The sequence below is a fragment of the Nocardia sp. NPDC004860 genome, from assembly GCF_040609015.1.
In the GTDB taxonomy this organism is placed as follows: domain Bacteria; phylum Actinomycetota; class Actinomycetes; order Mycobacteriales; family Mycobacteriaceae; genus Nocardia.
In genome coordinates this window covers 1-112,775 of record NZ_JBEXJI010000001.1, presented here as the reverse complement: position 1 = coordinate 112,775, position 112,775 = coordinate 1, and the positions used below count along the sequence as shown (strand labels likewise).

The 112,775-nt window shown below is 68.7% G+C and carries 113 protein-coding genes and 1 riboswitch (1 of these 114 running past the window's edge); of the genes, 70 read left to right on the top strand and 43 right to left on the bottom strand.

Annotated elements, in window-relative coordinates; all coding sequences use genetic code 11:
* Positions 1–132: the 3' portion of a DUF167 domain-containing protein gene (locus ABZV44_RS00565; RefSeq protein WP_354830248.1), read on the top strand. The gene continues 99 nt to the left of window position 1, outside the view; only the last 132 of its 231 coding nucleotides appear in the window; its start codon lies off the left edge, out of view; the stop codon is at positions 130–132.
* A gap of 10 nt (positions 133–142) precedes the next feature.
* Here ABZV44_RS00565 and ABZV44_RS00560 read toward each other — a convergent pair whose 3' ends face one another.
* On the bottom strand, positions 143–607 hold the full coding sequence (locus ABZV44_RS00560; protein WP_354830247.1) for a tRNA (cytidine(34)-2'-O)-methyltransferase: 465 nt from the start codon (positions 605–607) through the stop codon (positions 143–145).
* Between the two features lie 38 nt (positions 608–645).
* Between ABZV44_RS00560 and ABZV44_RS00555 the strand changes: the two genes are divergently transcribed.
* A complete protein-coding gene (locus tag ABZV44_RS00555; protein WP_354830246.1) occupies positions 646–963 on the top strand; it encodes a DUF3017 domain-containing protein in 318 nt (105 codons plus the stop codon).
* Between the two features lie 88 nt (positions 964–1,051).
* On the opposite strand, the gene ABZV44_RS00550 is transcribed toward ABZV44_RS00555, so the two are convergent.
* The 4 genes from ABZV44_RS00550 to ABZV44_RS00535 all read right to left on the bottom strand — a co-directional run bounded on the left by ABZV44_RS00550 (position 1,052) and on the right by ABZV44_RS00535 (position 4,833).
* Positions 1,052–1,213 carry a hypothetical protein gene (locus ABZV44_RS00550; protein WP_167659831.1) on the bottom strand — a complete coding sequence of 54 codons (162 nt, stop codon included), beginning with the start codon at positions 1,211–1,213 and terminating at the stop codon, positions 1,052–1,054.
* A 179-nt stretch (positions 1,214–1,392) separates the two neighbouring features.
* A complete protein-coding gene (locus ABZV44_RS00545) occupies positions 1,393–2,556 on the bottom strand; it encodes a homoserine O-acetyltransferase (protein ID WP_354830245.1) in 1,164 nt (387 codons plus the stop codon).
* Positions 2,553–3,902: a bifunctional o-acetylhomoserine/o-acetylserine sulfhydrylase gene (locus tag ABZV44_RS00540; protein ID WP_354830243.1), complete on the bottom strand. Its 1,350-nt coding sequence runs from the start codon at positions 3,900–3,902 to the stop codon at positions 2,553–2,555. Before ABZV44_RS00540 ends, ABZV44_RS00545 begins: the two co-directional genes overlap by 4 nt.
* Positions 3,903–3,998: 96 nt before the next feature.
* Positions 3,999–4,110: riboswitch (SAM riboswitch) on the bottom strand.
* A 12-nt stretch (positions 4,111–4,122) separates the two neighbouring features.
* A complete protein-coding gene (locus ABZV44_RS00535; protein ID WP_354830241.1) occupies positions 4,123–4,833 on the bottom strand; it encodes a TetR family transcriptional regulator in 711 nt (236 codons plus the stop codon).
* Positions 4,834–4,971: 138 nt separating this feature from the next.
* Here ABZV44_RS00535 and ABZV44_RS00530 point away from each other — a divergent pair, with 138 nt between their 5' ends.
* From ABZV44_RS00530 to ABZV44_RS00470, 13 genes are all read left to right on the top strand, one after another.
* Positions 4,972–6,465, top strand: coding sequence for an MFS transporter (locus ABZV44_RS00530; RefSeq protein WP_354830240.1), 1,494 nt, complete (start codon positions 4,972–4,974; stop codon positions 6,463–6,465).
* A 353-nt stretch (positions 6,466–6,818) separates the two neighbouring features.
* Positions 6,819–8,036 (top strand): NADP-dependent isocitrate dehydrogenase, encoded by a 1,218-nt coding sequence (locus tag ABZV44_RS00525; RefSeq protein ID WP_354830238.1) that lies wholly within the window; start codon positions 6,819–6,821, stop codon positions 8,034–8,036.
* A gap of 394 nt (positions 8,037–8,430) precedes the next feature.
* Positions 8,431–9,828 (top strand): FAD-binding oxidoreductase, encoded by a 1,398-nt coding sequence (locus ABZV44_RS00520; protein ID WP_354830236.1) that lies wholly within the window; start codon positions 8,431–8,433, stop codon positions 9,826–9,828.
* A 343-nt stretch (positions 9,829–10,171) separates the two neighbouring features.
* The gene (locus tag ABZV44_RS00515) at positions 10,172–11,329 is read left to right on the top strand and encodes an MFS transporter (RefSeq protein ID WP_354831581.1); all 1,158 of its coding nucleotides are present in this window, start codon (positions 10,172–10,174) and stop codon (positions 11,327–11,329) included.
* A 109-nt stretch (positions 11,330–11,438) separates the two neighbouring features.
* On the top strand, positions 11,439–11,873 hold the full coding sequence (locus ABZV44_RS00510) for a hypothetical protein (protein ID WP_354831579.1): 435 nt from the start codon (positions 11,439–11,441) through the stop codon (positions 11,871–11,873).
* Positions 11,874–12,100: 227 nt separating this feature from the next.
* A complete protein-coding gene (locus ABZV44_RS00505) occupies positions 12,101–12,748 on the top strand; it encodes a TetR/AcrR family transcriptional regulator (RefSeq protein WP_354830235.1) in 648 nt (215 codons plus the stop codon).
* A gap of 208 nt (positions 12,749–12,956) precedes the next feature.
* On the top strand, positions 12,957–14,162 hold the full coding sequence (locus ABZV44_RS00500; protein WP_354830233.1) for a lipid-transfer protein: 1,206 nt from the start codon (positions 12,957–12,959) through the stop codon (positions 14,160–14,162).
* 38 nt (positions 14,163–14,200) lie between these two features.
* Positions 14,201–14,638, top strand: coding sequence for an SRPBCC family protein (locus ABZV44_RS00495; protein WP_354830231.1), 438 nt, complete (start codon positions 14,201–14,203; stop codon positions 14,636–14,638).
* A 19-nt stretch (positions 14,639–14,657) separates the two neighbouring features.
* Positions 14,658–15,527: a MaoC/PaaZ C-terminal domain-containing protein gene (locus tag ABZV44_RS00490; protein ID WP_354830230.1), complete on the top strand. Its 870-nt coding sequence runs from the start codon at positions 14,658–14,660 to the stop codon at positions 15,525–15,527.
* A 10-nt stretch (positions 15,528–15,537) separates the two neighbouring features.
* Positions 15,538–16,416, top strand: coding sequence for an SDR family oxidoreductase (locus ABZV44_RS00485; protein WP_354830229.1), 879 nt, complete (start codon positions 15,538–15,540; stop codon positions 16,414–16,416).
* A gap of 18 nt (positions 16,417–16,434) precedes the next feature.
* Positions 16,435–17,721: an acyl-CoA dehydrogenase family protein gene (locus ABZV44_RS00480; RefSeq protein WP_354830227.1), complete on the top strand. Its 1,287-nt coding sequence runs from the start codon at positions 16,435–16,437 to the stop codon at positions 17,719–17,721.
* 111 nt (positions 17,722–17,832) lie between these two features.
* Complete coding sequence (locus ABZV44_RS00475) at positions 17,833–18,729, top strand: alpha/beta hydrolase (RefSeq protein WP_354830226.1); 897 nt, start codon at positions 17,833–17,835, stop codon at positions 18,727–18,729.
* A gap of 32 nt (positions 18,730–18,761) precedes the next feature.
* A complete protein-coding gene (locus tag ABZV44_RS00470) occupies positions 18,762–20,531 on the top strand; it encodes a long-chain fatty acid--CoA ligase (protein WP_354830224.1) in 1,770 nt (589 codons plus the stop codon).
* Between the two features lie 52 nt (positions 20,532–20,583).
* Here ABZV44_RS00470 and ABZV44_RS00465 read toward each other — a convergent pair whose 3' ends face one another.
* Entirely contained in the window at positions 20,584–21,942 is a 1,359-nt protein-coding gene (locus ABZV44_RS00465) for a family 1 glycosylhydrolase (RefSeq protein ID WP_354830223.1), read from the bottom strand.
* 191 nt (positions 21,943–22,133) lie between these two features.
* On the opposite strand from ABZV44_RS00465, the gene ABZV44_RS00460 reads away from it, so the two are divergent.
* A complete protein-coding gene (locus ABZV44_RS00460; RefSeq protein WP_354830221.1) occupies positions 22,134–22,490 on the top strand; it encodes an immunity 51 family protein in 357 nt (118 codons plus the stop codon).
* Between the two features lie 53 nt (positions 22,491–22,543).
* On the opposite strand, the gene ABZV44_RS00455 is transcribed toward ABZV44_RS00460, so the two are convergent.
* Both ABZV44_RS00455 and ABZV44_RS00450 read right to left on the bottom strand, forming a co-directional pair.
* Positions 22,544–23,362, bottom strand: coding sequence for an SAM-dependent methyltransferase (locus ABZV44_RS00455; RefSeq protein ID WP_354830219.1), 819 nt, complete (start codon positions 23,360–23,362; stop codon positions 22,544–22,546).
* Positions 23,363–23,609: 247 nt separating this feature from the next.
* The gene (locus ABZV44_RS00450) at positions 23,610–24,464 is read right to left on the bottom strand and encodes an alpha/beta hydrolase (RefSeq protein WP_354830218.1); all 855 of its coding nucleotides are present in this window, start codon (positions 24,462–24,464) and stop codon (positions 23,610–23,612) included.
* Positions 24,465–24,533: 69 nt separating this feature from the next.
* Between ABZV44_RS00450 and ABZV44_RS00445 the strand changes: the two genes are divergently transcribed.
* The 7 genes from ABZV44_RS00445 to ABZV44_RS00415 all read left to right on the top strand — a co-directional run bounded on the left by ABZV44_RS00445 (position 24,534) and on the right by ABZV44_RS00415 (position 30,580).
* On the top strand, positions 24,534–25,340 hold the full coding sequence (locus ABZV44_RS00445; RefSeq protein WP_354830216.1) for an exodeoxyribonuclease III: 807 nt from the start codon (positions 24,534–24,536) through the stop codon (positions 25,338–25,340).
* Positions 25,341–25,499: 159 nt separating this feature from the next.
* The gene (locus ABZV44_RS00440; RefSeq protein WP_354830214.1) at positions 25,500–25,868 is read left to right on the top strand and encodes a DUF6879 family protein; all 369 of its coding nucleotides are present in this window, start codon (positions 25,500–25,502) and stop codon (positions 25,866–25,868) included.
* Entirely contained in the window at positions 25,834–26,265 is a 432-nt protein-coding gene (locus ABZV44_RS00435) for a DUF5753 domain-containing protein (RefSeq protein ID WP_354830213.1), read from the top strand. Before ABZV44_RS00440 ends, ABZV44_RS00435 begins: the two co-directional genes overlap by 35 nt.
* Positions 26,266–26,513: 248 nt before the next feature.
* Positions 26,514–27,020: a ribonuclease domain-containing protein gene (locus ABZV44_RS00430; protein ID WP_354830212.1), complete on the top strand. Its 507-nt coding sequence runs from the start codon at positions 26,514–26,516 to the stop codon at positions 27,018–27,020.
* Between the two features lies 1 nt (position 27,021).
* A complete protein-coding gene (locus ABZV44_RS00425; RefSeq protein ID WP_354830211.1) occupies positions 27,022–27,549 on the top strand; it encodes a barstar family protein in 528 nt (175 codons plus the stop codon).
* A 115-nt stretch (positions 27,550–27,664) separates the two neighbouring features.
* On the top strand, positions 27,665–29,314 hold the full coding sequence (locus ABZV44_RS00420) for an alkaline phosphatase family protein (RefSeq protein WP_354830210.1): 1,650 nt from the start codon (positions 27,665–27,667) through the stop codon (positions 29,312–29,314).
* 132 nt (positions 29,315–29,446) lie between these two features.
* The gene (locus tag ABZV44_RS00415; RefSeq protein WP_354830209.1) at positions 29,447–30,580 is read left to right on the top strand and encodes a PQQ-binding-like beta-propeller repeat protein; all 1,134 of its coding nucleotides are present in this window, start codon (positions 29,447–29,449) and stop codon (positions 30,578–30,580) included.
* A gap of 51 nt (positions 30,581–30,631) precedes the next feature.
* On the opposite strand, the gene ABZV44_RS00410 is transcribed toward ABZV44_RS00415, so the two are convergent.
* Positions 30,632–31,270 (bottom strand): TetR/AcrR family transcriptional regulator, encoded by a 639-nt coding sequence (locus tag ABZV44_RS00410; RefSeq protein WP_354830208.1) that lies wholly within the window; start codon positions 31,268–31,270, stop codon positions 30,632–30,634.
* Between the two features lie 113 nt (positions 31,271–31,383).
* On the opposite strand from ABZV44_RS00410, the gene ABZV44_RS00405 reads away from it, so the two are divergent.
* The 3 genes from ABZV44_RS00405 to yhjD all read left to right on the top strand — a co-directional run bounded on the left by ABZV44_RS00405 (position 31,384) and on the right by yhjD (position 34,586).
* A complete protein-coding gene (locus ABZV44_RS00405; protein WP_354830206.1) occupies positions 31,384–32,328 on the top strand; it encodes an oxygenase MpaB family protein in 945 nt (314 codons plus the stop codon).
* Positions 32,329–32,508: 180 nt separating this feature from the next.
* Positions 32,509–33,534: a tryptophan--tRNA ligase gene (gene trpS, locus ABZV44_RS00400; protein ID WP_354830205.1), complete on the top strand. Its 1,026-nt coding sequence runs from the start codon at positions 32,509–32,511 to the stop codon at positions 33,532–33,534.
* A gap of 38 nt (positions 33,535–33,572) precedes the next feature.
* Positions 33,573–34,586, top strand: a complete 1,014-nt coding sequence (gene yhjD, locus ABZV44_RS00395; protein WP_354830203.1) for an inner membrane protein YhjD — start codon at positions 33,573–33,575, stop codon at positions 34,584–34,586.
* Between the two features lie 4 nt (positions 34,587–34,590).
* Here the strand turns inward: yhjD and ABZV44_RS00390 are convergent, their stop codons facing one another.
* Positions 34,591–35,931, bottom strand: coding sequence for a serine hydrolase (locus ABZV44_RS00390; protein ID WP_354830201.1), 1,341 nt, complete (start codon positions 35,929–35,931; stop codon positions 34,591–34,593).
* An 84-nt stretch (positions 35,932–36,015) separates the two neighbouring features.
* Complete coding sequence (locus tag ABZV44_RS00385; RefSeq protein ID WP_354830199.1) at positions 36,016–36,687, bottom strand: SnoaL-like polyketide cyclase; 672 nt, start codon at positions 36,685–36,687, stop codon at positions 36,016–36,018.
* A 240-nt stretch (positions 36,688–36,927) separates the two neighbouring features.
* Between ABZV44_RS00385 and ABZV44_RS00380 the strand changes: the two genes are divergently transcribed.
* On the top strand, positions 36,928–38,442 hold the full coding sequence (locus tag ABZV44_RS00380; protein WP_354830198.1) for an MFS transporter: 1,515 nt from the start codon (positions 36,928–36,930) through the stop codon (positions 38,440–38,442).
* Positions 38,432–39,049, top strand: coding sequence for a TetR family transcriptional regulator (locus ABZV44_RS00375; protein ID WP_354830196.1), 618 nt, complete (start codon positions 38,432–38,434; stop codon positions 39,047–39,049). Before ABZV44_RS00380 ends, ABZV44_RS00375 begins: the two co-directional genes overlap by 11 nt.
* Here ABZV44_RS00375 and ABZV44_RS00370 read toward each other — a convergent pair.
* Both ABZV44_RS00370 and ABZV44_RS00365 read right to left on the bottom strand, forming a co-directional pair.
* Positions 39,046–39,936, bottom strand: a complete 891-nt coding sequence (locus tag ABZV44_RS00370) for a phenylalanine 4-monooxygenase (protein WP_354830195.1) — start codon at positions 39,934–39,936, stop codon at positions 39,046–39,048. The two genes, ABZV44_RS00375 and ABZV44_RS00370, sit on opposite strands and share 4 nt — an antisense overlap.
* 202 nt (positions 39,937–40,138) lie before the next feature.
* Complete coding sequence (locus ABZV44_RS00365) at positions 40,139–40,621, bottom strand: hypothetical protein (RefSeq protein WP_354830193.1); 483 nt, start codon at positions 40,619–40,621, stop codon at positions 40,139–40,141.
* Between the two features lie 127 nt (positions 40,622–40,748).
* Between ABZV44_RS00365 and ABZV44_RS00360 the strand changes: the two genes are divergently transcribed.
* The gene (locus ABZV44_RS00360) at positions 40,749–41,372 is read left to right on the top strand and encodes a PadR family transcriptional regulator (protein ID WP_354830191.1); all 624 of its coding nucleotides are present in this window, start codon (positions 40,749–40,751) and stop codon (positions 41,370–41,372) included.
* A gap of 144 nt (positions 41,373–41,516) precedes the next feature.
* Here ABZV44_RS00360 and ABZV44_RS00355 read toward each other — a convergent pair whose 3' ends face one another.
* From ABZV44_RS00355 to sdhC, 4 genes are read right to left on the bottom strand one after another with little or no spacing between them, the layout of a single operon-like run.
* Positions 41,517–42,284, bottom strand: a complete 768-nt coding sequence (locus ABZV44_RS00355) for a succinate dehydrogenase iron-sulfur subunit (protein WP_354830189.1) — start codon at positions 42,282–42,284, stop codon at positions 41,517–41,519.
* Positions 42,284–44,053 carry a succinate dehydrogenase flavoprotein subunit gene (gene sdhA, locus ABZV44_RS00350; RefSeq protein WP_354830187.1) on the bottom strand — a complete coding sequence of 590 codons (1,770 nt, stop codon included), beginning with the start codon at positions 44,051–44,053 and terminating at the stop codon, positions 42,284–42,286. The genes ABZV44_RS00355 and sdhA overlap by 1 nt, the downstream gene beginning before the upstream one ends.
* Before the next feature lie 15 nt (positions 44,054–44,068).
* Entirely contained in the window at positions 44,069–44,500 is a 432-nt protein-coding gene (locus tag ABZV44_RS00345; RefSeq protein WP_354830186.1) for a succinate dehydrogenase hydrophobic membrane anchor subunit, read from the bottom strand.
* A gap of 8 nt (positions 44,501–44,508) precedes the next feature.
* Positions 44,509–44,901: a succinate dehydrogenase, cytochrome b556 subunit gene (gene sdhC / locus ABZV44_RS00340; RefSeq protein WP_354830184.1), complete on the bottom strand. Its 393-nt coding sequence runs from the start codon at positions 44,899–44,901 to the stop codon at positions 44,509–44,511.
* Between the two features lie 301 nt (positions 44,902–45,202).
* On the opposite strand from sdhC, the gene ABZV44_RS00335 reads away from it, so the two are divergent.
* The 4 genes from ABZV44_RS00335 to ABZV44_RS00320 all read left to right on the top strand — a co-directional run bounded on the left by ABZV44_RS00335 (position 45,203) and on the right by ABZV44_RS00320 (position 48,583).
* The gene (locus ABZV44_RS00335) at positions 45,203–45,604 is read left to right on the top strand and encodes a cytidine deaminase (protein WP_354830183.1); all 402 of its coding nucleotides are present in this window, start codon (positions 45,203–45,205) and stop codon (positions 45,602–45,604) included.
* A 97-nt stretch (positions 45,605–45,701) separates the two neighbouring features.
* The gene (locus ABZV44_RS00330; protein WP_354831577.1) at positions 45,702–46,988 is read left to right on the top strand and encodes a thymidine phosphorylase; all 1,287 of its coding nucleotides are present in this window, start codon (positions 45,702–45,704) and stop codon (positions 46,986–46,988) included.
* A 19-nt stretch (positions 46,989–47,007) separates the two neighbouring features.
* Positions 47,008–47,361 (top strand): excalibur calcium-binding domain-containing protein, encoded by a 354-nt coding sequence (locus tag ABZV44_RS00325; protein WP_354830182.1) that lies wholly within the window; start codon positions 47,008–47,010, stop codon positions 47,359–47,361.
* Positions 47,362–47,491: 130 nt separating this feature from the next.
* A complete protein-coding gene (locus tag ABZV44_RS00320) occupies positions 47,492–48,583 on the top strand; it encodes an adenosine deaminase (RefSeq protein ID WP_354830180.1) in 1,092 nt (363 codons plus the stop codon).
* 84 nt (positions 48,584–48,667) lie between these two features.
* Here ABZV44_RS00320 and ABZV44_RS00315 read toward each other — a convergent pair whose 3' ends face one another.
* From ABZV44_RS00315 to ABZV44_RS00295, 5 genes are all read right to left on the bottom strand, one after another.
* The gene (locus tag ABZV44_RS00315; RefSeq protein WP_354830179.1) at positions 48,668–49,918 is read right to left on the bottom strand and encodes a primosomal protein; all 1,251 of its coding nucleotides are present in this window, start codon (positions 49,916–49,918) and stop codon (positions 48,668–48,670) included.
* Between the two features lie 33 nt (positions 49,919–49,951).
* Positions 49,952–50,275, bottom strand: a complete 324-nt coding sequence (locus ABZV44_RS00310) for a YbaB/EbfC family nucleoid-associated protein (RefSeq protein ID WP_354830178.1) — start codon at positions 50,273–50,275, stop codon at positions 49,952–49,954.
* 8 nt (positions 50,276–50,283) lie between these two features.
* Positions 50,284–50,625: a hypothetical protein gene (locus tag ABZV44_RS00305; RefSeq protein WP_354830176.1), complete on the bottom strand. Its 342-nt coding sequence runs from the start codon at positions 50,623–50,625 to the stop codon at positions 50,284–50,286.
* Between the two features lie 62 nt (positions 50,626–50,687).
* Positions 50,688–51,848 carry a C40 family peptidase gene (locus ABZV44_RS00300; RefSeq protein WP_354830174.1) on the bottom strand — a complete coding sequence of 387 codons (1,161 nt, stop codon included), beginning with the start codon at positions 51,846–51,848 and terminating at the stop codon, positions 50,688–50,690.
* 94 nt (positions 51,849–51,942) lie between these two features.
* Entirely contained in the window at positions 51,943–52,266 is a 324-nt protein-coding gene (locus tag ABZV44_RS00295; protein ID WP_354830172.1) for a type VII secretion target, read from the bottom strand.
* 139 nt (positions 52,267–52,405) lie between these two features.
* On the opposite strand from ABZV44_RS00295, the gene upp reads away from it, so the two are divergent.
* On the top strand, positions 52,406–53,029 hold the full coding sequence (gene upp, locus ABZV44_RS00290; protein WP_354830170.1) for a uracil phosphoribosyltransferase: 624 nt from the start codon (positions 52,406–52,408) through the stop codon (positions 53,027–53,029).
* Between the two features lie 12 nt (positions 53,030–53,041).
* Here upp and ABZV44_RS00285 read toward each other — a convergent pair whose 3' ends face one another.
* Positions 53,042–54,616 carry a phospho-sugar mutase gene (locus ABZV44_RS00285; protein WP_354830169.1) on the bottom strand — a complete coding sequence of 525 codons (1,575 nt, stop codon included), beginning with the start codon at positions 54,614–54,616 and terminating at the stop codon, positions 53,042–53,044.
* A gap of 10 nt (positions 54,617–54,626) precedes the next feature.
* Positions 54,627–55,430: a purine-nucleoside phosphorylase gene (locus tag ABZV44_RS00280; protein ID WP_354830167.1), complete on the bottom strand. Its 804-nt coding sequence runs from the start codon at positions 55,428–55,430 to the stop codon at positions 54,627–54,629.
* 258 nt (positions 55,431–55,688) lie between these two features.
* Here ABZV44_RS00280 and ABZV44_RS00275 point away from each other — a divergent pair, with 258 nt between their 5' ends.
* From ABZV44_RS00275 to ABZV44_RS00265, 3 genes are all read left to right on the top strand, one after another.
* Complete coding sequence (locus ABZV44_RS00275; protein ID WP_354830166.1) at positions 55,689–56,393, top strand: enoyl-CoA hydratase/isomerase family protein; 705 nt, start codon at positions 55,689–55,691, stop codon at positions 56,391–56,393.
* 244 nt (positions 56,394–56,637) lie between these two features.
* Positions 56,638–57,846 carry a M20 family metallopeptidase gene (locus ABZV44_RS00270; protein ID WP_354830165.1) on the top strand — a complete coding sequence of 403 codons (1,209 nt, stop codon included), beginning with the start codon at positions 56,638–56,640 and terminating at the stop codon, positions 57,844–57,846.
* Positions 57,847–57,932: 86 nt separating this feature from the next.
* A complete protein-coding gene (locus tag ABZV44_RS00265; protein WP_354831574.1) occupies positions 57,933–59,102 on the top strand; it encodes a M20 family metallopeptidase in 1,170 nt (389 codons plus the stop codon).
* An 82-nt stretch (positions 59,103–59,184) separates the two neighbouring features.
* On the opposite strand, the gene ABZV44_RS00260 is transcribed toward ABZV44_RS00265, so the two are convergent.
* Both ABZV44_RS00260 and ABZV44_RS00255 read right to left on the bottom strand, forming a co-directional pair.
* On the bottom strand, positions 59,185–59,598 hold the full coding sequence (locus ABZV44_RS00260; RefSeq protein ID WP_354830163.1) for a PPOX class F420-dependent oxidoreductase: 414 nt from the start codon (positions 59,596–59,598) through the stop codon (positions 59,185–59,187).
* Between the two features lie 119 nt (positions 59,599–59,717).
* Positions 59,718–60,197 (bottom strand): gamma-glutamylcyclotransferase, encoded by a 480-nt coding sequence (locus ABZV44_RS00255; protein ID WP_354830161.1) that lies wholly within the window; start codon positions 60,195–60,197, stop codon positions 59,718–59,720.
* Positions 60,198–60,499: 302 nt separating this feature from the next.
* Here ABZV44_RS00255 and ABZV44_RS00250 point away from each other — a divergent pair, with 302 nt between their 5' ends.
* The 4 genes from ABZV44_RS00250 to ABZV44_RS00235 all read left to right on the top strand — a co-directional run bounded on the left by ABZV44_RS00250 (position 60,500) and on the right by ABZV44_RS00235 (position 65,934).
* Positions 60,500–61,903 carry an NAD(P)H-quinone dehydrogenase gene (locus ABZV44_RS00250; RefSeq protein WP_354830159.1) on the top strand — a complete coding sequence of 468 codons (1,404 nt, stop codon included), beginning with the start codon at positions 60,500–60,502 and terminating at the stop codon, positions 61,901–61,903.
* Between the two features lie 199 nt (positions 61,904–62,102).
* Positions 62,103–63,284 carry a hypothetical protein gene (locus ABZV44_RS00245; RefSeq protein ID WP_354830157.1) on the top strand — a complete coding sequence of 394 codons (1,182 nt, stop codon included), beginning with the start codon at positions 62,103–62,105 and terminating at the stop codon, positions 63,282–63,284.
* A 101-nt stretch (positions 63,285–63,385) separates the two neighbouring features.
* Positions 63,386–64,600, top strand: a complete 1,215-nt coding sequence (locus ABZV44_RS00240) for a hypothetical protein (RefSeq protein WP_354830155.1) — start codon at positions 63,386–63,388, stop codon at positions 64,598–64,600.
* A 152-nt stretch (positions 64,601–64,752) separates the two neighbouring features.
* Positions 64,753–65,934 (top strand): PLP-dependent aminotransferase family protein, encoded by a 1,182-nt coding sequence (locus ABZV44_RS00235; protein ID WP_354830154.1) that lies wholly within the window; start codon positions 64,753–64,755, stop codon positions 65,932–65,934.
* A gap of 3 nt (positions 65,935–65,937) precedes the next feature.
* Here the strand turns inward: ABZV44_RS00235 and glpK are convergent, their stop codons facing one another.
* A complete protein-coding gene (glpK, locus tag ABZV44_RS00230; RefSeq protein WP_354830152.1) occupies positions 65,938–67,434 on the bottom strand; it encodes a glycerol kinase GlpK in 1,497 nt (498 codons plus the stop codon).
* Positions 67,435–67,516: 82 nt separating this feature from the next.
* On the opposite strand from glpK, the gene glpD reads away from it, so the two are divergent.
* Positions 67,517–69,253 (top strand): glycerol-3-phosphate dehydrogenase, encoded by a 1,737-nt coding sequence (gene glpD, locus ABZV44_RS00225; protein WP_354830150.1) that lies wholly within the window; start codon positions 67,517–67,519, stop codon positions 69,251–69,253.
* On the opposite strand, the gene ABZV44_RS00220 is transcribed toward glpD, so the two are convergent.
* The 3 genes from ABZV44_RS00220 to ABZV44_RS00210 form a co-directional block, all read right to left on the bottom strand.
* Entirely contained in the window at positions 69,235–69,873 is a 639-nt protein-coding gene (locus tag ABZV44_RS00220) for an NAD(P)-binding domain-containing protein (protein WP_354830149.1), read from the bottom strand. The genes glpD and ABZV44_RS00220 overlap by 19 nt on opposite strands.
* Before the next feature lie 105 nt (positions 69,874–69,978).
* On the bottom strand, positions 69,979–70,746 hold the full coding sequence (locus ABZV44_RS00215; RefSeq protein ID WP_354830147.1) for a DNA-formamidopyrimidine glycosylase family protein: 768 nt from the start codon (positions 70,744–70,746) through the stop codon (positions 69,979–69,981).
* Positions 70,747–70,752: 6 nt separating this feature from the next.
* Positions 70,753–75,705: an ATP-dependent helicase gene (locus ABZV44_RS00210; RefSeq protein ID WP_354830145.1), complete on the bottom strand. Its 4,953-nt coding sequence runs from the start codon at positions 75,703–75,705 to the stop codon at positions 70,753–70,755.
* Positions 75,706–75,814: 109 nt separating this feature from the next.
* Here ABZV44_RS00210 and ABZV44_RS00205 point away from each other — a divergent pair, with 109 nt between their 5' ends.
* A complete protein-coding gene (locus ABZV44_RS00205) occupies positions 75,815–76,360 on the top strand; it encodes a histidine phosphatase family protein (RefSeq protein ID WP_354830143.1) in 546 nt (181 codons plus the stop codon).
* 4 nt (positions 76,361–76,364) lie between these two features.
* Here the strand turns inward: ABZV44_RS00205 and ABZV44_RS00200 are convergent, their stop codons facing one another.
* Positions 76,365–76,973, bottom strand: a complete 609-nt coding sequence (locus ABZV44_RS00200; RefSeq protein WP_354830142.1) for a TetR/AcrR family transcriptional regulator — start codon at positions 76,971–76,973, stop codon at positions 76,365–76,367.
* Between the two features lie 69 nt (positions 76,974–77,042).
* Here ABZV44_RS00200 and ABZV44_RS00195 point away from each other — a divergent pair, with 69 nt between their 5' ends.
* Positions 77,043–78,002, top strand: a complete 960-nt coding sequence (locus ABZV44_RS00195; protein ID WP_354830140.1) for a patatin-like phospholipase family protein — start codon at positions 77,043–77,045, stop codon at positions 78,000–78,002.
* Positions 77,999–78,859, top strand: a complete 861-nt coding sequence (locus tag ABZV44_RS00190) for an SDR family oxidoreductase (RefSeq protein ID WP_354830139.1) — start codon at positions 77,999–78,001, stop codon at positions 78,857–78,859. The genes ABZV44_RS00195 and ABZV44_RS00190 overlap by 4 nt, the downstream gene beginning before the upstream one ends.
* A gap of 29 nt (positions 78,860–78,888) precedes the next feature.
* On the opposite strand, the gene ABZV44_RS00185 is transcribed toward ABZV44_RS00190, so the two are convergent.
* Positions 78,889–80,394 (bottom strand): aldehyde dehydrogenase family protein, encoded by a 1,506-nt coding sequence (locus ABZV44_RS00185; RefSeq protein ID WP_354830137.1) that lies wholly within the window; start codon positions 80,392–80,394, stop codon positions 78,889–78,891.
* Positions 80,395–80,476: 82 nt separating this feature from the next.
* On the opposite strand from ABZV44_RS00185, the gene ABZV44_RS00180 reads away from it, so the two are divergent.
* The 6 genes from ABZV44_RS00180 (at position 80,477) to ABZV44_RS00155 (ending at position 86,788) form a co-directional block, all read left to right on the top strand.
* Positions 80,477–80,929 carry an Lrp/AsnC family transcriptional regulator gene (locus tag ABZV44_RS00180; RefSeq protein ID WP_040855781.1) on the top strand — a complete coding sequence of 151 codons (453 nt, stop codon included), beginning with the start codon at positions 80,477–80,479 and terminating at the stop codon, positions 80,927–80,929.
* 101 nt (positions 80,930–81,030) lie between these two features.
* Positions 81,031–82,371: an L-lysine 6-transaminase gene (gene lat, locus ABZV44_RS00175; protein ID WP_354830135.1), complete on the top strand. Its 1,341-nt coding sequence runs from the start codon at positions 81,031–81,033 to the stop codon at positions 82,369–82,371.
* Between the two features lie 174 nt (positions 82,372–82,545).
* Positions 82,546–83,724 carry a beta-propeller fold lactonase family protein gene (locus ABZV44_RS00170; protein WP_354830133.1) on the top strand — a complete coding sequence of 393 codons (1,179 nt, stop codon included), beginning with the start codon at positions 82,546–82,548 and terminating at the stop codon, positions 83,722–83,724.
* 246 nt (positions 83,725–83,970) lie between these two features.
* Entirely contained in the window at positions 83,971–85,608 is a 1,638-nt protein-coding gene (locus ABZV44_RS00165; RefSeq protein ID WP_354830132.1) for an acyl-CoA carboxylase subunit beta, read from the top strand.
* 214 nt (positions 85,609–85,822) lie between these two features.
* Positions 85,823–86,140, top strand: a complete 318-nt coding sequence (locus ABZV44_RS00160; RefSeq protein WP_354831571.1) for an acyl-CoA carboxylase subunit epsilon — start codon at positions 85,823–85,825, stop codon at positions 86,138–86,140.
* A gap of 6 nt (positions 86,141–86,146) precedes the next feature.
* Entirely contained in the window at positions 86,147–86,788 is a 642-nt protein-coding gene (locus tag ABZV44_RS00155) for a Maf family protein (protein ID WP_354830130.1), read from the top strand.
* Here the strand turns inward: ABZV44_RS00155 and ABZV44_RS00150 are convergent.
* Positions 86,732–87,535, bottom strand: a complete 804-nt coding sequence (locus tag ABZV44_RS00150; RefSeq protein WP_354830128.1) for a transcriptional regulator — start codon at positions 87,533–87,535, stop codon at positions 86,732–86,734. The genes ABZV44_RS00155 and ABZV44_RS00150 overlap by 57 nt on opposite strands.
* Before the next feature lie 165 nt (positions 87,536–87,700).
* Here ABZV44_RS00150 and ABZV44_RS00145 point away from each other — a divergent pair, with 165 nt between their 5' ends.
* The 6 genes from ABZV44_RS00145 (at position 87,701) to ABZV44_RS00120 (ending at position 92,933) form a co-directional block, all read left to right on the top strand.
* On the top strand, positions 87,701–88,600 hold the full coding sequence (locus tag ABZV44_RS00145; protein WP_354830126.1) for a sulfurtransferase: 900 nt from the start codon (positions 87,701–87,703) through the stop codon (positions 88,598–88,600).
* 200 nt (positions 88,601–88,800) lie between these two features.
* The gene (locus tag ABZV44_RS00140) at positions 88,801–90,597 is read left to right on the top strand and encodes an acetyl/propionyl/methylcrotonyl-CoA carboxylase subunit alpha (protein ID WP_354830124.1); all 1,797 of its coding nucleotides are present in this window, start codon (positions 88,801–88,803) and stop codon (positions 90,595–90,597) included.
* A gap of 90 nt (positions 90,598–90,687) precedes the next feature.
* Positions 90,688–91,113, top strand: a complete 426-nt coding sequence (locus tag ABZV44_RS00135) for a DUF1707 domain-containing protein (protein WP_354830123.1) — start codon at positions 90,688–90,690, stop codon at positions 91,111–91,113.
* Positions 91,113–91,457 (top strand): hypothetical protein, encoded by a 345-nt coding sequence (locus tag ABZV44_RS00130; RefSeq protein WP_354830122.1) that lies wholly within the window; start codon positions 91,113–91,115, stop codon positions 91,455–91,457. The genes ABZV44_RS00135 and ABZV44_RS00130 overlap by 1 nt, the downstream gene beginning before the upstream one ends.
* Before the next feature lie 255 nt (positions 91,458–91,712).
* The gene (locus tag ABZV44_RS00125) at positions 91,713–92,045 is read left to right on the top strand and encodes a hypothetical protein (protein ID WP_354830120.1); all 333 of its coding nucleotides are present in this window, start codon (positions 91,713–91,715) and stop codon (positions 92,043–92,045) included.
* 87 nt (positions 92,046–92,132) lie between these two features.
* Positions 92,133–92,933, top strand: coding sequence for a biotin--[acetyl-CoA-carboxylase] ligase (locus ABZV44_RS00120; RefSeq protein ID WP_354830119.1), 801 nt, complete (start codon positions 92,133–92,135; stop codon positions 92,931–92,933).
* A gap of 60 nt (positions 92,934–92,993) precedes the next feature.
* On the opposite strand, the gene ABZV44_RS00115 is transcribed toward ABZV44_RS00120, so the two are convergent.
* Positions 92,994–94,421, bottom strand: a complete 1,428-nt coding sequence (locus ABZV44_RS00115; RefSeq protein WP_354830117.1) for a protein kinase — start codon at positions 94,419–94,421, stop codon at positions 92,994–92,996.
* Between the two features lie 59 nt (positions 94,422–94,480).
* On the bottom strand, positions 94,481–95,434 hold the full coding sequence (locus tag ABZV44_RS00110) for an acyl-ACP desaturase (protein WP_354830115.1): 954 nt from the start codon (positions 95,432–95,434) through the stop codon (positions 94,481–94,483).
* A gap of 220 nt (positions 95,435–95,654) precedes the next feature.
* Between ABZV44_RS00110 and ABZV44_RS00105 the strand changes: the two genes are divergently transcribed.
* The 6 genes from ABZV44_RS00105 (at position 95,655) to ABZV44_RS00080 (ending at position 100,824) form a co-directional block, all read left to right on the top strand.
* On the top strand, positions 95,655–96,200 hold the full coding sequence (locus tag ABZV44_RS00105; protein WP_354830113.1) for a PH domain-containing protein: 546 nt from the start codon (positions 95,655–95,657) through the stop codon (positions 96,198–96,200).
* A 9-nt stretch (positions 96,201–96,209) separates the two neighbouring features.
* Positions 96,210–96,887 carry a response regulator transcription factor gene (locus ABZV44_RS00100; protein ID WP_354830111.1) on the top strand — a complete coding sequence of 226 codons (678 nt, stop codon included), beginning with the start codon at positions 96,210–96,212 and terminating at the stop codon, positions 96,885–96,887.
* Between the two features lie 82 nt (positions 96,888–96,969).
* Complete coding sequence (locus tag ABZV44_RS00095; RefSeq protein WP_354830109.1) at positions 96,970–98,280, top strand: HAMP domain-containing sensor histidine kinase; 1,311 nt, start codon at positions 96,970–96,972, stop codon at positions 98,278–98,280.
* Between the two features lie 113 nt (positions 98,281–98,393).
* Positions 98,394–98,774, top strand: coding sequence for a hypothetical protein (locus ABZV44_RS00090; RefSeq protein WP_354830107.1), 381 nt, complete (start codon positions 98,394–98,396; stop codon positions 98,772–98,774).
* Between the two features lie 38 nt (positions 98,775–98,812).
* On the top strand, positions 98,813–99,505 hold the full coding sequence (locus ABZV44_RS00085; RefSeq protein ID WP_354830105.1) for a response regulator transcription factor: 693 nt from the start codon (positions 98,813–98,815) through the stop codon (positions 99,503–99,505).
* Positions 99,502–100,824 (top strand): ATP-binding protein, encoded by a 1,323-nt coding sequence (locus ABZV44_RS00080; RefSeq protein ID WP_354830103.1) that lies wholly within the window; start codon positions 99,502–99,504, stop codon positions 100,822–100,824. Before ABZV44_RS00085 ends, ABZV44_RS00080 begins: the two co-directional genes overlap by 4 nt.
* Here the strand turns inward: ABZV44_RS00080 and ABZV44_RS00075 are convergent.
* Positions 100,790–101,359 (bottom strand): GtrA family protein, encoded by a 570-nt coding sequence (locus tag ABZV44_RS00075; RefSeq protein ID WP_354830101.1) that lies wholly within the window; start codon positions 101,357–101,359, stop codon positions 100,790–100,792. The two genes, ABZV44_RS00080 and ABZV44_RS00075, sit on opposite strands and share 35 nt — an antisense overlap.
* Before the next feature lie 146 nt (positions 101,360–101,505).
* On the opposite strand from ABZV44_RS00075, the gene ABZV44_RS00070 reads away from it, so the two are divergent.
* From ABZV44_RS00070 to ABZV44_RS00055, 4 genes are all read left to right on the top strand, one after another.
* Complete coding sequence (locus tag ABZV44_RS00070; protein ID WP_354831569.1) at positions 101,506–102,681, top strand: 5-(carboxyamino)imidazole ribonucleotide synthase; 1,176 nt, start codon at positions 101,506–101,508, stop codon at positions 102,679–102,681.
* A complete protein-coding gene (gene purE, locus ABZV44_RS00065) occupies positions 102,674–103,177 on the top strand; it encodes a 5-(carboxyamino)imidazole ribonucleotide mutase (RefSeq protein WP_354830099.1) in 504 nt (167 codons plus the stop codon). The genes ABZV44_RS00070 and purE overlap by 8 nt, the downstream gene beginning before the upstream one ends.
* 91 nt (positions 103,178–103,268) lie before the next feature.
* Positions 103,269–103,973, top strand: a complete 705-nt coding sequence (locus tag ABZV44_RS00060; protein ID WP_354830098.1) for a TetR family transcriptional regulator — start codon at positions 103,269–103,271, stop codon at positions 103,971–103,973.
* A 171-nt stretch (positions 103,974–104,144) separates the two neighbouring features.
* Positions 104,145–105,302, top strand: coding sequence for an acyl-CoA dehydrogenase (locus tag ABZV44_RS00055; RefSeq protein ID WP_354831566.1), 1,158 nt, complete (start codon positions 104,145–104,147; stop codon positions 105,300–105,302).
* A gap of 108 nt (positions 105,303–105,410) precedes the next feature.
* On the opposite strand, the gene ABZV44_RS00050 is transcribed toward ABZV44_RS00055, so the two are convergent.
* A complete protein-coding gene (locus ABZV44_RS00050) occupies positions 105,411–105,623 on the bottom strand; it encodes a hypothetical protein (protein ID WP_354830096.1) in 213 nt (70 codons plus the stop codon).
* A gap of 102 nt (positions 105,624–105,725) precedes the next feature.
* On the opposite strand from ABZV44_RS00050, the gene ABZV44_RS00045 reads away from it, so the two are divergent.
* The gene (locus ABZV44_RS00045; protein ID WP_354830095.1) at positions 105,726–106,046 is read left to right on the top strand and encodes a hypothetical protein; all 321 of its coding nucleotides are present in this window, start codon (positions 105,726–105,728) and stop codon (positions 106,044–106,046) included.
* Here ABZV44_RS00045 and ABZV44_RS00040 read toward each other — a convergent pair.
* The 3 genes from ABZV44_RS00040 to ABZV44_RS00030 form a co-directional block, all read right to left on the bottom strand.
* Positions 106,043–106,333: a GNAT family N-acetyltransferase gene (locus ABZV44_RS00040; RefSeq protein ID WP_354830093.1), complete on the bottom strand. Its 291-nt coding sequence runs from the start codon at positions 106,331–106,333 to the stop codon at positions 106,043–106,045. The genes ABZV44_RS00045 and ABZV44_RS00040 overlap by 4 nt on opposite strands.
* Before the next feature lie 46 nt (positions 106,334–106,379).
* A complete protein-coding gene (locus ABZV44_RS00035; RefSeq protein ID WP_354830092.1) occupies positions 106,380–107,744 on the bottom strand; it encodes an FAD-linked oxidase C-terminal domain-containing protein in 1,365 nt (454 codons plus the stop codon).
* 62 nt (positions 107,745–107,806) lie between these two features.
* Positions 107,807–109,270 (bottom strand): MFS transporter, encoded by a 1,464-nt coding sequence (locus tag ABZV44_RS00030; protein WP_354830090.1) that lies wholly within the window; start codon positions 109,268–109,270, stop codon positions 107,807–107,809.
* Positions 109,271–109,416: 146 nt separating this feature from the next.
* On the opposite strand from ABZV44_RS00030, the gene ABZV44_RS00025 reads away from it, so the two are divergent.
* Together ABZV44_RS00025 and ABZV44_RS00020 are read left to right on the top strand one after the other, a co-directional pair.
* Positions 109,417–110,040 (top strand): TetR/AcrR family transcriptional regulator, encoded by a 624-nt coding sequence (locus tag ABZV44_RS00025; protein WP_354830089.1) that lies wholly within the window; start codon positions 109,417–109,419, stop codon positions 110,038–110,040.
* A 30-nt stretch (positions 110,041–110,070) separates the two neighbouring features.
* Positions 110,071–110,391 (top strand): co-chaperone GroES, encoded by a 321-nt coding sequence (locus tag ABZV44_RS00020; RefSeq protein ID WP_328601883.1) that lies wholly within the window; start codon positions 110,071–110,073, stop codon positions 110,389–110,391.
* A gap of 62 nt (positions 110,392–110,453) precedes the next feature.
* Here ABZV44_RS00020 and ABZV44_RS00015 read toward each other — a convergent pair whose 3' ends face one another.
* The 3 genes from ABZV44_RS00015 to ABZV44_RS00005 all read right to left on the bottom strand — a co-directional run.
* Positions 110,454–111,242 (bottom strand): oxidoreductase, encoded by a 789-nt coding sequence (locus tag ABZV44_RS00015; RefSeq protein ID WP_354830088.1) that lies wholly within the window; start codon positions 111,240–111,242, stop codon positions 110,454–110,456.
* Between the two features lie 76 nt (positions 111,243–111,318).
* On the bottom strand, positions 111,319–111,894 hold the full coding sequence (locus ABZV44_RS00010) for a TetR/AcrR family transcriptional regulator (RefSeq protein WP_354830086.1): 576 nt from the start codon (positions 111,892–111,894) through the stop codon (positions 111,319–111,321).
* Between the two features lie 60 nt (positions 111,895–111,954).
* Positions 111,955–112,775 (bottom strand): NAD(P)(+) transhydrogenase (Re/Si-specific) subunit beta (locus ABZV44_RS00005; RefSeq protein WP_354830085.1); only part of this gene is annotated, 821 nt, incomplete at its 5' end.

Genomic DNA, 112,775 nt, shown 5'->3' with positions numbered 1-112,775 from the left:
CCGGCGGTGGAGGGCAAGGCCAACAAGGCAGCCATCGAGCTGCTGGCCGCCCACTACGGCGTCCCCAAATCCGCGGTCCGCCTGGCCGGCGGCGCGACCTCCCGCTTCAAGCGCTTCGAAATCGACGACTGATCCCGGAGACTCAGACCGCGCCCGGAAAACCCAGCTGCCGCCAGGCCTCGTACACGGCGACGGCCGCGGCATTGGACAGATTCATCGAGCGCCGGCCCGGCAGCATCGGGATGCGCAGCTGCTCGGTGACGCGGGGATCGGCGAGCACCTCCTCGGGCAACCCGGTCGGCTCGGGCCCGAAGAGCAGCACATCGCCCGAGCGATAGGCGACATCGGTGCTGTGGGTGGTGGCCGTCGCGGTGAAGGCGAAGACCCGGTCGGGCCGAATGGCATCCCACGCGGCGGCGAGACTCTTGTGCACGGTGACAACGGCCAGGTCGTGGTAGTCCAACCCGGCCCGGCGTAGCTTCGGCTCGGATAGGTCGAAGCCGAGCGGTTCGATCAGGTGCAGTTCGCAGCCGGTACCGGCCGCCAGCCGAATGGCATTGCCGGTATTCGGGGGGATGCGAGGTTCGAAGAACACGAGATGGAACACGGGCTCCAGCATCGCAGAGGGCCGGATAAGCTCGTCCGGTGACTCCAGCCCATGCCGCACCCGAGAGCCGTAGCAGTCGCGCGGGGGAGTTCGTCCGGGGCAATCTGCCCATACTGCTGGTAGCGGTGGTGCTGGTGGTGGCCGTGGTCTTCCTGGCCTGGGACCGCTGGCGGCGCGGCACCTTCTTCTTCGGCGGCGGGACGCTGCTGGCGGCGGCACTGCGGCTGATTCTGCCGACCGACCGGGCCGGTCTGCTCGCGGTGCGCAGCAAGGGTTTCGACGTCGCCTGGCTGACGGTGCTGGGCGGCGCGATCATCACGCTGGCCGCGACCATCAGCAGCCTCGGCGTCACCTAGACCGCGCCGAGGTCGGGGCCGCGACCGGAGTCGCGGCACTGAATGTTCGATCGGAGGGTGGCCGCGAACCCGCGGCGCTGGGGGATTGCTAGACCGAGGTTATGCGGCGGCCGAGCTCACGGCGCAACACTTCCTGGTCCGGGAGTCTGTGCAGGACACGGAGTATGGCCGGGCGAAGTTCACGCTGCTCGTCCTCGGAGAGCAGATCGACGAGATCGCGGAGATCCATGTCATCGAATGCGGCGGTCATGCCTGAATACATTACGTGTGCCGAGCCTTGCGCACACGCATTCCGGGCCGTCGGTTACGGAGGTGTCATGTATGTGAAACCGGAAGCGCGTCACGGCAATTCGCGCGAAACTGACACGATACGCGGGGTAACGCGCCTCCGGTGAGGCAGCGGAGATACAGCGGACGGGCAGCGTTGTTTCAGCGGTCCGACTCGCGCTGGGCGCGGGCCAGATCCATCGTCTCGAGCATGAGTTTGCCGACCGCCTCGGTCTCGGTCAGGAACCCGTCGTGGCCGTCCCGGGACCGGATGATCTCCAGCCCCTTGGAACCCGGCAGCAGATCGGCCAGCTCCTGCAGGGTACGCAGCGGGAACAGCCGATCCGAGTCCACCCCGCCGACCACGCACGGCACCGGCGTGGACCCCAGCGCCGCCGCGATACCGCCGCGGCCACGGCCCACATCGTGGCGGTTCATGGCCTCGGTGAGCAGCACATAGGTGGCCGGGTCGAACCGCGAGATCAGCTTGTCGGCCTGGTACTCCAGATAGCTCTGCACCGCGTAACGCCCACCCGCCCACGGGTCCTCATCACCCTGGGCATGGTTCTCGAAGCGGTGGTCGAGCTCGAACTCGGTGCGGTAGGTCAGGTGCGCGATGCGCCGGGCGATGCCCATGCCGGTCATCGGGGCGCGCCCGGTGCCGTGGTAGTTGCCGCCCTGCCAGTCCGGATCGGCCGTGATGGCGGCGATCTGGGTGGTCTGGGTGCCGATCTGGTCGGCGGTGCCGCGCGGGCCGACCGCCAGCACCAGGGCCGCCCCGACCCGCTCGGGCCGGGCGATCATCCATTCCAGCACCCGCATGCCGCCCATGGAGCCGCCCACCACGGCGGCCAGGCGGTCGATGCCGAGCAGGTCGAACAGCGTGATTTCGGAGGTCACCTGATCGCGGATGGAGATCTCGGGAAACCTTGCGCCCCAAGGCTTTCCGTCCGCGGCCAGCGAGGACGGCCCGGTGCTGCCCTTGCAGCCGCCGAGCACATTGGTGGCGATGACGCACCACTCGCGGGTGTCCACCGGCGCGCCGGGACCCACGATGCCGTCCCACCAGCCGGCCTGGCCGTGGTGCACGTCGGCGGGGCCCACCACGTGCGAATCACCGGTCAGCGCGTGCTCCACGAGCACCACGTTGTCCGCGTTCGCCGATAGTTCGCCCCACCGCTGCACAGCCAGCGTGACATCGGGAATGACGGCTCCGGTCTCGAGCTCGATATCCCCGATGGCAATGCTGCCGAGCGTCCCGTCGGGCGGCGGCAGCAGCAGCTCCGCCGCGTGCCGGGACGTGCTCGATTCGATGTTCACGGTCAACTTGCCGCCGCCGTCAGTCCGGCGCGCAGATCCGCCAGGATGTCGCCGATCCCCTCGATACCCACGGCCAACCGGACCAGACCAGGGGTGACGCCGGAAGCCAGTTGCTCGGCCGGCGTCAGCTGGGAATGCGTGGTGGAGGCCGGGTGGATGACGAGCGAGCGCACGTCCCCGATGTTAGCGACATGGCTGTGCAGCACCAGCGCCTCCACGAACTTCTTGCCGGCGTCCACGCCGCCGGCCAGCTCGAAGGAGACGATGGCGCCGACGCCCTTGGGCGCCAGCTGTTTGCCCCGCTCGAACCACGGGGAGCTGGGCAGCCCCGCGTAGTAGACCTTCTCGACGCCGGGCTGCCCGGCCAGGAACTCGGCCACCGCCTGGGCGTTGGCCACGTGCCGCTCGACGCGCAGGCTCAGCGTCTCGATGCCCTGCGCGATGAGGAAGGCGTTGAACGGCGACACCGCCGCGCCCAGATCGCGCAGCAGCTGCACCCGCGCCTTGAGCGCGTAGGCCGGCGCGCCGAGATCGGCGAATACGGCGCCGTGGTAGCTGGGATCCGGGGTGGTGAAACCCGGGAAGCGGGACTCGCCCGCCGCGTCCCGCACGGTCCAGTCGAAGTTGCCGCCGTCCACGATCACGCCCGCGACCGCGGAGCCGTGGCCGCCCAGGTACTTGGTGGCCGAGTGCACGACGATGTCCGCGCCCAGCCGCAGCGGCTGGATCAGGTAAGGCGTGGCGACGGTGTTGTCCACGATCAGCGGCACGCCCGCCGCGTGCGCGACCTCGGCGATGCCCGGGATGTCGAGCACCGAGCTGCTCGGATTGGCGACCGTTTCCCCGTAGAACGCCTTGGTGTTGGGCCGCACGGCCGCGCGCCACTGCTCGAGATCGTCCGGGTCCTCGACGAAGCTCACCTCGATGCCCAGCTTGGGCAGCGAATAGTGCAGCAGGTTGTAGGTGCCGCCGTACAGGTGCGGGCTGGCCACGATGTGGTCGCCGGCCTGCGCCAGATTCAGGATCGCGTAGGTTTCCGCGGCCTGACCGGAAGCCAGCAGCAGCGCGGCCACACCGCCCTCGAGCGCGGCGATGCGCTGCTCCACCGCGTCCTGGGTGGGGTTCATGATGCGGGTGTAGATATTGCCCGGCTCGGCGAGCCCGAACAGCGCGGCGGCGTGATCGGTGTCGCGGAAGGCGTAGGAGGTGGTCTGGTAGATGGGCAGGGCGCGGGCTCCGGTGGCCGGATCGGGAGCCTGTCCGGCGTGAATCTGCTTGGTCTCGAAGGACCAGCCGGCCGGATCCAGGGCGCCGTCAGCCGAGACGGCCGCGGGCGCGGTCGAGTCACTCATGTGTTCTGCTCCAAAAACAAGGTCGCCGAATGGCGGAAGTTTGACGTTATCGAGAGGCGAATGGGCTTCGACAACAACACATTTCGGTAGACCTCCTAGTTGCGCTTGCGTTCGGCCTTCGAACGCCCGGTCTGCACCCGTAGCACCCCGCCGCAGCTGGAGGGTTGCCGATCAGCAAGCCGGGGCCTTAACGCTGATGCTCTTGACCTGTTGCGCGATTCTAGCGGGCGGACGCCGCTGTTTCGGAAGTGGGGCTGGCCACAGCGGGCCCCGCGCAGGTGCGCACGAATTCGTGATAGGCGCCGACCACGGCCTCCGCCATGCGGCGCGGTGACTCGATCAGACGCTCGTCGGCGAAGCCGGAATCGAAGTCCGATTCGGTGCCGGCCCGCATGATGGCGTGGAAGGTGCCGAGCAGCAATCGAACTCGCAGATCCGCGACGGTGGTGCCGAGGCGGTCGGCCAGCACCTGCGCGGTCTGCTCGGTCTTGTTCTCGGTGGCGGCCATGCTGCACGCCCGCACCGCGGCGGTGGACCGGATGATGCGCTGCATCTGCTGGAACCAGCGGAAGGGCAGCGGTTCGTCGTGGTCGACGACACGGTCCACGATGGACAGGAAGCTGTCCAGCAGCGCTTTCAGTTCGTTGCCGGTGCTCGGCTGCTCGCGCAGCGCGTCCGCGTGTGCCCGCGCCCAGTCGGCGATGGGCGCGATGACGATGTCTTCCTTGCTGTCGAAATACCGGTTCACGGTGCGCGGCGAGACGTCGGCCTCGTCGGCGATCTGTTCCACGGTGGTGGCGTCGAAGCCCTGGTCGTCGCACAGCCTCAGGGCGACGTCGATGATCCGCGCCCGGGTCTGTTCCTTCTTCCGCTCACGCAGGCCCGGCCGGTGACGTGCGATCACACCGAGGTGAGTTGACAACTCCGACATACCTCCATGGTAAGGGTTCGATCGCTTCTCGTGTCCCATTATGCCAACTGTCGTAGTGCGACAAATTTCCCTTGACGCCAATTGGCCGCAGGGGTCAAGATGGTCGAGGGTGTCCCGGACCGTCCGTGAGGAGACGACATGACCGCCGCGACCACAACACTCGAAGACCGATCACAAAGCTCGGACCGGCGCGGAGCCGCGCGCTGGTGGGCCCTGGGCGTACTCGCCATGGCCCAGCTGATGGTGGTGCTGGACGCCACCATCGTCACCATCTCCATGCCGTTCGCCCAGCGTGACCTGGGCATCAGCGACGGCGACCGGCAGTGGGTGCTCACCGCCTACACGCTGATCTTCGGCGGCCTGCTGCTGCTCGGCGGCCGCCTCGCCGACTACCTGGGCCGCCGCCGCATGTTCCTGATCGGCCTGGTCGGCTTCGCCGGGGCGTCGGCGCTGGCCGGGCTCGCGCAGAACGGCGCGGAACTCTTCGCCGGGCGCGGGCTGCAGGGCGCGTTCGCCGCCCTGCTCGCGCCGGCCGCGCTGTCACTGGTGTCGGTCACCTTCACCGAGGCCAAGGAGCGCGCTCGCGCCTTCGGCGTCTTCGCGGGTGTGTCCGCGGGTGGCGCGGCCATCGGCCTGATCGTGGGCGGCGCGCTCACCGAATACGCCAACTGGCGCTGGTGCCTGCTGGTCAACACCCCGATCGCGCTGATCGCCTTCCTGGGCGCGCTCGCCTTCGTGGTCCGGGACGTGCCCGCGCCGCGCACCGGCGGCTACGACCTGCCCGGCGCGGTGACCGCCACGCTCGGCCTGGTCTCGGTGGTCTACGGCTTCAGCCGCGCGGCCTCCGACGGCTGGACCGCGAGCACCACCCTGGCCCTGCTGATCGCGGGCGTCGCGTTGCTGGCCGCCTTCGTCGCCATCGAGCGGCGGTCGTCGAATCCGCTACTGCCGCTGCGTATTCCGGGGGAGATCAACCGGGGCGGCTCGTTCCTGGTGGCGCTGCTGCTGCCGATCGCCATGTTCGCCATGTTCATCAACATGAGCTACTACTTCCAGATCACGCTGGGCTGGTCGGCGCTGAAGGCGGGGGTGGCGTTCCTGCCCTTCCCGATCGGCATCGTCGTCTCCGCGGGCGTCGCGAGCGGGCTGCTGCCGCGGATCGGGCCGCGGCCGCTCATGATCACCGGTTCGGTGCTGGGCATGGCCGGGCTGCTGTACCTGTCGCGGCTGAGCTTCGGGGACAGCTACGCCGGGGGCGTGCTGCCGGCAGTGATTCTTATCGCGCTCGGCATGGGCGGGCTGTTCGTGGCCATGCAGACCACGGCGCTGCATCAGGTCGAGGAGCGTGACTCCGGTGTCGCGAGTGCGCTGCTCAATGCCGCGCAGCAGGTGGGCGGTGCGATCGGCACCGCGCTGCTGTCGACGATCGCGGTGCAGGTGGCCGAGCGGTTCGCGAAGAACAATCCGGGCGTCGACCACGTGATGGCCCGGGCCGCGATTCATTCCTATGACATCGCGTTCCTGATCGGCGCGGGATTCTTCCTGGTGACCATTCCGATCATCGCGTTCATGGTCCGGGACAAGCCGGAGAATCTGCTCGAAGGTTCCGAGCACGTGCACGTGGGAGTCTGACTACCGGCTATTCACCCGCGGGTCGCGGCAACATATATCCCGCGGTCCGCGGGTTTGGGGGTTGCCGCGGGCCGCGGGTTTTCGCATCCTGGAAAGTGCGTAAAGTCACGCGAAAAGCTACTTATCGGTAACCGCACTGAATCCCGCACAGCGGGGGCCACCCGAGCGGTGAGATCGATAGCAGCAGTACGCTTGTCTTGCTTGACGCCACAGCGTACGTGGACTTGGCACCACAGGTCCCGTGCCGAGCGCCATGCGTATACGTTGTCTGTTGAACAGCTGGGGTCCGCTACAAGCGGTGCTCACCGGCCGTGCAATGGGAGCACCACCTTCCTAGGAGGACACGAAGATCCATGTCCAAGATCAAGGTTGAAGGGACCGTCGTCGAACTCGATGGCGACGAGATGACCCGGATCATCTGGCAGTTCATCAAGGACAAACTGATCAACCCGTATCTCGATGTGAACCTCGAGTATTACGACCTCGGCATCGAGTATCGCGACAAGACCGATGATCAGGTGACCATCGACGCCGCCAACGCCATCAAGAAGCACGGCGTGGGTGTGAAGTGCGCGACGATCACCCCCGATGAGGCCCGCGTCACGGAGTTCGGTCTGAAGAAGATGTGGCGGTCGCCGAACGGCACCATCCGCAACATCCTCGGCGGCACCATCTTCCGCGCGCCGATCATCATCTCCAATGTGCCGCGTCTGGTTCCGGGCTGGACCAAGCCGATCATCATCGGCCGCCACGCCTTCGGCGACCAGTACCGCGCCACCGATTTCAAGGTGCACCAGGCGGGCACCGTCACCCTGACCTTCACGCCCGAGGACGGCTCCGAGCCGATCCAGCACGAGGTCGTCCGCATGCCGGAAGACGGCGGCGTGATCATGGGCATGTACAACTTCAAGGACTCGATCCGGGACTTCGCGCGGGCCTCGCTGAACTACGGCCTGCAGCAGAACTACCCGGTGTACATGTCGACCAAGAACACCATCCTCAAGGCCTACGACGGCATGTTCAAGGACACCTTCCAGGAGGTGTACGAGACCGAGTTCAAGGACGAGTTCGACGCGGCCGGCCTCACCTACGAGCACCGCCTGATCGACGACATGGTCGCCTCCGCGCTCAAGTGGGAGGGCGGCTACGTCTGGGCCTGCAAGAACTACGACGGCGACGTGCAGTCCGACACCGTGGCGCAGGGCTTCGGCTCGCTGGGTCTGATGACCTCCGTGCTGCTCACCCCGGACGGCCGCACCTGTGAGGCCGAGGCGGCGCACGGCACCGTGACCCGGCACTACCGTCAGCACCAGCAGGGCAAGCCCACCTCCACCAACCCGATCGCCTCGATCTTCGCGTGGACGCGTGGCCTGGCCCACCGCGGCAAGCTGGACAACACCCCCGAGGTGATCGGCTTCGCCCAGACGCTCGAGGATGTCGTCATCAAGACGGTCGAGTCCGGCCAGATGACCAAGGACCTCGCGCTGCTGGTCGGCGGCGACCAGGGCTACCTGACCACCGAGGAGTTCCTCGGCGTGCTGGACGCCAACCTGGCTCGCGAGCTGCGCTAGAAAAGAAGTTCCCAACCCTCGGGACTCTCAGGGGCAAGCCCCCGAAACCCCAAGGGCAAGAGGTTGTTCAGGGGCCACCCCTGAAACCCCAGGAGCGCAAGCTCCCACGCGCCGACCAACGTGAACAGCGCGAAGCGGTGAAGATGGCGGCCGGGACCACAGTCCCGGCCAGGACCATCCACCGCGCCACACGGGCACCTGCCCCCACCGGAACCGGTGGGTGGGCGGGTGCCCGAACTGTTTTCGGGGTTCTCCCGGCCGTGATCACGAAACGTTCACACGGTCCTTGCAAGCATGGCCGCGTGTCAACGGGTTAACGCACCCGGCCGGACGGTCAATACCCCTGTGACAGACGGGGTTCGGCCGCGGTACGCGCGGCGGCGAAGGAGGAGCGATGACGGCGATCGGTGGCGAGCTGCGCACTGTGGTGCGGGGCCGGGTCCTGGTACCCGGGGACGAGGGTTTCGAACAGGCGAGCACCCCGTGGAATCTCGCGGTGCGGCAGCGGGTTTCGGCGGTGGTGGAGGTCGCGGACGCGGCGGACGCCGCGGCGCTGGTGCGGTTCGCGGCGGCGGCCGAGCTGCCGCTGAGCACGCGGGCGACGGGGCACAGCCCCTCCACGGCGGCGGACGGGACCGTGCTGGTGACCACCCGGGCGCTGGACGGGATCGAGATCGACGCCGCGGCGCGGATGGCACGGGTGCAGGCGGGGGTGGCCTGGCAGCCGGTGCTGGAGCGGGCCGCCGCGCACGGATTGGCCGGAGCCTGCGGTAGTTCCGCGGTGGTCGGGGTGACCGGGTACACGCTGGGCGGCGGTGTCGGCTGGTTCGCGCGCAGCCGCGGCTACGCCGCGCACGCGGTGCGAGCGCTGGAGGTGGTGACCGCGGACGGCGATCAGCGCCGCGTGACCGCGGACGCCGAGCCCGACCTGTTCTGGGCACTGCGTGGCGGCGGTGGCGATTTCGCGCTGGTGACCGGCATGGAATTCGAATTGTTCGACGCGACCGAGCTTTTCGGCGGGCGCATACTGTGGCCGGCCGAGCGGACCGAGGCGGTCGTCGCGGCCTTCCGGCAGGCCACCGCGGAAGCCGAAGAGGGACTGAGCCTTTGGCTGACTCTCCTGCAATTCCCGCCGTTCCCCGAGATTCCCGAGATGCTGCGCGGCCGGGCCATGGTGGCCGTGGACGTGGTCGCGCTGGGCGCGGTCACCGGTCCGCTGCGGTTGTTCGACGAGATTCCGGGTGCGGTGCTGGACACCCGCCGGCCGCTGGATGCCGCGCAGGTCGGCGGCGTCTGCATGGAGCCGACCGACCCCAGCCCTGCCCGGGTGCGCGGTGAGCTGCTCACCGAGTTCTCCGCACGGGTGAGCGACGCGCTGCTGGCCGCCGCGCCGCAGGGCGGGGTGGGGCCGCTCGCGCTGGTCCAGGTCCGGCACCTGGGTGGCGCGCTGACCCGGCCGCGCGCCGACGCGGGCTGTGCGGGCGGGATCGCCGAGCCGTACCTGTTGTCGCTGCTCGGCCCCGCGCCGACCGCGGACGTCGAGGCGGCCGTCGTCGAGCGCAGTGACACCGTGGTGGATGCGCTGCGTCCGTACCTGAGTGGCCGGAAACCGTTCACCTACTTGGATTCCGGCGAGACCCCGGCCGCGGTCTTCGATCCGGTCACGCTGGCGCGATTGCTGGAGATCAAGGACCGGTTCGACCCGGATGGCTTGTTCCGCAGCAACTTTCCCGTCATTCCGCCGCTCGGCGAGGCGGATCCCTGCCGGGTCGCCGCACCGGTCACGGTCTGACCGGGGGCGCGCGGGCCGCCCGCCGGGACCAGCGTCCCGGCGGGCGCGTGGCGTGGGCCGGCCCATGATCCGGGCCGGTCGGTGAGTGAAATCACCGGACCGGAGGGTACCGGGACCGTTCGCCACTGTGTTGCGCTTGGTTGTGCCCGAATCCGTCTCCGCCGCCACCACCGCATCCGTCGCCGACGGGTTGAGCCCCGACGGGGCGCACCGTCCCGTCGGCTCCGCGCCCGAGGCCGTCGGCTCGGTGCTCGGGACCGTCGGCTCCGCGCCCGAGGCTGTCAGCTCCACGTCCGGGGCTGTCAGTTCCGCGCCCGAGGCGGGGCCACGCGAGCGGTGGCATGTGCCCGCCATGCTGGCGCTGGCCCTGGGCGGGTTCGGGATCGGTACCACCGAATTCGTCACCATGGGTTTGCTGCCCGATATCGCCGGCTCCATGAAGGTCTCCGAACCGGCTGCCGGACACATTGTTTCGGCCTACGCGCTCGGTGTGGTCGTCGGTGCGCCGGTGATCGCGGCGCTGTGCGCGCGGGTCCCGCGCAAACGGCTGCTGATGGCATTGATGGCGGCATTCACGCTGGGCAATGCGGCCAGCGTGATCGCGCCCGGCTTCGCGACGCTGACCGTGGCGCGGTTCGTCTCGGGCCTGCCGCACGGCGCGTACTTCGGTGTGGCGTCGCTGGCGGCGGCCTCGCTGGCGCCGGTGGGGCAGCGAGCCAAGGCGGTTGCCGCAGTTATGCTGGGCCTGAGCGCCGCCAATGTCGTCGGCGTTCCTGCGGCCACCTGGCTGGGCCAGAACCTCGGCTGGCGGAACGCTTTCGTGGTGGTCGCCGTGATCGGCATCGCGACCGTCGCCGCCATCTCCCGCTTCGTGCCGGACCTGCACGGCATTCGCATGACCGACCCCCGCACCGAACTGACGGCCCTGCGCCGCCCCCAGGTGCTGCTCACCCTGCTGGTCGGCGCCGTCGGCTTCGGCGGCATGTTCGCGGTCTACACCTACATCACCACCACTCTCACCGATGTGGCCGGCCTCCGCGTCGGCCTGGTTCCGTTGGTTCTCATGCTCTTCGGCCTGGGCATGGTCGCGGGCAATATCGCCGGCGGCGTCCTCGCCGACCGCGGCGTGGATCGCGCGATCCTCGTCTCCCTGCTGGCCATGGTGGTGATCCTCGCCGGATACGTTGTGGCAGCGCACAATCCCTATACCGCGGCCGTCGGCGCCTTCCTGGTCGGTGCGTCCGGCGCGGCCCTGGCCCCCGCCCTGCAGACCCGTTTGATGGACGTGGCCCATGACGCCCAGACCCTCGCCGCCGCCCTCAACCACGCGGCACTGAATATCGCGAACGCGGCAGGTGCGTGGCTGGGCGGCCTGGTGATCGCCGCGGGGCTGGGATACACCGCGCCCACCGCCGTTGGCGCCGGTCTCGCGGTCCTCGGCACGCTGCTGTTCGCGCTGACCGTGGTTGCGGCGCGGCGCGGCAGTGCGCTGCCGCATTGACGCGGTGCGCCGGCCAGAAATAACATCGCCCACGATGTATCTGGTCCGCGTTCACATCCATCACCCCGAGCGGTATCGGCGGCCGGGGCTCAGGCAGGAGACTTGTCTTATGTCACCGAAATCCGCGGGATTGAAGAAGGTGCTGCGGGCCGCCGGTCAAGCGGCTCTGGGAGCCACGCTCCTCGCGGCTGGAACGGGTCACCTGACCTTCGAGCGCAAGGAGTTCCGGGCGCAGGTCCCGCACTGGCTGCGACTGGATCCCGACTTCGTCGTCGTCACGTCCGGTGTCGTCGAGATCGGACTCGGCGGGGCCTTGCTCGGTACCTGGAAGCAGCCTGCACGGGCCGTCGTCGGCGCTACGACAGCCGCCTTCTTTGTCGCGATCTTTCCCGGCAACATCGCACAACTGGTCAATCGCGCTGACGCCTTCGGTCTCGACACCGACACCAAACGCGCGGTGCGGCTGCTCTTTCAGCCGCTTCTCGTGGCCGGGGCGCTCGCAGCGACCGACGCCCGCGGAATTCTGCGCCGGGGCGAACGGTGAGATCGAGATAGCACCCGTGGGCCGTGGAAATGTCTGCGGCACACCGACCATCGGCAACCAGAACATCCGGCTCGATGACCGCGTCATGACCGACTCCGGCTGGTTCTGCAGCGCCTGTTTGTACAACTCCGAGACATAGTCTCGCCCGCTGTCCCGGTGCGGGCCGGACTCCGGCCCACAACCCCGGCGCGAACATACACGATTGTATGTAAGTGTAAGATCCCACCATGACCAGCTCCGCCGTCTCGAAACCCCCGCGCCGCACCCAGGAACAGCGCAGCAGCGAGACCCGGACGCGACTGCTGGACGCCACCATCGACTGCCTCGTCGAATACGGCTACGCCGGGACGACGACGCCGCGGGTGGCCGAGCGCGCGGGCGTGACCCGGGGCGCGCAGGTGCATCATTTCGGTTCCAAGAGCGAGCTGGTGGTCGCGGCGATCAGTCATCTGGCGCAGCGGCGCACCGAGGCGGCCATGCAGGAGATCCGGCGGGTCCGCAGCGGCGACGATCCGATCGGCGCCACCCTGGAGGCCATGTGGGAGCTGCATCAGGGCCCGCTGTTCATCGCGGCCATCGAACTGTGGGTGGCCAGCCGCACGGATCGGGTGCTCGCGGTCGAGATGGAGAAGGTCGAGCCGTTCGTGAACAACGCGGTGCTGCTGGCCGTCGCGCAGTTGGTGCCGAATGAGCTGGACCGCAAGAACGTTCGCGATTTCGCCTACACCGCGATGGACACGCTGCGCGGAATCCTGGTGACCAACTTCATTTCTCCCGATCCCGAGCGGGCGCACCGGCGCTGGCTGCGGGCCTCGGCGCAGTTGCGCCTGGCGGCCGAGGCGCGGATGCCCGACTTCCGGATCGCCGGCGAATAGCTGATCGATCCGGCCCGAAGGCCCTCGTCGCGGTGTGCGGCGGGGGCCTTCGCCGTTTGCGCGGGTGGGGTCACCGCATCAGCGGTATGTCCGGGCGTACCCGCCGGAGCTGCCGATCTTGTGCTCGATGCTGAGAATCGCGCCCCCCTCTTGCCTACTTACATACAGCTTTGTATGTTTGTTTTCGTTCCCCTATGTGAGGAGTTCGATGACGAACAAGGTCTACGTCGTCGGCGTCGGCATGACGAAGTTCGAGAAGCCGGGGCGGCGCAAGAACGAGGACGGCAGTGACTGGGACTACCCGGACATGGCCCGGGAGTCGGGGACCAAGGCCCTCGCCGATGCCGGAATCGACTACCGCGAGATCGAGCAGGCCTACGTCGGCTACGTCTACGGTGAATCCACCTCCGGCCAGCGCGCCGTCTACGAACTGGGTCTGACCGGCATTCCGGTGGTCAATGTCAACAACAACTGCTCCACCGGCTCGACCGCGCTCTACCTTGCGGCACAGGCGATCCGGGGCGGGCTGGCCGACTGCACGCTGGCGCTGGGCTTCGAGAAGATGCAGCCGGGCTCGCTCGGCTCCACCTGGGACGATCGCGAACAGCCCATGGCGCGTCACATCATGGCGCTCGCGGAGATCTCCGAGGTGCTGTTCCCGGTGGCCCCGTGGATGTTCGGCGCGGCCGGGCGCGAGCACATGAAGAAGTACGGCACCACCGCCGAGCACTTCGCCAAGATCGGGTACAAGAACCACAAGCACTCTGTGAACAACCCGTATTCACAGTTCCAGGACGAGTACACACTCGACGACATCCTGGGCTCGCGCATGATCTACGACCCGCTCACCAAGCTGCAGTGCTCGCCGACCTCCGACGGGTCCGGCGCGGTCGTCCTGGCCTCGGAGGAATTCGTCGACCGCCACGACCTGTCGCGGCAGGCGGTCGAGATCGTCGGCCAGGCCATGACCACCGACTTCCAGTCCACCTTCGACGGCAGCGCCAAGAACCTCATCGGCTACGACATGAATGTCCGGGCGGCGGAGAAGGTGTACGCGCAGGCCGGGCTCGGCCCCGAGGACTTCCAGGTCATCGAGTTGCACGACTGCTTCTCCGCCAACGAGCTGCTGCTGTACGAGGCGCTCGGCCTGGCGAAGGAGGGCGAGGCGGCGCACCTCATCGACTCCGGCGCGACCACCTACGGCGGCAAGTGGGTGGTGAACCCCTCCGGGGGGCTCATCTCCAAGGGACACCCTTTGGGCGCAACGGGTTTGGCGCAGTGCAGCGAGCTCACCTGGCAGCTCCGCGGCGCCGCCGGCAAGCGGCAGGTCGGCAAGGTCACCGCCGCCCTGCAGCACAACATCGGGCTCGGCGGCGCGGCCGTCGTCACCGCCTACCAGCGCGCCGACCGCTGATCCGCACCCTCCATCCCCGACTACGAAGAGGTAATCCCGTGGGACACATCGAAGCTTCCAAGGACCTGACCGCCACCCCCGACGGCCTGTGGGCCGTGGTCTCCGACCCGCGGACCTGGGACAAATGGTTCTCCATCCACGAGCGCTGGATGGAGGAGCCGCCGGCCGTGCTGGCGCCGGGCGCCAAGCTGACCGCCAAGATCATGATGCTCGGCATGGCCAACAAGATCGAGTGGGTGGTCGAGAGCGTCGAGACCCCGAACAGGCTCATGCTCAGCGGCACCGGCATGGCCGGGGTGAAGGTGCAGTTCGCCTTCGACATCACCCCCGAGGGCGCGGGCAGCCGCTTCTCGGTGTCCGGCGACTTCGAGGGCGCGCTGATCAAGGGGGCGCTGGGCAAGGCGGTGGAGAAGGACGGCCTCACGCAGCTGGACAAGACTCTCGCCGCGCTCGATGCGCTCGCCACGGCGGCCTGACGGCGAGCGGGCGCACGAGATGGCTTCCACCGCTGTCGAATTCGACGAGTCGGGGCTGGGCTCCTGGTCCGACGAGGAGGCGTTCGAGGTCACGCGCGAGCGGATCGCCGAATATGCCGCGGCCACCAACGATCCCATTCCGGCGCACCTGAAAGGCGATGCGGCCCCGCCGGTCTTCGCCATCGTGCCGGTCTTCGAGGCCATGATGATGCCGGTCATCGAGGTGGCCCCGATGAACATCTTCGGGCGGGTGGTGCACGGGGAGCAGGACTTCCACTTCCACCGGCCCATCCGTCCCGGCGACAAGCTGGTGTCGCGGGCCAAGGCCATCGGGTTCGAGGGCAAGGACAACGGCTCGACCATCACCATCCTCATCGAATGCCGGTCCGAGGCCGGGGAACTGGTCAACGAGCAGTATCTGACCGCGTTCTTCCGCAATGTCGACGCGGGTAAGCAGGCGGGCGAGCAGGCTCCGGCGCACCGCTTCGATCCGGCACTGCTGGAGCGAGCGCCGCTGGCCACGGTGACCGCGCACGTCGACGCCGATCAGACGTACCGGTATGCGCCGGCCTCCGGTGATCCGGTGCCGCTGCATCTGGACGATCAGGTCGCCCGGGACGCTGGTCTGCCCGGCATCATCGCGCACGGGCTCTGCACCATGGCCATGTCGTCGTGGGGGGTGCTGACCCAGGTCGCGGGCTCGGATGTGGCTCGGCTGCAACGGTATGCGGTGCGCTTCGCCAAGATGGTCTTCCCGGACGACGACCTGGAGACCCAGATCTGGAAGGTCGGTTCGGCCGCCGGGGTCACCACCTACGCCTTCCGCACGGTCCGCGGCGACGACACCGTCCTCAGCGACGGCCTGGCCGAAATTTCCGACAATTCGTAGGGAGACATTCATGGGTGCACTCGACGGACGGGTCGCCATCATCACCGGAGCCGGCCGGGGGATCGGCCGGGAACACGCGCTGCTGTTCGCGCGGGAGGGCGCGGCGGTCGTGGTGAACGACCTCGGCGGCAGCAATGCCGGTGAGGGCGCGGACACCGGCCCGGCACACGAGGTCGTGGCCGAGATCCTCGCCGCAGGGGGGCGGGCGATCGCCAACACCGACAGCGTGGCCGACTGGCAGGGCGCGAAAAACCTGGTGGAGCAGGCAGTGTCGGAGTTCGGGCGGCTGGATGTCGTGGTGAACAACGCGGGCATCCTGCGCGACGCCTTCGTGGCGGGCATGGACGAGTCGCAGTGGGACGCGGTGCTGGCCGTGCACCTCAAGGGGCACGCGGCGGTGCTGCGGCACGCGGCCGGGTACTGGAAGGAGCAGTCCAAGGCGGGCAATCAGCCCGTCGCGGCGGTGATCAACACCGCGTCCGCGTCGGGCACCACGGTCCCCAATGCGGGGCAGGCGAATTACGGTGCGGCCAAGGCCGGTATCGCCGCGCTCACCCTGGTGGCGGCCGATGAGCTGGCCCGCTACGGCGTGCGCGTGAACGCCATCGCGCCCATCGCGCGCACCCGGCTCACCCTGGCCACGCCGGGCATGGGCGAGATGATGGCCGCGCAGCAGGCCGGTCTGGAAGAAGGCGAGTTCGATGCCTTCAGTCCGGCCAATATCTCGCCGCTGGTGGCGTATCTTGCCACCGAGAAGTGCCCGATCACCGGCAAGGTGTTCGCGGTGCAGGGCGGCGCGATCTCCGAACTGGCGGGCTGGCACGACGTGAAGACCATCGAGACCGAGGGACCCTGGTCCATCGACGATATCGCCGGGCGACTGCCGTAATCAGGAAGGCGGACAACGATGTTCGAATGGTCCGAGACCGATGAGCTGATCCGCGGCGCGGTGCGGAGCTTCATCGACAAGGAGGTGCGCCCGCACCTCGACGCCCTCGACAGCGGCGAGATGCTGCCGTATCCGATCATCCGGAAGCTGTTCGCCGAGTTCGGCATCGACGCGCTGGGCTCGGAGACAGTCGCCAAACTGCTTGCCAAGCAACGCAAGCGGGAGGAGGCGCTCGCAGCCGGGGAGCCGCTGCCGGAGAAGAAGGCGAAGACCGGCGGTGACGGCGGGCCCTTCTCCGGCCAGGAATCGCTGATGGCGGTGCTCGTCAGCGAGCTGTCCGGGGTGTGCATGGGGTTGGTCACCGCCATGGGCGTGAGCATCGGGCTCGGTGCGACGACCATCCTCTCGCGCGGCACCCTCACCCAGAAGGAACGCTGGCTCGCCGATATCGTGACCATGAAAAAGGTGGCGGCCTGGGCGATCACGGAGCCCGACTCCGGGTCGGACGCCTTCGGCGGGATGAAGACCTACGTCCGCCGCGATGGTGACGACTACATTCTCAACGGGCAGAAGACCTTCATCACCAATGGTCCCTACGCCGACACCGTCCTCGTCTACGCCAAGCTGGACGAGGGCGACGGCACCCCCGAGTCCAAGACGATCGCGGCCAAGCGCGACCGCAAGGTGCTGACCTTCGTGCTCGACAAGGGCATGGAGGGCTTCACCCAGGGCAAGCCGTTCAAGAAGATGGGCCTGCACGCCTCGCCCACCGGCGAATTGTTCTTCGACAATGTGCGATTGAGCCGGGACCGGCTGCTCGGCGAGACCGAGCAGCACGAGGGCGGCGACGGACGGGAGAGCGCCCGTTCGAGTTTCACCGCCGAGCGCATCGGCGTGGCCTTCATGGCGCTGGGCATCGTCAACGAATGCCACCGGCTCTGTGTGGATTACGCCAAGACGCGCAAGCTGTGGGGGCAGGAGATCGGCCGTTTCCAGCTGGTCCAGCTCAAACTGGCCAGAATGGAGATCGCCCGGATCAATGTGCAGAACATGGTCTTCCACGCCCTGGAACGCTCCCGCGCCGGCAAACCGCCGACGCTGGCCGAGGCCTCGGCCATGAAGCTGTACTGCTCGGAGATCGCCACCGAGGTCGCCATGGACGCCGTCCAGCTCTTCGGCGGCAACGGCTACATGTCCGAGTACCACGTCGAACAGCTGGCCCGCGACGCCAAGTCGCTGATGATCTACGCGGGCAGCAACGAGATCCAGGTGACCCACGTCGCCAAGGGACTGCTCGCCTACTAGGCGCGCGGGAAGTCCGGGACCGCCACCAGTCGCCGGCGGCGGCCCCGGACGCGCGCGCCGCGAGCGGACCGATCGGCCACCGGCGCGGTCGGCACGATGACAGGAGTAGTTGTGACAGCGCTGTCACCCGACGATCCGGCAGCGACCGGCGTCGAGATCGAAGAACGGCACGTCTCGTACGCCGGGGTGCATACCCGGGAACTGGCGGTGGCGGGCACCGGAATTCCGATCGTGCTGCTGCACGGCTACGCCGACAGCGCGGACACCTGGCGCGGGGTCCTGACCCGGCTGGGCGCGGCGGGCCGACGCGCGCTGGCCGTGGATCTGCCCGGCTTCGGCCTGGCGCAGGACCGGCGGCCCGGTCCGATGAGCCCGCAGTTCGACGAGTTCGCCGACGCCCTGGTCGACGCGCACGGACCCGTGGTGCTGGTGGGGAATTCACTGGGCGCGGCCACATCGCTACGGGCGGCGGACCGGGATCGGGACGGGCGGGTGGCCGGGATCGTGCTGCTCGACGAACCGCTGCTGGCGCGACACTGGATGGCCCGGGTGGTCCGCCGCAGCGACTACATCCGCCTGTTCGGTCTCGTCGGCGCGCTGCCGATTCCCGCCGCGATGGTGCGCTGGGCGGTGCGGCGGCTGGTCCAGATGTACATCTACGGTCCCGGGATCGCGGCCGACCCGGAGTTCCTGGCGACGGCGGTGCGTTCGGTGCCCGACATGCGGGGCGTGGCGGCCCGGGCGCGGGACGCCGTCCGGTACGCCCGCGAAAACCCCGGCGGGCACGGTGATCCGGCCGTCACCTGTCCCGTGCTGATCGTGCACGGCGCGAAGGACCGGGTCATCCCGGTCGCCGCCGGCCGGGACCTGCACACCCTGCTCCCGGGCAGCGAGCTGGTGGTGCTCCCGCAGGCGGGACACTGCCCGCAACTCGACTATCCGGCCGAGGTCGCCCGCCTGGTCCTGGACCATGCCGCGCGCCCGGATGGCTCCCAGCGCGCGGGGTGACCGCGCCAACCACGACTCGATTGGAGTGCACCGTGACCGGCGACCCGACCACACTGTGCGAGGCCTTCCAGCGCACCGCGGCCCGCTACCCGGACCGGGTGGCGCTGCGGGCGGCGTCCGGCGGCCCGGAACTCACCTGGGCCGATTACGCCGGGCGGGTACGGGAATTGGCGACCGGCCTGGCCGGGCTCGGGGTGCGCTCGGGTGACACCGTGGCGATCATGCTCACCAACCGGGTGGAGTTCCATCTCGTCGACACCGCGGTCCTGCATGCCAGGGCCACACCGTTCTCGATCTACAACACCTTCACCACGGAGCAGATCGGGCAGCTGTTGGGCAATGCGGGAAACCACGTGGTGGTCACCGAGTCCCGATTCCTGGCGACGGTGCGCGCCGCCGATCGCGGCGGACAGATCGCGCACATCGTCTGTGTCGACGGTGAATTCGAGGGCACGCTCACCCTCGGCGCGCTGACTGTCACGGCCGCACCGGATTTCGACTTCGATGCGGCATGGCGTGCGGTGCGCTCCACGGATCTGCTCACCATCGTCTACACCTCCGGAACCACGGGTGCGCCCAAGGGCGTCGAGCTCACCCACGCCAATCTGCTGGCCGAGTTCGCGGCCATGGAGGCGCTGGCCCGGATCGGCCCGGACGATCGGGTCGTGTCGTATCTGCCCGACGCGCACCTGGCGAATCGGGCGTTCGCGCACTACAACAACCTCATCGAGGGCGTCCAGGTCACTACCGTCGCCGACCCCAAACAGCTGATCTCCACTCTGCCGCAGGTCCGGCCGACACTGTTCCTGGCGGTGCCCGCCATCTGGTACAAGGTCAAGGCGGGTATCGAAGCACTCATCGCCGCAGAGGAATCCACTCCACGCCGGATGCTGCTGCGGTGGGCCGTGGAGACCGGTGCGCGAGTCGCGCGGCTGCGCTTCGACGGGCGGGCGGCCCCGTCGGCGCTGCGGGTGCAGCACATGCTGGCCGAGCGGCTGGTCTTGCGCACCCTGCGCGCCCGCATGGGTCTGGACAGCATCAAGATCGCCGTCAGCGGTGCGGCGCCGATCGCGCCCGATGCCATGGCTTTCATCCTGGGACTGGGGTTTCCGGTCTGCGAGGCCTGGGGCATGACCGAATCCTCGGCGGCGGCCACCGCCAATCGCCCGGACGCCATTCGCATCGGCACCGTCGGACCGGCGCTGCCCGGCACCGAGGTGCGCGTGGCCGAGGACGGCGAGCTGCTCATCCGCGGGCCGCTGGTGATGCGCGGCTACCGCCACGACCCCGAACAGACCGCCGCGGCTATCGACCCCGAGGGCTGGCTGCACACCGGCGACATCGGGAGCATCGACGCCGACGGCTACGTGCGCATCCTCGACCGCAAAAAGGAACTCATCATCAACGCGGCGGGCAAGAACATGTCGCCGTCGAATATCGAAGGCGCGGTGCGCGTTTCCTGTCCTCTGGTCCAGGCCGTCATGGCGGTCGGCGACAACCGCAGATACGTGACCGCCCTGCTGACCCTGGATCCCGATGCCTGTGCCGCCTACGCCCGGCGGCACGGCCTCCCGGACTCCGTGCCCGCGGTCCTCGCCGAACATCCCGGCGTGCTGGCCGAAATCGAGTGCGGCATGCGGGCCGCCAATGCGCGGCTGTCCCGCGTCGAACAGATCAAGCGCTATCGCGTCCTACCGGTCACCTGGGAACCCGGCGGCGACGAACTCACCCCGAAAATGTCCCTCCGCCGCAAACCCATCGCCGAGAAATACGCCGCCGAGATCGACGCGCTCTACGACTAGGGTTTGCGGTGAGATGTCCGTGAAAATGCCTACGTAGCAGGCTGTCTCGTGACTACGGGACGGAGACGGGGCGCAGGCAGCTCTCCAGGGGCAGGATGATCGAGCAGAGGGCGGGCTTGCGGGTGGGGCGGTAGTCGGCGGGGACGCCGCCCTGGGCGGTGATGGATTTGAAGGCGGCCACGGCGTCGGTGGGGCGGCGGGTGAGGGTCGGGTCGGTTTTCGCGTCGACGGTGTAGAGGCCGAATCGCGGTGAGTAGCTGCCCCATTCGTAGTTGTCGGTGAGGCTCCAGTAGTTGTAGCCGATCACGTCGATGCCGTCGGCCTTGGCGCGTTGCAGCCAGTAGACGGTGTCGCGCAGGTGGTCGGCGCGGTCGTAGCCGTCGCTGCGCGGGGCGGCGTTGTCGGTGGGAAGTCCGTTCTCCACCACGTAGATCGGCAGGCCCGGGAACTTCTCGGTGTAGGTGCGCAGGTCGTAGTAGATGCCCTCGGGCTCGATGGCGTTCTTCCACAGTTCGTCACCCAGCAGCGCGGTGCTCGGCAAGTGGGTCAGGGAGGCGCCGTAATAGAAGTCGACGCCGATGAAGTCGAGCTTGCCGCGGATGCGGTCGGCGAACAGCATGTCCGTCAGGTTCTGCACGATCGGGTACTGCGCGATATTGCTGGTCACCCGCGCGCCGGGCTGGCGGGAGTGGATGTAGTCGTAGATCGCGGTGTGCGCCTGCACCAGCCGGTCGAACATCGGCAGCGCGTCGAGCACGCCGATGTCACCGATCTTGATCGATTGCGCGACATAGCCCATGGGCTCGTTGATGGTCACCCACATCGGGTCGTCGGGCGCGTAGCGGTCGACGACCTTGCGCATATTGGTGAGCCAATCCGACACCATGCCCTGGTTCTTCCAGCCCCCGCGATCCGCCTCCCACCCGGGGATCACCCAGTGGTCGAGGGTCAGCATCGGCCGCATCCCCGCCGCACGGATCTTCTGGATGACCTGGTCGTAGAAGCGGAAGCCGTTCTCGTCCCAGGCATTCGGCTGCGGCTGCACCCGCGCCCATTCGATGCTGAGCCGGTACACCTTCAGGCCCATCCCGGCCGCCAGATCGATGTCCTCGGCGTACCGGTCGTAAAAGTCGACCGAATTGCCGTAGGGGTCGTGCGCCTTGCCGGAATTCGCGTACCGGCTCCAGTTGCTGTCCGGCGCATGGCCTTCGGACTGGAATCCGGCCATGGCCACGCCCCACATGAAGTCGGGGCCGAGTGACGGCACGCTGGTCGGCGCACCACCGGCGCTCCCGGTCCCGGACCCGCTGGCACTGCCCGACGCCGACCCGGAACCCGACCCGCTGGAACTCCCGGACCCCGAGCCGCTGTCGGCGGGCGCCGCCCCGGCCACGGCAGACCCGCTGGACACGATGGCCAGTGCTGACAGGACGGAACACAGAACCCGCGCAGTTCTCATCTCAGCGAAATCTCCCAAGTGCTTCGGACGCGGCCTGTTGCCGCGCGGCCGGGTGGCCGTCCAGACTCTACTGGTCATACGTCCAACATGAGAGTGTTTCACTCAATATCGGTTTGTCGGGGGTCGTGGCTAGGGTTCGGGGCGTGACCGATCGTGAGAGTTTCGCTCCACTGGTGTTCTTCGAATACGACCACAAGCCCGGGCACTACTGCCTGATGCTGTCCGACAACCACATGCTCGCCACCGAACCCGTCTTCGCCGAATTCGGTTACGAAGGAAACGGTTACGGCTGGGCCGGGGTGGCGCGGTCGGCGGTGGCGACCCAGGAGGCCGGGGTGGGGGAGCGGGTGAGCTTCGACCCCGAGGCGGGCATGTTCGTCGCGTACGGCCAGGACGCGCCGGCGCTGCAGGCGCTCGGGGCGTTGCTGCGGGACGCGCTCGCGGATCCGGCCGTTCTCCGCGAGCTCATCGCCGCGGGCGATCCGGAGTGGTTCGACTGAACACCCGCTGATCGCGTGCCGCGATCAGCGGGCGGCGCAAGGGGTTTCGCGGCTCAGGGCTTGCGGGAGAGGGCGGCGGAGATCAGCTGTTCCCAGACGCTGAGGTCGTGGTGGTCGCTGCCGATGCGGGCCACGCCCTCGGCGGTGGGTTCGGGGCGCCAGAGGGAACAGGGCACCAGGCCCGGCTCCAGGATTTCGAGATCGCCGAACAGGCCCAGGATCTCCTCGTCGGTGCGCCAGCGGCCGCGGCCGAAGGTGGTCTGCAGCTTCTGCTCGGCGACCCGGGTCTCCTCGTTGAAGCCGGACCGGAAGTGGGAGATGTAGAGCATGCTGCCGGAAGGGATCTGGTCGGCCCAATAGCGGACCACCTGCTCGGGCTTCTCGTCATTGTTGAGGTGGTGCAGGATGGCGCTGAAGATCACGGCCACCGGCTGCGAGAAGTCGATGAGCCGCTCCACCTCCGGATGGTGGCGGATCGCCTCGGAATCGCGCAGGTCGGCCTGGATGACGGTGGTGAATTCGTCCGTCTCCAGAATCGCGCGGCCGTGTGCCAGCACGATGGGGTCGTTGTCCACATAGACCACATGCGGCTCGGACTGGTGCCGCTGCGCCACCTGGTGCACATTGTCGGCGGTGGGCAGGCCGCTGCCGATGTCGACGAACTGCTTGATCCCGGCGCGCGAGATCTCGCCGATGGCGCGCACGAGGCAATTCCGATTCGCGTACGCGATATCCACCGAACCCGGCAGATCCTTGATGAAGAAGTCCCCGATCTCCCGGTCGGGCGCGTAATTGTCCTTGCCGCCCAGGAGATAGTCGTACACCCGGGCAATACTGGGCTTGGACTGGTCTACTTGCGGTTGTTCCGTCATTCTCCACACACCCCTGTCAGTATCGAATTGCCCTCCGCTTCGCTCCGGGCGGGTTCGCGGCCTGGAGGTCTCGTTCTTCCCTCCCTGCGCTCCCCGCTTCGCTCCTCCGCTCCGCTCAGTCCAGAACGAGACGGGCCGCGAACCTGGCGACGTGGATCCGCCGTAATCCTATGTAACTGAACGAGTTCCGGTGCGCGGTTCCAGGTAACACTGGGCGTGCCTGAGAGCGTAGATGATTCGGGGCCCGTCAGACGGCCCGCAAGCGGGTGCGGCTGGCGTAGACGTGCTCGGCGATCAGGGTCGCGATGCGGTCGGGCGCCTCGAGCATGGGGACGTGGCCGACGTCGTGGACCAGGATGCGGTCCGCCGACTCCGGCAGTTCCTCCAGGAAACGGCGGGCGTACAGGCGATTCGGGATGATCCGGTCGTTCTCGCACATGAGCAGCCGCACCGGGGTGCGCAGCGTGGCCAGGTGCTCGAGGGCCGGGAATCGCAGGCCGCTCACCAGCATCGGCAGCATGGCCTTGCAGTGCATGGCCGAGGTGATGGCCGCCTCGATGCCCGCGCGCGAGGCCGCCTCGGTGTTCTTGGTGAGCAGCAGCGCCACCGCCTGCCGGACGAGCCCGCTGTAGGCGACGGCGGCCGGCAGATGCTTGCCGATCTCCACGAACGGCACCATCGACAGGAACTTCAGCCCGACCCGAAGCTGCAACGCGGAGGGGGTTTGCCAGCCGCCCGCGGGCGCGATAGCGGTGAGGGTGCGGGCCCGGCCGCGGCGAGCCAGCTCGAAGCCGACCCAGCCGCCGAGCGAATTGCCCGCGATATGGCAGGTGCGCCAGCCCATTTCGTCGAGCTGGTCCTCGACCCGGTCGGCAAGGGCGCTGACATCGAGGTACCAGCCCTCGAGCTCGGGGCCGCCCCAGTGCCCGGTGAAGGCCGGAGCGAACACTTCGCAATGGCTCGACATGCGCTGTGCCACCTGCTCCCAGCAATGCGGGGACAGCATGAATCCGTGCAGCAGGAGCAGTGGTTCACCGGAGCCGGTGTGGAGCGCGCGGATGGGCGCGGGCGGGGCGGTGGGCCGGGTGGTGCCTGACGTCATCGTCGTCACCCCTTCCTGGACCTCGATGTCCGTGAAGAGAGTCGGTAAGCCGCATTGTACGGTCGTGAAGTGGCGAAAATCATCAGTACGTGCAACGTGAACGGGGTGCGTGCCGCGGCGGGCAAGGGATTGCTCGAATGGCTGGCCGCGACCGAGGCCGATATCGTCTGCCTGCAGGAAACGCGGGCGACCGATGAGCAAACGCGTAGCGCGCTAGCGCCCGCGCTGGCCGCCGGATGGTTTCTCAGCCATGCCGAACCGGGCCTGAAGGGCCGGGCGGGCGTGGCCATCCTGTCCCGGCACCAGCCCGACGCGGTGCGCGTCGGCGTCGGCCTGATCCAGGACGGAAGCTGGTCTCCCGTCGAGGAATTCGCCACGCTCGGCCGCTATGTCGAGGCCGACTTCGAGGATCTCACCATCGCCAGCGTCTACGTCCACACCGGCGAGGCGGACACCCCGCTACAGGACGAGAAGTACCGCTTCCTGGACGCCATCGGCGCACGCATGCAGGCCCACCCGGGCGAGTTCGTGATCATGGGCGACTGGAATGTCGCGCACACCGAGCTCGACATCAAGAACTGGAAGGGCAACGTCAAGAACGCGGGCTTCCTGCCGCAGGAACGCGCCTGGGTGTCGTCCATGCTGGCCGCCGGCTACGTCGACGTGGTCCGAGAACTGCACCCCGGCGTCCCCGGCCCCTACAGCTGGCACTCCTACCGCGGCCGCGCCTTCGACAACGACGCCGGCTGGCGCATCGACTACCAGCTGGCACGCGGCGAGATCGCCGCCCGCGCCAAGCAGGCCGTGGTCGAGAAGGCCGCGACCTACGCCGAACGCTGGTCCGACCACGCCCCGGTGACGGTGCAGTACCGATGAAGAAGCCTCATCGGGTGCTTTCCAGTCCTCTGGAGCTGCTGGAGTACCCGGAAGCTGGTTACCGCTCCGAGTAAAGGCCCCCTGACCGGATACCCCTCCGCACCAGACCCCCAGCCCTCTCCGCCGGCTGGGGGTTCCCGAGGTGAAGACGTCGGCACGGTGGCAATCGGGGGCCGTGCCTTCTCTGGAAGCGCGTTCAATCGGTTATCGCCCCACCTCCTCTCGCGGCTCCCGAGCATCGGAAGGGCCTTCGGACTCCAGAGGACCAGGGCTCTCCCCGGTGCTGTCCAGGCCGGCGAAGATGTGCGTTATCTACCCCGGCACCTGATCGATTCTGATGAGCTGACTACCGACGATTGGTGGATCTTCGATGACTCGGTGGTGGCGTTCACGGTGTTCGAGCCCGGAGATAACGGGCGTTGGATCGGTGGTGCCGTCACCACCGATCCGCGGATTGTCGAGTACATCCGACGCCGAGGGCGTCTTACGAAGCGTGATCGACTTCCAGCAGATACCGAACGATATTGACGAAGGGGTATCGAAACGCCTTGAACGGCAGCAGATTCTGTATCGAAGGGACCATCGGTTCCACTTCGTCATAGCCGAGCAAGCTCTGCGAACCACGGTCGGCAGCGATCAGACCATGATCGGGCAATTGGATCGGCTGCTGGCCGTAGTGGGTATGCCCAGAGTTGTTCTCGGCATCGTTCCGGCTGAGGAGCCGTACCGGGTGTCGATGACGAACTTCGCGCTGTTCGACAACTCCAGGGTCATGGTCGAAACCGTGACGGCCGAACTCACAGTCACTCAGCCGAGAGAGATAGCCCAGTACGGCAGGGCATTCGACGTGTTGGCCAACCAGTCGGTGACCGGTGAGCCAGCCCGGCGGCTGATCCGCCGAGCGCTGGAAACGCGGTGCCGCTGAGGGGTGCCGCGAACCTCTGGGTGCGTGGCCAGCTATCGGCGGAAACATCCAGGTCGGTGATTCGCCACGGCCGCTGTCCGCTCTTCATCACACACGGTTCCGGCGGTGCTCCGACTGGCGGGTGGTGACGTAGATTCGTCAGTCATGACGGATAGCCGAGCAACCAGTAAGGCACTCAAACGGGTCTGCAGTACGGCTTCTTGCCTGGTCAACAGGGATTCTCTGGTTTGCGGAACCGAGTCGATCCGGTGAAGAAGCTGTCCAAGAAGCACAGCGCCTGGCTGACGCTGGGGGTGGCCGTGCTCGCGCTGATCGCCGCTATCGTCGCCAACCGGATCAATACCGACCATCCGAACAACACGGGCAGCGCCAAATCCGTTGTCACATCGGTGGTCAAGACGACCGCAAAGCCGGGTGGTGTCACGCCGGCTCCCGGCGTGGCCGATCAAGCGGCCCCGCCTTCCAAGGTGGCCGGCGTGCCCGACCAGGCGTACAAGACCCTGGTCGAGATCGACGCCGGGCGCTGGCCTGGCTCCGCCAATGCGCCCGGCACCCACGGCGGCGACACCTGGAACAACCGGGAGGGTAGCCTGCCCCGCAAGGACGCCTCCGGCAAGGCGATCAGTTATCAGGAATGGGATGTGAATCCCAAGCAGTCCGGCCAGACCCGCGATGCCGAGCGCATCATCACCGGCAGCGACGGTTCGGCCTATTACACGGGGGACCACTACAAAACCTTCACGAGGATGCGCTGACATGACCGAGCCGATGCCGCTGTCGCAGTTCCTCTCCGCTCCCGCCGAAGATGTCGCCGAGCGCCTCGACAATGTCGCCGGGCGCCGGGCTCCCGCTCCGGTGCTCGGGGTGCTGCCCATCGGCGCGGCCGAATTCTCCGGCGTCCGTTACCGGATTCCGGACGACTACCTCGCCCGGGAACTGCGCGGCCGCAAGATGCGCACGGTCACCGAGGTTTTCGACGAGTTCGCCGCCGCCTTCCAATTCCCCTACTACTTCGGGGAGAACAAGGACGCCTTCGACGAATGTCTCCGCGACCTCGACGAATTCGTCGGAGCCGCACAGGGATACGTGGTGGTGATCCGCAATGCCGCGCTCTTGCTCGACCGGCAGCCCGACGAGCGCGACTGGTTCGCCGAGGCCATGGCCGACTGCGCGACCATCTGGGCGGCCCGCGGCATCCCCTTCCGGGTGGTCCTGCAGGATGCCACGCCACCCGGATTGCCGGTGATACCCCTGGCTCTCGACCCCGAAACCGAAAATTCTTGATTCACCGGACTTTCCACTCCAGTTAACCTGCGGTCGAACAAAACTGTCCTGGACGCTGCAATGGTTCCGCTATGCGATCGCGGCCTGACGCGATCCGGATAGACCTGGAGGTTCCATGCCTGCCTCGGCACGCCGTTTGGCGGTCGCCCATGGCCGTCGCTTCGGCAAACGAAGCCGCGCCGCCGCCGCGTTCGCCGCGCTGGTCGCGCTGAGCGCCACCTCGTGTTCGTCGTCGTCCGGCCAGGCGGCGCCGGACACCGACACCACGACGCCCATCAAGCACGTGGTGGTGATCTTCCAGGAGAACGTCTCCTTCGATCACTACTTCGGCACCTACCCGAACGCGGCCAACACCGACGGCACCACGTTCACGGCGCAGCCGAATACGCCGAAGGTGGACGGCCTCACGCCGGATCTGCTCACCAAGAACCCCAACAAGGCGCAGCCCGTGCGCCTCGGCGGTCCGAACCAGCAGGTCACCTGCGACCAGGACCACGAGTACAAGGACGAGCAGCTCGCCCTCAACGGCGGCAAGATGGACCAGTTCGTCGAGCACACCAACGTGTCCGAGGGCAAGTCCTGCAAGGCGCCGGTCTACGGCCCGCAGGGCCTGGTCATGGGCTACTACGACGGCAATTCGGTGACCGCGCTGTGGAATTACGCGCAGCACTACGCCATGAGCGACAACTCCTGGACCTCCACCTTCGGCCCGTCCACCGTGGGCGCGCTGAACCTGGTCGCGGGCCAGACCCACGGCGTCACCAAGATGGAGCCGCCCAAGCCGGGCCAGCCCTTCCCCGCCGACACCGTGCTGGAGAACGCCGGCAACGGCCAGGGCACCGTGGTCGGCGACCCGCAGCCCTACGGCGACGACTGCTCCAACCGCGACACCGTCCAGATGAGCGGCACCACCATCGGCGACCTGCTCACCAAGAAGGGCGTCAGCTGGGGCTTCTTCCAGGGCGGCTTCAAGCCCACCGACACCAAGGACGGCAAGGCCGTCTGCGGCGCCACCCACAATGTCGGTGTGGCACTGGGCGGTACCGGCAAGACCGGTGACAAGGCCTGGGACACCAAGGGCGACTACATCCCGCACCACGAGCCGTTCCAGTACTTCGCGTCGACGGCCAACCCGCACCACCTGCCGCCGACCTCGGTCGACAAGATCGGCCACGACGATCAGGCCAACCACCAGTACGACCTGACCGACTTCTGGGCCGCCGCCGACAAGGGCAACATGCCCGCCGTCAGCTACCTGAAGGCCGCCGGCTACCAGGACGGCCACGCCGCCTACTCCGATCCGCTGGACGAGCAGCAGTTCCTGGTGGAGACCATCAACCACCTGCAGAAGCTGCCGGATTGGAAGGACACCGCGGTCGTCATCGCCTACGACGACTCCGACGGCTGGTACGACCACACGGCGCCCAAGCTGGTCATGAACTCCGCCTCCGAGCAGGACGGCTACAGCGGCCCCGGCGTCTGCGGTGACGCCAAGGCGAATCCGGCCAAGTACCAGGGCCGTTGCGGCTACGGCCAGCGCGTGCCGCTGCTGGTCGTCTCGCCCTACTCCAAGGCCAACTTCGTCGATCACGGCGTGACCGATCAGGCCTCGGTCCTGAAGTTCATCGAGGACAACTGGAAGACCGGCCGCATCGGCGACGACTCGTTCGACGAGAAGGCCGGCACCCTCGACGCCATGTTCGACTTCAAGGCCGCCGCGCAGCCGGCCCTGCAGCTCGACCCGAAGACCGGCGCCGCGAGCTAACCCGGATGCGCTGACCGCCCGGCCCGATCCCGTGGACCCGATCCATTGGAAAAGGCCGGGCGGTTTTGTATTCGGGCGCGGGCGGTTCCCCCTATAGTCGCTGACAGTGTGTCGAGCGAGTGGGGTCCGGTTGTGATCAGTCGTCGAAAAGTGTTGCGGGACGGGGCGATTCTCGCCTTCGCCGGGGTGGCGGCCGCGTGCGCCGCGCCGCGGCGGGTGGCGGGGACCGCGGCGTCCGGGAGCATCGCCTGGGAATACCAGGTCGACGGCGAGGTACGGGGACTGCGGTACGGCGCCGGCACTGTAGTGGTGGAAAACGCCGCCGTGCTCACGGGACTCGAGGCCCGGAGCGGACGCGAGTTGTGGCGGTTCCCCATCGCGACACCGGGGATCGGCCGTCATTCCAGCGTCTGGAGCAACGCCCTCGTGGTCTGCGGTGCCGAACCCGATGCCGCCGGGGATCGGGCCGTGGCCGTGGATCTGGCGTCGGGGAAACGGAATTGGTCCTTCGACGCACCCGAGGGGGTCGTGCTCGGCGGAGTCTTCGGTGTGCGGGACGGGGTGCTCTATCTGATCGCCTCCGATCGCGACAAGGGCGGGCGCGAGGCGTGGGCCGTGGACATGACGAGCAAGGCTGTCCGCTGGCGGGTGCCCTGCGATGCCGAGGCGCTGTCGGTGCCCGACAGCGGTTCGCTCCTCTACAACCAGAGTCCCAGCACCGGAGGCGATCTCGTCGCCCTCGACCTCGGGACCGGTGCGACCGCCTGGTCCCACGCGGGCGACTCGGCGGTCTCGGCCAGCACCATCGCCACCGGCCTGGTCCAGGGCGCCGTGCTGGCCACCGACGGCGCCCACATCGTCTCCGGCCTGGACCCGAAAACCGGTGCGGCACTGTGGACCACGCCCGCCCTGCCCTACACGGCCGGCGTCGTCTTCGGGTCCGGCGACGCCTACTACCTGTGTGACGGCGAGCGGCTGCATGCCATGACTCCCGGCGGCGAGGCGGCCAAGCTGTGGAGTATCTCCATCGCCGATCGGGGCGCCGCGGCCGATGTCGGCGGGTACCCGAGCGCGGGGGCCTTCTACCTGCTGGCCGACCGCATCCTCCGCGCGATCGACGTGCACACCAGTGCCATCCGCTGGACGCAATCGATTCCGGACAAGGCCGGATCGCAGGTGTCCTTCGCCGTCGGGGACGCCCACTGCTACGTCGAATCCACCGAGGACGACCCGGGCGCATCCGCCGTGATCGCCGTTGTGCGCTGACTCGGATTCCCCTGCGGGGCTACGATTCCGGCGGCCGGGGGAGCGCGCGGCTCAGCGGCGGATCTGCCGGGCCAGGTCCTCGCCCAGCAGCACGAAAACGTCGGTGGTGGCGTCGATGAGCTCGTCGCGGGTCATCGGGAGGTCGCCCTGGAGCCAGGCCGTGAGGGTCTGGACCAGGCCGCCGACCAGGTAGGTGGCGCGGAAACCGATCACGGGCAGGGGGTCGCCGTCGGTGAGGCCGTAGAAGTCGATGCCCTCGGCCGCCACGATATTCGCGAACGCCTTGATGGTGTGCGTTGTGCGGGTGCGTAATTCGGGGGTGGCGGAGCTGACCACCAGGGCCACCCGGGCCTTGCGCGGATCGTCGGTGAGGACGTGGATGCCCGCGGTGATGGCGGCGTGCGCCTTGGCGCGCGGGTCGTCGGGAGCGGTGTGCAGTGCGGCGAGCAGGGCGCCGGCCAGCTCCTCGGCGATGGTGTCGAACAGTGCCGACAGCACGGCGTCGCGGTTGTCGAAGTTCTCGTAGTAGTAGCGCTCGTTGAGTCCCGCGCCGGTGCAGAGGGCGGAGACGGTGAGCTTGTCGATGCCCTGGGTGCCGAGGATGTCGAGGGCGGCGTCGAGCAGGGCGGTGCGGCGCTGGGTGCGGCGTTCGTCCGCGGAGATGCCGCCGTAGGTCCGTTGCCCGGTCACGAACCGATTCTGGCACGGCCGCGATTCTGGCAGAAGGTCTTGCCAGAATCTGTAATCTGGGGGACTCTATTGCCAGATGTGATGGCCCGCATCACACCCACCGGGAGGCAACGATGCCTGCACGCGCGGCTCAGAGCGGCTACTTCTCCGACGACTCGATGATCCGCAGGGTCATGCGCAAGCGCGCGGTCGGACTCACCTACGGCCAGCGAGCGCTGGTGATCGGCGCGGTGCATCCGCTGCTCTATGTCGGAACCGCCGAGAACACCCAGCATCGGACCACGCCCTACACCCGGCTCGCCCTCACCGGCCGCCTGTTCGAGGCCGTCTCCCTGGGCACCCGCGAAGAGGCCGATCGGGCACGGGCCTTCACCCGTAAACGGCACGCCCCGGTCGACGGCGTGCTGCCGGAGGACGCGGGCGCGGCCAACCCGGCCGGCACCCACTACTCCGCGGCCGACCCGCATCTGATGTTCATGACCATGGCCTTCACCTTCGATTCCGCCGAGGTCATGCACGATCTGCTGGTCCGCCGCCTCACCCCGACCGAACGGGAAGGGCTGTACCAGGACTACGTGCGCTGGGGCGAACTGTTCGGCATGCCCCGCAGCGCCGCCCCCTACACCTACCGCGAATTCCGCGACTACTTCGACGGCTACCTGGCCTCCGACGAGCCCCACCTCACCGAGGAGGCCAAACTGGTCGGCTCCTACCTCATGGGCCAGCGCGTCGCCCACCCACTGCCGGCCCCCATCCAGCAGGCCCTCACCGGCTTCTCCCTCCTGGTCCAGGGCAGCCTCCCCGAACGCGTCCGCGACATGTACGACCTCGACTGGGGCCTGCGTGAACAAGTCGCCTTCCACGGCCTGGCCCGAGCCGTCCGCACCGCCCACCTCTCCCCACCTCTGGTCGGCAACCCCCTGACCGCCCCGATGACCGGCCCCAGCTACCCCCTCTACAAGCTGGCCACCCGCCGCGAACAGCGCCTGATCGGCTCCGGGCGGCCCAGCATGCCGGGGGTCGATCCGCGCCCCCCATCGGACCGAATCGGCGCGTGACCGGCCGCTTTGGCGGACGACCCAGAGGTTCGCGGCCGTCTCGATTCGGGACTGCGGCTGGAATAGACCTCCGCCTTGGAGTGGGGGAGCGAAGCGGAGGAGCGGAGGGGGGAGGTATCGAGATCTCGGGGCCGCGAACCCGCCCCGGAGCGAAGCGGAGGGGCAAATTAAGCTCGAGCCATGTCGAGTCCTGAAGCCGCCGCTGAGCGTAAGCAGCGGGTCCTGTCCGGAATCCAGCCCACCAGCGATTCCTTCCACCTCGGCAACTACCTTGGCGCGCTGCAGTATTGGGTGCGGTTGCAGGACGACTACGACGCCTTCTATTTCATTCCGGACCTGCACGCCATCACGGTGCCGCAGGACCCGAAGCAGCTGCGTACGCGGGTCAAGATCTCGGCCGCGCAGCTGCTGGCGCTGGGGCTGGACCCCAAGAAGTCCACGCTGTTCGTGCAGTCCCAGGTGCCCGAGCATGCCGAGCTGGCGTGGGTGCTGAACTGCATCACAGGGTTCGGCGAGGCGAGCCGGATGACCCAGTTCAAGGACAAGTCGGTCAAGCAGGGCGCGGACAATGCCACCGTCGGTCTGTTCACCTACCCGGTGCTGATGGCCGCCGACATCCTGCTCTACCGCGCCCAGCTGGTGCCGGTCGGCGAGGACCAGCGCCAGCACCTGGAGCTGACCCGAAACCTGGCGCAGCGCTTCAACACTCGCTACAAGAAGACCTTCGTGGTGCCCGAGCCGCACATCGTGACCGGCACCGCCAAGATCTACGACCTGCAGGATCCGACCGCCAAGATGAGCAAGTCGGCCAACAGCGACGCGGGCCTGCTCAACCTGCTCGACGATCCCAAGGTCTCGGCGAAGAAGATCCGCTCCGCGGTCACCGACACCGAGCGTGAGATCCGCTACGACCCGGAGGCCAAGGCGGGTGTGAGCAATCTGCTGGTCATCCTCAGCTCGCTGACCGACACTCCGATCGTCACGCTCGAGCAGGACTACGCCGGCAAGGGCTACGGCGACCTGAAATCGGACACCGCCGACGCGCTCATCGAGTTCGTGACGCCGCTGCGCGCGAAGGTGCAAGAATACATGTCCGACCAGGGTGAACTCGACCGCATCCTCGCCGCGGGGGCCGAGCGGGCGCGGGAGGTCGCCGGGAAGACTCTCGCGCAGGTGTACGACCGGGTGGGCCTCCTGGCCCGCTGAACCGGCCGCCGCGCGTCCGGGTGTGCGGAGGTAGCGGTGTGTTCGGGAACCTGAAGGCGTGGGTCGCGCGGCAGATCCAGCGTCGTCCCTGGCTGGACCATGTGGTCCGCGCGGGCGAGCGCTATCAGCGTCAGCGCGGCGACTACTACGCCGCGGGCATCACCTATTTCACGGTGCTGTCGCTGTTTCCGCTGCTGATGGTGGGTTTCGCGGTGGCCGGCTTCGCGCTGTCGCGGAATCCGCAGTGGCTCACCGATATTCAGAACAAGATCGTCGAGAACATTCCGGGCGACGCGGGCAGCCAGATCAACGACCTGATTCACCGGGCCGTGGAGTCGCGGACGGGCGTGGGCTCCATCGGTCTGGTGACCGGCGCCTACGCCGGGCTGGGCTGGATCGGCAACCTGCGGGCAGCGCTCAGCGAGCAGTGGGATCAGCCCAGTAAGCAGCGAAACTGGTTCCTCGCCAAGGTCTCCGACCTGCTGGCGCTGATCGGGCTGTTCCTCGCCATCCTCGTCTCCCTCGGCCTGTCCGTGCTGGCCTCCGGCGGCCTGATCACCCACCTGCTCGACCGCCTGCACGTGCACGAGTCGGCCTGGGCGAAGGTCCTGCTCACCGTGGCGTCGCTGGTGCTGGCGGTGGTGGCGAACTGGGCCGTGTTCGTCTGGATCATCGCGCGCCTGCCGCTGCATCCGGTCACCTTCCGCAGTGCCGCCCGCGCGGCCATGATCGCGGCGGTCATCTTCGAGGCGTTCAAGCAGCTGGCCTCGGTCATTCTGCGATCGGTGGTCAACGGCCCGGCCGGGGTGGTCTTCGGGCCGATCATCGGCCTGATGGTCTTCAGCTACTTCACCGCGCGGATCATCCTCTTCGCCACCGCCTGGGCCGCCACGGCCGCGGACAACGAGGTGCCCGCCGAAATCCCGCCGCCCGCCCCGGCGATCATCCGTCCCCGGATGACCGCGGGCGGTCTCTCCGCCGGAGCGGGTGCGGCCTGGTTCGGCGCGGGAGCCCTTGCGGCGACGCTGCTTTCGATGCTGCGCCGCCGCTGACCGCTCAGCGGCGGCGGCTCATCCGGCGCGCGCTCAACAGCAGCGCCAGGACCAGGATCACGCCGACGACCATCAGGGCGATCCGCAGATCGTGGTGGTCGGAGCTGGAACCGGAATCCGCGCCCGGGGCGGGCTCGGCATCGGTCCGGGCGGGCGGACTCGCCAGTGCCACCGAGGGATTCGCGTCTCCGGAGCTGCCGTCGGGCATGCTGCCCACGGTCGCGCCGGCCGGCAGCGCGAAGGCGTAGTCGAGCAGTTTGGCCGCCTGCTCCCACGGCCGGAAGGGCCGCACGTCCGCCTTGAGCAGCGTCACCACATAGCGGTGGCCATTGCGCTGCGCGGCCGCGACGAAGGTCTGCCGGGCGTCGTCGGTGTAGCCGGTCTTGCCGCCGATCGCGCCGTCGTACTCGAAGAGCAGATGGTTGTCATTGCCGACCGGGAAGCCCGGATGATCCTTGTCGTCAGGGTTTTTCGGATCGGCCGGGTAGCCGGGGAAGTCCACCTGCTCGGTGTGGATCAGCTCCGCGAACAGCGGCAGCGTCATCGCGTGCCGGAACAGCAGCGCCAGATCGTAGGCCGAGATGCTCATGCCCGGCCCGTCCAGACCCGACGGCGTGGCGGCCCGGGTGTCCAGCGCCTGCAACTGTTTCGCGAGCGTGTTCATCTTGGCGACGGTGGCGTCGTCCCCGCCCAGCTGGGTCGAGATGGCATGCGCCGCGTCATTGCCCGACGCCATGATCAGCGCCTGGAACAGCTGCTTGTTGGTGTAGCGCCCACCCGGTCCGATGCCGACCCGGGTGCCGTCGGCATTGGCGTCGTCCTGGGTGCCGATCACCGTCGTGTCCAGGTCCAGCGCCGGGATCGCCACCGACGCCAGCAGCACCTTGATGGTGGAGGCGGGCCGGTAGCGCCCGTGCGGATCCTTGGCCGCGATGACCCGCCCGGTATCCAGATCCGCCACCTCCCAGGCGGTGGCCGAGATCCCCTCCGGCACCGGCCCCGCCCCCGGCGGCAGGATGACGCCGCACCCGCCGAGCTGCTTGCCCCCGATCGGCGGATTCGGAATCGGCAGCGCCGCCGGCGCCGTCTGCCCGGGCTCGGGCGCCTCGGAGGTGTCGATGGGCGGCGGCGGAGCCGTCTTGTTCGGGCAGCCGTCGGTATTGGGCGTGGTGAACGGCGTTGTCGTGGCGGACGGTTGGGCCTGTGCCGCACCCGGTAGCGGCCCGAAGGCGACCCCGGCGAACACGGTGAGACCGGTCGCCAGGGTCGCGACGGTGACAAGGGGGGCGCGTCGCCGACCAGCGGCCGGGTGCACGGTTCGGCGCGAATACCTGCGGATACTCATCGCGCCCGACTCTATAGCCGACCGGTCACCCCGGCGCGCGATGTGCCGCGGCGCGGCCGCGACCGTGTCGGCCTGGGGGAGCGGCTAGTTGGCGGTGTGGGTGACCGGGCAGCCGTGGGCCAGGGGGCCGAGCAGCTTGTTGTTGTCGTAGTAGTGCTCGAGCTCGAGGATGCGCAGGTCCTCGGAGACCTTGGCGATGGTGACGCCGGTCATCTCGATGAGCTCGCCGGTGGGCTGGTGGCCCTTGTACTCGCCCTCGTAGCGACCCCAGTGGCGCCACTTGAAGGTGACGGTCGGCGGGCCGGACAGCACCTCGAGCACCTCCCAGAAGAAGCCGCCCGGGAACGCGGTGTGGAAGATCTTGTGCGAGGTCTCGAAGGTCTCGCCCGCGGCGTCGTAGAAGGGGTTCTCGCCGATCAGGATGTTGTAGGACCCGATGCTCGCGAATTCGTCTGCGTCCTGCCAGTTTCCGCCGTTGACGCGGCCGCGGTAGTGCTCGGCCACCAGCGAGACCCAGGTGGCCGGGTCCTTCTTGTGCGAGACCTCCATCTCGAAGACCTTCACCAGCTCTTCGACGATGTGCTCCAGCGAATCCGGCGCGTGCTGGGTGGTGCGCTCGACCGGAATGACTTCCTTGCTCAGGTGGTAGTCGGGCGCGCCTTCGCGCCAATCCTCCGGTGCCGCAGCGGCAATGACGGCATCACGGCCCTGCAGGTGCAGCGGGGTCTCGACGGATTCGGTTGCTTGGTCGGTCATTTCGTGCCTCACGTGTCCAGACCCGTTGGGGGGTCATCGATCTCAGAAACGGACCGCATGACGGTAACAGCATGGGGACTTCATGTCGCGACAAGCATTTGGGACTCCGGTACCAGACAGCGGAATGGTGATTCACCCCATCCCGGCCCGCCCCGACCCATGACACGACAAGAATTGACAGTCTCTCTGAAATGAGAGACTCTCTCATTATCGAGAAGATCCCAAATGATTGGAGCTGTCATGAAGGCTCAGGGAGTGCGCCGCTGGCTGGCGCTGGGAGCCCTGGCGGTCGCCATGCTGACCATCGGCCTCGACGTCACCGTGCTCACCGTCGCCCTGCCCACCCTCGCGGTCGACCTGCACGCCGATACCTCCGCGCTGCAGTGGTTCAGCAGCGCCTACACCCTCGCCCTGGCCGCCTTCATGCTCCCGGCGGGAGCCCTCGGCGACCGATACGGGCGCAAGAAGTTCCTGCTCGCCGCGCTGCTGCTGTTCGGCGTGGCCTCGGTGGCGTGCGCCTTCGCCACGTCCTCCGGTCAGCTCGTCGCCGGCCGCGTGGTCCTCGGCCTGGCCGCGGCCATCATGATGCCGCTGTCCATGGCGGTGCTGCCCACCCTCTTCCCCGAGCAGCGCGAACGGCAGCGGGCCATCACCATCTGGATCACCTCGACCGCCATCGGCCTGCCCCTGGGCCCGATCGTGGGCGGCTGGCTGCTGCAGCACTACTGGTGGGGTTCGGCCTTCCTGCTCAATGTGCCGCTGGTGATCATCGGCGCGACCGCCGTCGGCCTGCTGGTCCCGGAATCCAAGAGCGAGAGCACTTTCCGCATCGATCTGCCGGGCGCTCTGCTGTCCGCGGCCGGAATGCTCGGCATCACCTACGGTTTCATCCGCTGCGGTCAGGAGGGCTGGGGCGACGCCGTGGCCTGGGCCGCCATCGCCGCGGGCGTCGTCCTGGGTGGCGCATTCGTGCTGTGGCAGCGTCGCACCGCGCACCCACTGGTCGACCTCGGACTCTTCGGTGAGCCCGGATTCCGTTGGGGCACAGTGTTCATGGTGCTGGTGAACTTCGCGATGTTCGGCCTGTTCTTCACCATGCCGCAGTACTTCCAGGCGGTGCTGGGAGCCGACACGCTCGGCAGCGGCCTGCGCCTGCTGCCGCTCATCGCGGGCCTGGCCGCCGGTTCCCGGGTGGTGGACAAGCTGCTGCCGAAGGTCGGTGTCCGCACCGTGCTGGTGGCCGGATTCGCCTTGCTCGCAGCCGGTCTCGGCATGGGCGCGCTCATCACCGTGGACAGCGGATACGGCTTCGCGGCCGCCGCGCTGGTGCTGCTCGGCCTCGGGATGGGATTCGTGATGCCCGCGGCCATGGGCGCGGCCACCGACGACCTCACCCCCGAGCGGGCCGGGTCCGGATCCGCGCTGCTGCAGGCGCTGCGGCAGGCGGGCGGCACCATCGGTGTCGCCATCCTCGGCACCGTGCTGTCCACCCGGTACCGCTCCGGTCTGGGCGATCTCGACCGCGCACCCATCTCCGACGGCGTGAACGCCGGGGTCGGCGTGGCCCGCAAGCTCGGCGACCCGGCCCTGCTGGCCCACGTGCAGAGCGCCTTCGTCGACGGCATGAGCGCCATGCTGTGGGTGTGCACCGCCATCTGCGCGGTCGCCGCGGTGCTGGCCGCCTTCGTGATCCGCCGCAAGGATCCGGTCGTGACCACCGATCTCGATGCGGGACAATCGGTCCATGTCGGCTGAGACTGCCTCCGCGACGCCTCCGGCCCCGGTGAAGACCGCGGCCGGGGGCGGTCTGCGCGAACGCAAGAAGGAACGCACCCGCCGCACCATTCGCACCGAGGCCTTCCGGCTGTTCCGCGAGCAGGGCTACAACGAGACCACGGTCGAGCAGATCGCCGCGGCCGCCGACATCTCGCCCAGCACCTTCTTCCGGTACTTCCCCTCCAAGGAGCAGGTGGCGCTGGCCGACGATCTGGACCCGATCATGATCGCGGCCATCGAGAAGCAGCCGAAGGAACTGTCCATGCTGGCCGCGTTCAAGCAGGCCACCCTCGACTCCTTCGCGTCCCTGTCGCCCGAGGAATTCGCCTTCGAGCAGCAGCGGGTGGAATTGCTCTACTCGATTCCGGAGCTCCGGGGAGCGGTCGCCCGGGAGTTCGAGCGCAGCATCGAACTGATCGTCGAGATCATCGCGCGGCGAACCGGCCGTTCCGCAGATGATTTCGAGGTGCGGGCCTTCGCCGGTGCGCTCAGCGGAGCGATGATCGCGTTCATCGGCGACGCGCCGTTCACCCCGGAGCAGATCATGCGCGTCATCGACTTCCTCGAGGCGGGTATGCCGCTCTAGGCCGGTTTCACCGCCGTGAGCCGCTCCACCGTCTCATCGGTCATGGTCTCGAAGAACCCGCCGACCACATCCTCGATCTCGCCGACGGATTCGGCGCAGTACAGAATCGGCTGGTAGTGGGTGATGTCGTAGGCGATCGTCCCCATGGCGTGAATGTCCAGCGGCCGCAGCTCGGCCTGGCGGAACTCCTCGATCTCCCCGAACGAGGACAGCAATCCCGCACCGTAGCAACGCACTTCGCCGTGCTCGCGCAGCAGCCCGAACTCCATCGAGAACCAGAACACGTCGGCCAGGAACTTCAGCGCCCGCTCGGTCTCCAGCCGGGCCACCGCCGCGCCGACCGTCTCGTACACGGCCGCGAAGCGCGGGCTGGCCAATTGATTGGCGTGCCCGAGGATTTCGTGCACGGCGTCCGGCTCCGGGGTGTAGAGCGGCGCGGAGTGGTGGCGAATGTACTGGGTGGAGTGGAAGATCCGGTCGGCGAACGAGCCGAAGAACTCCCGCAGCGGCACCAGTCCGGCGGCCGGCGCGTACCGGAATCCGGTGAGCCGCACCAGCTTCGCGGTCACCTCGTCGAGTTGGGGAATGTGGTCCGAGGGCAGCCCGAGGCGCTCGGCGGCCGTGATCACCTCCGCGCACGCGTAGCGCTCCCGTTTGCGCGCCAGTTCGGCGGAGACGATCCGCCAGACCTGCTGCTCCTCCGCGGTGTAGTCGATGCGCGGCACCTGTGCCCCGGGCCGGTACTCCAGCGCCATGGCGGCGATCGCATTGCGGCGGGCCCGGTACACGGGGTCGTGCACACCCGGATGCTCGTCGCTCAAGTGCACTGTCACATCGCCGTCGGTCCCCTTGGTGACCGGCGAGTACAGCTGAGCCTCGGTGTACATACTTCGATGCAAGCACCGGTATGTGATCTAGACAACGAAAGATCGCCCAGCTGGTCAGATTGACCAGCTGGGCGGCCTCGGTGTCGATGAACGACGAGCGGCGAGGCGTTGCCAGGTAGGCATTCGTACCCGTATCCCACGCGGCGGCCCGGCCGGTCTCCCGCCGGGCCCGTTTGCAGCCGGGCCCGGCGGGAGGCGGTGATCAGCGCGGCGCGTTGGCCGGGTCGAGCAGGGTCGGGGTGCGGCCCTCGCGGTGCGCCTGCTTGGCGTCCTCGAAGAACTCGCGGCTGAACAGGGCCGACAGCACCGCGATGCCGCCGCGGTGGATGCGGAACTCGCTCTTGGTGCTGGAACCGGTGAGCCGGATGACGCGGCCGGCGGCGTCCTGCGGGCGGGCCATGTCCTTGACCCGGCCGCGACCGGTCCAGGCCAGCTCGGTCTGGTCGATGACCGCGTCCTCGGGGACCAGCAGCTTGACCATGGCGTGGTCGAGGTCGGCGTGCACGACGATCTCCTGCTCACCCTCGATCCAGGGCGAGCGCAGGTCGATGACGACGCTGCCGTAGCGGGCCTTCACCTCGAACGAGGAGGAGTGGGTCCAGTCGCCCAGGTGCTTGGTGGTGGCGTGATCGGTGTGGATCTTGACGGTGTCGGCGCCGGTGCTGGTGGTGTCGATGGCGTTCATGGCCCTGTCCTTTCGGAGGTGGTGGTGCTGGTCGGGTTCGCCTGCTCCTCAATAGTGGCACACAAACTAGTTACTTGGCAACTAGTTCTTCGAAACTAGTTTTTGAGCACCTAGTAAGATGGACGGCATGACAGCATCGACGCAGGCCGCGCAGTTCAAGCGGTCGCCCCTGGCCATGGCGGTGCTCGGCATCCTGCACCTGGAGCCGATGCACCCCTACGCCATCCAGCGCCGCATCAAGGAGTGGGGCAAGGACAAGGTCGTGAACGTGGGGCAGCGCGCGCAGCTCTACAAGACGATCGCGCGCCTGCAGGAGGCCGGCCTGGTGGCCGTGCGCGAGACGGGGCGCGATCAGCAGTACCCGGAGCGCACCGTCTACGAGATCACCGATACGGGCCGGACCTCGTGCATCGCCTGGATCAACGAGATGGTCAGCACGCCGCGCAACGAATTCCCGGAATTCCCTGCGGCACTGTCGTTTCTGATGCTGCTCACCCCCGCCGCCGCGCGCGCCGAACTCGAGAAGCGGGCCGCCGCCCGGCGTGCCGACCTGGAGGCGATCGACGCGGGCATGGCGCAGGCCGGGCAGTTCGGGCTGCCGCGCATCACCATGCTCGAGGACGAATACCAGCGGGCGCTCATCGCCGCCGAATCGCACTGGCTGGACGGCGTTCTCGCCGACCTCGCCGATGGCAGCCTGACCTGGTCGTGGGAATCGCTGGCGCGCTTCCAGGATCAGACCACGGTGTAGGCAGCGCGGCGCGGCACGCGAACGGCCCTGGCCCGCAATAGGACAAGGCCGCCCGCATCCGAAGATGCGGGCGGCCTTCGAGTTTCGCCCCGGATCCTGGGGTTTCAGGGGTTCACCCCTGCGGGTCCCGGGAGTGGGTGATCCTTACCGCGCGAACAGGAGGGCGCGCTTGACCTCCTGGATCGCCTTCGTGACCTCGATGCCACGGGGGCAGGCGTCGGTGCAGTTGAAGGTGGTGCGGCAGCGCCACACACCCTCGACATCGTTGAGGATGTCGAGGCGCTCGCGGGCGCCCTCGTCACGGCTGTCGAAGATGAAGCGGTGCGCGTTCACGATCGCGGCCGGGCCGAAGTAGCTGCCGTCGCTCCAGTACACGGGGCAGGAGGTGGTGCAGCAGGCGCACAGGATGCACTTGGTGGTGTCGTCGAAGCGGGCGCGGTCGTGCTGGGACTGGATGCGCTCGAACGTCGGCTCGTTGCCACGGGTGATCAGGTACGGCTTGACGGCCTTGAAAGCGTCGAAGAACGGCTCCATGTCCACCACGAGGTCCTTCTCCACGGGCAGGCCGCGGATCGGCTCGACGGTGACCGTCAGCTCCTTGCCGCCCTTGGGCAGCATGTCCTTCATGAGGATCTTGCACGCCAGGCGGTTGACGCCGTTGATCCGCATGGCATCCGAGCCACACACGCCGTGCGCGCAGGAGCGGCGGAAGGTGAGCGTGCCGTCCAGGTAGGACTTGATGTAGATCAGCACGTTCAGGAACCGGTCGGTCGGCAGCACCGGAACCTTGAATTCGTCCCAGTGCTGGCCCTTCCCGTCCTCCGGGTTGAAGCGGGCGATCTTGACCGTGATCATGGTCGACCCGTCCGGCACCGGAGCCGGCTTCTGCGGCGTTTCAGCGACAGCAGTCATCAGTACTTACGCTCCATCGGCTCGTAGCGGGTCTGCACCACCGGCTTGTAGTCCAGGCGGATGTCGGAGATGAGCTCCGGGCTGGTCTTGTAGGCCATGGTGTGCCGCATGAAGTTGACGTCGTCGCGGTCCGGGTAGTCCTCGCGCGCGTGGCCGCCGCGGGACTCCTTGCGGTTCACCGCACCCGCCACGGTCACCTCGGCCAGCTCCAGCAGGAAGCCCAGCTCGACGGCCTCGAGCAGATCGCTGTTGTAGCGACGGCCCTTGTCCTGCACGGTGATCCGCGAGTAGCGCTCCTTGAAGACCTGGATCTCCTCGAGCATGGACTTGAGGCTCTCCTCGGTGCGGTACACACCGGCCTTGTCGTCCATGGAGTTCTGCAGCTCGGTGCGGATGTCGGCGACGCGCTCGTTGCCGTGGTCGCTGAGCAGGCCGGCCAGCCAGTCCTGCACCATCTGCGCCGGGTTCTCCGGCATGTCCACGAACTCGGCACGCGCGGCGTACTCGGCGGCGGCGATGCCCGCGCGCCGGCCGAACACGTTGATGTCCAGCAGCGAGTTGGTGCCCAGACGATTCGCGCCGTGCACGGACACACACGCGCACTCGCCCGCGGCGTACAGGCCGGGAACGATGTCGGTGTTGTTGCGCAGCACCTCGCCGCGGATGCGGGTCGGGATGCCACCCATCACGTAGTGACAGGTCGGCATGACGGGTACCGGCTCCTTGACCGGGTCCACGCCCAGGTAGGTGCGGGCGAACTCGGTGATGTCGGGGAGCTTCTCCTCGAGCACGTCCTCACCGAGGTGGGTCACGTCGATGAGCACGTAGTCCTTGTTCGGGCCGGCGCCGCGGCCTTCGCGGACCTCGAGCACCATGGAGCGCGCGACGATGTCACGCGGCGCCAGGTCCTTGATGGTCGGCGCGTAGCGCTCCATGAAGCGCTCACCGGAGGCATTACGGAGAATGCCGCCCTCACCACGCACGGCCTCCGAGATCAGGATGCCCAGGCCCGCGAGGCCTGTCGGGTGGAACTGGTGGAACTCCATGTCCTCCAGCGGAAGTCCCTTGCGGAACACGATCGCCATGCCGTCACCGGTGAGGGTGTGGGCATTGGAGGTGGTCTTGTACATGCGGCCCGAGCCACCGGTGGCGAAGATGATCGCCTTGGCGTGGAACACGTGCAGCTCACCGGTGGCCAGCTCGTAGGCGACCACACCGGTGGCGACGGGGCCACGGTCGGTGTCGGTGAGGATCAGGTCCAGCACGTAGAACTCGTTGAAGAACTGCACGTCGTGCTTGACGCAGTTCTGGTAGAGCGTCTGCAGGATCATGTGGCCCGTGCGGTCCGCGGCGTAGCACGCGCGGCGCACCGGCGCCTTGCCGTGGTCACGGGTGTGGCCGCCGAAGCGACGCTGGTCGATCTTGCCCTCGGGCGTGCGGTTGAACGGCAGACCCATCTTCTCCAGGTCGAGCACGGCGTCGATGGCCTCCTTGGCCATGATCTCCGCGGCGTCCTGGTCGACCAGGTAGTCACCACCCTTGACGGTGTCGAAGGTGTGCCACTCCCAGTTGTCCTCTTCGACATTCGCGAGCGCGGCGCACATACCGCCCTGCGCCGCACCGGTGTGCGAGCGGGTCGGGTAGAGCTTGGTCAGCACGGCGGTGCGGACCCGAGGACCGGCCTCGATCGCCGCACGCATTCCAGCGCCACCGGCACCGACGATCACGACGTCGTAGCGGTGCTCCTGAATCGGTCGGGATTCACTCATCGAGGTGGCCTGTTCCTAACTGATGTTGGGGTCGAAGGTGAAGATCACGTAGGTGCCGGTGACCATGACCAGGATCATGGACACGACCAGCAGCGTCTTCAGCCAGAAGCGGGTGGAGTCCTTGCGCGCGTAGTCGTCGATGACGGTGCGCAGACCGTTGCCGCCGTGTAGCTGGGCCAGCCACAGCATGGTGAGGTCCCAGATCTGCCAGAACGGCGAGGCCCAGCGGCCGGCGACGAACGCGAAGTTCAGGCGGTGCACACCGCCGTCGAGCATCAGCATGATCGTCATGTGGCCGATGACCAGCACGACCAGCAGCAGGCCGGAGGCACGCATGAACAGCCAGGCGTACTTCTCGAAGTTGTTGCCGCCGACACGACGGGGGGCGCGCGGAGCGTCGAGGGAGGCGGGGCGGTCGTAGGACTTGCCGAGAACGGGTGCGGTCATGTCGGCTCTCAATTCGTCAGCAGGTAGAAGAACTGGCGGCCGACGCCGGCGCCGGCGACGACGATCCAGATGGCCAGCACGACCCAGAGCATCTGCCGCTGATAACGCGGGCCCTGCGACCAGAAGTCGACCAGGATGATGCGGATGCCGTTGAACGCGTGGAACAGCACGCAGACAACGAGGGCCATCTCCATGAGCGCGACGATCGGGTTCTTGTAGGTCGCGATCGTGTGGTCGTAGGTGTCCGGGCTGACTCGCACCAACGCGGTATCGAGGACGTGGACGAACAGGAAGAAGAAGATCGTCACGCCGGTGATGCGGTGCAGAGCCCAGGACCACATGCCGGGGTCGCCTCGGTACAGGGTCCGCTTCGGCTTGGCCGGAGCTTCTAGCGTGGTCATAGAGTGCGGTGCCTCCAACGTCGTTGATGGACCCGGTCAGAATCCGGCGCGGAGCCTTCGGACTGTCGAAACCACCTGCTCACGAGCGGAAACAAACGTCCGGTGGCAGTGCTGCAGGCCCGCTTCGGGTACCTGAACCGATCTGTCGTGAACTCTAAACCCAGCTGTGGAGGGGAACTAATTCGGCGTGCCGCTCGTTGGCCCAAATTGTTGTGAGTTAGGTTTGCCTTTCCTGATTTTTGCGACCAGGCGGAACGCCTGTCACGCGGGTGCTGCCACGTCCATGGGAGGATGGTCCGAAATGTCGGATATTGACTGGAAGACCCTGCGTGGCAAGGCTTTTGAAGTCATGCAAGAGGCTTATGCCCCTTACTCTCGATTCCCCGTCGGGGCCGCGGCTCTCACCGCCGATGATCGCGTGGTGAGCGGCTGCAATGTGGAAAATATCTCATACGGTTTGGGCCTCTGCGCCGAATGTGTACTGGTCGGTAACTTGATTTCGACCGGAGGCGGGCGACTCCGGGCGGTCTCGGTCTGCGACTCCCGGGGCGCCGTGCTCATGCCCTGCGGACGCTGCCGGCAGATCCTGCTCGAACACGGCGGCGGCGAGTTGCTCGTCGATCGCCACAGCGGCCCCGTCACCCTGAACACCTTGCTGCCGGACTCCTTCGGCCCCGGCGACCTCGCCGCCGGACAACTCTGACCGTCGGTGTTCGAGGGCTATAACCGCTGATCGCCGTGGCGCGCGCGGGAATCCGTGCACATCGGGCCGGGCGCATGCCAGGGTGGAGGGTGTGAGTGTGCACTCGGCGGTGGACGTGATTCGGGCCAAGCGCGACGGCGGTGAACTCAGCGACGCGCAGATCGATTGGGTGGTGGACGCGTTCACGCGCGGAGAGGTGGCCGACGAGCAGATGTCGGCGCTGGCCATGGCCATCGTGTGGCGCGGCATGACGCGGCGCGAGACCGCGCGCTGGACCCGGGCCATGATCGACACCGGGAAGCGCTTGGACTTCACCGATCTGGGCCGCCCGACCGTCGACAAGCACTCCACCGGCGGGGTGGGAGACAAGATCACGCTGCCGCTGTCGCCGCTGGTCGCGGCATGCGGGGCCGCCGTGCCCCAGCTGTCCGGGCGCGGATTGGGCCACACCGGAGGCACTCTCGACAAGCTGGAGGCCATTCCCGGCTGGCAGGCCGACATTCCGGTGGACCGCATGCGGAAACTGCTGTCGGATCCCGCCGTCGGAGCCGTGGTGTGCGCTGCCGGGGCCGACCTCGCGCCCGCCGACAAACGGCTCTACGCGCTGCGTGATGTGACCGGGACCGTGGAATCCATCCCCCTGATCGCCAGCTCCATCATGAGCAAGAAGATCGCCGAGGGCACCGGGGCGCTGGTGCTGGACGTGAAGGTCGGGCGCGGGGCCTTCCTGAAGCAGCTGGACCAGGCGCGCGAACTCGCCACCGCCATGGTCGAACTCGGCACCGACGCGGGCGTGCGGACGGTGGCGCTGCTCACCGCCATGGACACCCCGCTCGGCCATACCGCCGGAAACGCCCTGGAGGTCTGCGAATCCCTCGACGTGCTGGCGGGCGGCGGCCCCGCCGATGTCGTCGACCTCACCCTCGCCCTGGCCCGGGAGATGCTGGCGCAGGCCGGGATCACCGACATCGACCCGGCCGACGCCCTCGCCGACGGCCGGGCCATGGACCAGTGGCGAGCCATCGTGCGCGCCCAGGGCGGCGACCCGGACGCGCCGCTGCCGCAGGCCCGCCACACCGAAACCCTGCGCGCCGACGCCGGGGGCACGTTGACCCGCCTCGACGCCCTCGATGTCGGGCTGGCCGCGTGGCGGCTGGGCGCCGGCCGGGCGCGGCAGGGTGACCCGGTGCAGGCCGGGGCGGGTATCGAAATGCATGCCAAGCCAGGCGATTCCATTGTTCCGGGGCAGCCGCTGCTGACCCTGCACACCGATACTCCGGAGGCGTTCCCGGTCGCGCTCGAGATCCTGCGGGGCGCGTACACCATCTCCGAGACCGAGGCGGTGGAGCCGCAGCCGCTGATTCTGGGCCGCATCACCGCCTGACCCGGCCTAGCCTGGGATCGTGAAGCACAGAACCGATTTCCGAGGCCGGGCCGCGGCGGCGGCCGCGCTGGGCGTGTTCGGCCTCGTCGCGCCGCTGGGCGCGGTGCTGCCCGCCGCGTGGTCGCCGGCGCCGGTCGCGCAGGCCTCGCCCGCGGACAATATTCCCTCCGATTCCTCCGGAGACCATCAGCCGAACTCGCTCTCGCGCGGCGATGTCACGCCGCCCTCGACCGAGAAGAAGGCCGAACCGTCACCCGTCTACACCAGCTGTGAACAGGTGTGGGCGCAGGGCGGGGGCCCGATCTACCTGGGCCAGCCCGGGTATTCGGTGCTGCTCGATCCGGACGGGACCGGCGTCGCCTGCTCCCGCTAGGTGCTCGCCGGTGCCCGATAGGTGAAGGATTCGTACTGGTCAGCAACGTGACGGCAACGACATGCCGAACTGTGGGGTGAGTCCGGTCAACCGCCCTGCTGCGGCACGGGAATGCGGCTAACGTTGCTACATGACTGGACCGATGCCCCTCACTCTCGCTTCGATCCGCCAGGCTCCGAAGGCGGTCCTGCACGATCACCTCGACGGCGGGCTGCGGCCCGCGACCGTGCTGGAGCTGGCTCGCGCCTGCGGCTATGACCAGTTACCGGCAGGCGATGCCGCCGCGCTGGCGGACTGGTTCCGGGACGCGGCCGACAGCGGCTCGCTCGAACGCTATCTGGAGACCTTCGCGCACACCGTCGCCGTCATGCAGACCCCCGAGGGCCTGCGGCGGGTGGCCCGCGAATGCGCCGAGGATCTCGCCGCCGACGGCGTCGTCTACGCCGAGGTGCGGTTCGCGCCCGAGCAGCACCTCGAGGCCGGGCTCACCCTCGACGAGGTGGTCGAGCACACCATCGCCGGATTCCGCGAGGGCGAGGCCCTGGCAGCGGCCGCCGGCACCCCGATCACCGTGGTCTGCCTGCTCACCGCCATGCGGCACGCGGCCCGCTCCCGCGAGATCGCCGAGCTCACCGTGCGCTGGCGCGACCGCGGCGTCGGCGGGTTCGACATCGCGGGCGCGGAGGCGGGCTATCCGCCCAGCCGCCACCTGGACGCCTTCGATTACATGCGGGCCAACCTGGCGCACTTCACGATTCACGCGGGCGAGGCCTTCGGGCTGCCGTCCATTCACGAGGCCGTCGCGTTCTGCGGCTGTGAGCGCCTCGGCCACGGTGTGCGCATCACCGACGACATCACCGATTCGGCCGACGGTCCCAAGCTCGGCGTGGTCGCGAACTATGTGCGGGACATGCGAATCCCGCTCGAACTGTGTCCGTCCTCCAATGTGCAGACCGGCGCGGTGCCCTCGCTCGACAAGCACCCCTTCGATCTGCTGGCCCGCCTGCGCTTCCGCGTGACGGTCAATACCGACAACCGGTTGATGAGCGACACGACCATGAGCAAGGAGATGCTCAAGCTGTCGGAGACCTTCGGCTACGGCTGGAGCGATCTGGAACGCTTCACCATCAATGCCATGAAGTCGGCGTTCATCCCGTTCCCGGACCGCCTGCGCCTGATCGACGAGGTGATCAAGCCGGGCTACGCGGTATTGCTGGGATAGGGATACCGCGATCTTGCCGGGATAGGTTGTCCCGCAAAGCAATTCGGGTCGCACCCGGAGGTGCGGCCCGAATCGTGTCTCCGATCAGCCCTGCTGCAGGCGTGCCTCGAAGGCCGACTCCAGGACCTTCCAGGCATCCGCTTCCGCCGCGAACGGCGGGTTGGGGGCCATCCGGGTCGGGTCGGGGTTGAGCAGGTAGGAGACGTACCAGCCCAGCGGGGTGGACACGGCCAGGGCCGATTCGACCGAGTCGTCCTCGGCGTAATCGGCTGCGTCGGTGAACAATTCGACGGCCAGGTCGAGCTGGTCGGTGTCCACGGACTTGGGGCCGGCCGCCAGATCCTCGGACAGGCCGGGCAGGACGTAGACGTTCTCCTCGTCGACCTCGACATCGAGGGAGCCGTCCACGGCGGCGGTCTGCACCTCGCCGTAGGTGCTCACCCGGGCCAGGTCGTGGTCGTGGTCGTCGGCCAGGTAGCGGGCCAGGGCGCGCTCGGAACCGAAGACCGTGATGTTGCCGTCCTTGCCCAGGAAGATGGGCTCGTCGTCGACGTAACAGCGCAGGGTGAAGACGGTGCCGTCGGAGGTGACGATCTTGACCGGGTCGATACCGACCTCGTGCCAGAACGAGAGCTCCTCGTCCTCTTCGTCTTCGTCGTCCTCGTCCAGGTCGACGGCCTCGATCTCGTCGTCATCGCTCTCGGCCGCGTCCTCGGCGTCGACGATGTTCTCCTGCGCCGCAAGCAGTTCCGCCTCGGCGACCGAGACCGCGTCGGCGTCCACCTCCGGAATCGTCACCACCGAGTCGATGGCGTCGATGACCGCTTCCCAATCCTTGGCGATGGCCGCGCCGATCTGGTCCCACAGTTCCTCGCCCTCGCGCCCGGCGAAGGCGCCGACACCGCTGGCCAGTGCGCCCAGCACCGGGTGTGAGCCGAAGAACTTGGTGACGGTGTCGAGTTCGCACACGTCGCCGATATTGCGGACCATCTCGAGGGTCTCCTCGAGCTCGGAGACCACCTCCGGGTCCGGGTCGTCGGCGGCCAGCTCGGGCACGCCGACCAGATCGAAGACGTACTGCTCCTCCGGCTCCAGTTCGGCCGCCGACAATCCGGCGATGATCTTCCAGGCCGGATGATCCACCAGATCGTTGTCGGAGTTGGTGCGAATGAACGCGGCCAGCTCCGCGACGGACTCGAATCCGTACAGGTCTTCCTCGTGACCGAGGAACGCCTGCCACTCATCGTCACCGTCTCGCCAGCGGGGTGCCCAGAGGGTGACAAGATCGCCTTTGGTCAGGCCGAGCGCGATCGGGACGATGTCTCCAGAAGCCATGACCCGAAGCCTATCCAGTCGCCGCGTCAGGCACTATCCGGGCCGCCCCCCAACATTTCTGGAGGCGTCTCCGCCGGACAGTGACTCGTTCAATCGGGCAATGATTCGGGAGCGCCGCGCGGTCGCCTCGGCGGCAGCCTGCCGACACGTCCAGAGGATCAGCCGCGACACCTCGGCGGGAGCGCGCGAGGTCACCGACTCGGTCAGCCACAGCCCGGTCAGCGCGCCGTCGCCATCGACCTCGGCGGTCACCGCGCCGTCCTCTGATGTGCAGCGGCCACTTGTCCGGGACAGCCCGTGCAGCGCGGCCTCGAGTGCTTCCAGCTTGTCGTTGACGCCCTTGACCAATGCGTCCATTTCGGCGCTCATCGGTTCCGCAGCCAACTGATCTGTCCGGTATCGGTGTCGTCGAGCCGGTCCAGCTCGTCCACCGCGGCCTGCCGGGTGGGCAGGCCCAGCCGGTCCAGCATCGCCTCCGGGACGCCGGCCTCGGCCAGCTGTTCGCGCCGCCGCGCTCGGGCCACGATCGCCGAGCGCTGGGTGAGCCGCAGCATCTCGGCGGCGAGAGCCGGTGCGCCGTACCGGTATTCAGCGCGCTCGAACCGGATCTCCACCGGCATGCCCTGATCGGTGGCGCGCACCGTCACCGTGCCGGATCGATTGGTGGCGGCGGCGACGGTCACCGCCGGAACCTGTGGTCGCGTCATCCTGTCTCCCTTCGAAACACCTGTTCGTGGCCCGAATGCCGCACCTGTGGGCCGGGTAGTACCTAGGCGGTGGGCCGATAGAAACCGAGGAACCGCATCCCGCTGTTCTCGGTCCGGATCGGTCGGATCTGAACCGGATCGCCCGCCTCCACCAATTGCCCGTTCCCGATCACCATCGCGACGTGGCCGTCCCAGACCGCAAGATCTCCGGGCATCAAGTCCCCTGGACCGACCCGCTGGTGCCCGTACCCCTGTTCCTGTGCCAGCCGCGGCAGCGAGACACCCGCCTGCGCATAGGCCCACTGGGTCAGACCGCTGCAATCCATCCCTGCCCCGGGCGTCTCCCCACCCCACACATACGGCGTCCCCACCGCACTCAGCGCACTCCGAACCGCATCTGCCGCCTGCTGATTCGGCGCTTCGACGGTGCTCCCATCCGGCAGCGTCACCCGCACCCCACCCCCTTGCGGCCGCGTAACCGTCGAATCATGGCCGCGATCATGCGTCTTCGGCGTCGTCACCGATGCCGGACCGGTGTGCAGGCCGGCCGGTGAGAGTCCGGACCCGAGCAGTGTGTCCCCGGCCGCCGCGACCGCGCCCCCAGCGGCCGCGAGGCTCGTCCCGGCCTGCGGCGCCACACTGTCCATCGGCACACTCGCCGCCGGTACGACCACCGCATCGCCCGGTCCGGACGGCGCGGGTGTCACCCGGCCGGGCGCCGGGACAGGTAGCGCCAACTCCGCCATGAGCGCAGTCTCCGAGTCCAGTTCGGCCTGCACCCGCTCGACCACCCGCATGGCCTGCCCGATGTGATCGATCGCCGACCCCACCAGGGCCGCCACCCCACCCGCGGTGAACCCGGCGGCACCCATCGCTTCGACCTCCGCCGTGAACGACCGCAGAACCGCCTCCACCTCCCGCCGCCCGGCGGCGACCTCCGCATCCGCCCGCTCCACGATCGCCGCCATGGCCCGCCCCCGCTCCGACGCCATGGCGGCCGAGGTCTGCACCCGCAGCGCCTCGTCCACCGCCGCATCACCGGCCCGCCCCCGCCACGCGTCGGACATCCGGTCGACACTCGCCTGACTCTCGGCGCGAATCTGCTCCACAGCAGCCGACGTCTCCCGCAGCACCTCGGCGGCCCCGCCGGACCCGGACCCGAAGCTGCGCAGCAACTCGGCGATCGGCTCCGCCAGCGCCCCGACCGCCGGCTCCCCGCTCATCCGCCCACTCCCGCCCGAGTCCTCCCGCACTGCAACCTTTTTCGATCCACCCCGCCGCGCTGCCTTGCCGCCCAGCGGATCTCGGGTGCGGCTGTCACGCGCTCGACTCCGCGCCGACGGCGCCCAGCGTCGCGGCGTACGCGCTGTCGTGGCCGGTATAGGCGGCCGTGGCGGTGGTAGTGGTGGCGCTGGTGGTGGCGAGAGCCGTCGAGACTCTGTCGAGAGTGGTCACGTGGGTGCCGTGCGCCGCGGCGTAGGCGGTGAGGAAGTCGGCGCCGATGAGGCCGAAGGCGGGCACGAGTAGTTCGGGGGCGGCGGTGGCGGCATGCGCCGCGGCGGCCGCGAGATCCGCGCCGAGGAGGGTGGTGGTCGTCGCGTAGGCGGTGAGGCCGTCGGGATGGATCGAGAGGCGGTGCACGAATGCCCCCTTCATGCCGGTCGCGGGATGGATGTGTGCTGCACGGGGTTGGACGCGGGACGGGGCCGGGCGGTTCCCGGGACGGAAGAATTCCGGTGCGCGGGGATCGCGGACGGCGGTGCTGACCTATGGTTTTCGTATGCGCACACTCGTCGTGGACCATCCGCTCGCTGCCGCTTTGCTGACCACCATGCGAGATGCCCGGACGACCAATCCGACATTCCGGGCCGCGCTCCGGGACCTGACCGCGATCCTGGTCTATGAGGCCACGCGGGACGCCCCGGTGGAGCGATTCCCGATCACCACGCCGGTGGCCGCCGCGGAGGGGACGCGGCTGAATGCTCCGCCATTGCTCGTTCCGGTGCTGCGCGCGGGGCTGGGCATGGTGGAGACCGCGGAGAACCTGATTCCGGACGCCCGGATCGGGTTCGTGGGCCTGGCCCGCGACGAGGAGACGCATCAGCCGACCCCGTACATGGAGTCGCTACCCGACGACCTGTCCGGCACCCCGGTCATGGTGCTCGATCCCATGCTCGCCACCGGCGGCTCCATGGTCTACACCCTGGACCTGCTCGCCACCCGCAATGCTCGCGACATCACCGTGCTGTGCGTGGTCGCCGCACCGGAAGGCATTGCCGCCCTGGAGAAGTCGGGTCACCCCGTGCGCCTGGTCACCGCCTCGGTGGACCGCGGCCTCAACTCCGACGCCTACATCGTCCCCGGCCTCGGCGACGCCGGCGACCGCCAATTCGGCCCGCGCTGAACACTCGCGGGCTCAGAGCTTCTCGCAGAACATCCGGATCTCGGAGAGCCGCTGCGCCGCAGCGGCCTTGGCTGCTGCGAGCCCGTCCCGATCGGCCACGGGCACGAACGTCTCCAGATAGCACTTGAGCTTCGGCTCGGTACCCGACGGCCGGACCACCACGCGTAGCGCCGGGCCCTCGAAAACCAGTGCGTCGGTACGCATCTGCCCGCGCAGTCGCGCCATATCGGTGCAGCTCACCGCTTCTCCGGCGATCTCGGCCGGAGGCATCTCACGCAGCCGGGCGACCACGGCCGCAGCCTCGCTCACATCCGGCAGTCGCAACGACACCTGATCCCCGGCGTGCACACCGAATTCGACCGCGAAGTCGTCGAGGACGTCGAACAGCGTCCGCCCTTCCGCCTTCACCTGTGCCACCAGATCCGCCGCGACGACCGCCGCGGAGATACCGTCCTTGTCGCGCACCGCGGCCGGGTCCACGCAGTGGCCGATCGCCTCCTCGTACGCGTACACCAGGCCCGCACCCGCGCGGGCCAGCCACTTGAATCCGGTCAGCGTCTCCGCGTACCGCGCCCCGCGCGCCGGAGCCAGCTTGCTCAACAGCCGCGACGACACGATGGTGGTGGCCACCAGGGAGTCCGGCGCGGCCGTCCGCAGCACGAAATCGCCCAGCAGCACCCCGGTTTCGTCGCCCCGCAGCATCCGCCACCCGTGCGGTCCCGGCACCCCGAGCGCGCACCGATCCGCATCCGGATCGAGCGCGATGGCGATATCGGCGTCCAGCCGTTCGGCCAGCCCCAGCAGCAGATCAGCCGCGCCCGGCTCCTCAGGATTCGGAAACGCGACCGTCGGAAAGTCCGGATTCGGTGCGAACTGCTCGGTGACCACCAGCACGTCGCCGAACCCCGCACCCCGGAGCGCGGCCACCGCCAACTCCCCGCCGACCCCGTGCATGGCGGTCAGCGCGATTCGAATCTCACTGCGCCGCCGGGTCGCGGCCTCGCCCTCGAACCCCTGATGGCCGCCGATCAGGCTGGGCAGCAGGGTGACTCGGGCCAGATAGCGGCGGACGATCTCCTCGCCCAACTCTTCGGCGGGAGTGCCCGCGGGCAGTCCGAGAATGCTCGGGTCCGGGGCGGCCGGTCCGGGATCGGTGCGTGGGATGCGCCCGGTGACCGCGTCGATACAGCGCTCGATCTCGGCGTCGGCGGGTGGGATGAGCTGGGAGCCGCCGTCGAGGTAGACCTTGTAGCCATTGTCGGTGGCGGGGTTGTGGGAGGCGGTTATCTGTACTCCGGCAACGGCTTTCAGTTCACGGACCGCGAAGGCCACCACCGGCGTCGGCAGCGGGCGGGGGAGTATCAGCACCGAGAAACCGGCCGCCGCAAAGACTTCCGCCGTCGCGGCGGCGAACTCGGCGGAGCCGTGCCGGGCGTCGCGGCCCACGATCACCAGTCCGCCGCCCAGGCAGCGGTCGCGCAGCCAGGCGGCGATCCCGGCGGAGGCCCGCGAGACGGTGTCCACGTTCATGCCGTCCGGGCCGTCCTGGAGCGGACCGCGCAGCCCGGCGGTTCCGAAGCGCAGCATCCCCGCGCGCCTAGAGGCGTTCCAGCACGCCGCGCAGCAGTTTGCCCAATCGCGGTGCGGCGGCGTGGCCTTCGGCCAGCACCTCGGCGTGCGAGAGGTGCGCGCCGGTGACCCCGGCGGCCAGGTTGGTGACCAGCGAGATGCCGAGCACCTTGGCCCCGCCCTCACGGCAGGCGATGGCCTCCAGCACGGTGGACATGCCGACCAGGTCGGCGCCCATGGTGCGCAGCATGCGGATCTCGGCGGGGGTCTCGTACTGCGGCCCGGTCAGGCCCGCGTACACGCCCTCGGTCAGGCCGGGTTCGATTTCCTTTGCCAGCGCCCGCAATTCGGGATCCCAGGCGTCGACCAGGTCGACGAAGTTCGCGCCCTCGATGGGGGTGCGACCGGTCAGGTTGATGTGGTCGGAGATGAGTACCGCCTCGCCGACCGACAGCCCCTCGCGAATCCCGCCCGCGGCATTGGTGAGCAACACGGTCTGCGCGCCGGCGGCCAGTGCGGTGCGCACATTGTGCACGACCTGGCCGGGCGCGTGGCCCTCGTAGAGATGCTGGCGGCCCATGAGCAGCAGGACCGGCGCGTCACCGACCGTGACGGAATGAATGGTGCCCTGATGCCCCTGGGCGGTGGGCGATCCGAATCCCGGCACCTCGGCCATCGGAATGGAGGCGGCCGGTTCGCCGATCTCGGCGGCAGCTTCCTGCCAGCCGGACCCCAGCACCACGGCAATCCGGTGCTGCTGCACTCCCGTTCGTTGCGCAATGGCTTCGGCGGCTAGTTCGGAAACCCCGCCCATGGCCTTCTCGGCTAGCATGTCGCCCACCCTAGTACCACGTGATCTCGCACGCCCCGGGTGTGCCCGCGACCTGCCGTTTTCATTCCCTTTGTCGGAACCGCCTCCCGCAATTTCTGCGGCTCGGTGCCGCTGGCAGTCGTGCATGCGTGCCGGCGGTCGGGTGCCGACCCGATGTCGGGCGTACCCGATGAGTTATCCCGATCCTCGCGAATTCGGTCGTCGTCGGCATAAATACCCGTCGGTAGGTATCTGCCCCGCCCCCGCTACGCTGCACGCATGCCGTATTTGAAGCGTGATGGGGATGTGTTCGTGCTGTACCTCGGGACCGAGGGACAGGCCATCGACAACGAGAACCGCTTCCACCCCGACTGGATCACCGAGGTCCACGCGCTGCTCGACGAGGTCGAGGCGTCCGAGGGCCCGGCCGCCCTGGTGGTCACCGCCGACGGCAAGTTCTTCTCCAACGGGCTCGACACCGACTGGCTGTTCGGCAACTTCGACAAGAACTGCTGGTACCTCGACCGCGTGCACTCGCTCTACAGCCGCCTGCTGGCCTTCGGCCTGCCCACGGTCGCCGCGGTGAACGGCCACGCCTTCGGCGCCGGCGCCATGCTCGCCACGTCCTGCGACTTCCGGGTCATGCGCGCCGACCGCGGCTTCTGGTGCCTGCCCGAGGTGCACCTCGGCATGCCGTTCACCGTCGCCATGAACGCGCTGCTGACCAATCGCCTGGTCAATCAGGTCGCGGTGGAGGCCATGACCACCGGCCGCCGCTACGGCGCCGATGACGCCATCGCCGCGGGCATCGTGGACGCCAAGGCGGATGCGGATGTGTTGCTCGCCACCGCAGTCGCGCGGGCCGACATGCTCAAGGGCAACCGCAAGCCGAACCTGCCGGTCATCAAGCGCGCGCTGCACCAGCAGGCGCTGGCCGGGCTGGCCGTGGAGACGACCCCGGAGAACCTGGCCTTCAATCCGTAAGCGTCCGTTCCGTCGGCTTTGCGGGGGTTCGAGGGCTTGCCCTCGAACCCCCGATTTCTGTGCGTGCCGCGATGATTTCTGCGTGTCCCGCACTCTGCCGGAGATTTTCCGGCTTACCTGCTGCGACAGAGTTGCGCGGCAGTGCGAGACTGTTGGGATGTCACCATCGCGCAACGGCGATGACCGGAGATCCTGCGTACCGATCGGTCGGCACGACTCGTCCGTGCCGTCCTCGAGTGCTGCCGTGGCATCGGCGGATCCGGCCCTGCTCGCCGCGGCCGACGCGGCCGTCGCCGGGTACCGCGATCAGCTGATCGCGCTCTCCCACGACATTCATGCGGAACCCGAGCTGGCCTTCGAGGAATTCCGCAGCGTCGCAAAGACAATCGAGCCGTTGCGGGAACGCGGATTTCGCATCGAATCCGGCGTGGCGGAACTGCCGACCGCATTCACCGCCGAATACGGCAGTGGAGACCTGGTCGTCGGCATTTGTGCCGAATATGACGCCCTCCCCGAAATCGGCCACGCCTGCGGCCACAACATCATCGCCGCCGCCGGGGTCGGCGCGGCGCTGGGCCTGGCCGCGGTCGCGGACGCCTGCGGCATCACGGTGAAGGTGCTCGGCACGCCCGCCGAGGAGTCCGGCGGCGGCAAGGTGCTCATGCTCGAGCGCGGAGTCTTCGACGACGTCGCCATGGTCATGATGGTGCACCCGGGCCCGGAGGATATCGCCGGCGCGCATTCGCTGGCCCTCGCCGATGTGTCGGTGGTTTTCCACGGCCGGGAATCGCATGCCAGCGCCGCGCCGCAGTACGGGCGAAATGCCCTGGATGCCGTTACCGTCGCGCAAGTTGCTCTGGGTTTGCTGCGGCAACATCTCCTGCCCGGACAACAACTGCACGGTATAGTCGGATCGGGCGGCGTCGCCCCGAATATCGTGCCCGGACACGCGGAACTGCTGTATTACCTACGTGCGGTCGACTCCGCGACCCTCGATGACCTGATGCAACGAGCATCGGCATGCTTCGAGGCAGGTGCCCTGGCGACCGGGTGCACACACGAAATCCGGAAGCTTGCGCCGACATACACCGAGCTCACTCCCGATAGCGCACTACTGTGCGCCTATCGCGAGCAGATCACCGCACTCGGCCGCGAGCCGATCGCCCCGGAATTCGAGGCGGCACGGCCGCTGGGCAGCACCGATATGGGCAATGTCACCAATGTCATCGCCGGTATCCACCCGGTCATCGGCATCGATGCAGGCGGTGCGGTGACCCACCAGCCCGCGTTCGCGGCTGCCGCCGTGAACGCGTCGGCCGATCGCGCCGTCCTGGACGGGGCAACGGCACTGGCTCGCACCGCGATACACATCGCAGGCGACAAATTGCACAGGGACAGGTTGTCGGAACGAGTCATACAACGGCAGTTTCAGCGACAGGAGGACATTCGGTGAGCACAACCGGCCGGTCCGCGGCGCGCGTCAACGGACCACTGGCGGCGTCGTGCGTGAACAACACGCAGACGCCGGCCGGCGCCGCGATGGAATCGGCGACCGGGCACGAGGTAGTGGAGTCGTGGCTCGCGGAGCACATGGACGACCTCACGACGTGGCGTCGCCATATCCACGCCAACCCGGAGCTGTCCCGGACCGAGTTCGGTACCACCGAATTCGTGGAGTCATGGCTGATCAAGGCCGGGCTCGAGCCGCGCAAGCTGCCGAGCGGCACCGGTCTGATCTGTGACATCGGCCCCGACGGCCCGCGCATCGGCCTGCGCGCCGACATGGACGCGCTGCCGCTGCAGGAGTACACCGGGCTGCCGTTCGCCTCCACCGTGCCGGGCGTCTCACACGCCTGTGGGCACGACGCGCACACCGCGATCCTGCTCGGCACCGCGCTGGCGCTGGCCGAGATCGAGGACCTGCCGGTCGGCGTGCGGCTGGTGTTCCAGCACGCCGAGGAGGTCATGCCCGGCGGCGCCGTCGACATGGTGGCCGCGGGCGCCATGGAGGACGTCTCGCGCATGTTCGCGCTGCACTGCGACCCGCGGCTGGAGGTGGGCCGGGTCGGTATCCGGGTCGGGCCGATCACCTCGGCCGCCGACACCGTGGAGCTGGTGCTGGACTCGCCCGGCGGCCACACCTCCCGCCCGCACCTGACCAGCGACCTGGTCTACGCCATCGGCACGGTCATCACCGGCCTGCCCGGCCTGCTCTCCCGCCGCATCGACCCGCGCACCAGCACGGTCATGGTGTGGGGCGCGGTGTCAGCGGGCAAGGCGCCCAACGCGATTCCCCAGACCGGCATGCTCACCGGCACCGTCCGCACCGGTGATCACGCCACCTGGTCGCTGCTCGAGCCCATGGTCCGCGAGATCGTCGAGGGCCTGCTGGCCCCCACCGGCGTCCGCTACCAGCTCAACTACAAGCGCGGCGTGCCGCCGGTGGTCAACGACGAGCAGGCCGTGCGCATGTTCGAGGACGCCATCCGCGGTCTCGACCCCGACGCCCTCGCCGATACCCCGCAGTCCGGCGGCGGCGAGGACTTCTCCTGGTATCTGGAGGAGGTCCCCGGCGCCATGGCCAGGCTCGGCGTCTGGTCGGGGCAGGGCGAGCAACTCGACCTGCACCAGCCCACCTTCGACCTCGACGAGCGCGCCCTCGCCGCCGGAGTCCGGGTCTTCACCAACATCGTGCTGAACGCCCGCTGACCAACGACAACGAAGCCGGGCCGCACTGAAAAGCGCGGCCCGGCTTCACGTTTCGGGGAATTACTTCGCCTTGCCGGCGGAATTACTTCACCTTGTTGGCGATGTCGCCCCAGGCGTGCCAGCGGTCGATCTCGATCCAGGCGGAGACGCGCTTCTGGTCGCGGACGGCGTAGTCGCTGCCGATGTAGTGCTGGGCGATGCGGTCGATGACCGAGGAGTCGGGGTCGTTCTCCAGGGAGACGATGCGGCCCTGGATGCTGACGTGGCTGTACCAGTTGTCGCCGTCGAGAACGGTCAGGCTGATGCGGGGATCCTCGCGCAGGTAGTCCAGGCGCTTACGGAAGTCGGCCAGGTTCACCAGGATTCGGCCGTTCTCGTACAGATACCAGGTGGCGACCGAAACCGGCTGGCCGTCCGGGCGATTCGAGGCGAAGATCGCCGGGTTGGGGCGGGACAGGAATTCGGCGATCGGGGCGGGCGCGGGGGTGGCGGGCATCGGCTTCACTCTTTCGACGGTTCGGAGATCGTTTCCGGTTCCCGTAACAGCGGCGCCGCGCCGAATCTTCCGGCCCCGGCCCGCTGATCCGTCGCACCGCGTCCGATGCGCCGTTCGTGCTACGGCCCGAAGGTGCCGGGGCCGACGTTCTTGCTGTTGCGGGTGCGTAGTGCGTGCGTGTAATCGTTTGGCGCACCGGCCTTCTCGGCGGCGTCGGCGATGACGCCGAGGTAGCGCGCGGAGGGCAGCCCGCCCTCGTAGGCATCCAGGACGTAGAGCCAGGCCAGCACCGGCTCGTTGCCGGTCCCTGCGTTCGTGGTGACGCGCAGGCGGATCTTCTTGTGGATGCCGAAGTCCGAGCCCTCCCAGCGGTCGAGGCTCAGCTCGTCCTCACTGGGAACGTCGTAGAGCACCACGAAGACCCGTTGCCCGGCCTCTTCGACCACCGTCGCCAGCGGTCCCTCCCAGCCGATGTCGTCCCCGGCGAAGGTGAGGCGCCACCCTTCCAGCCAGCCGGTTCCATACACAGGGGAGTGCGGACAGCGCTTGAGCATCTGCTCGGGATCCATGTTGGACCCGTAGGCGGCGTAAATCGGCACGGTAGAAGCCTATCGAACAAACCCGCAAGACCATCCCCGATCCCGATCACAAGGCGGTTCGCGCGGGCCCGATCGATTGCCAAGGAGTCGCCAAAAGGACTCTTCCGCCCCGCTCGGAGCCGGTTCTGCCTGGGGTGACAGCGAGTTCGCGCGCCCCCGTCATGACACGCCGCCTCGCCGAATGGAATGCGCCACAGTGCGAAAATTGTCCGGAGACGCGGTTAAAGCTGTAGGTAGCTGCGGGGATAACGTTAGAGACCGGCACCGGAGATCCCGGGCGCCGACCTGAAAGCGGAGGAACAATGACCCGCATTGCGATCATCGGTGGCGGCCCCGCCGGATATGAAGCGGCGCTGGTGGCGGCACAGCACGGCGCGCCGGTCACGCTGATCGACAGTGACGGCATCGGCGGCGCGTGCGTGCTGTGGGACTGCGTGCCGTCGAAGACCTTCATCGCCTCCACCGGCGTGCGCACCGATCTGCGCCGCGCCCGTGACCTGGGCATCACCGTGCATCCCTCGCAGGCGCAGGTGCGCCTGGCCGAGGTGAACTCCCGCGTCAAGGCGCTCGCGCAGGCCCAGTCCTCCGATATCCGCGCCAAGCTGCAGACCGCCGGCGTGACCGTGCTGTCCGGCTACGGCGAACTCATCGACCAGGCCCCGGGTCTGGCCACCCACCTGGTCAAGGCCACCCTCGCCGACGGCCAGGAGCGGGTGATCGAGGCCGAGGTGGTGCTCATCGCCACCGGCGCCAGCCCGCGCGTGCTGCCCGGCGCGGAACCCGACGGTGAGCGAATCCTGAACTGGCGTCAGCTCTACGACCTCAAGGAGCTGCCCGAGACCCTGGTAGTCGTCGGTTCCGGTGTGACCGGCGCCGAATTCGTCTCCGCCTATACCGAGATGGGCGTGCAGGTGAAACTCGTCTCGAGCCGCGACCGCGTGCTGCCCGGCGAGGACGCCGACGCCGCGCTGGTGCTCGAGGATGCACTGGCCGAGCGCGGTGTGGAGCTGGTCAAGCACGCCCGCGCCGACGCGGTGGAGCGCACCGCCGAGGGCATCGTGGTGAAGCTGTCCGACGGCCGCAATATCAGCGGCACCCACGCGCTGATGACCGTCGGTTCCATTCCGAACACCACCGGGCTGGGCCTGGAACGGCTCGGGATCGAGCTGGACAAGGGCGGATTCCTGCGGGTGGACCGGGTTTCGCGGACCACCGCGCCCGGCGTCTACGCGGCCGGCGACTGCACCGGCCTGCTGCCGCTGGCCTCGGTGGCCGCGATGCAGGGCCGCATCGCCATGTACCACGCGCTGGGTGAGGGCGTGCAGCCGATTCGCCTGAAGACCGTTGCCTCCGCCGTGTTCACACGCCCGGAGATCGCGACCGTCGGCGTCTCGCAGACCGCCATCGACAATGGCGAGGTCCCGGCCCGCACGGTCATGCTGCCCCTGAACACCAACCCGCGCGCCAAGATGTCGGGCCTGCGACGGGGTTTCGTGAAGATCTTCTGCCGCCCCGCCACCGGCGTGGTGATCGGTGGTGTCGTCGTGGCCCCTATCGCCTCCGAACTGATCTTGCCGATCGCGCTGGCGGTGCAGAACAACCTCACGGTGAATGATCTGGCGCAGACGTTTTCGGTGTATCCGTCGCTCACCGGATCGGTCACCGAGGCCGCGCGTCAGCTCATGCGGCACGACGATCTGGACTAGCCGCAACACGTTTCGGCCCCCTTTGTTACCGGCCCGTCTTGCTGCCTTGTCTCCCTTGTGATTAAGTTCGCGGCGGAAGCGATCGGCAGGGCGGTCGCGAGCGTTACGTAAACGGGGGGTTCTCAATTCCCCTCCGCTGCGAGGCGCATCGATGCCCGGAGCGATCGTGCCGCCGAGGGACGAAGGAATTGAGCGAAACGTGAAGCACCGCAAGCCGAGTCGGATCAAGGCGAGCACCTCCCTGACGCTGGCCGGTGCGGCCGCGGTGGTGTCGCTGCTGTCCGCGCCCGCCAACGCCGCCCCCGCCGACCCGGGCGCGGTCCCGGCCGATCAGCAGCAGCCCGACGGCACCCAGCCGCCCACCGAATCGCCGGCCCCGGACGCGAAGGCGCAGGTCGCGCCCGCGCCCAAGCCGGAGAACGTGCAGCCGGGCACCACCAAGCCGCAGCAGAGCCAGCCGGGCGTCACCACCCCGACCACGCCGAACACCCCGGCACCGGACAACGGTGCGGCCAAGCCGGATTCGGGTCAGCCGCAGGGCGCCACCCAGCCCGATGGCACCCCGAAGCCGGACGCCAACGCGCCCAAGAGCGATCCGAACGTGCAGCCGGCCGGTACCGACCCGCAGCCCGCGCAGCCCAAGTCGCTGCGGCCCTCGCAGCCGGGTGTGACCGTGCCGCGCGTGGCGCCGCTGCCGGTGCCGGGTCAGTCGACCCAGGCCCAGCCCGCGGTCACCACCCCGCAGCCGAACCAGCCGGGCCAGCAGACCCAGCCCGGTCAGCAGGGCGCCCAGCCGGTGAAGCCGAACGACCAGAACGCGCAGCCGGCCGTCACCACCCCGAACCAGGACCCGGCCGTGGACACCATGACCGGCCAGCCGACCGTCACCCCGCAGCAGCAGCCGCACTGGCAGTCGCCCGCGGTGGACACCGCCCCGGCCGCGCCGGTGGTCGAGATGACCGGTCCGCACACCGAGCTCGGCGTCAACCTCGACGGCGGCGCGGTGCTGCCGGGCTGGGCCGCCAACACCCACCACTTCAGCAACCTGGACGGTTACGTCGGCACCATCGGTTACACCACGCCGGGCGGCATCGGTGAGGCCGGCATGTCGCTGGACTTCACCAAGGTCAACCAGATCAAGGTGACCGCGTTCGCGGGCAATGGTCCCGACAACGACCAGAAGTTGGAGTTCGTGCTCGACACGGCCGCGGCCAATGCGGCCAAGGCCGATGCCGAGAACTTCATCCGCCTGCTGCCGGGCGGCGCTACGGTCCTGGAGGCCGCGGCCCAGATTGGTAAGCTCCCCGAGGGTGATCGGCCGTCGCAATCGGTCGACGTCGTCGGAGTGACCGCGCAGGTGGGCGGTTCGGTTCAGTACTGACAGGTCCGTCAGGGACCGGATACGGTGCCGGCGGGAGCAGTGATGTCGCGTGGGGCGGTCGGGAGCGACCGCCCCACGCGTCTGTGGCGAAAGGACGGGTGATGGCTTCGGGCAAGGACGAATCCGCCGACCGTCAGGTATCCGAGGGCGAGCAGCCGGAACCGGCCGGTCCGCCGGATTCCGGGTTCGGGCCCTCGCTCAATGACTTTGGGCCCTCGCTCAATGATTTCGGGCCGTCGCTCAATGATTTCGGCCCCTCGCTGAACGACTTCGGTCCCGCGCCCACCGCCGTCGTCCCGGGCTGGAGTCCCGCGCCCGCTCCGCAGAGTCCCGATCTGTCCTGGCGGCCCGCGGGTGCGCCGCCGCAGTTTCACGCGCCCGACGCGTGGCAGCCGGTCACCGGTCAGTACCCGCCCGTCACCGGCATGTCCACGGGCCAGTATCCGGCCGTGGACGGCGCCGGGCGGCCCGCGAGTACCGCCGATATCGAACAGACCGTGAGAATCCCGCCTGGCGGGTCGCAATCGGCAGCCGCGGACGCGGCGACGCCCCGCGCCGCTGATCCTGATCCGGCTGCCGCCGAACGGAATTCGGCGGGCGGTGACGAGACCGCCGAGCCGGACGGGCCCGCGGATTCCTGGTGGCGCTCCGCGCCCAGCGGCTTCCCGCCCGCGCCGCCATCGGAATCGGCTGCGGCCCAAGGGGAATCGCTGTCCTGGGCGGACGATCCGATCGCCAAGGCGCTGGCGCCGAAAGCCCCTGCGCCGGAACGCAAACCGGAGTCCGAGGGCCCGCCGTGGCGCCGGATCGGCCTGATCGCGGGCGCGGCGGTGCTGGTGCTGGCGGTGGCAGGCGCCGCGGTCTTCGCGGTCACCCGCGGCAAGGACGACACGGCGGCCGGCGGGGCCACCACCACCGGCGCGGCCGCGCCCACCGCGACCGACGCCGCGCTGAGCTGCCCGGCCAAGCAGGACGGCAAGCTGACCATCGGCAACGGCGTGGGCGGCACCGGCAGCGGTGTCGACGCGATTCTCGGCTTCGAGCACGCCTTCTACGTGGACCGCAACGGCGCGAAGGCGCGCACGTTCGTGGTGCCGGAGGCGACGACGGTCCAGCCGGCCGACGTCATCCAGCACAAGGGCATCGATCTGCTCAAGCCGGGCACCACCTACTGCCTGAAGATCGTCGAGGTCGCCCCGGAGTCCTACGACGTGGACATCACCGAGCATCACGCGGACGGCACCACCGATGTCTACACCGAGCACATCATGACCACGGTGCGTGACGGTAAACACCTGATCATGTCGATCGAGTAGCCGGACCTGGGCGTCTTGTGGAAGCCGGGCCGGTCCACCGGCGCCGAAGTGGACCTATCGTCCCATGATTCGGGAATGGGATTTCATATCCTGGTAGGCGTGTGACATGGTGGAATTTCGCATACCCCGGCATCGCCTTCGGAGGTGTTTCCATGTCCGCGACCTTCCCGCCCCTCGCGCGGCGTCTCGACGGCCTGCAGAGCTCGGCGATTCGTGACCTGCTCAAGCTCACCTCGCGCGCGGACATCATCAGCCTGGCCGGAGGTTTGCCGGACGCCGAACTCATGCCCCGCGACCGCATCGCGGTAGCCGCCGACGCGGCGCTGTCCGACCGCTCGCGGCTCCAGTACACCGAGTCCCCGGGCTGGGGCCCGCTGCGCGAGGTGCTGGCGGTCCGCGAATCCGGCCGGCTGGGCCGCGCGGTCCCGGTCGAGGAGATCTTCGTCACCCACGGCTCGCAGCAGGCGCTCTCGCTGCTGTCGGAGGTGCTGCTGGACCCGGGCGCGCTGGTCGTGGTGGAGGATCCCGCGTATGTCGGTGCCCTGCAGGTCTTCCGGGCCGCCGGGGCGCGCATCGTGGCCGTGCCCCTGGACTCCGAGGGCATGCGCCTGGACGCCCTGCGTGAGCTGCTGGCGGCGGGCGAGCGCCCGGCCGTGGTCCACACGGTCAGCAACTTCCACAATCCGGGCGGGGTCACCCTGAGCCCCGAGCGCCGCCGCGAGCTGGCGAATCTGGCCGAGCAGTACGGCTTCTGGATCATCGAGGACGACCCGTACGGTGAGCTCTGGTTCGACCGGCCCTCACCCGCGCCGGTGGCGACATACTCGCCCAACGTGATCCGCCTCTCCAGCGCCTCGAAGATCCTCGCCCCCACACTGCGCGCGGGCTGGATGATCGCCCCCACCCCGGTGTGCCGCGCCGTGGAGCTGCTCAAGCAGGGCGCGGACCTGTGCGGATCGGCGCTGACCCAGCAGATCACCGCGGACCTGCTCGCCGACACCGAATGGCTTGCCGGCCACGTGGATTCGGTCCGCCAGGTCTACGGCACCCGCGCCAAGGCCCTCGTCGACGCCGTGCGCGGCCGCTTCGGTGACCGCGTCTCCAGCACCGACGCCGCCGGCGGCATGTTCGTGTGGGTCGACTTCACCGACGGCACCGACACCACCGCTCTGCTGTCCCGGGCGCTCGACGCGGGCGTCGCGTACGTCCCCGGCAATGCCTTCGCCGTCTCCACGGACTACACCCACTCGATGCGGCTGTGCTTCACCACCTCCGACGAGGCGACGCTCGCGGAAGCCGTCGACCGGCTGGCCAAGGCGCACGCGTCCGCGTAGTGCTCACACCCAGTCGTAGGTGCGTTCCACCGCCTTGTTCCACTCGCCCATGAGGTGGTCGCGGTCGGCGGCCGGCATGGCCGGGGTCCAGCGTTTGTCCTCGGCCCAGTTGGCGCGGATGTCGTCGGTGGAGGACCAGTAGCCCACCGCGAGACCGGCCGCGTAGGCGGCGCCCAGGGCGGTGGTCTCGGTGACGACCGGCCGGACCACGGTGGCGTCGAGGATGTCGGACTGGAACTGCATGAGCAGTTCGTTGACCACCATGCCGCCGTCCACCTTGAGGGTGACCTTCTCGACATCCAGCCGCTGCGCGTCGGCATCGGCGCGCATGGCGTCGATGACCTCACGGGTCTGGAAAGCGGTGGCCTCCAGCACGGCTCGGGCCAGGTGGCCCTTGGTGACGAAGCGGGTCAGGCCCGCCACCACGCCGCGCGCGTCGGGCCGCCAGCGCGGGGCGAACAGGCCGGAGAAGGCGGGAACCACGTACGCTCCGCCATTGTCGGCGACCGTGCGGGCCAGCGGTTCGATCTCCTCGGCGGCGGAGATGATGCCCAGATTGTCGCGCAGCCACTGCACCAGCGAGCCGGTGACCGCGATCGAGCCCTCCAGGGCGTAGACCGCGGGCTGATCACCGAGCCGATAGCAGACGGTGGTGAGCAGCCCGTGCTCGCTGAAGACCGGGGTGGTGCCGGTGTTCATGAGCATGAAGTTGCCGGTGCCGTAGGTGTTCTTGGTGTCGCCGGGGGACAGGCAGGCCTGGCCGAAGGTGGCGGCCTGCTGGTCGCCGAGGATGCCGGCCACCGGGACGCCGGTCAGGGCGCCGGTGGTGATCGGCGCGTAAACCTCTGAGCTGCTGCGGATTTCGGGCAGCATGGCCATGGGCACGCCGAATTCGGCGCAGATCCGCGGATCCCATTGCAGCGTGCGCAGATCCATCAGCATGGTTCGCGACGCATTGGTGACGTCGGTGATGTGCAGGCCGGTCAGGTTCCACAGGATCCAGCTGTCCATGGTGCCGAAGCACAGTTCTCCGGACTCGGCGCGCTGCCGCGCGCCCGGCACGGCGTCGAGGATCCAGCGCAGTTTCGGCCCGGCGAAATAGGTGGACAGCGGCAGGCCGGTGCGGTCGGCATAGCGGTTGGGGCCCTGGTCGCCGGCGAGTTCCGCGGTGAGATCGGCGGTGCGGGTGTCCTGCCAGACGATGGCGTTGTGGATGGGCTTGCCGGTGGCGCGTTCCCAGACCACGGTGGTCTCACGCTGATTGGTGACACCGGCGGCCGCCACCTCCGCGGCGTCGATGCCGCAACTCCGCAATGCCTCGGCGATCACCGATTCGGTGTTGCGCCAAATGGATTCGGGATCATGTTCGACCCATCCGGGTCGCGGGAAGATCTGTTCGTGTTCCCGCTGAGCGACTCCGGCGATTCGGCCCTGATGATCGAAGACGATGCACCGACTCGACGTCGTGCCCTGATCGATGGCGGCCACATAGCGACGCATCGATCGAGGCTAACCGACCGGACCTATTACTGTGGGCTACGGTAGCGCTGGGTAGCCGAAAATTAGCCCGGAGGAGACTCGCATGACGAATCAATCGCGATCGCAGTTCCTCGGCCCCGAGCAGCGTGAGGCTGCCTGGGGGCGGCTCGGCAAGGACACCTTCGATGTCATCGTCATCGGCGGCGGCGTGGTCGGCGCCGGAATCGCGCTGGACGCCGCCACCCGGGGCCTGGAGGTCGCCCTGGTCGAGGCCCGCGACCTGGCCTCCGGTACCTCCAGCCGTTCCTCCAAGATGTTCCACGGCGGTCTGCGCTACCTGGAGATGATGGAATTCGGGCTGGTCCGTGAGGCTCTCAGGGAGCGCGAGCTGGCGCTGTCCACGCTGGCGCCGCACCTGGTGAAGCCGCTGAAATTCCTCTACCCGCTCACCCACCTCGGCTGGGAGCGTCCCTACGTGACCGCCGGCCTGGTGCTCTACGACACCATGGGCGGCGCGAAATCCGTTCCCGGACAGCATCATCTGACCCGCTCGGCCGCACTGCGGCAGGCCCCCGGCCTGAAGCGCGACGCCCTCACCGGCGGGGTGAACTACTACGACACCGTCGTCGACGACGCCCGCCACACCATGACCGTGGCCCGCACCGCCGCCCACTACGGCGCGGTCATCCGCACCTCCACGCAGGTGGCCGGCTTCCTCAAGGAGGCGGACCGGGTGGTCGGCATCAAGGTGCGCGACACCGAGGACGGCCGCACCAACGAGGTGCGCGGCAATGTCGTCATCAATGCCACCGGCGTGTGGACCGACGAGATCCAGTCGCTCGCACAGCAACGCGGCCGATTCCATGTGCGCGCGTCCAAGGGCGTGCACATCGTGGTGCCGCGCGACCGGATCGCCAGCGATACCTCGCTCATCCTGCGCACCGAGAAGTCCGTGCTCTTCGTCATCGCCTGGAACACCGACCACTGGATCATCGGCACCACCGACACCGACTGGAACCTCGACCTCGCGCACCCGGCCGCCACCAAATCCGACATCGACTACCTGCTCGAGCAAGTCAACAAGGTGCTGGTCACCCCGCTCACCCCGGCCGATATCACCGGCGTCTACGCGGGTCTGCGGCCGCTGCTGGCGGGGGAGAGCGACCAGACCTCCAAGCTGTCCCGCGAACACGCGGTGGCCCGCATCGCCCCCGGCCTGGTCGCCATCGCCGGCGGCAAGTACACCACCTACCGGGTCATGGCCTACGACGCGGTCGACGAAGCGGCACAGTACATTCCGCAGCGGGTGCCGCCCACCATCACCGAGAAGGTGCCGCTGCTGGGCGCGGACGGCTATCACGCGCTGATGAATCAGACCCCGCACCTGGCCGAGAAGTACGGCGTCCACCCGTACCGGATCCAGCACCTGCTCAACCGCTACGGCTCCCTCATCGACGAGGTACTCGGCCTCGCCGACGGCAAACCCGATCTGCTGCAACCGATCACGGACTCACCCGGCTACCTGCGGGTGGAGGCCGTCTACGCGGCCGTCGCCGAGGCCGCCCTGCACCTCGACGACATCATGGCCCGGCGCACCCGCATCTCCATCGAATACGCCCACCGCGGTGTCGATTCCGCCGACGAGGTGGCGCGGCTGGTGGCCCCGGTACTGGGCTGGTCGGAGGCCGATATCGAGCGGGAGGTGGCGATCTACACCGCCCGGGTCCGGGCCGAGATCGACTCCCAGACCCAGCCCGACGACGCCTCCGCCGACGCGCTGCGCCTGGTGGCCCCGGAGGCACGCCGGGAAGTGCTGGACGCTCAGCGCACCAATTTATAGTTGAACTCCGTGGTGCCCAGTGCACCCATGAGCCGCACCCACAGCGGCAGCATCATCTCGGTGCCGCGGGCGGTGGTGATATCGCCCAGGTCGATGATGTCGCGCCAGCCGAACTCGCGCAGCAGGCCGCTCACGGTCTCCTTGGCCTCGGCGTCGTCACCGGAGACGAAGATCGTGTGGTCGCCGCCCGCCACCCGCTCCGGATGCACCATCACCTCGGCGGTGACGGTATTGAGCGTCTTCACCACCCGCGCCTCGGGAAACGCCCGCTGCACCTGCTCTCCGACCGAATCGGTGTTGCAGATCGCGAGAAACGGCGGAAATCCCAGCGAGAAGTCCAGCGGATTCGAGATGTCCACCACCACCTTTCCCGCCAGCTGCGCCGCCCCCGCGCCCGACAGCGCGGCCACACTGGCCTGCCCCGCCGTCGCGTTGATGATCAATTCCGCCCCGGCCGCCGCCGCTGCCGCGGTGGCCAGCGGCGCCGGAAACGGCTCCTCCTCCCGCGCCTGCGTGGCCTGGACATCCCGGGTCCCGATCACCACGTCATGTCCCAGTTCCACCAACCGCGCCGACACCGTCCGCCCGACCGCCCCCGTGCCCAGGATTGCGATTTTCATGCCCGCAACCCTAGGCCCGGAAACCGGGCCCGGGAACGCATTTCGGCAGCGACAATTGTGTCTGTCGCGTGAAATACCGGGCCACAACCCGGCCGGTGAGAGCGGTCAGCGGTGGGGCGGCTGGCAGCGGGGACAGAAGTAGATGCCGCGTTCGGCGCGGGTGGCGTTCGCATCGTCGCCGAGCAGATGGACGACCAGGGCCGTGCCGCAGCGGGGGCAGGGTCGGTGCTGGCGGCCGTATGCCTGTGCGCGCCACGGTGGTTCGTGGGCGGCCTGGACCAGGACACGGTGGGCCTCGTCGACCAGGGCTGGCAGGTCTTCGATCTCGCCGACCGGGGTGGCGGGATGGACGCGGCGGAGGAAACAGATTTCGCTGCGGTAGATATTGCCGATCCCGGCGAGGTTGGTCTGATCGAGCAGGGCCAGGCCGATGGGGCGGCCGGGGTCGCCGGACAGGCGGCGGACCGCCTCGGCGGGATCCCAGTCCGGGCCCAGCAGATCGGGGCCGAGATGGTCGGTCGCGGTGTGTTCGTCGGGGCGGCGCAGCACCTCGACCAGGCCGAGGGAGAAACCGACGGCTTCGGCGTCCGCGGTGGCCAGGATCAGGCGCGCGGTGAAACCCGGTCTGGTCCACCGCTGTCCGGGCGCATAGACCCGCCACTGGCCTTCCATCTCGAGATGGGTGTGGATGCTCAGGTCCGGGGTGCGGACGAACAGGTGCTTGCCGTAGGTTCCGACGCTCTCGATCTCCCGGCCCCTCAGGTCGAGGGTCGCGTATCTGGGCACCCGGAAATCGCTGCGGGTCAGCACCTTGCCCGCCAGGGCTTTTCGGAGCCGGTTGGCGGTGAGAAAGACCGCGTCGCCCTCAGGCATGCGGGCTCACGGGCGGCTCCGTAGCCGGAAGCCCTTCGGGGTCGTCGCGAAACCGGCCTCGGTGAGGAAGCCGGCGAAGGTGTTGCCGTGCACCGATTCCCCGTTCACCCGGTCGATGACCAGGGAGTCCACCCGGCGGTCGTGGACCAGGGCGGCCAGGGCGGTGGCCGCGGCCGTGCGCACCGCCGGGTCCTCGGTGAAGGTGAGCAGGGTCTTGCCGCCGCGCTCCAGATACAGCGCGAGTTCGCCGTCGACCAGGACCACCAGCGCACCCGCCTTGCGGCCGGGACGGTGTCCCGCCCCCTCGGCCGCCGCCTTGGGCCAGGGGAGCGCCGCGCCGTACGGATTCGCCGGATCGCAGGCCGCCAAGGCCACCGCGATCCCGACCGGCCCGGGTGAGAAGCCGTCGCCCGCCGTGCGGGTGCGATCGGTGTCGAAGGAGCGCAGGCGGTCCACCACGTCGGTGGTCGAGAATTGCGCGCCGCCCAGCGAATCCACGAAGTATCCGCGCCGGCAGCGGCCGCGATCCTCGAACTCGGTGAGCACCCGGTACATGAGTGCGAACCCGCCCGGCACGCCTTCGCTCTGCACCGAGCCGCGAGTCAGCACGCCGTACCGCTCCAGCAGTACATCGGCGGTGGCGTGAGCGCGAATCGTGGTGTCGGCCACCCGTTCCGGCAGCAGTGACCAGCGGCCCGACACCTGTGGCGAGGCGGTGCGGGCGGGCATTCCGGTGCGCGGCAGGTACATTCGCCCGCGCGGGGCGCGGCGCGGCGTCCGGTGCGCGGTGGTGGTGCGGGTGGTGCCCGCCAGCAGGGCGCGCACGGGCGCGAAGGTGTCGCCGCCGATGTGCCCGGCCCACACCAGATCCCACAGTGCGGTCGTCACGGTGGCCTCGTCGTCGGAACCGGCGCTTTCGAGCAGCTGCCGGAAAAAGTACGCACCGCCGGTATTACCCGCCACGACCTGATACTCGCCCTTCGGCAGCGCAATGCCGACCGGCCCAGAGCCCTCGCCATCGGCGCTCGCGGTGTGACCGGAGCCTGCGGTGTGACCGGAGCCCGCAGTGTTTCCAGCGCTCGCGATGTCTCTGGGGGCGGCGGTGTCGGCGGAGCCCGCGCCCGTGGCGACGGTGCCGCCGATCACGGTGGCCCCCAGAGTCGTCAGCAGCCCGATGTGCCGCTCGGTGAGATCGATGTCATCGGGCGGCGGCAGCGTCAGTCCCGCCTGTTCGGCCGGATGCAGGGCGATCCAGCCGTCCTTGGCGGTGATCGACCCGTGCCCCGACCAGATCACCTCGCCGGTGGCCATCAGCTCGTCCAGCATGGCGGGGGAGTAGTCGCGCACCCGCAGCGGCAGGATCAGCGATTCCCACGCCGAGGCCGGAATCGGCACGCCCGCAAGCTGTTCCACCACCGCGGCGACGCCGTCCACGCCGCGCAGCTCCCCGGAGCCGACATGCTGCCAGGACGGCAGGAAGCGGCCCAGCGCGGCGGTCGCCACCGGTTCCACCTCCTTGCGGGCGGCGGCCAGCGAGCGCCGGCGCAGGCGGCGCAGCACCTCGCTGTCACACCACTCCGCGCCCGCCGCACCGGGCGTGAACTCGCCCTCCACCACCCGCTTCTCGAGCCCGAGGCGGTGCAGCGCGGTGGCCGCCACGGCCGGGCCCAGCCCGAAACGATGCGCTGCCTGCGTCAGGGTGAACGGCCCGTGCGTGCGCGCGTAGCGGCCGATCAGATCGCCCAGCGGATCGGCGACCGGCTCGATGAAGGCCGCCGGGACCCCGATGGGCAACGGCACGCCGAGCGCGTCGCGCAGCCGCGAGGCGTCCTCGATGGCCACCCACCACTGCGACCCCGCGAAGGAAACCTCCAGCGCCCGGCGCGATTTCACCAGCTCAGCGAACCACTCCCGCGGCTCCGCCACGCAGCGCTCGGCCGCCTCCGCGGCAGTCAGCGGGCCCAGCAGCCGCAGCAGATCGGCCAGCCCCTCCAGATCCCGCGCCTGCCGCTCGGGCGTGAGCCGCTGCAATTCCCGTTCGGTCTGCTCCAGCACCCTGGCATCCAGCAGCTCCCGCAGCTCGACCCGGCCCAGCAGCTCGGCCAGCAGGCTGGAATCGAGCGACAGCGCCGCCGCCCGCCGCTCCGCCAGCGGGCTGTCGCCCTCGTACATGAACTGCCCGATGTAGTCGAACAGCAGGGAATTCGCGAACGGCGACGGCGCGGCCGTCTCCACCTCGACCAGCCGGATCTGCCGCCGCGCCACCCGGCCCAGCAGGTCCCGCAGCGAGGGCAGGTCGTAGACGTCCTGGAGGCACTCCCGCACGGTCTCCAGCAGGATCGGGAACTCGGGGAACTTGCGCGCCACGTCCAGCAGCTGCGCCGCCCGCTGCCGCTGCTGCCACAGCGGCGCGCGTTTGCCCGGATCCCGGCGCGGCAGCAGCAGCGCTCGTGCCGCGCACTCCCGGAATCGCGACGCGAAAAGCGCGGAGCCGCCGACCTGTTCGGTCACCAGATCATCGATCTCATCGGTCTCGAACACGAACAGCTCGGCCCCCGGCGGATCATCGGTGGTGTCCGGCAGGCGCACCACGATCCCGTCGTCCGACGGGGTCGGCGCGGCATCCACCCCGAACCGCTCCCGCAGGCGGGCCGCGACCGCCAGCGCCCACGGCGCGTGCACGGGCAGCCCGTACGGCGAGTGCAACACCACCCGCCAGTCGCCCAGTTCGTCCCGGAACCGCTCCACCACCAGCGTCTTGTCCGTCGGCAGCTGCCCGGTGGCCTCCCGCTGTTCGGCGAGCAGCGCCACCAGATTCACGGTCGCGTTCTCGTCCAGGCCCGCTGTCCGGGAGACCCGCTCGAGTTCGGATTCCGGCGTGGACTTGCGCCCGGCGATTTTCGAGGCGCGTGTTGTCGAAGCAGCGGCTTTCGGGGAGTCCGCCCCCTTGGCTTCGGGATCGTGACCCGCGGCGAATTCGGCCAGGGCCTGTGCCAATTCGACGGGGGCCCGCCCCTTGGACTTCCCGGTCGCCTTCGGTCCGGCCGCCGGGGGCTCGGCCGTGCCTCGGCCGGCCGCGCGGTGCTGTTCGACGGCCTGTCCGGCGAGGCGTACGAATTCACCCAGCGCCGCACCCAATTCGGCGGGACGGCCCAGGGAATCGCCGTGCCAGAAAGGAAGCCGGCCGGGGAGCCCGAAGGCGGGTGTCACCAGCACTCGATCGAAGGTGATCTCCTCGATCCGCCAGCTCGTCGCACCCAGGGCGAAGACATCGCCCACCCGCGACTCGTAGACCATCTCCTCGTCGAGTTCGCCGACGCGGGACGCTTTTTCGCCGACCATGAACACCGGGAACAGGCCGCGGTCCGGAATCGCCCCGCCCGAGGTCACCGCCAGCCGTTGCGCGCCGGGGCGGCCGGTCAGGGTGCCCGCGTCGCGGTCCCAGACGATGCGTGGCCGGAGTTCGGCGAACTCGTCGGAGGGGTAGCGTCCCGCCAGCAGGTCCAGGACCGACTCGTAGGCCGAACGGGGCAGCGCCGCATAGCTTCCCGTGCCGCGGACGGTGTCGAACCAGGCGTCGGCGTCGATCGGCTCCAGGGCGCAGGCCGCCACGGTCTGCTGGGCGAGGATGTCGAGCGGGTGGGCGGGGACCTGGAGTTGCTCGATCTGCCCCGCCGTCATGCGCAGGGACGCGACCGCGCAGTGGATGACATCGGTGCGGTGCTTGGGGAAGATCACGCCCCGCGAGATCTCACCCACCTGGTGCCCGGCCCGGCCCACCCGCTGCAACCCGGAGGCCACCGACGGCGGCGCCTCCACCTGCACCACCAACTCGACCGCACCCATGTCGATGCCGAGTTCGAGGCTGCTGGTGGCGACCACGCAGCGCAGTCGCCCACTCTTGAGGTCGTCTTCGATGAGCGCCCGCTGCTCCTTGCTCACCGACCCGTGATGGGCGCGCGCGAGAAGCGTTGTGGCGCCGTGGATCACCTCCGTGGACGCGCCCAGTTGGGCGGGCGGCGCGTGCTCGGTGTCCACCGCCTCGCCGATGCGCGCCGCGTACGCCTCGTTCAGGCGGGCCGTGAGCCGCTCGGACAGCCGCCGCGAATTCGCGAACACGATCGACGACCGGTGCTCGAGCACCAGATCCACGATGGCCTCGTCCACGTGCGGCCAGATCGAGCCCGGTTGATCCGAATCCTCGGCGCCCGCATCGGGTTCGGTCATATCGGGCACCGGCACCCGCACCGACAGGTCGAAGGTCTTGGGTGCGGGCGGCGCGACAATGGTGATGGGCGCGCTCCCGACCAGGAACCGCCCCACCTCCTCCGGCGGCCGCACCGTCGCCGACAGCCCGATCCGCTGTGCCGGGCGGTCGAAGCGCGGGGAGGCGGAGCGGAGCAGGTCCAGTCGCGCCAGTGAAAGCGCCAGGTGCGCACCGCGTTTCGAGCCCGCGATGGCGTGCACCTCGTCCACGATCACCGTGTGCACCCCGCTGAGCGTCTCCCGCGCCGCCGAGGTCAGCATGAGGAACAGTGATTCCGGTGTGGTGATCAGAATGTCCGGCGGGGTGCGCTGCATGGTGCGCCGATCCGCGGCGCTGGTGTCACCGGAACGCACCCCCACGCGAATATCCGGTGCTGCCACGCCCAAACGCTTGGCCGTCTGCGTGATCCCGACCAGCGGCGCCCGCAGATTCCGCTCCACATCCACGGCCAGCGCCTTGAGCGGAGAGATATAGAGCACCGACGTCTTGCGCGGCCCCTCGGGCGGTTCCCGGGTGGCCAGCTGGTCGATGGCCCACAGGAACGCCGACAGCGTCTTGCCCGACCCGGTGGGCGCGATCACCAGCGTGTGCTGCCCCGCCGCGATCGATTCCCACGCCCCCAGTTGCGCGGCCGTCGGCGCGGCGAACGCACCGTCGAACCACTCTCTGGTGGCGGGTGAGAACCGATGCATTGCCCCAGTCTGCACCCGCGCACCGACAGACTCCGCCAACCTACCGGGGCAACCCGGTCATACGCGGCATCGCGATACGCCTCCAGATCCCGCGCGTAGGCTTCGGACCGTGCAGAAGGTGCTCCGACTCGACCTGGTCAGTCACGGTATGACCGAGGCGATGCGCAGAGCACGATTCCCGGTCGATGAACCCCTCACGGAAGCGGGCCGCCGCGCGGTCTCCGCCTGCGGCCGCCTGACCGCCGCCCGGGTGATCACCGCCCCCGAGCGCCGCACCATCGAGACCGCCACCCTCATGGGGCTCACGGGCGACGAGGACGATCGACTACGCGATCTCGACGCCGGGGCCTGGCGCGGTGGCGAACTCATGTCCGTGCCCAAGGAAGACCTCTATCTGTGGCTCACCGACCCGGGCTTCCGCGGTCACGGTGGCGAGGCGGTGGTCGACGTCATCGAGCGCACCGGCGAATGGCTCGCCGATATCGCCCTCGACGGCGAACCCACCATTGCCGTCACACATCCCGCGGTGATCCGGGCCGCGCTGCTGGTCACCCTCGACGCGCCCGCAAAGTCCTTCTGGCGCATCGATGTTCCGCCCGTCACCGTCACCCGGCTGCATTATCGGGGCGAATGGACGCTCCACTTCCGCTCGTGACCAGCTAGCTCTGCGGAATGCGCTGCGCGGCGGCCAGCATGGCCCGCACGGCGTCGGTGATCAGGCGGGCCGAGATCCCGGGGTCCACGGCGCGTTGAATGCCAAGGCCCAGGCCGAGACTCAGCAGCGTGGTCGCGGCGTCCTCGGCCGACATGGGCAGGGTCAGGTGCATGGAGTCGGCCAGCGCCTGCAGCTGAACCGCGACCGCGCCGCGCATCATGCTCAGGCTGGAGACCAGCGCGGCCTGTAGATCCGCGTCGTCGCGGGCCACGATGGCGAACTCGAATTCCAGCAGGGTCCAGCCGACATCGCCGAGCGTGCGCTCGGCCCAGCCCTGGAAGCGTTCCATCCGCGCCTCCAGGTCGTCCTCGCCGGCGAGCAGGTCGGTCAGCTCGGTGAACTTGGTCTCGTGAATGAGCCCCAGCACCTCGAGGCAGAGCGCGGATTTGGTCCGGAAGTTCGAGTAGACCGCGCCCTTGGAGTACCCCGCCTCCTCGGCGACCCGTTCCAGGCTGGTCTTGGCATATCCGTCCATCAGGAACATCTCGCGCGCGGTGGCGAGCAGGTCCGCGCGGGTGCGCGCCTGGCTCTCGATCCTGGTCAGTCGTGCCATGGCCACGATTCTATGTACTCCAGGATTTGGGATACCGACGGTATGTGAAAACTGCTAGTCTGCGAAACCATGAGTAACAGGAACGGGCCACAGCGACGTGGCCTGGCCATCGGGTGCGGCGGCACGGTCGGCATGGCCTGGATCGTCGCCGCGCTGGCCGCGGTACAGGACGTGCTCGACTGGGACCCGCGCACCGCCGACGTCATGATCGGCACCTCGGCGGGCGCGGAGGCGCTGACCCTGCTGGGCAGCGGCACCGGGGTCGACGACCTGGTCGCCATGCAACGCGGCACCGCCACCAACCCGATCCTCACCGACCACATGCGCTCGGAGCCCGGACGATTCCCGCCGCTGCCGCGCCCGCGCCTGGGCGCGCCCGGCCGCGCGGTCCGGGAACTGCTGGCCCGTCCCGGAAACGGTCACGCCCTGCTCACCGCGGGCAGTGGGTTGCTGCCGCAGGGGGGCGGCGACCCGGCCTGGCTCCAGCGACTGGCCGAGCGGCTGAACCCCGGCCGGGACTGGGTCCAGCACCCGGCGACCTGGCTGGTGGCCATGGACAATGCCAGCGGCGAGCGGGTGGCCTTCGGCTCCCCGTCCGCACCCGACGCGAATCTCGGTGCGGCCCTGCGCGCTTCGTGGGCGGTGCCCGGCTGGTTCCCGGCCGTCCCGATCGCGGGCCGCCGGTTCATCGACGGCGGCGCGGCCTCCACCGCGTCCGCCGACCTGCTCATCCCGGCCGGCCTCGACGAGGTCGTGGTGATCGCCCCGATGGCCTCCACCGGCGGCCTGCCGGTCACCGGCCCCGGCCACTTCCTGGAGCGCCAGCTGCGAAACCGCATGAGCGAGAAGCTCGATGCCGAGATCGCCCTGCTGCGCGCCAGCGGCGTGCGGGTGCTGCGCATCGACGCCACGGCCGGGGATCTCGCGGTCATGGGCCCCAACTTCATGGACGGCCGCCGCCGTCTCGACACCTTCGAACACAGCCTGGGCAGCACCCGCCGCCAGGTCGAACAGGGAGAGTTCAGATGAGCATCTTCGGAAACGGCTATCCCGCCATCGAATTGACCGGCGCTCGCGTGCTGATCACCGGCGCGGGCCGCGGCATCGGCCGGTGCACCGCGGAGCTCTTCGCGAGCAAGGGTGCGCAGGTCGCCATCGCCGATGTGGACAGCGCCGCCGCGCAGACGGCCGCGGCCGCCCTGGACGCCATGGCCTTCGAGCTCGACGTGCGCGACCGGACCCGGTGGGACAAGGTCGTCGCCGACTTCGGTCCGGTCGACATCCTGGTCAACAATGCGGGCGTGATGCCCGCGGGCGCCTTCCTCGACGAACCGGATGCGGTGGGCCACACCACCATGGACGTCAATGTCTGGGGCCTCATCCACGGCATGCGCGCCGTCGTCCCCGGCATGATCGAACGTGGCCACGGCCACGTGGTGAACGTCGCCTCGCTGGCCGGCAAGATCCCGATCCCGGGCCTGGCCGTCTACAACGCCAGCAAGTTCGCCGCCGTGGGCCTGTCGGCCGCCACGCGTCTGGAGTTCGCGCCGCACGGCGTCAGCGTCAGCTGCGTCATGCCGTCGGCCGTGCGCACCCGCCTGTCCTCGGGCCTGGCGCTGGGCGGTGGCATGCCGACCGTCGACCCGGAGGACGTGGCCGAGGCCGTGCTCGGGACCGTGCGCACCCGCCGCGCCGAGGTCGCCGTCCCGAACTACCTGGGCCCGATCGACGTCGCGCTGGCCGCCGCGCCCGAGCCCGCGGTCCGCCTGGTGCGCAGGCTCTTCAACGGCGACCGGGCGCTGCACCCGGCCGACGAGCAGGTGCGGGCCCGGTACGAGGAACAGGTGCGCGCGATTGCCGCCGAGGAAGACCGGCCCGAGGCGTAGACGGGTCCGGTTGGCAGGACGAGGGGTGGTTATTCGAACCGAATACCTTGCGCCAGCGGCAATTCGGCAGAGTAATTGATGGTGTTGGTGGCCCGGCGCATGTACGCCTTCCAGGAGTCCGACCCGGACTCCCGGCCACCGCCCGTCTGCTTCTCGCCGCCGAATGCGCCGCCGATCTCGGCCCCCGAGGTGCCGATATTGACATTGGCGATACCGCAGTCCGACCCGTCGGCGGCCAGGAACCGTTCCGCCTCGCGCTGGTCCCGGGTGAAGATCGATGACGAAAGTCCCTGCGGCACACCGTTGTGCAGCTCGATGGCGGTGTCCAGGCGGTGGTAGGTGAGCGCGTAGAGGATCGGCGCGAAGGTCTCCTCCCGGACCACCTCGGTCTGCGCGGGCATGCGCACCAGGGCCGGCCGGACATAGAAGGCGTTCTCGCCCGGCCCCTCGATACGCTCACCACCGCAGATCAATTCACCGCCGTCGGCCAGCGCGCGCTCCAGCGCCGCCCGCATGCCGTCGTAGGCCCGCTCGGTGATGAGCGGCCCGACGAGAACGCCCTCCTCGAGCGGGTTACCCACGCGCAGTTGGCGATACGCCGCCGAGATCCGATCCAGCAGCGGCCCGGCCACATCCACGTGCACGATCAGCCGCCGCAGCGTCGTGCACCGCTGGCCCGCGGTGCCCGCCGCCGCGAAAACGATTCCCCGCGTGGCCAGGTCGAGATCCGCCGAGGGGGTGACGATCGCCGCGTTGTTGCCGCCCAGCTCCAGCAGGCAGCGACCGAACCGCGCCGCCACCCGCGGCGCGACCTGCTGCCCCATCCGCACCGACCCCGTCGCGCTCACCAGCGCCACCCGCGGATCGTCCACGAGCTGCTCACCGATCGCCGCCGGGCCCTGGATCAGCTGGTGCACTTCGGGATCCACGCCCACCTCCCGCGCCGCCCTACGCAGCAGGGTGTGACAGGCCAGCGCGGTCAGCGGCGTCGCCTCCGACGGCTTCCACACCACGGTGTCCCCGCACACCAGCGCGACCGCGGTATTCCAGGCCCACACCGCGACCGGGAAGTTGAACGCCGAGATGACCCCGACCACCCCGAGCGGGTGCCACGTCTCCATGAGCCGGTGCCCGGGCCGCTCCGACGGCATGGTCCGCCCGTACAGCTGCCGCGACAGCCCGATGGCGAACTCGCAGATATCGATCATCTCCTGGACCTCGCCGCGCGCCTCCGCGCCGATCTTGCCCGCCTCCACGGTGACCAGTTCGCCCAGCTCGTCCCGGTGCACGGTGAGCAGCGCCGCCAGCCGCCGCACCACCGCGGCCCGCTGCGGCGCCGGTATCGTGCGCCAGCTCCGGAAGGCGGTCTCGGCGCGGGCGATGGCGGCCTCGACCGCGGCGGAATCGCTCGCGCGCAGGGTGATCAGCTCGTCGCCGGTGATCGGGGTGCGGGCCGAGAGTTCGCCCGGTTGGGGCGTTTCGACACCGAGGCGTTGCAGCAACTTCTCCGTCTGCTCACGGAGCTCACGGGTCACCCCGTCTGACAGTGCGTGACTCATTACATGCTCCAGGTTGGGTTCCGGCACCGAGTTCGGTTCGCTGCGTTAGCCTTCGCTGATGGCGGATACACCGGCGAAACTTGTACTCGACGACATCGATCGACTGCTGATCCGTGAGCTGATTGCCGATGGTCGCGCCACTCTGTCCAATCTGGCGGAGAAGGCCAACCTTTCGGTGTCCGCGGTGCAGTCGCGGGTGCGGCGGCTCGAGGCGCGGGGCGTGATTCGCGGCTACACGGCGAATGTCGATCCCGAGGCGCTGGGCCAGATGCTGTCGGCTTTCGTCGCGATAACTCCTCTCGACCCGTCTCAACCTGATGACGCACCCGCACTGCTCCAGCACATTCCGGGTATCGAAGCGTGTCACTCGGTCGCCGGCGATGAGAGCTACATGCTCATGGTGCGGGTGGCCTCGCCCAGGCACTTGGAGCAGCTGCTGCAGGAGATCCGAGCGACGGCCAACGTCCGGACGAGAAGCACCATCATTTTGCAGACATTCTATGACAAGTAAGGCCGCGGCGGCCGCAGACATTCAGGTTTCGCGCCGGTCACGGGCGTAATAATTCCGGAACTTACGGGCATAGCCGTAAAAGTTCATTTACGCTGGGTGGCGTGACCCTCGAACTCGATCGGCTCGGGGCGGCCGCCGAAACTACCCTTGTCACCCCCGCCCGGGTGCATGAGATCCTCGCCGGGAGCATTCTCGCCGACGGCTTCGACCTGGTACTGGACCTGCGCGAGTCCCGCGGCCGCCGGCTCGTGGACGCCCGCGACGGCACCGCGTACCTCGACATGTTCGGCTTCTTCGCGTCCTCGACGCTGGGCATGAACCACCCTGCCCTGCTGGGTGACAAGCCCTTTCTGGCCGGCCTCAGCGCGGCCGCGCTCAACAAGCCCAGCAACTCCGACGTCTACACCGTCGAAATGGCGCGCTTCGTGGACACTTTCGTGCGCGTGCTCGGTGATCCGCGGCTGCCGCATCTGTTCTTCATCGACGGCGGTGGCCCCGCCGTCGAGAACGCTCTCAAGACCGCCTTCGACTGGAAGTCGCGCCACAACGAAATGCACGGGCGCCCAGGTGAACTCGGCACCAAGGTGCTGCACCTGACCGGAGCCTTCCACGGCCGCACCGGCTACACGCTCTCGCTCACCAACACCGACCCGGTCAAGACCGCGCGCTTCCCCAAGTTCGACTGGCCCCGCATCGACACCCCGTATGTCGGACCCGATCATCCCGACATCGAGGCCGCCGAGCGGCACGCGCTCGACCAGGCGCGCCGCGCCTTCGACGAAAACCCCCACGACATAGCGTGTTTCATTGCCGAGCCGATTCAGGGAGAGGGTGGCGACCGGCATCTGCGCCCGGAGTTCCTGCGTGCGATGCAGCAGCTGTGCCACGAGCACGACGCGCTGTTCATCCTCGACGAGGTGCAGACCGGTGTCGGCATGACCGGCAGCGTGTGGGCCTACCAGCAGCTCGGCCTCGAGCCCGATGTCGTGGCCTTCGGCAAGAAGACTCAGGTCTGCGGCATCATGGCCGGCGGCCGGGTGGACGAGGTGCCCGACAATGTCTTCCATGTCAGCTCGCGCCTGAACTCCACCTGGGGCGGCAATCTGGCCGACATGGTCAGGGCCCGGCGGGTTTTCGAGGTGTTGGAGCACGAGGATCTGGTGGGCCGAGCCCGGGAGCTGGGCCCGTACCTGCTCACCCGGCTGACCGAATTGTCCACGGCCCATGCGGAAGTCATCGATCCGCGCGGCCGCGGCCTGATGTGCGCCATCACCCTGGCGACCCCGGAGCTGCGTAACGAGGTGGTGAACCGGCTGCGCGAGCAGGAGCACGTCCTGATCCTCGGCACCGGCGAGCGTGGCATTCGTTTCCGGCCGCCGCTGACGGTAACCGAGGCGGAGCTGGACGAGGCCGTGGACGCCCTCGGACGCGTATTGGCCTGAGCCGCAAGCCGACCGGCAGGGTCCGAGTTGTCCCCGTTTGCTGAATAGTCGCCTTTGCCCGAACCGCGTGGCGCGGAGCGACACTCCGTGATCGCGCCGCGAACCTCCATGTCGCCGCCTACTATTCGACGACATGTCAGCTCACCGTAATGCCGCCATGGCACGGTGCACCCTGTGATCGCGCGCCGTGCATGTCTGGGTCTGGTCATTTCCATCGCAATGCTGGCCGGTTGCTCGAGCGGTGGTGCGGTCACCGTGCCGCGCCCTTCCGCGCCTCCGGCCACCCCGCCCGGTGCGGCGGTGGCGCCGGACCTGCTACCCGGCATGCCGCCGCCGCTCTCGCCCGACGACATCTACGCGGCCACCCGCGAACTCAGTCCCGCCGTGGCCGATCAGCCCACCCGCGTCTACGTCCCCAACAGCGAATCCAACACCATCACCGTCATCGACCCGGACACCTTCCAGGTCATCGACACCTTTCCGGCCGGTGGCCGCGAACCCCAGCACGTCGTCCCCGCCTACGACATGCAGATGCTCTACGCCAACAACGATCTCCCCATCGGCAGCGGCAGCCTGCTGCCCATCGACCCCCGCACCGGCGAGGCGGGCGACCCCATCCCGGTCCGCGACCCGTACAACATGTACTTCACCCCGGACGGCAAGTACGCCCTCGTCGTCGCCGAGGCCGACCGCTCCCTGGACTTCTACGACCCGCACAGCTGGGAGAAGCTGCACGACATCGCGGTCCCCGACTGCCCGGGCGTCAACCACATGGACTTCACCGCCGACGGCCGCACCGCCTTGGTCAGCTGCGAATTCGGCGGGCGTCTGGCCGTGGTCGACATCGCGGGCCTGCGCCTGCTGCGCATGATCGACCTGCCCGGCGGCCGCTCCGGCATGCCGCAGGACGTCAAGCTCGCACCCGACGGCCGCACCTTCTACGTGGCCGACATGATGGCCGACGGCATCTACGTCTTCGACGCCAAGACCTTCGACAACACCGGCTTCATCGCGACCGGCGCGGGCACCCACGGTCTCTATGTCACCCGCGACTCCAAGCGGATGCTCATCACCAATCGCAAGGAGGGCAGCATCGCGGTCCTGGACTTCGCGACCGGACAGCTGGCGAGCAAGTGGCGGATCCCCGGCGGCGGCAGTCCGGATATGGGAAATCTCTCCGCCGACGGCCGCGTCTTCTGGGTCTCCGGTCGTAACAACGGCGAGGTCTACGCCATCGACATCGTCGAGTGGAAGCTGCTCGCGCGCATCCCCGTCGGCCGCGGCCCGCACGGTCTCACCATCTGGCCCCAGCCGGGCAGATACTCGACCGGCCACACCGGCGTCATGCGTTGAGCCCCTCGGCTTTCCGGGGCGTGCGCGGGCCGGAATCCCGCCGGCCCGCGGTGTGTGGACCCGGCCAAAACCGGGCCGGGATGACTGGGGGAATTTGCTATTGAACAGCGTTCGAGTCGCGCCGGTGCGGCGCTCGAATCGCGCGCTCTACCTGCGGCTTTCTACTGGCGGGTAGCCAATAACCGTACTCGCGAGTAGCCCCGTCTGGATTACGAAGGGGGTCTGGTACTGGTTACACTCCCCGTCATGACGAGTGTCCAGCAGCAGCCTTCGCCGGGGTCGGCGGGCGCCCCTGATATCCACACCACCGCCGGCAAGCTGGCTGACCTGCGCAATCGGCTGGAAGAGGCCAAGCACCCGATGGGTGAGGCCGCGGTCGACAAGGTCCACGCCAAGGGCAAGATGACCGCGCGCGAGCGCATCCTCGCCCTGCTGGACGAAGGCTCGTTCGTCGAACTCGACGCCCTGGCCCGCCACCGTAGCGTGAACTTCGGTCTGGAGAACCAGCGTCCGCTGGGCGACGGCGTGGTCACCGGCTACGGCACCATCGACGGCCGCGACGTCTGCATCTTCTCCCAGGACGTCACCGTCTTCGGTGGTTCCCTCGGTGAGGTCTACGGCGAGAAGATCGTCAAGGTCATGGACCTGGCGCTCAAGACCGGCCGCCCGCTGATCGGCATCAACGAGGGCGCCGGCGCGCGCATCCAGGAAGGCGTCGTCTCCCTGGGCCTCTACGGTGAGATCTTCCACCGCAACATCCAGGCCTCGGGTGTCATCCCGCAGATCTCGCTGATCATGGGTCCGGCCGCCGGCGGTCACGTCTACTCGCCCGCGCTGACCGACTTCGTGGTCATGGTCGACCAGACCTCGCAGATGTTCGTCACCGGTCCCGACGTCATCAAGACCGTCACCGGTGAAGAGGTCACCATGGAGGAGCTGGGCGGCGCCCACACCCACATGGTGAAGTCCGGTGTGGCGCACTACGTCGCCTCCGGCGAGCAGGACGCCCTGGACTACGTCCGCGACCTGCTGAGCTACCTGCCCAGCAACAACCGCGCCGAGGCCCCGCGCTTCCCGGCCACCGCCGCCGCGGGCGCCATCGAGGAGAACCTCACCGAGGCCGACCTCGAGCTGGACACCATCGTCCCGGACTCGCCGAACCAGCCCTACGACATGCACGAGGTCATCAAGCGCCTGGTGGACGACGAGGAGTTCCTCGAGGTCCAGGCCGAGCGCGCGATGAACGTGATCGTCGGCTTCGCCCGGATCGACGGCCGCAGTGTCGGTTTCGTCGCCAACCAGCCCTCCCAGTTCGCGGGCTGCCTCGACATCGACGCCTCGGAGAAGGCCGCGCGCTTCGTGCGCACCTGTGACGCCTTCAACGTCCCGATCATCACCCTGGTCGACGTGCCCGGCTTCCTGCCCGGCACCGGCCAGGAGTACAACGGCATCATCCGGCGCGGCGCCAAGCTGCTCTATGCCTACGGTGAGGCCACTGTGGGCAAGATCACAATCATCACCCGCAAGGCTTACGGCGGCGCCTACGACGTCATGGGTTCCAAGCACATGGGCGCCGACGTGAACCTGGCGTGGCCGACCGCGCAGATCGCCGTCATGGGCGCCTCGGGCGCCGTCGGTTTCGTCTACCGCAAGCAGCTGCAGACCGCGGCCGCCGAGGGCAACGACGTCGACGCGCTGCGCCTGGAGCTGCAGAACGAGTACGAGGACACCCTGGTGAACCCGTACGTGGCGGCCGAGCGCGGCTACGTCGACGCGGTCATCCCGCCCTCGCACACCCGCGGCCAGATCGTGTCGGCGCTGCGGCTGCTGGAACGCAAGATGGTGTCCCTGCCGCCGAAGAAGCACGGCAACATTCCGCTCTGATAATGCGATATGCGCGGTGTGTGGGGCGCACACTGTCGAATGGGACAAAGGTCTCGTACCGCGCACGATCGCCTCATCCGAGCGAAGATGTTCAGGAATGGCCCTCGCCGTCGAGGGTTGTAACGAATACCGTTTGCGGCCCGGACAAACACGGGCCACGAACGCGCCGCACACCCTGCGGCGAACGGACAGGAGGACTGGCGCTGTGACGACCATGGCCGATGAAGAAGTACTGCGCGCCGCCGAACTGGATCTAGCAACCGTCGATGAACTGGCGGACGCCGTCGACACGGCCGTCACCGAGGTCGCACCGTCGAGCACCGACCCGGTCATCCGGGTCCTGAAGGGCAACCCGACCGACCTCGAGCTCGCCGCCCTGCTCACCGTGTTCGCCGCCGCGTCCGCGAGCGCCGCGGCCGCACCGGCCGAGACCGGCCCGGCCGACAACTGGGGTGTGCCGACCCTGATGCACCGTGGCTCTTCGCCCTTCTCGCCCTACGCTTTTCCGGCGCTGTCGCACCGGCGCGACTGACGGCCTGTGACCGTCTTCGTACTAGCGTCTCAATCTCCGGCCCGGCTCGGCGTCCTGCGCAATGCAGGCGTCGAGCCGGTCGTCCGGGTGTCCCATGTGGACGAGGACGCGGTGGCCGCGGCGCTGCCCGCGGATACCGCACCCGATCGTGTCGTCATCGAACTGGCCCGCGCCAAGGCGCGTGAGATCGCCGGTCAGCTGGCGGCCGATCCCACCTTCGCCGATTCCGTTGTGGTGGGCTGCGATTCGATGCTGCTCGTGGACGGCGTACTCCAGGGCAAACCCCTGACCCCCGAGGCCGCCCGCGCGCGCTGGGCCGAGATGGCCGGGCGGAGCGCCGATCTGCTCACCGGGCACTGCGTGCTGCGGCTGCGTGCCGGTGAGGTCACCGCCGAGGCGGCCGACTGTAGTTCCACCACGGTGCATTTCGCCAAGCCCGAACCCGATGAACTCGACGCGTACATCGCGACGGGGGAGCCGCTGCAGGTGGCCGGATCCTTCACCCTGGACGGCCTGGGCGGCTGGTTCGTGGACAAGATCGACGGTGATCCGTCGAGTGTGATCGGTATCGGCCTGCCGCTCGTGCGCCGGCTACTGGCCGAAGTAGGCGTCGGTATTGCGCAGCTGTGGGTCGGTCGCCGCGCGTAGCTGCGGTTCGGTGGCGGTCCGCAGTTGTGGTGCGATACGGCCGGTCGAGGGCGCTAGCCGAGGCTCGCCGGACTCGGCCCGACCCTCCTCGCGCCCGGCCTCGCCGGGGCGCCCCTGCAGTAGTTCCAGACGGGCGACACACAGTTCGGGTTCCACGAACGGGTGTAGGCGCACGGTCACGCTCTCGCGGCCGCCGTTGCGGTCCAGTACTTCTCGCATGAGTCCCAGGTGCACGCCGCACACCACCTCGGAGTGGGTGCGGGCCAGTTCGCGTAGCGGGCAGGCGGTCATGCGGATCAGGGCCGACTCTTCGGTCTCGCCGGCCTGGTCGCGTTCGGGGGCGAAGCCGAGCTCCGACATCAGGGTGACGGTGAGGTCCTTGGCGTCTTCCAGCGTTTCGACGGGCTGGTCCGCCGCTTCCAGTTTCGAGCCCCAGGCGCGCCCGGCCGCGATGGCGGCCTCGGAGCGGCGGCGCGGATCGCTGCCCAGCTGATCGGCGAGCACCTGCGCCAATTCCTGATAACCCACCGATCGCTGTACAGCGGTATAGCCGATGCGCGGGCGACCGCGGCCGCGCGGCGGCTGCTGAAATTGGCGGACCAGCGATTCCCGGGTTAGGACGTCCAAATGAAAACGCACCGTTGTCACATGTTGTCCGGTGACGCGCGCCAGTTCCTGGGCGTCGAGAGGCTCGCTGGCGCCACGTAGGATCGCAAGCAGTCGCCGTCGCGGCCAAGAATCGGACATAGCTCACCCCTCCTCTCGAGAGACTTTATCGGATGAAGCTGCGCTTAATTCGCTCAATCATCCGATTCGTGATCTGAAACGAGTTACGTAACCGCCACATGCCTACGATCGGTGTCGAGATTCGAACCGCCAATACCTAACCCACCACGCGTGAAGGACCACAACGTGCCCGTCGCTCCGGATCCGCATCACTCATTCGGCTCCTACGCACATCCTCACCGACTAGTAACCACAGAGTGGCTATCGGCAAACATCGGCACGCCGGGACTCAAGATCATCGAGTCCAACGAAGACATATTGCTATACGACATCGGGCATGTGCCCGGCGCCATCAAGATCGACTGGCGCACCGAGCTGATCGATCCCCGCACCCGTGACGTCGTCGACGGCGCGGCCTTCGCCGACCTGATGCGGGTCAAGGGCATCGAGCGCGACGACACCGTGGTCATCTACGGCGACAAGTCCAACGGCACCGCGGCCGCCACCCTGTGGGTGTTCTCCCTCTTCGGACACGAGGACGTGCGCCTGCTGGACGGCGGCCGCGACGCCTGGATCTCCGAGGCGCGCGACACCACCTTCGAGGTGCCCGCGTCGGGGCTGGGCGATTATCCGGTGGCCGACCGTGATGACAAGTCCGCCCGCGCGTTCCGTCAGGACGTGCTCGCGCACTTCGGCGGCCCGCTCATCGATGCGCGCGGGTTCGACGAGTACACCGGGGAGCTGGTCGTTCTCGATCGCCCCGAGGAACAGGCGCTGCGCGCGGGCCACATTCCCACCGCGGTCAATATTCCGTGGACCTCCTCGGTCGGCGCGGACGCCCGCTTCCGGCCGCGGGCCGAGCTCGATGTCATCTACGGCGCGGTGGTCACCGGCGTCGCGCCGCTGGTCTACTCGCGGGTCGGCGAACGCTCCGCGCTGACCTGGTTCGTGCTGACATATCTGCTGGGCGTGCCCGGTGTGCGCAACTACGACGGCTCCTGGACCGAGTGGGCCAACGCGGTCGGCGCGCCCATCGTGATCGGCGAAGAACCCGGCGAGCCGCCCGCGGTCGTGGCAAGCTCGTAACGCCCGCGCCCCTCCCGGGGTATGCACAGGGGAAGGTCGCGGGAGAGTCTGGTAGAACAGGTTCTAAAAAAGACCGTTCGAAGAGTCGCATTGCTCACTCTTCGGGCCTACTCTTCGGTAGCCCTATCCTCGGTTCGGTGATTGTTGGCACGATGCCTACACTGCCGACAGACGAAAGTATCCAGAGCACAGGAGGCTCAGTGCCCAACCATGCCAACGCGCAGATCACAAAGGTCCTCGTAGCCAACCGAGGCGAGATCGCCGTGCGCGTGATCCGGGCCGCCAAGGACGCCGGTATCGCCAGTGTGGCCGTATACGCCGAACCGGACGCCGATGCGCCGTTCGTCAAGCTCGCCGACGAGGCCTTCGCCCTGGGCGGCCAGACCTCGGCCGAGTCGTACCTGGTGTTCGACAAGATCCTCGACGCCGCCGCCAAGGCCGGCGCGGACGCCATCCACCCCGGATACGGCTTCCTCTCCGAGAACGCCGATTTCGCGCAGGCCGTGATCGACGCCGGGCTGATCTGGATCGGCCCCTCGCCGCAGTCGATCCGCGACCTGGGTGACAAGGTCACCGCCCGCCACATCGCCGAGCGCGCCAACGCGCCGATGGCCGCGGGCACCAAGGACCCGGTCAAGAACGCCGACGAGGTGGTGGCGTTCGCCAAGGAGTTCGGCGTTCCGGTGGCCATCAAGGCCGCCTTCGGTGGTGGCGGTCGCGGCATGAAGGTCGCGCACACCATCGAGGAGATCCCCGAGCTGTTCGAGTCCGCCACCCGTGAGGCCATCGCCGCCTTCGGTCGCGGCGAATGCTTCGTGGAGCAGTACCTGGACAAGGCCCGCCACGTCGAGGCGCAGGTCATCGCCGACAAGCACGGCAATGTCGTGGTCGCCGGCACCCGTGACTGCTCGCTGCAGCGTCGCTTCCAGAAGCTCGTCGAGGAGGCCCCCGCGCCGTTCCTGTCCGACGAGGTGCGCTCCAAGATCCACGAGTCCGCCAAGCGGATCTGCAAGGAGGCCGGCTACTACGGCGCCGGCACCGTGGAGTACCTGGTGCAGGGCGAGACCGTCTCGTTCCTCGAGGTGAACACCCGCCTGCAGGTCGAGCACCCGGTCACCGAGGAGACCGCGGGCATCGACCTGGTGCGCCAGCAGTTCCGCATCGCCGAGGGCCACGAGCTGTCCATCAAGGAGGACCCGGCCCCGCGCGGGCACTCCTTCGAGTTCCGCATCAACGGTGAGGATGCCGGTCGCGGCTTCCTGCCCGCCCCCGGCCCGGTCGTCGTGTACAAGGAGCCCGCGGGCCCGGGCGTGCGTGTCGATTCCGGTGTGGTCGAGGGCTCGGTCATCGGCGGCCAGTTCGACTCCATGCTCGCCAAGCTGATCGTCACCGGCGAGAACCGCGAGCAGGCGCTGCAGCGTGCCGCCCGCGCGCTCGACGAGTACCAGATCGAGGGCCTGGCCACGGTCATCCCGTTCCACCGCCACATTGTCGAGAACCCGGCGTTCGTCGGTAACGGCACCAAGTTCGACGTCTACACCAAGTGGATCGAGAACGAGTGGGACAACCACATCGAGCCCTACGCCGGTGCCCAGCCCATCGAGGACGAGGACGAGGCGCCGCGCCAGAAGGTGGTCGTCGAGGTCGGCGGCCGTCGCCTCGAGGTGTCGCTGCCGGGTCAGTTCTCGGTCGGCACGGCCGCTTCCGGCAATGGCGTGGGTGGTGCGGTGCGCAAGAAGCCGAAGCCGCGCAAGCGCGGTGGCGCGGGCGCCGGTGCCGCCTCCGGTGATGCCGTGACCGCCCCGATGCAGGGCACCGTCGTCAAGGTCGCGGTCGAAGAGGGACAGTCCGTCGAGGCGGGCGACCTGGTGGTCGTGCTCGAGGCCATGAAGATGGAGAACCCGGTCACCGCCCACAAGGCCGGTGTCATCACGGGTCTCTCGGTGGAGGCGGGCGCCGCCATCACCCAGGGCACTGTCCTGGCCGAGATCAAGTAGCGCAACACCATTCGCATCAAGTAGCGCAACGCAAGTCACCGAGTGGCCGCTCACCTGCAGGTGGGCGGCCACTCGCGCTAATGTCATGGCATGGCTGAACCACCCGAGATCCGTATTGGCACCGCCGAGCGTGAGGACGCGATGAAGCGGCTGTCCGATCATTTCGCGGCGGGCCGGCTCAGCGTCGCGGAGTTCGACGAGCGCAGTGGGGTCGTGGCCGCCGCCCTGACGCGCGGTGACCTCGAGCGGGTGTTCACCGATCTGCCGGAGCCGGTGGCGGAGAAGAGCGTTCCGGCGCAACGGGAGTCGCGGTTCGGTGCGCACTGGCGCGATCGGGTGATGCCGGTCGTTCCGATCATCGCGCTGATCCTTTTCTTCGTGACCCACCAGTGGTGGATGTTCCTGTTGATCCCGCTGGCGGGCGCGGTGCTGTACGGCGGCGGCAATCCGGGGCAGCGGCGGGAGCACCGGGAGCGCCGGCGGCAGCGGCGACTGGATCGGGGATCGGAGGACTGATGGAGCCCATCGAGATCAATGCGGGCAGTTGGTATCTGCGTGCCCTGCGTGCGGACGAGCGCATCGACGACCGGCCCGCCCTGGCCGACGCCGGCATCACCGAGCCCGGCTATGTGGCCCGGCGCAGCGCCGAATGGGCTGAGGAGACCCACTTCTCGTGGGCGGTGTGCATCCCCACCACCGCGGAGATGGTCGCCGAGATCGGTGTGCGGCCCAATGCCGACGGCACCGCGACCGTGACCGGCTGGGCCCGTGCGGGATACGACGCCGCACTGGCGGACGGCCTGGTGACCGTGCGCCGATTCACCGCGGGCGCCCTCGGCCTGGAACCGGTCGACGCCTGAATCCGAGCCGCCGGACCCGTCCCGCTGTCCGGTCCGGACACCGATCTTCGTCGTGAAAGTCCGTATCTACCAGCCTTGATGGCGTCCGCACCCGAAAAATCGGTCGTGCTCGGCCCCGGTCGTGGGTCACTCTGGAGTCGCATCCGAAACCGACGACCTGGGGAGGCGGTTATGTGGAGCTGGAGTGAACACCAAGCAGATCGGGCAGCGGCGGCATCGTTCACCGCGTGGCGGTTCCGTGATCCGGAGCCGACAATGACCGATCCGGAATTCAGTGAAACCTCGGACGACGACGGCGTGAGCGGCGGCGGGCGCACCGCCCCGCTCACGGGCGACGGCCGTACCGGGGATGGCGGCGAATCGACGGGGGACGCCGCCGCCCCTGCGTACGCGGAGATGCCGTGTGCGGGTCGGGTGATGCCGGTCCCGGGCACCCCGGTGGCGGGCGCGGGTACCCCGGTACTCGTGTCCGCCGACGCCGAGTCCGACGCGGCCGAGCCTGCGCGCGAGGACATTTCCGAGCAGGTGCTCGCCGGCCTGTTCGAGGCCCTCGCGGGCATGTTGCAGGCGGTGTCCGCGCCGCGGTAGCGCGCCGGGCGAGCAGGGGCGGGTCCGATCCGGACCCGCCCCTTGTCGTTGCCGTGTGGATGCGAGCGGGGGAGTAGCGTGCGGTGCATGGACAGGTCGCCGCTGGATGTTGACGTGCTGGGCCGGAGTGTTGCCGAGGTGCCCGAGCTGGGTTTCTTCTCGGTCGTCGAGGTGGTCGAGTCGACCGGGTCGACCAATGCGGATCTGGTTGCGCGGGCCGCGGATTCGAGTGCCGATCGGCTGGTGCTGATCGCCGAGTCGCAGGAGCACGGCCGCGGCCGCCACGACCGGCGGTGGGTGAGCCCCGCGCGGGCGCAGATCGCCATGTCGCTGCTGGTGCGGGTGCGCGGGATCGATCCCGCCGTGCTGGGCTGGCTGCCGCTGCTCACCGGCGTGGCCGTGGTGGACGCGGTGCGCGCGGTGGCCGGGGTGAAGGCGGTGCTCAAGTGGCCCAATGACGTGCTGGTGGACGGCCGCAAGCTGGCCGGGATCCTGGCCGAGATCGCCGCCGCGGGTGCGGACCCGGCGGTGGTGGTCGGGGTCGGGTTGAACGTGTCCCTCACCGAGGCCGAACTGCCTGTCCCGCACGCCACGTCACTGCTGCTGGCCGGGGCTCCCGAGATCGATCGCACGGTGCTGGTGCAGGCGATGCTGCGCGAGTTCGCCCGCCGCTTCACCGCTTGGGAGGCGTCCGGCTGGGATATCGCCGAGCTGTCCGCGGCCTATCGCGAACGGTGTGCCACCCTCGGCGCGCAGGTACGCGCGGAGCTGCCCGGTGGGGAGGTTCTCACCGGAATTGCCACGGGCATCGACGAATACGGCAGGCTGCTGGTCGGTGACCGCGCCGTCTCGGCGGGCGATGTCACCCATCTGCGCGCCGAGTACTGACGGAAACGCGTTTCCCGCAACCTGATTCGCGCCGGTTCCCGAACAGGTTCGGCGCGCGGACTATTGGCTGTTCTGTCCGTGCGGGCGACCGCCGTGGCGGTTGTCCCCGGCGGGCCCGGGGAAGCCCGGAAGGGTGAAGCCGGGACCGGGCAGACCGGGACCGGGGATCTCGAGTCCGGGTAGCCGCGGGCCGGCCGGGGCGTCGATGGCCGGCGGTTCGGCGGGGGCCAGTGTGTCGTCCGGCGTCGGTGTGACGGATGCGGCGGCGGGGTTCTCGGGAGGTTCGGTCGTCGGCTCGTTGGTCGGTGGAAGCGCCGCCTGGACAGGAACTTTCGTGGTCGGTACGGCCGAGGTCCGGGCGCGCTGCTCGGGCTGCGGTTCCGCGGCCCGGCTCGTGAACAACGCGGCGCCGATCGCGATGGCGGTGGCGGCGGCCGCGAAGCTCGCGGCGGCGAGCAGTCGCTGCCGGGTCCAGCGGCGAGCGGGCAGATCCAGATCGGCTTCCTTGGACAGCGCGACGGTATGCACATCCATTCGGGCCGGGATTCCCGCGGCGGGTGCCGGGCGCGGGAGGGCGGTGGTGCGCGCGTCGGTGGCGGCCGGGTTCGGGATGGCCACGGTCACCTGCGCCTCGGGAGCCGGCTCGGCCGGTACGGCGGGCGCGGTGAGGGCGGCCTTGGCGGCGGCGGCGAATTCGCCTGCGGTGGAATACCGTTCGCCGGGTTTCTTGGCCAGGGCGCGCAGGATGACGGCGTCGAGGGCGGCTGGAACGGTCTCGTCGAGGGTGGACGGCGGCTTGGGCGCGAGGTCGAGGTGAGCGCGCATGAGCTGCGCCGGATTACGCACCCGGAAGGGCCGCTGCCCGGTGAGGCATTCGTAGAGGACGCAGCCCAGGGAGTAGATGTCGGAGCTCGGTGAGGCGGCGCCCTCGAAGCGTTCCGGCGCCATGTAGGCGGGGGTGCCGACCAGCATGCCGGTCTGGGTGATGGCGCTCTGGCCGTCCTGCAGGGCGGTGCCGAAGTCGATGAGGTAGGCGACGTCGTCGGGGGCGACGATGATGTTCTGCGGCTTGACGTCCCGGTGGATCAGCCCGGCGGCGTGGGCGTCGTCGAGCGCGGAGGCGACCTGGGAGATGAGGTCCACGGCCGCGTCCGCGGCCATCGGGCCCTCCCATTCGAGCAGGGCCTCGATATCGAGGCCGTCCACGAATTCCGAATCGATGTACAGCCGGCCCTCGAGCTCGCCGTAGCTGTGCACGGGCACCACGTGCGGTCCGTGTAGCAGTGCGGCGGCCCGGGCCTCCCGTTCGAAGCGCCGCCGGTATTCGGGATCGTAGGTCAGGACCGGTGCCAGCATTTTGAGCGCGACGGTGCGATCCGCCACGGTGTCGTGCGCACGCCACACTTCCGCCGACCCACCGCTGCCGAGCAGTTCGTCGAGGCGGTATCGGCCCAGGTAGCCATCCCCCAACGGATTTCCTCTCGTCACACTGGGGGACACCTTAGCGAACCGAATTTATTTCAATCGCACACAACGTCCCCCTGGTGTCAGACCGTTTGCAGTTCGCCGCGGGCGGCTTCCCGGGCGAGCATGCGGTCGCGCTGTTCCTCGAACTTGACGACGTCCTGGCCCAGTTTGTCCAGATAGGCGGCCAGCTCCTCGCGCGCTTTCTCGCCGCGCGGCCCGAAGTCGTTGCGCTCGAAGATATTCCAATTCTTCAGCACCGGACCGACCACTTCCTCCAGGTGCTGACGCAGGTCGTAGATGCCGTGCTTGGCCATCATGACCCCGTTGCGGCGGAAGTTCGGCATGCCGGCGCCGGGCATCACGAAGTGGGTGAGCACCTTGGTGATGGCCGCCACCGCCTGGTCGGGCGCCAGGTCCAGGCCGGCCGCGCACAGGGTGCGGTAGAAGATCATGTGCAGGTTCTCGTCGGCGGCGATGCGCTGCAGCATGCGGTCCGCGACGGGGTCCTTGCAGACCCGGCCGGTATTGCGGTGACTCACCCGGGTGGCCAGCTCCTGGAAGGTCACGTACGCGACATTCTCCAGGAAGCCGCCCCAATCAGCGGGCGACCGCACGCCATTGGTCATGTGGATCATGCGCGCCTGTTCCAGCGCCACCGGATCCACGCCACGGGTGACCACCAGATAGTCCCGCATGACGATGCCGTGCCGGTTCTCCTCGGCGGTCCAGCGGCCCACCCAGGTGCCCCAGGCGCCGTCCTGGGAGAAGTTCTCGGCGATCTCGCGGTGGTACGAGGGCAGATTGTCCTCGGTGAGCAGGTTGGTGATCATCGCGATCTTGGCGACCTCGGTCAGCCGCGACTGCGCGGGATCCCAGTCCTCGCCGCCCATGGCCGCGAAATTGCGGCCCTGCTCCCACGGCACGTAATCGTGCGGGTGCCATTCCTTGGCCATCGACAGATGCCGATTCAGATTCGCCTCGGCGACCGGTTCGAGCTCGCGAAGTATCTGGAATTGCGTCAACTCTCGGGTCACACACGCCTCCTGTGTCTGGCACAACCGGGTAGAGCCTGCTGTCGACGATCACCGGCGAAGCCGGATGGTCCTGCTCGGGAAAACCCTGACGGTCTTGCGCGGTACAACTAGGAAGAAAGGCAACTCGTGCCTGCCGATGGTACCGGCAACCGCACGATTGTGCCCCAGCCCGCAGATCGTCGTGCGGCCTTCCGGCATCCGGCCGCGATAGGGTTTCGGCATGGGTTATCCGGAGGAGGCATTGGCGCCCGAAGAGGTGCTGCTGCTGCACCGCCATCCGCACTGGAAGATGTTGTTCTGGCCGGCTGTGACTTTCATCCTTGTCACCGCGTTGGCCGGATTCGCCGCGGGGGTGACGGCGCGCAATACCGGCGGCACCCTCCAGACCGGTTTGCTGCTCGGCATTCTGGCGTTGTGGCTGGGGATCGTGGTGTGGCGCAGCCTCGCTCCGCTGATCCGGTGGAAGTCGACGCATTTCATCGTGACCGATCGGCGGGTGCTGATCCGGCAGGGCGTGCTCACCCACACCGGCATCGACATTCCGATGAACCGGATCTCGAATGTGCAGTTCCGCCATGGGTTGTTCGATCGCATGCTGGGTACCGGTACGCTGATCATCGGTTCGTCGTCGGAGGATCCGCTGGAGTACGACGACATTCCGCATGTGCAGCAGGTGCACGCGATGCTCTATCACCAGGTCTTCGATGTGGTGCAGAACAATCCGAACGGTGGCGGCTTCTACGGATCCGCCGGGGCGTACCCGTAGTCTGGTGCCGTGACCGCAGTACTGCTGGCCGAAGACGACGAGGCCATCGCCGCCCCGCTGTCGCGGGCGCTGGGCCGTGAGGGCTATTCGGTGACCGTGGAGAGCTACGGTCCCGCCGTGCTCGAACGGGCCCTCGAGGGTGGTCACGACCTGCTGATCCTGGACCTCGGCCTGCCCGGTATGGACGGGCTCGAGGTGTGCCGCCAGGTGCGGGCGCGCGGCGCCGAGCTGGCCGTGCTCATGCTCACCGCGCGCACCGACGAGGTGGACTTCGTGGTCGGCCTGGATGCCGGCGCGGACGACTATGTGGGCAAGCCGTTCCGGCTGGCGGAGCTGCTGGCCCGGGTGCGGGCGTTGTTGCGCCGCAGCGGAATCGGGGACGAGGCGGTGGAGGTGGGCGGCATCCGGCTGGAGCCGGCCGCGCGGCGGGTGCTGGTGAACGGCATCGAGGTGAACCTGGCGAACAAGGAGTACGAGCTGCTGAAGGTGCTCATCGACCGGGCCGGGCAGGTGGTCTCGCGCGAGATGATCCTGCGCGAGGTGTGGGGTGACGCCGATCTGCGCGGCTCCAAGACCCTGGACATGCACATGTCGTGGCTGCGCCGCAAGATCGGCGACGAGGGGCCGGTGGCCGAGCGGCGTATCGTGACCGTCCGCGGCGTAGGCTTCCGGTTCAATACCGACTAGCCGCTCAGTTCGAAATCCTTTTGTTGTGCTGTTCCGCGCGCGTCCGAACCCCGAAAACCCGGCGAAGCGAGGCATCTCGACGATGAGACGCAGGATTCTGCTGTCCATGGTGGCCGCCTTGACCCTCACCACTCTGGTTCTCGGTGTGCCGCTGGCGTTCACGGCCTGGAAGTGGGTCGAGGACATCAACCGCAATGAACTGCGCAACCGGCTCGACGGCATCTCCGAGGAGGTGACGCGGCAGGAGCGCGACGGCGTGGTGTACGGCGAGCTGGACACCAAGGCGGTGCGGCTGCTGATTCCGGCCAACGGCAAGCTGACCATCATCTATCCGACGCCGACCGAGCCCAACAAGAAGGTCGACATCGGCGCGGACACGGTGCGCGATCCGCTCTCGGAGTCCTGGTCGATGGGCACCGACGGCTCGCTGCGGCTGGAAGTGCCCTCGGCCCCAATGCATTCCATGCAACGGCAGGCGCTCGGCGCGGTGCTGGGCCTGGTGCTCATCTCGCTGGGCGCGGGCATCGCGGTGGCGGTGGTGACCGCGCGCCGGGTGGCCGACCCGCTGCGGGACGTGGCGGCCCGTGCGGCGCGGCTGGCCATGGGCGACTTCCGCGCCGATCCGCGCCGCCACGGCATCACCGAACTGGACCGGGTTTCCGACGTCCTGGATTCGGCCACAGTGGAAATCGCGGGCCGGCTGCAGCGCGAGCACGCCCTGGTCGCCGATGTCTCGCATCAGCTGCGCAGCCGGCTCACCGCCGTGCGCCTGCGCCTGGACGAGCTGTCCGCGCACGCCGACCCGGCGGTGGTGCACGAGGCGGAAGAGGCCATGGCACAGGTGGATCGGCTCACCGACGCCATCGACGAGCTGGTGCGGGCCTCCCGCGACGAGGGCGCGGCCGAACGCGATCCGCTGCCGGTGGTGGCCGAATTGCGCAGTGTCGTCGCGGAATGGCGGCATCCCTTCGCCGAGGCCGGGCGCAAGCTGGTGCTGCTCGGCGACCCGACTCTCAAAGCGCCCGTGACGGGTTCACGCCTGCGCGAGGCGCTCGCGGTGCTGGTCGACAATGCCCTCATGCACGGCGGCGGCACCTGCACGGTGTCGGTGCGCACGGTGACGGGCCGCATGGACGATCGCGAGCCGCTGGTGGTCGTCGAGGTCGCCGACGAGGGCGACGGCGTGCGAGATGAGCTGGCGCCGCACATCTTCGACCGCGGCTTCTCGGCGGCGGGCTCCACCGGCGTCGGGCTGGCCCTGGCCCGCGCGCTGATCGAAGCCGACGGCGGGCGACTGGAACTCCAGCGTCGCCGCCCCGCCCTGTTCGCCGTGTTCCTCGGCTCCTCGGGGGTGGCATCACGGCCGATCGCGGTCGGCACCGAGCCGCGCTGATCTTCTATCCGTTCTCTAACCGTTCGTTAGCCGGTCCTGAGAATCCGCTTCCTACCTTCGGATTCGTCAACCGGAGCCGGCGCCCGATCGCCGGCGAGAGAACAGGAGACGCCATGCCGATCTTCACCGTCCGCCGCACCGTGACCGCCGCGGTCCTCGGGACCGCCGCACTCGGGGCGCTGGCGCTGCCCGCGGTGGCGCAGGCCGCGACGCCGGATTCGATTGCGGGACTGGCGGATACGGGCAGTAGCGAGCCCGTCTCCCCGGCCGCCCCCACCGGTCCGGGCGTGCTGATCATCAAGGATCGCGACGGCAATGTGACTGTGCGCCAGGCCGAGCCGGGTGTGCCGCCGGTCCCGGACGCCGTGCCGGCCCTCCCGTTGCGGCCGGGCCTGCCGGCGCCCGGCGTGGTGACCGTGCGGCCGGGCGATCCGGGCGTGGCGGTCCTGCCCGGCAAACCGTCGCAGACCTTCGTGGTGAACCCGGGTCGCTGAGGCTCCGCTCTCAGCTCGCGTCAGTATCGTCTGGTCTTGTGACGGGTCCCCGGATTCTGATTGTGGACGACGATGTCAGGGTGCTGTCCTCGGTGGCGCGGGGGCTCCGGATGTCGGGTTTCGACGTCGAAACCGCGGCGGACGGGGCCGCCGCGCTCCGCCAGATCGCCGCGTATGCCCCGCAGGCCATGCTGCTCGACCTGAATATGCCGAATCTGGATGGCGTGCAGGTCGTCACGGCACTGCGCTCACTGGGCAACGACATCCCGATCTGCGTGCTCAGCGCCCGCACCGAGGTCACCGATCGCATCGACGCCCTGGAGGCCGGGGCCGACGACTACCTCACCAAGCCCTTCGACCTGGGCGAACTGGTGGCCCGGCTGCGCGCCATGCTGCGCCGCGCCCCCGCCCCGGCCCACGTCACCGACGATCACATCACCGTGGGCTCGCTGACCATCGCACCCGGCGCGCGGCGCGCATGGGTCGACGGCACGCCCCTCGACCTCACCAAACGCGAATTCGATCTGCTCGCCGCGCTGGCCGCGGCGCCGGGGCAGGTCTTCTCCCGCGCCCAGCTCCTCGACCGGGTCTGGGGCTACGACTTCGAAACCCAGACCAAGGTGGTCGATGTGTTCGTCTCCTACCTCCGCCGCAAGATCGAGGCCGCCGGATCCCCGCGGCTCGTCCACACCGTCCGCGGCGTCGGCTTCGTCCTGCGGACCGAGCCGTGACCAGGCTGCCGCGACGGCCGGTGTCGCTGCGCGCCCGGGTCGCGCTGGCGAGCGCCGCGACGGCCGCGGTGGTGGTCGCCGCCATGTCGGTGGTGTTGTTCGCGTTCGCTCCGAACGACGCGGCGAATCAGGTCGGCCGGGTGGTCAGCGCGATCGCGCTCGCTCCCGCCCAGCTGCAACCCGGCCGGTCGCTGCCGGAACCCGTGCTGCCGAGTCTCCCCGTGCCCGGCGGCTCGGCTGCTCCCGAGCCGGGCCTGCCCGCCGTCACGAAACCCGGGGTGCTCATCGTGCGCGGCGAGCCGGGCAGTCCGGAGCCGGAGTACTCGCGCACGGTGGCGCTCGACGGCCATCCGGTGGCGGTGACCGTGCCGACCGGCGTGGCCTCGGATTCGGCTGCGCAGCAGCGGATCCGGATCGTGCTCATCGGACTGGCCGCGGTGCTGCTGGCGGCGGTGCTGGGCTGGTATTTCGCGCATCGGGCGGTGGTCCCGCTGCGGCGGCTGACCGCGGCGACGGCCGGGCTGGGCGAGGGGCTGGCCCTGCAGGCCCCGCGTCATCCGGTGGCCAGCGAGACGACGGAATTGGCCGAGGCCATGAACACCATGCTGGGGCGCATCGCGACCGAGCGCCGGCACACCGGCGAAGCGCTGGTCACGGCACGCGATTTCGCCGCCACCGCCGCGCACGAGCTGCGCACGCCCCTGACGGCCATGCGCACCGACCTGCAGGTGCTGCGGTCCATGCCGCTGTCGGATGCCGAGCGCGCGGAGATTCTCGACGAGATCCTGAGTGCGCAGAGTTCGGTCGAGGCCACCCTGCAGGCCCTGGAACGGCTGGCGGTGGGCGATCTGGCCACCGAATCCGATCGGGAGGATCTGGAGCTCGGACAGCTCATCGATCAGGTGGTGGATGACGCCCGGCGCGCGAATCCCGGCGTGCTCATCGACACCGAGGCGGTGGAGCCCATCGTGCTGCGCGGGCTGGCCGCGGGGCTGCGTTCGATCGTCGACAATGCGGTGACCAATGCCGTCCGGCACGGCGGGGCGCGGCGCATCGAGATCGCGACGCGGCGCGACGACGATCACGTCGTCCTCACCGTCGACGACGACGGTCGCGGCATCCCGGCACCGGATCGGGAGCGCGTCTTCGAACGGTTCTACCGGGCGAGCACGACGCCGGGCAGTGGTCTGGGTCTGGCCCTGGTCGCGCAGCAATCCCGCTTGCACGGTGGTACCGCGACCATCGGGGAAAGTCCGGCGGGCGGCGTCCGCCTGACCGTCACCCTCAGCTGTGACCCAGCTGCTCCTCGTTCTCGGTGACGAGTTCTTCGGCCTCGTTGACGAGGTCCTCGAATTCGGTTTGCAGTTCCTGCATTTCGTCGGGGAACACCCACCGCTTCATGGCCCAGAATCGGAATGCCATTTGCAGCAGGTTGCCGATGATGAAGGCGCTGAAGAAGTCGGCGATGTTCTCGACGGTGAAACTCACATTGGGCTGCCGGAGGTCGAACACGTAGCTCGACACCCACAGCGGCAGCGCGGCGAGTCCGACGCCGATTCCGCTGACCAGGAAGAACAGCAGCGCTTCGTGGTGCTTCTCGCGCCCACCGCGCTTGTCGAAGGTCCATTCCCGGTTGAGGATGTAGGACACGATGACCGCGATGGTGCCCGACATGATGCGGGCCACGGTCGGCTTGGTGTCCATGATCGTCCATTTGAGGACGTAGAAAATGCCCAGGTCGATGACGAACGTGGTCGCACCGACTATCGCGAACTTGAGTAGTTCGTAATGGCGGTCCGCGAGGGCCCGCAGGGGGGTGGGCAGGCGGTTGACCACTTTGTCGACAAATGACACCCAGCGAGTCTACGTCTCTGGTCCACACGCTGTCCGGCCGGTACAAATCGGGGCAGATACCTGTCATGCGACCCGCGAGTCGGTAGCGGGTGGGTGTCATGACAACATGGTGCAGCGTGAGCGCCCGTTCCTTCGATTCCTCCGCGATGCCCACCGTCACCATGATCGGCGGTGGCCAGCTCGCGCGCATGACCCATCAGGCGGCCATCGCGCTGGGCCAGCGGCTGCGCGTGCTCGCCGAGCGCCCCGACGACCCGGCCGCCCAGGTGACGCCGGACGTGGTCCTCGGCAGCCACGACGATCTGGCCGCGCTGCGCAAGGCCGCCGTCGGCTCGTACGCGCTGACCTTCGACCACGAGCACGTGCCGACCGCGCACCTGGAGGCGCTCATCGCCGAGGGTGTGAACGTGCAGCCGCCGCCGCAGGCGCTGATCTACGCCCAGGACAAGCTCCGGATGCGGCGCAAGCTGGCCGAGCTGGGCGTGCCGATCCCGGCCTACACCGAAGTGACCTCGGTCGCCGACGCGGTGACCTTCGCCGACGAGCACGGCTGGCCGTTCGTGCTCAAGGCGGTGCGCGGCGGCTACGACGGCCGCGGCGTGTGGATGCCCGCCGATGCCGCCGAGGCCGCCCCGGTCATCGAAGACCAGCTGGCCCACGGGGTCTCGCTGCTGGCCGAGGCCAAGGTGGACCTGAAGCGGGAGTTGTCGGCCATGGTGGCGCGCTCCCCGTTCGGGCAGGCCGCCGCCTGGCCGGTGGTGGAGACCGTGCAGCGCAACGGCCAGTGCGCGGTGGTCATCGCGCCCGCGCAGGACCTGAACGAGGCCAGGGCCACCGAGGCCGAGGCGCTCGCCCTGCGCCTGGCCTCCGAGCTCGGCGTGACCGGCGCCATGGCCGTGGAGCTGTTCGAGACCCACGCCGGCGAGCTGCTGGTCAACGAGCTGGCCATGCGCCCGCACAACTCCGGCCACTGGGGCATGGACGGCGCCTGCACCGGCCAGTTCGAGCAGCACCTGCGCGCGGTCCTGGACTACCCGCTGGGCAGCACCAGGCCGCTGGCCCCGGTCACCGTCATGGCCAATATCCTGGGCGCGCCGCAAGCCCCCGAGATGTCCATGGACGAACGGCTGCACCATCTTTCGGCCCGCATCCCCGAGGCCAAGGTGCACCTCTACGGCAAGGGCGAACGCCCCGACCGCAAGATCGGCCACATCAATATCCTCGGCGACGACGTGGCCGAGACCCGGGAGAAAGCCGAGCGGGCGGCGCACTGGATGTCGCACGCGATCTGGACCGACGGATGGGATCCGCACCATGACTGACACCGCACAGGTTGGCCTCATCATGGGGTCGGACTCCGACTGGCCCACCATGGAGGCGGCCGCGGAAGCCCTGGCCGAGTTCGGCGTTCGCTTCGAGGTCGGCGTGGTCTCCGCGCACCGCACCCCGCAGCGCATGCTCGACTACGCCAAGAACGCTGCCGACCGCGGCGTCAAGGTGATCATCGCGGGCGCGGGCGGCGCGGCCCACCTGCCCGGCATGGTCGCCTCCGCCACCCCGCTCCCGGTCATCGGTGTGCCGGTGCCGCTGAAGTACCTGGACGGCATGGACTCCCTGCTGTCGATCGTCCAGATGCCCGCCGGCGTCCCGGTCGCCACCGTCTCCATCGGCGGCGCCCGCAATGCCGGCCTGCTCGCGGTCCGCATCCTCGCCACCGCCGACCCCGAATTGCGTTCCCGCATGGAACGTTTCCAGGCCGGCCTGGAACAAATGGTCCTCGAGAAGGACGAGGCGCTGCGCACCAAACTGCTGGGCTGACACGTCAGCTTTCTCTCGAGCTGACCTCACCGTTCCGCGCGCCGTCGACGTGGCGTGCGGAACGGCCCGCCCGGGTCGCTACCGTTGGCGGATGCCTACCGACCAGCCCGCGCGGCCGCGCGCCGACGCGGATTCGACCCAGCGCCGTCTCACCGTGGTGGATCAGGCGCTACGGCTGTTCGCCGAAAAGGGTTACGAGGCAACGACGGTCGATGAGATCGCGGAAGCGGCGGGGATTTCGCGGCGGACCTTCTTCCGGCAGTTCCGGTCCAAGGAGGATGTGGTCTTCGCCGATCACGAGTCGCAGCTGGCGCAGGCGCGGGCCTTCTTGGAGAGCACACCGTTGGAGGCGGCGCAGGGGGATCCGTGGGATGCCGTGTGCGAGGCCGTGGTCGAGGTGTTCGAGCGGTTCACGCAGTGGCGGGAGATCGCGGCCCGGCGCTACCGGGTGGTGCGGCAGGTGCCGACACTGCGGGAGCGGGAGATCGTGACGGTCTTCCGGTACGAGCGGTTGTTCACCGACTATCTGCGCGGGCGCTTGCAGGGGACCGCGGATCTGGAGCTGGTGCAGTTCACGGCCGCGGTGACGGCAACCCACAACTATCTGCTGCGGCGGATGGTCCGGGGGGAGTCGGCGGCGAGCCCGGAGGATCTGCGGGCGGCGCTGGCGGCGATTCCGCGCGGCGGACGCGAGCCCGCGCCGGCCTCGGACGAGATGGTGGTGGCGGTGTTTCCCCGCGATCTCTCGCCACGGCAGGTCGCGGACCTGCTGGCCCGTCGCCTCGATACGCTGTGAGCTGCCCACAGTGGCGCAAATGACACTGCGTGCCACAGATTAGTACGCAGGTACCCGCACGTAACTGCGATTTCGCGGCGTATACTCGACTTCGACTGGCACTGAGTGCCGCACAAGTTGGCGATGCTGGGCAACCAGCGGCGATCCCCCGAAGACCAGGAGAAGAACCCCATGGCGGGCAACCCCGATTTCAACTTGTTCCAGCTCGAGGACTTCCACCACGAGCTGCGCGAGGCCATCCGCGGCCTGTCCGAGAAGGAGATCGCCCCCTACGCGAAGGACGTGGACGGCAACGCCCGCTTCCCCGAGGAGGCGCTGACCGCCCTCAACGCGGCCGGCTTCAATGCCGTGCACGTGCCGGAGGCCTACGGCGGCCAGGGCGCGGACTCGGTCGCCACCTGCATCGTGATCGAAGAGGTCGCCCGCGTCTGCGGTTCCTCGTCGCTCATCCCGGCCGTCAACAAGCTGGGCACCATGGGCCTGATCCTGAACGGCTCCGAGGAGCTCAAGCACAAGGTGCTGTCCGACATCGTCGCGGGCAAGATGGCCTCCTACGCCCTGTCCGAGCGTGAGGCCGGCTCCGACGCCGCCTCCATGCGCACCCGCGCCAAGGCCGACGGCGACGGCTGGATCATCAACGGCTCCAAGTGCTGGATCACCAACGGCGGCCGGTCCGACTGGTACACCGTCATGGCCGTCACCGACGCCGACAAGGGCGCCAACGGCATCTCCTCGTTCATGGTCCACAAGGACGACGAGGGCTTCGTGGTCGGCCCGCTGGAGCACAAGCTGGGCATCAAGGGTTCCCCGACCGCCGAGCTGTACTTCGAGAACTGCAAGGTCCCCGGCGACCGCATCGTCGGCGAGCCCGGCACCGGTTTCAAGACCGCCCTGCAGACCCTGGACCACACCCGCCCGACCATCGGCGCGCAGGCCGTCGGCATCGCGCAGGGCGCCCTGGACGCCGCGATCGCCTACACCAAGGACCGCAAGCAGTTCGGCAAGGCCATCGCCGACTTCCAGAACACCCAGTTCATGCTGGCCGACATGGCCATGAAGATCGAGGCCGCCCGCCTCATGGTCTACACCTCGGCCGCCCGCGCCGAGCGTGGCGAGAAGAACCTCGGCTTCATCTCCGCGGCCGCCAAGTGCTTCGCCTCGGATGTGGCCATGGAGGTCACCACCAACGCCGTCCAGCTCTTCGGCGGCGCCGGCTACACCACCGACTTCCCGGTGGAGCGCATGATGCGCGACGCCAAGATCACCCAGATCTACGAGGGCACCAACCAGATCCAGCGCGTCGTCATGTCGCGTCAGATCCTGCGCTGATCGCTGTTCGATCCGGCGGATACGCGGGAGGCGGCTCCGAGCTGGGCTCGGGGCCGCCTCCGTTGCGTTCGGCCCGGATGAGGGAGTGCCGGGCCGGACGTCTGCGAACTACTGCGCGGACAGGCTGCTGAGCAGGCCGGCGATCAGCGGGACGGAGTTGGAGCTGACCGCCGGCGGGCCCTCGGCGGTGGCCGCGACATGGGCCTCGGTGACGAACAGGTTCCAGGAGCCCGCCGCCCGCCGCGTGACGCGCGGGCCGCCGACGCGGCGAAATCTGTTCAGTAGCTGAAGGATTGCTCTGGCAATCGGCTCGCCGCCCATATGCGGCAGGAGGGTTCGCCGGAACTTCTCTTCGCGGCTTCCTCGGGTAAGGCGCGGGTTTGAGGACTGTTCGGGTGGGGATGCCGGGGGCACTATGGAGCCATGGCCGGAGTCGAAATCAACGACACCTTCGTCCGGCGCACACTGGCCGACGGACGGGTGGAAGAGGTCGCGTGGACGGAACTGGCAGAGGTACGGATCATTACGGCGGCCGACGGCCCGTTCGCGGGGGACGTGTTCTTCGTGTTGATCGGGGCGACCGGTAAGGGGTGTGTGGTGCCCTACTCGGCCGCCGACACCGCGTTCCTGGCCAAGCTGCAGTCACTACCGGGGTTCGACGACGCGAAGGTGGGGGAGGCGATGGTGGGCAGCGCCGACCGGCATTTCCGGGTCTGGCAGCGTCGGCACCACCGCGCGAATTAGGCCACCAGGTCGGCGTATTCGGGGTGCTCCCCGATGTACTTCTCGACGTACCAGCAGGTGGGAATGATCGAGAAGCCATCCGTGCGCGCGTCGTTCAGCGCGAACTCCACCACCTGCGCGGCCACGCCGCGGCCCCGGAACTCGGGAAAGGTGAGGGTGTGCTGGATGTCGCGGACCCTGGTGTCGCCATCCACCCGCTCCGCGTAGTCGGCGTAGCCCGCGAGAGTGCCGTCCAGGTAGATCTCGTAGCGGGTCGCGTCGGCGTTGTGTTCCAGCTTGGTACTCATGACCGGTGTGAACTCCCTTGCGATGCGGATTGTTCCGGCGGGACGGTCAGAGGACCGCGCCCGGATTGAGTATCCCGTGCGGATCCAGCGCGTCCTTGATCCGGCGCGTGAGCGCCATCACATCGGGGCCGAGCTGGTCCGGTAACCAGGCCTTCTTGAGCCGGCCCACGCCGTGCTCGCCGGTGATGGTGCCGCCCAGGCCGATGGCCAGGTTCATGATCTCGCCGAACGCGAGGTGCGCGCGCTCGGACTCTTCCGGGTCGGCGGGGTCGTGGACGATCAGGGGATGGGTGTTGCCGTCGCCCGCGTGCGCGATGACGGAGATGAGCACCCGTCGGTGCGCGGCGATCTCGGCGATGCCGGTGACCAGGTCGCCGAGCCGGGGCAGCGGCACTCCCACGTCCTCGAGCAGCAGCGGCCCTTTGCGTTCCACGGCCGGGATGGCGAATCGCCGTGCCGCGCAGAAGGCTTCGCCCTCCTCCGGATCGTCGGTGCGGAAAGCCTCGGTGGCCCCGGCCTTTTCGCAGGCGGCCAGCATGATGTCCGCCTCGTGCCCGGCGTGTTCGCCCGGGGCGTCGGACCGCGCCACCAGCAGCCCCGCCGCGTCCCGGTCGAGTCCCATGCGCAGCTCGTCCTCGACGGCATTGATGGCCACCGAATCCATGAATTCCAGCATGGAGGGGCGCAATTGGCCGGTGATGGCCAGGATCGCGTCGGTTGCCGCGGTGAGCGTGGGGAAGGTGGCGACCACGGTGGACTGCGGCGGCTGCGCGGGCAGCAGCCGCAGGGTCAGCTCGGTGATGATCCCCAGCGTCCCCTCGCTGCCCACGAACAGTTTGGTCAGCGAGAGTCCCGCCGAGTCCTTGAGCCGCGGCCCGCCCAGCCGCACCGCGGTTCCGTCGGCCAGTACGACCTCCATGCCGAGCACGTAATCGGTTGTGACGCCGTACTTCACGCAGCACAGTCCGCCGGCATTGGTGGCCGCGTTCCCGCCGATGGAGCAGATCTCGAAGGAGGACGGGTCCGGCGGATACCACAGCCCCTGTTCGGCCACGGCCCGCTTGACCTCGGCGTTCAGCAGTCCCGGCTGCACCACCGCGGTCCGCGTCACGGTGTCGACGCTGATCTCCCGCATCTTCTCGGTGCTCAGCACCAGCGCCCCGGGCTGCGCGGTGGCCCCGCCGGACAGTCCGGTCCCGGCCCCGCGCGGCACGATCGGCACCCGATGCTCGGCCGCCCACCGCACGGTGGCCGCGACCTGCTCGGTCGTCAGCGGCCGCACCAGCGCGAGCGCGGTCCCTGCTTCCGGATCCAGCGCCCGATCCTGCCGATATCCGGTCAGCACGTCCGGGTCGGTCACCACCATGCCCGTCGGGAGCAGACCGCTCAGTGTGTCGAGATCGATGTCCACACTCAGGAACGTACGGGCTTCCGGCTGATTTGTCCGGAAGCCCGTACGACAAGCGGGAGTTCTCACTGTGCGGTGGCGGCCTTCGGCAGGGCGAGTGCGGCGGTGAGCACGACGGCCAGCACCGCGGCCCCGCCGAGCGCGGCCATCTCCATGGCGGTCACGTAGCCGCCGGTCCCGTGGTGCGCGCCCAGGGCGCTGAAGAAGATCACCCCGAGAACCGTTGCGCCGATGGCGTTTCCGAACTGCTGTGAGGTGGTCAGCACGCCGGCCGCCATCCCGGCCTGCCGCGCCGGAATCCCCGACGACAGCACGGCCCCGACCACCGACGGAATGGTCAGCCCATTGCCGGTACCGACGATCATCATGCCGGGGATGAGCGCGAGCACGGTCACGTTCTGGCCCATGATGGCCAGCACGGCCAGGGTCAGCGCCAGCCCGGCGAGGCTGGTGAGCGTCCCCACCACCATGACCCGATTGCCGATCCGGGCGGCGACCCGCGGCGCGAGGAAGAACGAGCTGCCCGCGAAGCACAGTCCCAGCGGCGCGAAGGCGAGCCCGGCGGTGAGCGGTGAGAGCCCGAGCCCGTTCTGCAGCATGAGCGTCAGGCACAGCATGAATCCGGCGAAGAAGGTCAGGTACCCGCCCGCGATCACCAGTCCGAGGCTGAACCCGCGTTCGCGCACCATGCCGGTGTCGAGGACGGGTTCGCCGCCGCGCGTGGCCAGCCGGTTCTCGTAGCGCAGGGTGAGCAGCAGCACCGGGATCGAGGCGAGCATGCTGACCCAGGTCCACACCGGCCAGCCCTCGGGACGCCCCAGCGTGATCGGGACCAGCAGCAGTGCCAGCGCGGCCGAGATGCCCAGCGCGCCGATCGGGTCCAGTTTCGGCCGGTGGGTCGGCTCGTGCCGGGGCAGCCAGCGCGCGGCCAGGGCGGCGGCGATCAGCCCGATGGGCACATTGATGTAGAAGATGGTGCGCCAGCCCCACCCGAACAGGTCGGCGTCGAGCAGTACCCCGCCCAGTACCTGACCCGATACCGCGCCGATGCCGATGGTGGCGCCGAAAGCGGCCATGGCCCTGGGTCGTTCGTGCGGCGGGAAGAGCGTGTTGATGAGCGCGAGCATCTGCGGCACCATGAGCGCCGCGGTACCGCCCTGCAGAACGCGGAAGGCGACCAGCGCCCAGGCATTGGGCGCGAGCCCGCACAGCAGTGAGGCGAAGGTGAAGGCGAGCATGCCGATCACGAACAGCCGCCGGTGTCCGTGCAGGTCGCCGAGCCGGCCGCCGGTGATCAGGCCCGAGGCGTAGGCGAAGCCGTAGCCGCCGACGATGAGTTCCAGCGCCGATTCACCGGCGTGCAGGTCGTGTTCCAGCGAGGAGGCGGCGACATTGACGACGAACCAGTCGAACATCGCCATGAACATGGCACTGAGGATGACGGGCAGCGCGCGCCAGCGGGCGGCGAACTCGAGGGGGCCGGTCGCGACGGGAGCCGTTGCGGCAGGCCGGTTTTCGAGGGTGGTCACGTCGTTCTCCCGAGCGTGAAGGGGGAATGGGGGTGGTGGGCGCGCCGTTGCGCCGGAAACTCGAGTCTTGTAACTAACCGGTTGGTTAGAGATATTCCACGGGGATCCCCGGCTTGTCAACCAGTTGGTTGGTTACCATCGAGGGCATGGCAGGCACCAGAGATCCCGAGGCCACGAAGGCGCGCATCTTCGAGGCCGCGACCGCGGAATTCGCGCAGTACGGGATCGCCGGCGCGCGGGTGGATCGCATCGCGCGCAATGCCAAGGCCAACAAGCAGCTCATCTACGCCTACTTCGGCGACAAGGAGAAGCTCTTCCACCAGGTGCTGGAGAAGACCATGCTGGCCGTGGCCGGCTCGGTGACCACCGATATCGAGGACCTCGACACCTGGATCGACCAGCACATCGACTACCACCGCGAGCATCCCGAACTGCTGCGCCTGCTGCAGTGGGAGGCCCTGGAACTGGGCCGGGAACACGCCTCGGCGGGCGAATTGCGCTGCGGCCGTTACCTGGAGAAGCGCGAGAAGGTCGAGGTGGCGCAGGGCAAGGGCCTGATGCGCGCGGACATGCCGGCCGGTCAGGTATTGATGCTGCTCATGTCGATGATCAACTATCCGCTGGCCGTCCCGCAGGTCAACGCCTTCACCATCGGCGTGGACGCCGATCCGGAGGAGCAGCGCACCTGGATCAAGGACGCCATCCGCCGCATCGTCGCGCCCGAGACCGCGGCGCCGGCCGCCGGGCCGGACGCGGGCGCCGGAGCGTAACCGCTCGTACTCGCGCAGTACACTGCCGCCGTGTCCGATGCCAAGCTAGAGATCCAAATGCTGCACGACCGCGTCATGGTCAAGCTCAACCCCGAGGCGGGCGAGCGGCGCAGCAGTGGCGGCATTCTCATCCCGGCCACCGCGCAGGTGGCCAAGCGCCTGTCGTGGGGCGAGGTCTGCGGCGTGGGTTCCCATGTCCGCGCGGTGAGCGTCGGCGACCAGGTGCTGTTCAGCGCCGACGATCAGTTCGAGGTGGAGATCCAGGCGCAGGCGTATTACGTGCTGCGCGAACGCGATCTGCACGCCGTCGCCAACTCCCACCCCGAGCACGGCACCGGCCTCTACCTGTAGTCGATCGAATATCAACGGCCCGCGTTCCTTTCGAGAACGCGGGCCGTTGTCGTACCGGTGTGTCAGACCGTCTTGATGATGCCGCCGTCGATCACATAGTCCGCGCCGGTGATGATGGCGGCCTGCTCGGAGGTCAGGAAGGTAACCAGCGCCGCCACCTCCTTCGCTTCGGCGATGCGGCCGGAGGCGATATTGAACTGCGCCGGAATGGCGTTCAGGAACTGCTCGTGGTCCATGCCGTTGGCCGCGGCCAGCTTCGCGCCGAGGTGGTCGGGGCCGCGCCAGATGTCGGTGCCGACCGGCCCGGGCGACACCGTGTTGACGCGGACGCCCTGCGGACCGAATTCCTCGCTGAGTCGCTTGCCGAAGTTGGTGAGCGCGGCCTTGGCCTCGCTGTAGCCCGCCGGGCCGGACGCCGGAATCCGGGCGTTGATCGAGGACACGGTCACGATCGCGCCGCGCCGCTCGATGATGCTCGGCAAGGCCGCGCGGGTGGTGGTCACGACGCCGAACAGGTTGAGGTCGAACAGCTTTCGCCACTGCTCGTCCGAGGCGTCCAGGAACCCGCCCAGGGTCAGCTGGTCGGCGTCGCCGCCGCCCACATTGTTGACCAGGATGTCGATGCCGCCGAGCTCGGACAGCGCCGCCCCGACCGCGGCCAGCGCGCCCTCGGTGGTGCTCAGATCGGCGGAAACCGCTGCCGCCGCGACCTTTTCGAGCTCCGGGGTGACGTTGCGGGCCACGCCCACGACGCGCACGCCCTCATCGGCCAGCGCTTCGGCGACGGCCAGCCCGATGCCCCGGCTGGCGCCGGTGACGAGGGCGGTCTTGCCGTTCAGTCCGAGATCCATGATTCGTACCTTTCTTGAACTGTAGGTCAAAAACTGGGGTAAAGGAAAGGGCCGCCGGATGCGGCCCGTGAGTCGGTCAGAGGGTGGTCAGTGCGGTGTCGATAATGCGGTACAGCGTCTCCGCGTCCGCGATCTTGGCCATGATGCGAAGGCCGCCAATGGTATTCATCAGGAACTCGCTGTAGGCCAGGGCGTCGAGTTGCGTCGGGACATCGCCGTCGCGCTTGCCCTGCTCGATGCGCTCGACGAACGCCTCGACCAGGTGTGCGTGCGCGGCTGTCACCGCCTTGGTCGCCTCGGCATCATGCCCGCCGAGTTCCATGGCGGTATTCACCACCAGGCACCCCCGGCGGACCGGCTGCGCCAGATCGTTGTCGACGGTCCACCGCATCCAGGCACGAAGTCGTTCGCGGGTCGTCCCCGGCTGTGACAAGACCTCCCGGGCCAGTTCCACCCCGGTCCGGTCGTACCGCGCCAGGCACTGGTCGAACAACTCCCGCTTGCTTCCGAAGGTGTTGTACAGACTGCCTTTTCCGACTCCGCAGGCTTCCGCGAGCTGGGCGGGAGAGGTGTTCGCATAGCCATGGGTCCAGAACGTCTCCATTGCACGTTCCACCACGGCGTCTTCGTCGAAGCTCCGTGGCCGGCCCATGAATGCAAAAGTACCCCGTTCTAGACCTGTAGGTCAAGAACGGGGTACTTCACGAAACCGCTACAGCGCCTTGAGTTCCTCGGTGACCGCGCCGACGGACTTCTTGGCGTCGCCGAAGAGCATGGAGGTGTGGTCGGCGTAGAACAGCGGGTTGTCGATGCCGGCGAAGCCGGAGTTCATCGACCGCTTGAGCACGATCACGGACTTGGCCTGGTCGACGTTGAGCACCGGCATGCCGTAGATCGGGGACGAGGCGTCCTCGCGGGCGGCCGGGTTGGTGACGTCGTTGGCGCCGATGACCAGGGCGACATCGGTGCGGGCGAACTCGCCGTTGATGTCGTCCATTTCCTTCATGGCGTCGTAGGAGACCTCGGCCTCCGCGAGGAGCACGTTCATGTGGCCGGGCATACGACCGGCGACCGGGTGGATGGCGTATTTGACCTCGACGCCCTTGGCCTCGAGCAGGGCCGCCATCTCCTTGACCGCGTGCTGGGCCTGGGCCACGGCCATGCCGTAACCCGGGACCACGATGACCTGGTTGGCGTATGCCATCTGGATCGCGGCGTCGGCGGCGGAGGTGGCCTTGGCCTGGCGCTGCTCGCCGGCACCGCCCGCGCCCGGAGCCGTTGTGCCGCCGCCGAATCCACCGGCGACGATGGCCGGGATGGAGCGGTTCATGGCCTTGGCCATCAGGTTGGTCAGGATGGTGCCGGACGCGCCGACGATCATGCCGGCCACGATCATGGCGGTGTTGTCCAAAGCCAGACCCGCCGCGGCCGCGGACAAACCGGTCAGGGCGTTGAGCAGCGAGATGACGACCGGCATGTCGGCGCCACCGATGGGCAGCACCACCATCAGGCCGAGAATGCCGGCCAGCACCA

Excerpts from the sequence above, each read along its gene's own strand:
- ABZV44_RS00550 (WP_167659831.1), bottom strand. The coding sequence starts at position 1,213 with ATGACCGCCGCATTCGATGACATGGATCTCCGCGATCTCGTCGATCTG.
- ABZV44_RS00540 (WP_354830243.1), bottom strand. The coding sequence starts at position 3,902 with ATGAGTGACTCGACCGCGCCCGCGGCCGTCTCGGCTGACGGCGCCCTG.
- ABZV44_RS00535 (WP_354830241.1), bottom strand. The coding sequence starts at position 4,833 with ATGTCGGAGTTGTCAACTCACCTCGGTGTGATCGCACGTCACCGGCCG.
- ABZV44_RS00530 (WP_354830240.1), top strand. The coding sequence starts at position 4,972 with ATGACCGCCGCGACCACAACACTCGAAGACCGATCACAAAGCTCGGAC.
- ABZV44_RS00525 (WP_354830238.1), top strand. The coding sequence starts at position 6,819 with ATGTCCAAGATCAAGGTTGAAGGGACCGTCGTCGAACTCGATGGCGAC.
- ABZV44_RS00520 (WP_354830236.1), top strand. The coding sequence starts at position 8,431 with ATGACGGCGATCGGTGGCGAGCTGCGCACTGTGGTGCGGGGCCGGGTC.
- ABZV44_RS00510 (WP_354831579.1), top strand. The coding sequence starts at position 11,439 with ATGTCACCGAAATCCGCGGGATTGAAGAAGGTGCTGCGGGCCGCCGGT.
- ABZV44_RS00505 (WP_354830235.1), top strand. The coding sequence starts at position 12,101 with ATGACCAGCTCCGCCGTCTCGAAACCCCCGCGCCGCACCCAGGAACAG.
- ABZV44_RS00500 (WP_354830233.1), top strand. The coding sequence starts at position 12,957 with ATGACGAACAAGGTCTACGTCGTCGGCGTCGGCATGACGAAGTTCGAG.
- ABZV44_RS00490 (WP_354830230.1), top strand. The coding sequence starts at position 14,658 with ATGGCTTCCACCGCTGTCGAATTCGACGAGTCGGGGCTGGGCTCCTGG.
- ABZV44_RS00485 (WP_354830229.1), top strand. The coding sequence starts at position 15,538 with ATGGGTGCACTCGACGGACGGGTCGCCATCATCACCGGAGCCGGCCGG.
- ABZV44_RS00480 (WP_354830227.1), top strand. The coding sequence starts at position 16,435 with ATGTTCGAATGGTCCGAGACCGATGAGCTGATCCGCGGCGCGGTGCGG.
- ABZV44_RS00455 (WP_354830219.1), bottom strand. The coding sequence starts at position 23,362 with ATGACGGAACAACCGCAAGTAGACCAGTCCAAGCCCAGTATTGCCCGG.
- ABZV44_RS00450 (WP_354830218.1), bottom strand. The coding sequence starts at position 24,464 with ATGACGTCAGGCACCACCCGGCCCACCGCCCCGCCCGCGCCCATCCGC.
- ABZV44_RS00425 (WP_354830211.1), top strand. The coding sequence starts at position 27,022 with ATGACCGAGCCGATGCCGCTGTCGCAGTTCCTCTCCGCTCCCGCCGAA.
- ABZV44_RS00420 (WP_354830210.1), top strand. The coding sequence starts at position 27,665 with ATGCCTGCCTCGGCACGCCGTTTGGCGGTCGCCCATGGCCGTCGCTTC.
- ABZV44_RS00405 (WP_354830206.1), top strand. The coding sequence starts at position 31,384 with ATGCCTGCACGCGCGGCTCAGAGCGGCTACTTCTCCGACGACTCGATG.
- trpS (WP_354830205.1), top strand. The coding sequence starts at position 32,509 with ATGTCGAGTCCTGAAGCCGCCGCTGAGCGTAAGCAGCGGGTCCTGTCC.
- ABZV44_RS00390 (WP_354830201.1), bottom strand. The coding sequence starts at position 35,931 with ATGAGTATCCGCAGGTATTCGCGCCGAACCGTGCACCCGGCCGCTGGT.
- ABZV44_RS00385 (WP_354830199.1), bottom strand. The coding sequence starts at position 36,687 with ATGACCGACCAAGCAACCGAATCCGTCGAGACCCCGCTGCACCTGCAG.
- ABZV44_RS00380 (WP_354830198.1), top strand. The coding sequence starts at position 36,928 with ATGAAGGCTCAGGGAGTGCGCCGCTGGCTGGCGCTGGGAGCCCTGGCG.
- ABZV44_RS00375 (WP_354830196.1), top strand. The coding sequence starts at position 38,432 with ATGTCGGCTGAGACTGCCTCCGCGACGCCTCCGGCCCCGGTGAAGACC.
- ABZV44_RS00370 (WP_354830195.1), bottom strand. The coding sequence starts at position 39,936 with ATGTACACCGAGGCTCAGCTGTACTCGCCGGTCACCAAGGGGACCGAC.
- ABZV44_RS00365 (WP_354830193.1), bottom strand. The coding sequence starts at position 40,621 with ATGAACGCCATCGACACCACCAGCACCGGCGCCGACACCGTCAAGATC.
- ABZV44_RS00360 (WP_354830191.1), top strand. The coding sequence starts at position 40,749 with ATGACAGCATCGACGCAGGCCGCGCAGTTCAAGCGGTCGCCCCTGGCC.
- ABZV44_RS00355 (WP_354830189.1), bottom strand. The coding sequence starts at position 42,284 with ATGACTGCTGTCGCTGAAACGCCGCAGAAGCCGGCTCCGGTGCCGGAC.
- sdhA (WP_354830187.1), bottom strand. The coding sequence starts at position 44,053 with ATGAGTGAATCCCGACCGATTCAGGAGCACCGCTACGACGTCGTGATC.
- ABZV44_RS00345 (WP_354830186.1), bottom strand. The coding sequence starts at position 44,500 with ATGACCGCACCCGTTCTCGGCAAGTCCTACGACCGCCCCGCCTCCCTC.
- sdhC (WP_354830184.1), bottom strand. The coding sequence starts at position 44,901 with ATGACCACGCTAGAAGCTCCGGCCAAGCCGAAGCGGACCCTGTACCGA.
- ABZV44_RS00335 (WP_354830183.1), top strand. The coding sequence starts at position 45,203 with ATGTCGGATATTGACTGGAAGACCCTGCGTGGCAAGGCTTTTGAAGTC.
- ABZV44_RS00320 (WP_354830180.1), top strand. The coding sequence starts at position 47,492 with ATGACTGGACCGATGCCCCTCACTCTCGCTTCGATCCGCCAGGCTCCG.
- ABZV44_RS00315 (WP_354830179.1), bottom strand. The coding sequence starts at position 49,918 with ATGGCTTCTGGAGACATCGTCCCGATCGCGCTCGGCCTGACCAAAGGC.
- ABZV44_RS00310 (WP_354830178.1), bottom strand. The coding sequence starts at position 50,275 with ATGGACGCATTGGTCAAGGGCGTCAACGACAAGCTGGAAGCACTCGAG.
- ABZV44_RS00305 (WP_354830176.1), bottom strand. The coding sequence starts at position 50,625 with ATGACGCGACCACAGGTTCCGGCGGTGACCGTCGCCGCCGCCACCAAT.
- ABZV44_RS00300 (WP_354830174.1), bottom strand. The coding sequence starts at position 51,848 with ATGAGCGGGGAGCCGGCGGTCGGGGCGCTGGCGGAGCCGATCGCCGAG.
- upp (WP_354830170.1), top strand. The coding sequence starts at position 52,406 with ATGCGCACACTCGTCGTGGACCATCCGCTCGCTGCCGCTTTGCTGACC.
- ABZV44_RS00285 (WP_354830169.1), bottom strand. The coding sequence starts at position 54,616 with ATGCTGCGCTTCGGAACCGCCGGGCTGCGCGGTCCGCTCCAGGACGGC.
- ABZV44_RS00280 (WP_354830167.1), bottom strand. The coding sequence starts at position 55,430 with ATGCTAGCCGAGAAGGCCATGGGCGGGGTTTCCGAACTAGCCGCCGAA.
- ABZV44_RS00275 (WP_354830166.1), top strand. The coding sequence starts at position 55,689 with ATGCCGTATTTGAAGCGTGATGGGGATGTGTTCGTGCTGTACCTCGGG.
- ABZV44_RS00265 (WP_354831574.1), top strand. The coding sequence starts at position 57,933 with ATGGAATCGGCGACCGGGCACGAGGTAGTGGAGTCGTGGCTCGCGGAG.
- ABZV44_RS00260 (WP_354830163.1), bottom strand. The coding sequence starts at position 59,598 with ATGCCCGCCACCCCCGCGCCCGCCCCGATCGCCGAATTCCTGTCCCGC.
- ABZV44_RS00250 (WP_354830159.1), top strand. The coding sequence starts at position 60,500 with ATGACCCGCATTGCGATCATCGGTGGCGGCCCCGCCGGATATGAAGCG.
- ABZV44_RS00240 (WP_354830155.1), top strand. The coding sequence starts at position 63,386 with ATGGCTTCGGGCAAGGACGAATCCGCCGACCGTCAGGTATCCGAGGGC.
- ABZV44_RS00235 (WP_354830154.1), top strand. The coding sequence starts at position 64,753 with ATGTCCGCGACCTTCCCGCCCCTCGCGCGGCGTCTCGACGGCCTGCAG.
- glpK (WP_354830152.1), bottom strand. The coding sequence starts at position 67,434 with ATGCGTCGCTATGTGGCCGCCATCGATCAGGGCACGACGTCGAGTCGG.
- glpD (WP_354830150.1), top strand. The coding sequence starts at position 67,517 with ATGACGAATCAATCGCGATCGCAGTTCCTCGGCCCCGAGCAGCGTGAG.
- ABZV44_RS00220 (WP_354830149.1), bottom strand. The coding sequence starts at position 69,873 with ATGAAAATCGCAATCCTGGGCACGGGGGCGGTCGGGCGGACGGTGTCG.
- ABZV44_RS00215 (WP_354830147.1), bottom strand. The coding sequence starts at position 70,746 with ATGCCTGAGGGCGACGCGGTCTTTCTCACCGCCAACCGGCTCCGAAAA.
- ABZV44_RS00210 (WP_354830145.1), bottom strand. The coding sequence starts at position 75,705 with ATGCATCGGTTCTCACCCGCCACCAGAGAGTGGTTCGACGGTGCGTTC.
- ABZV44_RS00200 (WP_354830142.1), bottom strand. The coding sequence starts at position 76,973 with ATGGCACGACTGACCAGGATCGAGAGCCAGGCGCGCACCCGCGCGGAC.
- ABZV44_RS00195 (WP_354830140.1), top strand. The coding sequence starts at position 77,043 with ATGAGTAACAGGAACGGGCCACAGCGACGTGGCCTGGCCATCGGGTGC.
- ABZV44_RS00190 (WP_354830139.1), top strand. The coding sequence starts at position 77,999 with ATGAGCATCTTCGGAAACGGCTATCCCGCCATCGAATTGACCGGCGCT.
- ABZV44_RS00180 (WP_040855781.1), top strand. The coding sequence starts at position 80,477 with ATGGCGGATACACCGGCGAAACTTGTACTCGACGACATCGATCGACTG.
- ABZV44_RS00165 (WP_354830132.1), top strand. The coding sequence starts at position 83,971 with ATGACGAGTGTCCAGCAGCAGCCTTCGCCGGGGTCGGCGGGCGCCCCT.
- ABZV44_RS00160 (WP_354831571.1), top strand. The coding sequence starts at position 85,823 with ATGGCCGATGAAGAAGTACTGCGCGCCGCCGAACTGGATCTAGCAACC.
- ABZV44_RS00150 (WP_354830128.1), bottom strand. The coding sequence starts at position 87,535 with ATGTCCGATTCTTGGCCGCGACGGCGACTGCTTGCGATCCTACGTGGC.
- ABZV44_RS00135 (WP_354830123.1), top strand. The coding sequence starts at position 90,688 with ATGGCTGAACCACCCGAGATCCGTATTGGCACCGCCGAGCGTGAGGAC.
- ABZV44_RS00130 (WP_354830122.1), top strand. The coding sequence starts at position 91,113 with ATGGAGCCCATCGAGATCAATGCGGGCAGTTGGTATCTGCGTGCCCTG.
- ABZV44_RS00125 (WP_354830120.1), top strand. The coding sequence starts at position 91,713 with ATGACCGATCCGGAATTCAGTGAAACCTCGGACGACGACGGCGTGAGC.
- ABZV44_RS00120 (WP_354830119.1), top strand. The coding sequence starts at position 92,133 with ATGGACAGGTCGCCGCTGGATGTTGACGTGCTGGGCCGGAGTGTTGCC.
- ABZV44_RS00105 (WP_354830113.1), top strand. The coding sequence starts at position 95,655 with ATGGGTTATCCGGAGGAGGCATTGGCGCCCGAAGAGGTGCTGCTGCTG.
- ABZV44_RS00095 (WP_354830109.1), top strand. The coding sequence starts at position 96,970 with ATGAGACGCAGGATTCTGCTGTCCATGGTGGCCGCCTTGACCCTCACC.
- ABZV44_RS00090 (WP_354830107.1), top strand. The coding sequence starts at position 98,394 with ATGCCGATCTTCACCGTCCGCCGCACCGTGACCGCCGCGGTCCTCGGG.
- ABZV44_RS00070 (WP_354831569.1), top strand. The coding sequence starts at position 101,506 with ATGCCCACCGTCACCATGATCGGCGGTGGCCAGCTCGCGCGCATGACC.
- purE (WP_354830099.1), top strand. The coding sequence starts at position 102,674 with ATGACTGACACCGCACAGGTTGGCCTCATCATGGGGTCGGACTCCGAC.
- ABZV44_RS00060 (WP_354830098.1), top strand. The coding sequence starts at position 103,269 with ATGCCTACCGACCAGCCCGCGCGGCCGCGCGCCGACGCGGATTCGACC.
- ABZV44_RS00055 (WP_354831566.1), top strand. The coding sequence starts at position 104,145 with ATGGCGGGCAACCCCGATTTCAACTTGTTCCAGCTCGAGGACTTCCAC.
- ABZV44_RS00050 (WP_354830096.1), bottom strand. The coding sequence starts at position 105,623 with ATGGGCGGCGAGCCGATTGCCAGAGCAATCCTTCAGCTACTGAACAGA.
- ABZV44_RS00045 (WP_354830095.1), top strand. The coding sequence starts at position 105,726 with ATGGCCGGAGTCGAAATCAACGACACCTTCGTCCGGCGCACACTGGCC.
- ABZV44_RS00040 (WP_354830093.1), bottom strand. The coding sequence starts at position 106,333 with ATGAGTACCAAGCTGGAACACAACGCCGACGCGACCCGCTACGAGATC.
- ABZV44_RS00025 (WP_354830089.1), top strand. The coding sequence starts at position 109,417 with ATGGCAGGCACCAGAGATCCCGAGGCCACGAAGGCGCGCATCTTCGAG.
- ABZV44_RS00015 (WP_354830088.1), bottom strand. The coding sequence starts at position 111,242 with ATGGATCTCGGACTGAACGGCAAGACCGCCCTCGTCACCGGCGCCAGC.
- ABZV44_RS00010 (WP_354830086.1), bottom strand. The coding sequence starts at position 111,894 with ATGGGCCGGCCACGGAGCTTCGACGAAGACGCCGTGGTGGAACGTGCA.